The 111,136-nt window shown below is 54.9% G+C and carries 117 protein-coding genes and 5 tRNA genes (2 of these 122 cut by a window edge); 75 read left to right on the top strand and 47 right to left on the bottom strand.

Going from position 1 to position 111,136, the window contains the following annotated elements:
• Positions 1-1,711 carry the 5' portion of a Lon protease family protein gene (locus PanJK_RS03380; RefSeq protein ID WP_265297139.1) on the bottom strand. It extends 152 nt beyond the left edge of the window, so the window shows 1,711 of its 1,863 coding nt (coding positions 1-1,711); the start codon lies at positions 1,709-1,711; the stop codon falls past the left edge of the window.
• Positions 1,712-1,764: 53 nt separating this feature from the next.
• Between PanJK_RS03380 and matP the strand changes: the two genes are divergently transcribed.
• On the top strand, positions 1,765-2,232 hold the full coding sequence (gene matP / locus PanJK_RS03375) for a macrodomain Ter protein MatP (protein ID WP_265297138.1): 468 nt from the start codon (positions 1,765-1,767) through the stop codon (positions 2,230-2,232).
• A 73-nt stretch (positions 2,233-2,305) separates the two neighbouring features.
• Here the strand turns inward: matP and ompA are convergent, their stop codons facing one another.
• Positions 2,306-3,373, bottom strand: a complete 1,068-nt coding sequence (gene ompA / locus PanJK_RS03370) for a porin OmpA (RefSeq protein WP_265297137.1) — start codon at positions 3,371-3,373, stop codon at positions 2,306-2,308.
• 350 nt (positions 3,374-3,723) lie between these two features.
• The gene (sulA, locus tag PanJK_RS03365) at positions 3,724-4,215 is read right to left on the bottom strand and encodes an SOS-induced cell division inhibitor SulA (protein WP_265297136.1); all 492 of its coding nucleotides are present in this window, start codon (positions 4,213-4,215) and stop codon (positions 3,724-3,726) included.
• 222 nt (positions 4,216-4,437) lie between these two features.
• On the opposite strand from sulA, the gene PanJK_RS03360 reads away from it, so the two are divergent.
• On the top strand, positions 4,438-5,064 hold the full coding sequence (locus PanJK_RS03360) for a TfoX/Sxy family DNA transformation protein (RefSeq protein WP_256698391.1): 627 nt from the start codon (positions 4,438-4,440) through the stop codon (positions 5,062-5,064).
• Here the strand turns inward: PanJK_RS03360 and yccS are convergent.
• Positions 5,061-7,199 (bottom strand): YccS family putative transporter, encoded by a 2,139-nt coding sequence (yccS, locus tag PanJK_RS03355; protein WP_265297135.1) that lies wholly within the window; start codon positions 7,197-7,199, stop codon positions 5,061-5,063. The genes PanJK_RS03360 and yccS overlap by 4 nt on opposite strands.
• Positions 7,200-7,208: 9 nt before the next feature.
• On the bottom strand, positions 7,209-7,652 hold the full coding sequence (locus PanJK_RS03350) for a YccF domain-containing protein (RefSeq protein WP_008101434.1): 444 nt from the start codon (positions 7,650-7,652) through the stop codon (positions 7,209-7,211).
• A gap of 123 nt (positions 7,653-7,775) precedes the next feature.
• Here PanJK_RS03350 and helD point away from each other — a divergent pair, with 123 nt between their 5' ends.
• Positions 7,776-9,830 (top strand): DNA helicase IV, encoded by a 2,055-nt coding sequence (gene helD / locus PanJK_RS03345; protein ID WP_265297134.1) that lies wholly within the window; start codon positions 7,776-7,778, stop codon positions 9,828-9,830.
• Between the two features lie 3 nt (positions 9,831-9,833).
• Here helD and PanJK_RS03340 read toward each other — a convergent pair whose 3' ends face one another.
• Both PanJK_RS03340 and PanJK_RS03335 read right to left on the bottom strand, forming a co-directional pair.
• Positions 9,834-10,295, bottom strand: coding sequence for a methylglyoxal synthase (locus PanJK_RS03340; protein WP_061717079.1), 462 nt, complete (start codon positions 10,293-10,295; stop codon positions 9,834-9,836).
• A 68-nt stretch (positions 10,296-10,363) separates the two neighbouring features.
• Positions 10,364-10,990: a DUF2057 family protein gene (locus tag PanJK_RS03335; protein ID WP_256696126.1), complete on the bottom strand. Its 627-nt coding sequence runs from the start codon at positions 10,988-10,990 to the stop codon at positions 10,364-10,366.
• Positions 10,991-11,167: 177 nt separating this feature from the next.
• On the opposite strand from PanJK_RS03335, the gene PanJK_RS03330 reads away from it, so the two are divergent.
• Positions 11,168-11,581, top strand: a complete 414-nt coding sequence (locus tag PanJK_RS03330; protein ID WP_256696127.1) for a CoA-binding protein — start codon at positions 11,168-11,170, stop codon at positions 11,579-11,581.
• A gap of 32 nt (positions 11,582-11,613) precedes the next feature.
• Here the strand turns inward: PanJK_RS03330 and hspQ are convergent, their stop codons facing one another.
• Both hspQ and rlmI read right to left on the bottom strand, forming a co-directional pair.
• Positions 11,614-11,931, bottom strand: coding sequence for a heat shock protein HspQ (hspQ, locus tag PanJK_RS03325; RefSeq protein WP_008101422.1), 318 nt, complete (start codon positions 11,929-11,931; stop codon positions 11,614-11,616).
• A 59-nt stretch (positions 11,932-11,990) separates the two neighbouring features.
• Positions 11,991-13,181: a 23S rRNA (cytosine(1962)-C(5))-methyltransferase RlmI gene (rlmI, locus tag PanJK_RS03320; protein WP_256696128.1), complete on the bottom strand. Its 1,191-nt coding sequence runs from the start codon at positions 13,179-13,181 to the stop codon at positions 11,991-11,993.
• Between the two features lie 85 nt (positions 13,182-13,266).
• Here rlmI and yccX point away from each other — a divergent pair, with 85 nt between their 5' ends.
• Positions 13,267-13,545 (top strand): acylphosphatase, encoded by a 279-nt coding sequence (gene yccX / locus PanJK_RS03315; protein ID WP_265297133.1) that lies wholly within the window; start codon positions 13,267-13,269, stop codon positions 13,543-13,545.
• Here the strand turns inward: yccX and tusE are convergent, their stop codons facing one another.
• On the bottom strand, positions 13,546-13,872 hold the full coding sequence (gene tusE / locus PanJK_RS03310) for a sulfurtransferase TusE (RefSeq protein WP_061717573.1): 327 nt from the start codon (positions 13,870-13,872) through the stop codon (positions 13,546-13,548).
• A gap of 98 nt (positions 13,873-13,970) precedes the next feature.
• Positions 13,971-14,624, bottom strand: coding sequence for an FtsH protease modulator YccA (gene yccA, locus PanJK_RS03305; RefSeq protein ID WP_007887332.1), 654 nt, complete (start codon positions 14,622-14,624; stop codon positions 13,971-13,973).
• 222 nt (positions 14,625-14,846) lie between these two features.
• On the opposite strand from yccA, the gene PanJK_RS03300 reads away from it, so the two are divergent.
• From PanJK_RS03300 to agp, 3 genes are all read left to right on the top strand, one after another.
• Positions 14,847-14,934 (top strand) — tRNA-Ser (locus tag PanJK_RS03300).
• A gap of 37 nt (positions 14,935-14,971) precedes the next feature.
• A tRNA-Ser gene (locus PanJK_RS03295) sits at positions 14,972-15,059 on the top strand.
• Positions 15,060-15,316: 257 nt separating this feature from the next.
• On the top strand, positions 15,317-16,933 hold the full coding sequence (gene agp, locus PanJK_RS03290) for a bifunctional glucose-1-phosphatase/inositol phosphatase (protein ID WP_265297132.1): 1,617 nt from the start codon (positions 15,317-15,319) through the stop codon (positions 16,931-16,933).
• Positions 16,934-16,987: 54 nt separating this feature from the next.
• Here the strand turns inward: agp and PanJK_RS03285 are convergent, their stop codons facing one another.
• From PanJK_RS03285 to wrbA, 3 genes are read right to left on the bottom strand one after another with little or no spacing between them, the layout of a single operon-like run.
• On the bottom strand, positions 16,988-18,361 hold the full coding sequence (locus PanJK_RS03285; RefSeq protein WP_265297131.1) for an NAD-dependent succinate-semialdehyde dehydrogenase: 1,374 nt from the start codon (positions 18,359-18,361) through the stop codon (positions 16,988-16,990).
• Between the two features lie 56 nt (positions 18,362-18,417).
• A complete protein-coding gene (locus PanJK_RS03280; RefSeq protein ID WP_007887329.1) occupies positions 18,418-18,648 on the bottom strand; it encodes a YccJ family protein in 231 nt (76 codons plus the stop codon).
• A gap of 21 nt (positions 18,649-18,669) precedes the next feature.
• On the bottom strand, positions 18,670-19,269 hold the full coding sequence (gene wrbA, locus PanJK_RS03275; RefSeq protein WP_256696132.1) for an NAD(P)H:quinone oxidoreductase: 600 nt from the start codon (positions 19,267-19,269) through the stop codon (positions 18,670-18,672).
• A gap of 297 nt (positions 19,270-19,566) precedes the next feature.
• Here wrbA and PanJK_RS03270 point away from each other — a divergent pair, with 297 nt between their 5' ends.
• Together PanJK_RS03270 and PanJK_RS03265 are read left to right on the top strand one after the other, a co-directional pair.
• Positions 19,567-19,731: a general stress protein gene (locus tag PanJK_RS03270; protein WP_061717065.1), complete on the top strand. Its 165-nt coding sequence runs from the start codon at positions 19,567-19,569 to the stop codon at positions 19,729-19,731.
• Between the two features lie 109 nt (positions 19,732-19,840).
• Complete coding sequence (locus PanJK_RS03265) at positions 19,841-20,755, top strand: DMT family transporter (protein ID WP_256696133.1); 915 nt, start codon at positions 19,841-19,843, stop codon at positions 20,753-20,755.
• On the opposite strand, the gene rutG is transcribed toward PanJK_RS03265, so the two are convergent.
• From rutG to rutA, 6 genes are read right to left on the bottom strand one after another with little or no spacing between them, the layout of a single operon-like run.
• Entirely contained in the window at positions 20,752-22,077 is a 1,326-nt protein-coding gene (rutG, locus tag PanJK_RS03260; protein WP_265297130.1) for a pyrimidine utilization transport protein G, read from the bottom strand. The genes PanJK_RS03265 and rutG overlap by 4 nt on opposite strands.
• A 45-nt stretch (positions 22,078-22,122) precedes the next feature.
• Positions 22,123-22,644, bottom strand: coding sequence for an NADH-dependent FMN reductase RutF (rutF, locus tag PanJK_RS03255; RefSeq protein WP_265297129.1), 522 nt, complete (start codon positions 22,642-22,644; stop codon positions 22,123-22,125).
• A gap of 15 nt (positions 22,645-22,659) precedes the next feature.
• A complete protein-coding gene (gene rutD, locus PanJK_RS03250) occupies positions 22,660-23,463 on the bottom strand; it encodes a pyrimidine utilization protein D (RefSeq protein ID WP_265297128.1) in 804 nt (267 codons plus the stop codon).
• The gene (gene rutC, locus PanJK_RS03245; protein ID WP_265297126.1) at positions 23,463-23,858 is read right to left on the bottom strand and encodes a pyrimidine utilization protein C; all 396 of its coding nucleotides are present in this window, start codon (positions 23,856-23,858) and stop codon (positions 23,463-23,465) included. Before rutC ends, rutD begins: the two co-directional genes overlap by 1 nt.
• A gap of 42 nt (positions 23,859-23,900) precedes the next feature.
• Positions 23,901-24,611, bottom strand: coding sequence for a pyrimidine utilization protein B (gene rutB, locus PanJK_RS03240; protein WP_265297125.1), 711 nt, complete (start codon positions 24,609-24,611; stop codon positions 23,901-23,903).
• Positions 24,611-25,702, bottom strand: a complete 1,092-nt coding sequence (rutA, locus tag PanJK_RS03235) for a pyrimidine utilization protein A (protein WP_265297124.1) — start codon at positions 25,700-25,702, stop codon at positions 24,611-24,613. Before rutA ends, rutB begins: the two co-directional genes overlap by 1 nt.
• A gap of 307 nt (positions 25,703-26,009) precedes the next feature.
• Between rutA and rutR the strand changes: the two genes are divergently transcribed.
• Together rutR and PanJK_RS03225 are read left to right on the top strand one after the other, a co-directional pair.
• Entirely contained in the window at positions 26,010-26,645 is a 636-nt protein-coding gene (gene rutR, locus PanJK_RS03230; RefSeq protein ID WP_265297123.1) for an HTH-type transcriptional regulator RutR, read from the top strand.
• 23 nt (positions 26,646-26,668) lie between these two features.
• Positions 26,669-27,643 (top strand): metal-dependent hydrolase, encoded by a 975-nt coding sequence (locus PanJK_RS03225; RefSeq protein ID WP_265297122.1) that lies wholly within the window; start codon positions 26,669-26,671, stop codon positions 27,641-27,643.
• Positions 27,644-27,722: 79 nt separating this feature from the next.
• Here the strand turns inward: PanJK_RS03225 and cycA are convergent, their stop codons facing one another.
• On the bottom strand, positions 27,723-29,114 hold the full coding sequence (cycA, locus tag PanJK_RS03220; RefSeq protein ID WP_265297121.1) for a D-serine/D-alanine/glycine transporter: 1,392 nt from the start codon (positions 29,112-29,114) through the stop codon (positions 27,723-27,725).
• 408 nt (positions 29,115-29,522) lie between these two features.
• On the opposite strand from cycA, the gene PanJK_RS03215 reads away from it, so the two are divergent.
• On the top strand, positions 29,523-30,221 hold the full coding sequence (locus PanJK_RS03215; RefSeq protein ID WP_256696139.1) for an extensin family protein: 699 nt from the start codon (positions 29,523-29,525) through the stop codon (positions 30,219-30,221).
• Here PanJK_RS03215 and PanJK_RS03210 read toward each other — a convergent pair whose 3' ends face one another.
• Positions 30,222-30,896 (bottom strand): DUF4396 domain-containing protein, encoded by a 675-nt coding sequence (locus PanJK_RS03210; protein WP_265297120.1) that lies wholly within the window; start codon positions 30,894-30,896, stop codon positions 30,222-30,224.
• A gap of 565 nt (positions 30,897-31,461) precedes the next feature.
• Between PanJK_RS03210 and sdiA the strand changes: the two genes are divergently transcribed.
• Both sdiA and PanJK_RS03200 read left to right on the top strand, forming a co-directional pair.
• Entirely contained in the window at positions 31,462-32,184 is a 723-nt protein-coding gene (gene sdiA / locus PanJK_RS03205) for a transcriptional regulator SdiA (RefSeq protein WP_256696141.1), read from the top strand.
• Between the two features lie 121 nt (positions 32,185-32,305).
• A complete protein-coding gene (locus PanJK_RS03200) occupies positions 32,306-32,917 on the top strand; it encodes an acyl-homoserine-lactone synthase (protein WP_256698392.1) in 612 nt (203 codons plus the stop codon).
• Between the two features lie 32 nt (positions 32,918-32,949).
• Here the strand turns inward: PanJK_RS03200 and PanJK_RS03195 are convergent, their stop codons facing one another.
• Positions 32,950-33,177 (bottom strand): DUF2594 family protein, encoded by a 228-nt coding sequence (locus PanJK_RS03195; RefSeq protein WP_007887303.1) that lies wholly within the window; start codon positions 33,175-33,177, stop codon positions 32,950-32,952.
• Positions 33,178-33,607: 430 nt separating this feature from the next.
• On the opposite strand from PanJK_RS03195, the gene uvrY reads away from it, so the two are divergent.
• The 6 genes from uvrY to PanJK_RS03165 all read left to right on the top strand — a co-directional run bounded on the left by uvrY (position 33,608) and on the right by PanJK_RS03165 (position 37,268).
• Positions 33,608-34,267 carry a UvrY/SirA/GacA family response regulator transcription factor gene (gene uvrY, locus PanJK_RS03190; protein WP_008102320.1) on the top strand — a complete coding sequence of 220 codons (660 nt, stop codon included), beginning with the start codon at positions 33,608-33,610 and terminating at the stop codon, positions 34,265-34,267.
• Entirely contained in the window at positions 34,260-36,092 is a 1,833-nt protein-coding gene (gene uvrC / locus PanJK_RS03185) for an excinuclease ABC subunit UvrC (RefSeq protein WP_265297119.1), read from the top strand. The genes uvrY and uvrC overlap by 8 nt, the downstream gene beginning before the upstream one ends.
• Before the next feature lie 68 nt (positions 36,093-36,160).
• Complete coding sequence (gene pgsA, locus PanJK_RS03180) at positions 36,161-36,709, top strand: CDP-diacylglycerol--glycerol-3-phosphate 3-phosphatidyltransferase (protein ID WP_265297118.1); 549 nt, start codon at positions 36,161-36,163, stop codon at positions 36,707-36,709.
• Positions 36,710-36,979: 270 nt separating this feature from the next.
• Positions 36,980-37,055: transfer RNA gene (locus PanJK_RS03175), tRNA-Gly, on the top strand.
• A 42-nt stretch (positions 37,056-37,097) separates the two neighbouring features.
• A tRNA-Cys gene (locus PanJK_RS03170) sits at positions 37,098-37,171 on the top strand.
• A gap of 11 nt (positions 37,172-37,182) precedes the next feature.
• Positions 37,183-37,268: transfer RNA gene (locus tag PanJK_RS03165), tRNA-Leu, on the top strand.
• Between the two features lie 127 nt (positions 37,269-37,395).
• On the opposite strand, the gene PanJK_RS03160 is transcribed toward PanJK_RS03165, so the two are convergent.
• From PanJK_RS03160 to PanJK_RS03150, 3 genes are all read right to left on the bottom strand, one after another.
• On the bottom strand, positions 37,396-37,566 hold the full coding sequence (locus PanJK_RS03160) for a hypothetical protein (protein WP_265297117.1): 171 nt from the start codon (positions 37,564-37,566) through the stop codon (positions 37,396-37,398).
• A 166-nt stretch (positions 37,567-37,732) separates the two neighbouring features.
• Positions 37,733-39,232: a SulP family inorganic anion transporter gene (locus PanJK_RS03155; RefSeq protein ID WP_265297116.1), complete on the bottom strand. Its 1,500-nt coding sequence runs from the start codon at positions 39,230-39,232 to the stop codon at positions 37,733-37,735.
• Between the two features lie 151 nt (positions 39,233-39,383).
• A complete protein-coding gene (locus tag PanJK_RS03150) occupies positions 39,384-39,641 on the bottom strand; it encodes a biofilm/acid-resistance regulator YmgB/AriR (RefSeq protein WP_008102310.1) in 258 nt (85 codons plus the stop codon).
• A 484-nt stretch (positions 39,642-40,125) separates the two neighbouring features.
• Here PanJK_RS03150 and PanJK_RS03145 point away from each other — a divergent pair, with 484 nt between their 5' ends.
• The 23 genes from PanJK_RS03145 (at position 40,126) to PanJK_RS03035 (ending at position 62,120) form a co-directional block, all read left to right on the top strand.
• Positions 40,126-40,557: a MarR family winged helix-turn-helix transcriptional regulator gene (locus PanJK_RS03145; protein ID WP_265297114.1), complete on the top strand. Its 432-nt coding sequence runs from the start codon at positions 40,126-40,128 to the stop codon at positions 40,555-40,557.
• A gap of 2 nt (positions 40,558-40,559) precedes the next feature.
• A complete protein-coding gene (locus PanJK_RS03140; protein ID WP_256696151.1) occupies positions 40,560-42,227 on the top strand; it encodes an MFS transporter in 1,668 nt (555 codons plus the stop codon).
• The gene (locus PanJK_RS03135; protein ID WP_265297113.1) at positions 42,224-43,315 is read left to right on the top strand and encodes an HlyD family secretion protein; all 1,092 of its coding nucleotides are present in this window, start codon (positions 42,224-42,226) and stop codon (positions 43,313-43,315) included. Before PanJK_RS03140 ends, PanJK_RS03135 begins: the two co-directional genes overlap by 4 nt.
• Positions 43,312-44,682: an efflux transporter outer membrane subunit gene (locus tag PanJK_RS03130; RefSeq protein ID WP_265297112.1), complete on the top strand. Its 1,371-nt coding sequence runs from the start codon at positions 43,312-43,314 to the stop codon at positions 44,680-44,682. Before PanJK_RS03135 ends, PanJK_RS03130 begins: the two co-directional genes overlap by 4 nt.
• Before the next feature lie 234 nt (positions 44,683-44,916).
• A complete protein-coding gene (locus tag PanJK_RS03125) occupies positions 44,917-45,306 on the top strand; it encodes a hypothetical protein (protein ID WP_061717031.1) in 390 nt (129 codons plus the stop codon).
• A 189-nt stretch (positions 45,307-45,495) separates the two neighbouring features.
• Positions 45,496-46,233 carry a beta-ketoacyl synthase chain length factor gene (locus PanJK_RS03120; protein WP_265297111.1) on the top strand — a complete coding sequence of 246 codons (738 nt, stop codon included), beginning with the start codon at positions 45,496-45,498 and terminating at the stop codon, positions 46,231-46,233.
• The gene (locus PanJK_RS03115) at positions 46,223-47,020 is read left to right on the top strand and encodes a lysophospholipid acyltransferase family protein (protein WP_008102296.1); all 798 of its coding nucleotides are present in this window, start codon (positions 46,223-46,225) and stop codon (positions 47,018-47,020) included. The genes PanJK_RS03120 and PanJK_RS03115 overlap by 11 nt, the downstream gene beginning before the upstream one ends.
• A gap of 3 nt (positions 47,021-47,023) precedes the next feature.
• The gene (locus tag PanJK_RS03110) at positions 47,024-47,281 is read left to right on the top strand and encodes a phosphopantetheine-binding protein (protein ID WP_007887282.1); all 258 of its coding nucleotides are present in this window, start codon (positions 47,024-47,026) and stop codon (positions 47,279-47,281) included.
• An 11-nt stretch (positions 47,282-47,292) separates the two neighbouring features.
• The gene (locus tag PanJK_RS03105; protein WP_256696156.1) at positions 47,293-47,547 is read left to right on the top strand and encodes an acyl carrier protein; all 255 of its coding nucleotides are present in this window, start codon (positions 47,293-47,295) and stop codon (positions 47,545-47,547) included.
• 4 nt (positions 47,548-47,551) lie between these two features.
• Entirely contained in the window at positions 47,552-48,106 is a 555-nt protein-coding gene (locus PanJK_RS03100; protein ID WP_265297109.1) for a hypothetical protein, read from the top strand.
• Positions 48,103-49,431, top strand: a complete 1,329-nt coding sequence (locus tag PanJK_RS03095) for an AMP-binding protein (protein WP_265297108.1) — start codon at positions 48,103-48,105, stop codon at positions 49,429-49,431. The genes PanJK_RS03100 and PanJK_RS03095 overlap by 4 nt, the downstream gene beginning before the upstream one ends.
• Positions 49,418-49,765, top strand: coding sequence for a beta-hydroxyacyl-ACP dehydratase (locus PanJK_RS03090; protein WP_154152790.1), 348 nt, complete (start codon positions 49,418-49,420; stop codon positions 49,763-49,765). Before PanJK_RS03095 ends, PanJK_RS03090 begins: the two co-directional genes overlap by 14 nt.
• Entirely contained in the window at positions 49,759-51,453 is a 1,695-nt protein-coding gene (locus tag PanJK_RS03085) for a glycosyltransferase family 2 protein (RefSeq protein ID WP_265297107.1), read from the top strand. Before PanJK_RS03090 ends, PanJK_RS03085 begins: the two co-directional genes overlap by 7 nt.
• Positions 51,446-51,862: an acyl-CoA thioesterase gene (locus tag PanJK_RS03080; RefSeq protein ID WP_265297106.1), complete on the top strand. Its 417-nt coding sequence runs from the start codon at positions 51,446-51,448 to the stop codon at positions 51,860-51,862. The genes PanJK_RS03085 and PanJK_RS03080 overlap by 8 nt, the downstream gene beginning before the upstream one ends.
• Before the next feature lie 26 nt (positions 51,863-51,888).
• Complete coding sequence (locus tag PanJK_RS03075; protein WP_265297430.1) at positions 51,889-52,470, top strand: outer membrane lipoprotein carrier protein LolA; 582 nt, start codon at positions 51,889-51,891, stop codon at positions 52,468-52,470.
• On the top strand, positions 52,436-54,757 hold the full coding sequence (locus tag PanJK_RS03070) for an MMPL family transporter (RefSeq protein WP_265297105.1): 2,322 nt from the start codon (positions 52,436-52,438) through the stop codon (positions 54,755-54,757). The genes PanJK_RS03075 and PanJK_RS03070 overlap by 35 nt, the downstream gene beginning before the upstream one ends.
• The gene (locus tag PanJK_RS03065; RefSeq protein WP_008102277.1) at positions 54,754-55,326 is read left to right on the top strand and encodes a DUF3261 domain-containing protein; all 573 of its coding nucleotides are present in this window, start codon (positions 54,754-54,756) and stop codon (positions 55,324-55,326) included. Before PanJK_RS03070 ends, PanJK_RS03065 begins: the two co-directional genes overlap by 4 nt.
• On the top strand, positions 55,323-56,480 hold the full coding sequence (locus PanJK_RS03060; protein WP_265297104.1) for a beta-ketoacyl-[acyl-carrier-protein] synthase family protein: 1,158 nt from the start codon (positions 55,323-55,325) through the stop codon (positions 56,478-56,480). The genes PanJK_RS03065 and PanJK_RS03060 overlap by 4 nt, the downstream gene beginning before the upstream one ends.
• Positions 56,473-56,946, top strand: a complete 474-nt coding sequence (locus tag PanJK_RS03055) for a hotdog family protein (protein ID WP_265297103.1) — start codon at positions 56,473-56,475, stop codon at positions 56,944-56,946. The genes PanJK_RS03060 and PanJK_RS03055 overlap by 8 nt, the downstream gene beginning before the upstream one ends.
• Positions 56,943-57,674, top strand: a complete 732-nt coding sequence (locus PanJK_RS03050; RefSeq protein ID WP_265297102.1) for a 3-ketoacyl-ACP reductase FabG2 — start codon at positions 56,943-56,945, stop codon at positions 57,672-57,674. The genes PanJK_RS03055 and PanJK_RS03050 overlap by 4 nt, the downstream gene beginning before the upstream one ends.
• Positions 57,671-58,906, top strand: coding sequence for a beta-ketoacyl-ACP synthase (locus tag PanJK_RS03045; protein ID WP_265297101.1), 1,236 nt, complete (start codon positions 57,671-57,673; stop codon positions 58,904-58,906). Before PanJK_RS03050 ends, PanJK_RS03045 begins: the two co-directional genes overlap by 4 nt.
• Before the next feature lie 526 nt (positions 58,907-59,432).
• Positions 59,433-61,634: a TonB-dependent receptor gene (locus PanJK_RS03040; RefSeq protein WP_256696167.1), complete on the top strand. Its 2,202-nt coding sequence runs from the start codon at positions 59,433-59,435 to the stop codon at positions 61,632-61,634.
• A 312-nt stretch (positions 61,635-61,946) separates the two neighbouring features.
• The gene (locus PanJK_RS03035) at positions 61,947-62,120 is read left to right on the top strand and encodes a hypothetical protein (protein ID WP_256696168.1); all 174 of its coding nucleotides are present in this window, start codon (positions 61,947-61,949) and stop codon (positions 62,118-62,120) included.
• Here PanJK_RS03035 and PanJK_RS03030 read toward each other — a convergent pair.
• Positions 62,117-63,265: a beta-glucosidase gene (locus tag PanJK_RS03030; RefSeq protein WP_265297100.1), complete on the bottom strand. Its 1,149-nt coding sequence runs from the start codon at positions 63,263-63,265 to the stop codon at positions 62,117-62,119. The genes PanJK_RS03035 and PanJK_RS03030 overlap by 4 nt on opposite strands.
• A gap of 160 nt (positions 63,266-63,425) precedes the next feature.
• On the opposite strand from PanJK_RS03030, the gene PanJK_RS03025 reads away from it, so the two are divergent.
• The gene (locus tag PanJK_RS03025) at positions 63,426-64,889 is read left to right on the top strand and encodes a phospholipase D family protein (protein ID WP_321161828.1); all 1,464 of its coding nucleotides are present in this window, start codon (positions 63,426-63,428) and stop codon (positions 64,887-64,889) included.
• Positions 64,890-64,920: 31 nt separating this feature from the next.
• Here the strand turns inward: PanJK_RS03025 and mdoC are convergent, their stop codons facing one another.
• Positions 64,921-66,045, bottom strand: a complete 1,125-nt coding sequence (gene mdoC, locus PanJK_RS03020; protein WP_256696170.1) for a glucans biosynthesis protein MdoC — start codon at positions 66,043-66,045, stop codon at positions 64,921-64,923.
• Between the two features lie 278 nt (positions 66,046-66,323).
• On the opposite strand from mdoC, the gene PanJK_RS03015 reads away from it, so the two are divergent.
• From PanJK_RS03015 to PanJK_RS03005, 3 genes are all read left to right on the top strand, one after another.
• On the top strand, positions 66,324-67,859 hold the full coding sequence (locus PanJK_RS03015) for a glucan biosynthesis protein G (RefSeq protein ID WP_256698395.1): 1,536 nt from the start codon (positions 66,324-66,326) through the stop codon (positions 67,857-67,859).
• Positions 67,852-70,401 carry a glucans biosynthesis glucosyltransferase MdoH gene (gene mdoH, locus PanJK_RS03010; RefSeq protein ID WP_265297099.1) on the top strand — a complete coding sequence of 850 codons (2,550 nt, stop codon included), beginning with the start codon at positions 67,852-67,854 and terminating at the stop codon, positions 70,399-70,401. Before PanJK_RS03015 ends, mdoH begins: the two co-directional genes overlap by 8 nt.
• A gap of 134 nt (positions 70,402-70,535) precedes the next feature.
• On the top strand, positions 70,536-70,775 hold the full coding sequence (locus tag PanJK_RS03005) for a YceK/YidQ family lipoprotein (protein ID WP_256696172.1): 240 nt from the start codon (positions 70,536-70,538) through the stop codon (positions 70,773-70,775).
• Positions 70,776-70,781: 6 nt separating this feature from the next.
• Here PanJK_RS03005 and PanJK_RS03000 read toward each other — a convergent pair whose 3' ends face one another.
• The 3 genes from PanJK_RS03000 to PanJK_RS02990 all read right to left on the bottom strand — a co-directional run bounded on the left by PanJK_RS03000 (position 70,782) and on the right by PanJK_RS02990 (position 73,046).
• Positions 70,782-71,177, bottom strand: a complete 396-nt coding sequence (locus PanJK_RS03000; protein WP_008103134.1) for a MysB family protein — start codon at positions 71,175-71,177, stop codon at positions 70,782-70,784.
• A gap of 119 nt (positions 71,178-71,296) precedes the next feature.
• Positions 71,297-71,563, bottom strand: a complete 267-nt coding sequence (locus PanJK_RS02995; protein WP_008103132.1) for a hypothetical protein — start codon at positions 71,561-71,563, stop codon at positions 71,297-71,299.
• Between the two features lie 559 nt (positions 71,564-72,122).
• Positions 72,123-73,046, bottom strand: a complete 924-nt coding sequence (locus PanJK_RS02990) for a Kdo(2)-lipid IV(A) acyltransferase (protein WP_008103130.1) — start codon at positions 73,044-73,046, stop codon at positions 72,123-72,125.
• Positions 73,047-73,313: 267 nt separating this feature from the next.
• On the opposite strand from PanJK_RS02990, the gene PanJK_RS02985 reads away from it, so the two are divergent.
• Positions 73,314-74,369, top strand: a complete 1,056-nt coding sequence (locus tag PanJK_RS02985; RefSeq protein WP_256696173.1) for a rhodanese-related sulfurtransferase — start codon at positions 73,314-73,316, stop codon at positions 74,367-74,369.
• Positions 74,370-74,413: 44 nt separating this feature from the next.
• Here the strand turns inward: PanJK_RS02985 and PanJK_RS02980 are convergent, their stop codons facing one another.
• The 10 genes from PanJK_RS02980 to mdtH form a co-directional block, all read right to left on the bottom strand.
• On the bottom strand, positions 74,414-74,989 hold the full coding sequence (locus tag PanJK_RS02980) for a YceI family protein (protein ID WP_256696174.1): 576 nt from the start codon (positions 74,987-74,989) through the stop codon (positions 74,414-74,416).
• A 1-nt stretch (position 74,990) separates the two neighbouring features.
• Positions 74,991-75,563, bottom strand: a complete 573-nt coding sequence (locus PanJK_RS02975; protein ID WP_265297098.1) for a cytochrome b — start codon at positions 75,561-75,563, stop codon at positions 74,991-74,993.
• Between the two features lie 292 nt (positions 75,564-75,855).
• Complete coding sequence (solA, locus tag PanJK_RS02970; protein WP_265297097.1) at positions 75,856-76,971, bottom strand: N-methyl-L-tryptophan oxidase; 1,116 nt, start codon at positions 76,969-76,971, stop codon at positions 75,856-75,858.
• A gap of 106 nt (positions 76,972-77,077) precedes the next feature.
• A complete protein-coding gene (bssS, locus tag PanJK_RS02965; RefSeq protein WP_008103119.1) occupies positions 77,078-77,332 on the bottom strand; it encodes a biofilm formation regulator BssS in 255 nt (84 codons plus the stop codon).
• A gap of 277 nt (positions 77,333-77,609) precedes the next feature.
• Complete coding sequence (locus PanJK_RS02960) at positions 77,610-77,879, bottom strand: hypothetical protein (RefSeq protein WP_008103116.1); 270 nt, start codon at positions 77,877-77,879, stop codon at positions 77,610-77,612.
• 143 nt (positions 77,880-78,022) lie between these two features.
• Positions 78,023-78,268 carry a DNA damage-inducible protein I gene (dinI, locus tag PanJK_RS02955; RefSeq protein WP_007893661.1) on the bottom strand — a complete coding sequence of 82 codons (246 nt, stop codon included), beginning with the start codon at positions 78,266-78,268 and terminating at the stop codon, positions 78,023-78,025.
• Between the two features lie 68 nt (positions 78,269-78,336).
• Positions 78,337-79,383, bottom strand: coding sequence for a dihydroorotase (pyrC, locus tag PanJK_RS02950; protein WP_256696177.1), 1,047 nt, complete (start codon positions 79,381-79,383; stop codon positions 78,337-78,339).
• 135 nt (positions 79,384-79,518) lie between these two features.
• Positions 79,519-80,082: a lipoprotein gene (locus tag PanJK_RS02945; RefSeq protein WP_008103112.1), complete on the bottom strand. Its 564-nt coding sequence runs from the start codon at positions 80,080-80,082 to the stop codon at positions 79,519-79,521.
• A gap of 111 nt (positions 80,083-80,193) precedes the next feature.
• A complete protein-coding gene (gene grxB / locus PanJK_RS02940) occupies positions 80,194-80,841 on the bottom strand; it encodes a glutaredoxin 2 (RefSeq protein WP_256696178.1) in 648 nt (215 codons plus the stop codon).
• Positions 80,842-80,930: 89 nt separating this feature from the next.
• Positions 80,931-82,133, bottom strand: a complete 1,203-nt coding sequence (gene mdtH / locus PanJK_RS02935) for a multidrug efflux MFS transporter MdtH (RefSeq protein ID WP_256696179.1) — start codon at positions 82,131-82,133, stop codon at positions 80,931-80,933.
• A 245-nt stretch (positions 82,134-82,378) separates the two neighbouring features.
• On the opposite strand from mdtH, the gene rimJ reads away from it, so the two are divergent.
• The 4 genes from rimJ (at position 82,379) to murJ (ending at position 86,211) form a co-directional block, all read left to right on the top strand.
• Positions 82,379-82,972, top strand: coding sequence for a ribosomal protein S5-alanine N-acetyltransferase (rimJ, locus tag PanJK_RS02930; RefSeq protein ID WP_008103106.1), 594 nt, complete (start codon positions 82,379-82,381; stop codon positions 82,970-82,972).
• A gap of 15 nt (positions 82,973-82,987) precedes the next feature.
• Positions 82,988-83,629 (top strand): DUF480 domain-containing protein, encoded by a 642-nt coding sequence (locus PanJK_RS02925; RefSeq protein WP_265297096.1) that lies wholly within the window; start codon positions 82,988-82,990, stop codon positions 83,627-83,629.
• A 1-nt stretch (position 83,630) separates the two neighbouring features.
• Entirely contained in the window at positions 83,631-84,551 is a 921-nt protein-coding gene (locus PanJK_RS02920) for a Gfo/Idh/MocA family protein (protein WP_256696181.1), read from the top strand.
• 121 nt (positions 84,552-84,672) lie between these two features.
• Complete coding sequence (gene murJ / locus PanJK_RS02915; protein WP_265297095.1) at positions 84,673-86,211, top strand: murein biosynthesis integral membrane protein MurJ; 1,539 nt, start codon at positions 84,673-84,675, stop codon at positions 86,209-86,211.
• Positions 86,212-86,509: 298 nt separating this feature from the next.
• Here the strand turns inward: murJ and flgN are convergent, their stop codons facing one another.
• From flgN to flgA, 3 genes are all read right to left on the bottom strand, one after another.
• Positions 86,510-86,941, bottom strand: coding sequence for a flagellar export chaperone FlgN (gene flgN, locus PanJK_RS02910; RefSeq protein ID WP_256696183.1), 432 nt, complete (start codon positions 86,939-86,941; stop codon positions 86,510-86,512).
• A 5-nt stretch (positions 86,942-86,946) separates the two neighbouring features.
• Positions 86,947-87,252 carry a flagellar biosynthesis anti-sigma factor FlgM gene (gene flgM, locus PanJK_RS02905; protein WP_256696184.1) on the bottom strand — a complete coding sequence of 102 codons (306 nt, stop codon included), beginning with the start codon at positions 87,250-87,252 and terminating at the stop codon, positions 86,947-86,949.
• Between the two features lie 105 nt (positions 87,253-87,357).
• Positions 87,358-88,017 carry a flagellar basal body P-ring formation chaperone FlgA gene (gene flgA / locus PanJK_RS02900; protein ID WP_256696185.1) on the bottom strand — a complete coding sequence of 220 codons (660 nt, stop codon included), beginning with the start codon at positions 88,015-88,017 and terminating at the stop codon, positions 87,358-87,360.
• A 153-nt stretch (positions 88,018-88,170) separates the two neighbouring features.
• Between flgA and flgB the strand changes: the two genes are divergently transcribed.
• The 11 genes from flgB (at position 88,171) to flgL (ending at position 98,125) form a co-directional block, all read left to right on the top strand.
• A complete protein-coding gene (gene flgB, locus PanJK_RS02895; RefSeq protein ID WP_008103091.1) occupies positions 88,171-88,584 on the top strand; it encodes a flagellar basal body rod protein FlgB in 414 nt (137 codons plus the stop codon).
• A gap of 2 nt (positions 88,585-88,586) precedes the next feature.
• Entirely contained in the window at positions 88,587-88,991 is a 405-nt protein-coding gene (gene flgC, locus PanJK_RS02890) for a flagellar basal body rod protein FlgC (RefSeq protein WP_064740862.1), read from the top strand.
• A 12-nt stretch (positions 88,992-89,003) separates the two neighbouring features.
• Positions 89,004-89,675, top strand: a complete 672-nt coding sequence (gene flgD, locus PanJK_RS02885; protein WP_256696187.1) for a flagellar hook assembly protein FlgD — start codon at positions 89,004-89,006, stop codon at positions 89,673-89,675.
• 25 nt (positions 89,676-89,700) lie between these two features.
• On the top strand, positions 89,701-90,963 hold the full coding sequence (flgE, locus tag PanJK_RS02880) for a flagellar hook protein FlgE (protein ID WP_265297094.1): 1,263 nt from the start codon (positions 89,701-89,703) through the stop codon (positions 90,961-90,963).
• 20 nt (positions 90,964-90,983) lie between these two features.
• Complete coding sequence (locus tag PanJK_RS02875; protein ID WP_008103084.1) at positions 90,984-91,742, top strand: flagellar basal body rod protein FlgF; 759 nt, start codon at positions 90,984-90,986, stop codon at positions 91,740-91,742.
• A gap of 17 nt (positions 91,743-91,759) precedes the next feature.
• Entirely contained in the window at positions 91,760-92,542 is a 783-nt protein-coding gene (flgG, locus tag PanJK_RS02870; protein ID WP_007885801.1) for a flagellar basal-body rod protein FlgG, read from the top strand.
• Between the two features lie 63 nt (positions 92,543-92,605).
• Complete coding sequence (locus tag PanJK_RS02865; RefSeq protein ID WP_256696189.1) at positions 92,606-93,316, top strand: flagellar basal body L-ring protein FlgH; 711 nt, start codon at positions 92,606-92,608, stop codon at positions 93,314-93,316.
• 12 nt (positions 93,317-93,328) lie between these two features.
• Positions 93,329-94,435: a flagellar basal body P-ring protein FlgI gene (locus tag PanJK_RS02860; RefSeq protein ID WP_305961173.1), complete on the top strand. Its 1,107-nt coding sequence runs from the start codon at positions 93,329-93,331 to the stop codon at positions 94,433-94,435.
• On the top strand, positions 94,435-95,376 hold the full coding sequence (gene flgJ / locus PanJK_RS02855; protein ID WP_256696191.1) for a flagellar assembly peptidoglycan hydrolase FlgJ: 942 nt from the start codon (positions 94,435-94,437) through the stop codon (positions 95,374-95,376). The genes PanJK_RS02860 and flgJ overlap by 1 nt, the downstream gene beginning before the upstream one ends.
• 119 nt (positions 95,377-95,495) lie before the next feature.
• Positions 95,496-97,139: a flagellar hook-associated protein FlgK gene (gene flgK / locus PanJK_RS02850; RefSeq protein WP_265297091.1), complete on the top strand. Its 1,644-nt coding sequence runs from the start codon at positions 95,496-95,498 to the stop codon at positions 97,137-97,139.
• 17 nt (positions 97,140-97,156) lie between these two features.
• A complete protein-coding gene (gene flgL, locus PanJK_RS02845) occupies positions 97,157-98,125 on the top strand; it encodes a flagellar hook-associated protein FlgL (protein WP_256696193.1) in 969 nt (322 codons plus the stop codon).
• Positions 98,126-98,295: 170 nt separating this feature from the next.
• Here flgL and rne read toward each other — a convergent pair whose 3' ends face one another.
• The gene (rne, locus tag PanJK_RS02840) at positions 98,296-101,562 is read right to left on the bottom strand and encodes a ribonuclease E (RefSeq protein WP_265297090.1); all 3,267 of its coding nucleotides are present in this window, start codon (positions 101,560-101,562) and stop codon (positions 98,296-98,298) included.
• A 64-nt stretch (positions 101,563-101,626) separates the two neighbouring features.
• Positions 101,627-101,833 (bottom strand): hypothetical protein, encoded by a 207-nt coding sequence (locus PanJK_RS02835; protein ID WP_101760841.1) that lies wholly within the window; start codon positions 101,831-101,833, stop codon positions 101,627-101,629.
• Positions 101,834-102,134: 301 nt separating this feature from the next.
• On the opposite strand from PanJK_RS02835, the gene rluC reads away from it, so the two are divergent.
• On the top strand, positions 102,135-103,091 hold the full coding sequence (gene rluC, locus PanJK_RS02830; RefSeq protein ID WP_265297089.1) for a 23S rRNA pseudouridine(955/2504/2580) synthase RluC: 957 nt from the start codon (positions 102,135-102,137) through the stop codon (positions 103,089-103,091).
• Between the two features lie 11 nt (positions 103,092-103,102).
• On the opposite strand, the gene PanJK_RS02825 is transcribed toward rluC, so the two are convergent.
• On the bottom strand, positions 103,103-103,687 hold the full coding sequence (locus PanJK_RS02825) for a Maf family protein (protein WP_265297088.1): 585 nt from the start codon (positions 103,685-103,687) through the stop codon (positions 103,103-103,105).
• Between the two features lie 140 nt (positions 103,688-103,827).
• Between PanJK_RS02825 and yceD the strand changes: the two genes are divergently transcribed.
• From yceD to mltG, 10 genes are all read left to right on the top strand, one after another.
• Positions 103,828-104,349 carry a 23S rRNA accumulation protein YceD gene (gene yceD / locus PanJK_RS02820; RefSeq protein ID WP_007885785.1) on the top strand — a complete coding sequence of 174 codons (522 nt, stop codon included), beginning with the start codon at positions 103,828-103,830 and terminating at the stop codon, positions 104,347-104,349.
• Between the two features lie 14 nt (positions 104,350-104,363).
• A complete protein-coding gene (rpmF, locus tag PanJK_RS02815) occupies positions 104,364-104,534 on the top strand; it encodes a 50S ribosomal protein L32 (RefSeq protein WP_007885783.1) in 171 nt (56 codons plus the stop codon).
• Between the two features lie 26 nt (positions 104,535-104,560).
• Entirely contained in the window at positions 104,561-105,601 is a 1,041-nt protein-coding gene (plsX, locus tag PanJK_RS02810; protein ID WP_265297086.1) for a phosphate acyltransferase PlsX, read from the top strand.
• Positions 105,602-106,555, top strand: a complete 954-nt coding sequence (locus tag PanJK_RS02805; RefSeq protein WP_265297085.1) for a beta-ketoacyl-ACP synthase III — start codon at positions 105,602-105,604, stop codon at positions 106,553-106,555.
• Between the two features lie 16 nt (positions 106,556-106,571).
• On the top strand, positions 106,572-107,504 hold the full coding sequence (fabD, locus tag PanJK_RS02800; protein WP_179451266.1) for an ACP S-malonyltransferase: 933 nt from the start codon (positions 106,572-106,574) through the stop codon (positions 107,502-107,504).
• Positions 107,505-107,514: 10 nt separating this feature from the next.
• Positions 107,515-108,249, top strand: a complete 735-nt coding sequence (gene fabG, locus PanJK_RS02795; protein WP_007885776.1) for a 3-oxoacyl-ACP reductase FabG — start codon at positions 107,515-107,517, stop codon at positions 108,247-108,249.
• Between the two features lie 153 nt (positions 108,250-108,402).
• A complete protein-coding gene (gene acpP / locus PanJK_RS02790) occupies positions 108,403-108,639 on the top strand; it encodes an acyl carrier protein (protein ID WP_256696199.1) in 237 nt (78 codons plus the stop codon).
• A gap of 86 nt (positions 108,640-108,725) precedes the next feature.
• Positions 108,726-109,967 carry a beta-ketoacyl-ACP synthase II gene (fabF, locus tag PanJK_RS02785; protein ID WP_008103061.1) on the top strand — a complete coding sequence of 414 codons (1,242 nt, stop codon included), beginning with the start codon at positions 108,726-108,728 and terminating at the stop codon, positions 109,965-109,967.
• Between the two features lie 76 nt (positions 109,968-110,043).
• Positions 110,044-110,856 carry an aminodeoxychorismate lyase gene (gene pabC, locus PanJK_RS02780; protein ID WP_265297083.1) on the top strand — a complete coding sequence of 271 codons (813 nt, stop codon included), beginning with the start codon at positions 110,044-110,046 and terminating at the stop codon, positions 110,854-110,856.
• Positions 110,853-111,136, top strand: partial view of an endolytic transglycosylase MltG gene (gene mltG / locus PanJK_RS02775; RefSeq protein WP_265297082.1) — the beginning only. Its footprint extends 736 nt past the window's final position; the window shows 284 of its 1,020 coding nt (coding positions 1-284); it begins with the start codon at positions 110,853-110,855; its stop codon lies beyond the right edge, outside the window. Before pabC ends, mltG begins: the two co-directional genes overlap by 4 nt.

Raw genomic sequence — 111,136 nt, 5'->3', positions numbered from 1 at the left:
CTTCATCTACGCTCTCAATGGCCCAAAGATGGAATTGTCCGGCTTTAACCGCTTCCACTACGTCCTGATTCAAACTGAGATGGCGCGCGTTACTGGCAGGGAAAATCACACCCTGCTTACCGGTCAGTTCGCGTGAATTACAGATGTGGAAGAAGCCTTCAATTTTTTCATTCAGGCCGCCGACGGGCTGCACGTTACCAAACTGATCCACTGAACCAGTTACCGCAATCTGCTGATTAACCGGTTGATTAGCCAGCGCGCTGATTAACGCACACAGCTCGGCCAGCGAGGCGCTGTCGCCATCCACTTCAGAATAGGATTGTTCAAACACCAGCGAAGCCGAGAAGGGTAACTGTTGCTCCAGCTCCAGTTCGGCAATCAGATAGGCTTGCATGATCATCATGCCTTTTGCATGAATGTTGCCACCTAACTCAGCTTTGCGCTCTACATCGGTGAATTCGCCATCGCCGGGATGTACCACACAGGTAATGCGTGAAGGTTCGCCCCACGGACGCGGATGACCCGGGAACTCAACCACCGAAAGGCCATTGATTTGGCCGACCACTTCGCCTTCAGTCTCAATCATGATCTGATTAAGCAGGATTTCATCGCGCATGCGATCGGCGAGGAAGCCTTCACGCCACTGGCGTGCTTCCAGTGCTTCTTTCAACGCTTCGGCATTGATGCTGTCGCCATGCAGCGCCGTTTCCTGTAGTTGACGACGAAGCCAGCGTGGGCAAAGCGGTAAGGTGTCTTGATCACCGGTCATGCGTGCCGCTTCAGCGATCAACAATGGCCAGAAATCCGCTTCAGGCTGGGCTAACCCAGCTTGTTCAGCTTGTGTTAGCGTCCACTGGCACCATGAAGTCATGTCGTCTTCGTCGAGAATCTGTAAGCTCTCTTCAAATTCGCTGTACAGCGCCATCTCATGAACTTCGACGTCCATTTCCTGGAAGGCGGCCAGTGCATCACGGTCGCCACACAGTACCAGACGCAGTTGCAGCGGTAGCGAGGGAATGGCGACGGGCAGCGGTTGACGCTCATCCTGTGAATACCAATCGAAGCGACATTGCTCAATGCACTTACGCAGACGCAGCCACAACAGCGGCTGTGCCAGCAAAGTATTGACCGCAAGTATTAACGTGCCGCCATTGGCGCGATGCAGTAGGCCCGGTTCAGGCTGCACACGGTCTTTATATTGACGTACGCAACCGAACAGTTGCTCAGCTTCAATCCAGTCGGCGAAATGCACGCCGCCCTGGCTGGTGAACGGGCGATTGATATCGGTTGGCGCGAGCAGGCTAACGTTATCGCCCATCACATGATAGTCGCCACCGTAAAGAGCAATCTCATCCGGCTGGAAACGTTGGGCTGCATCGGCGATGCAGGCCAGGTAATCGCTGTTTTCCTGACTGCGCAATAACAGCAGTGGAAAACCCAATGTTTGATGATGCAAATGCGCCAGCGCATTCAGCAGACGCGGCTGAACCGCGGCAAGACTATCGCAATCTTCCAGTGAGACATTTGAGAAAATGGATTGGTAGCGGTCGCTATCCGGCTGCAGGGCTTGCCACGTAATTTGAGTGCTGGTCAAAATATTCGCATTAGTCTGATTTAGGAAAAGCGCGATTATACAGGAATCAACCCGGTTAATCACGGCGGAGTTCCGGCTCGGATTCTGACGGCTGCAACATGTTTTTCCTTGCTGCATCCAGGAAAAAAGCTGTTATTCTTAGTTTGTTACGTGATCACGATGAGATTCCGATGAAATACCAGCAACTCGAAAATCTTGAAAGTGGATGGAAGTGGAAATACCTGGTGAAAAAGCATCGGGAGGGTGAACTGATCACCCGTCATCTTGAGCTTAGCGCGGCGCAAGCTGCGGTTGATACGCTGCTATCGATGGAAAACAGTCCGGTTGAGGTTAACGAGTGGATCGCCCAGCACATTCATCCTGATTTGGAGAATCGTCTCAAGCAGACGATACGTGCGCGCCGTAAGCGTCACTTTAATGCCGAGCATCAACATACGCGTAAGAAATCGATCGATCTGGAATATCTGGTGTGGCAGCGACTGGCGGGATTGGCGCAGCGTCGCAGTAATACGCTGTCAGAAACTATCGTCCAGTTGATTGAAGATGCTGAACGCAAAGAGAAGTATGCCAGCCAGATGTCTACGCTGAAACAAGATCTGCGGGCGATCCTTGGGAATGGTGGTTCGGAAAAAGAGTAGAGTTCTTTTCGTTCTCATTACATTCAGCCATAAAAAAACCCCGCCTAAGCGGGGTTTTTTACTGCGTGATAACTTAAGCCTGTGGCTGAGTTACAACGTCTTTGATACCTTTCACGTCGATTTCAACGCGACGGTCTGGCGCCAGGCAGTCGATCAGGGCATTGCGGCCTTTCACGCTGTCACAGGTGTTGCCAGTAACTGGGTTAGATTTGCCCATACCGCGTGCAGAGATCTTGTTAGAAGGGATACCTTTAGATACCAGGTAATCAACTACAGACTGAGCGCGTTTCTCAGACAGTTTCTGGTTGTACTGCTCTGAACCGATGCGATCGGTGAAGCCCAGTACTACAACAGAACCGTCTTTCGGATCCATTGAGCTCAGCTGGCTGTACAGCTGATCAAGAGCTTGCTGACCTTCTGGCTTCAGAGTTGCCTTGTTGAAGGTGAACAGAACGTCAGACTTCAGAGTGAAACGCTTGGTTTCAACAACTGGCGCTGGAGCCGGAGCCGGAGCGACAACTGGCGCTGCATCATCTTCCTGACCGAAACGGTAAGAAACGCCGACGCTCAGCATGCTGTTGTCTGGACGTGCACCAACAGTACCTGCGTCACCGATGTTGTTAACCCACTGATAGTCCAGGCGAGTCGCCCAGTTTTTGGTCAGCGCATATTCAACACCAACAGCAGCCAGCGGAGAAACGCCGGTGTCGTGGTCGCTGATGCGAACACCGTTGTTGTTCTGAGTTGAATCAGCACGCCATACCATACCACCCAGACGGGTGTAGACATCGAAGTCTTCAGTAATTGGGTAGCTCAACTTAGCAGCCAGCTGTACGCCTTGTGCTTTGAATGCGCCATTGATGTTGTTGCCTTTGTTTGGCATACGGCCCAACCAGTCGTAGCCCAGCTCGAAGCCCAGGTACGGGTTAGCCTGATAACCCATGAATGCACCAGCACCCAGCTGAGATTCGTGAGTTGGACCGTCGTTGTTCGCGTAACCGTTACCGTAGTAACCAGTATCGTGATACTGAGACCAGCCCAGTTTAGCACCGGTATACCAGGTGTTATCTTTAGGTGCGGCCTGCGCTACGGTAGCGAAGCCAGCCAGTGCCACTGCAATTGCGATAGCTGTCTTTTTCATTTTTGCGCCTCGTTATCATCCAAATAGGCAATGAGCAAAAAGGTTGCTCTTTGTGTTAATCCTTCGCCGGGTCTAAACGCTCGCTTTTGACTCTACCGAAAAAACGGAGGTTATTGAGCACCCTGGCGAGCTAAAGTCTACAACGAGATTGGAAACTTACAAGTATGATGTGACGCCGGGCAGCAAAAAAACAGCGATTTATACACACATTTTAACAAATCACCTGGCTAAATCTTCGGTATTAGAAAACAAAAAAGCGTCTAAGCCATTGTCATAGCTGGCGGGAAAAGAATCAGTAGCTTAGATGCAACTTATGCAAAAAAAATGCTGAGAAAATTCCTGGAATTTACTTAATGAAACAATTCAGACGGAATTTTTGCGGAGTTAGGTTGTCTGGAAGGGGCGTATTGACCTCCCTGCGGACGCAAAATCAGACCGAGCGCTTCACCTTCTGCCGCGGCTTTTTCCAATTCTAGACGCTCTTCATCGCTCAATTCGTACGGAATCCAGGCTAGAACCACGCTGTAATTGCCTGTACGTAATGCCTTCACCATACTTTCCACGGTGTTAAAACGCTCAGATTCGGTGATATGCATACTCTTTTCTAACGGCAATCCTGACTGCTGCATCCAGCTACGATTCAACTTATGCGCTGGAGTGAGCCACAGCTGCCAGCGCGATTGCTCGCTCAGCTGTTTCAGTACCGGCAGCAGTATAAGTTGCATCATTCCAGGTTGTTCGCTGGAGCGCAGTTCAGTGATTCCACCCAGCGAAGGTTGCGCTAAGCTGGATGAAGCGAAACGATTTGAACGGTCAGCAGAGCCAGAGAAATGAGTACGCATAATTTAATCACTCAGTAATGAACTGTATGGATGTACAGTAATGGCTTCCTGGATAAAGATCAACCTCAATTTCTGAAAACGCCTCGCAATTTCTGCACAAGATACCTCCCGTCTGCTTTTATTCATTGAACAGCTAAATCGTTTTTTTTATCTTCTAACCAGATGAATCTGCGAGCTTTTATAGGAAATTTCCCGCGCATGGAATCCATTGAAGGGGGCGTTATGAAGAGATATAACCCGGTAGTTGAACAATCGAAAGCGCAGTTGGCGGCATTAGGTAAAATTGAATCGCGCACGCAATTTGGTGGTTATGCACTGACTGTTGAGAAGGTGATTTTTGCGTATATCAATGAGGATGCACTCTATCTTCGAGCTAGCGAGGCGCTTCACGTCTATAACGCACAGCGTTCACTGGAACCGCTAGTGTACCGTAAGCGTGGCGTGCCGGTGACACTGAGCTACTTCAAAGTGGATACGCAATTGTGGCAAAACCCTGAACAGTTATTGCAACTGTCAGCATGTTCTCTGCGTGCCGCACAGGACGAGGCGGCTACCAGACTTGTCTCGCTGCGTTTGAAAGATCTGCCGAATTTAAGCCTGCGATTGGAGCTGATGCTGCATAAGGTAGGGATCAGTTCGGTGCAATTGCTGTGTGAAACAGGCTCGCGACAAAGCTGGCTGAAACTGCGCGCGGTGAATAAGCACATTGGGTTAAAAACGCTGTTGGCGCTGGAAGGTGCAATATCAGGACATCATGAAGCGGCGTTACCCAGCGCCATCAGGCAAGAGCTTTACACCTGGTATCTAAAAATGCTCCGCCAGCATGCGGCGGAGCATCAATCGCTTTAGTCGTTGATGAGAGTACGGCGTAGACGGGCAATTTCAGGCAGCAGCGCGACTAACAAGCCCAATTGCTGAATCACTAATGGTGCGCGTGTATCCGGGCTGTTTTTCATCTCGTTCATGCGCTGCATTAGCGCCTGCTGCATCTCAGTGGCTTGAGTATCCGTAACCCGGTCGATCTGCAGCACATCTTCAATGAAGCAGACTGCGTCATCCAGTAAGTTCAGTAAAGTAGCATCCGCGAGATGTGCGCGGTGCGCTCCCAGTGCGGAGATATAGCTGAGGAAGGAGTGGTTCAGACATAGCAGTCGAAACGCATTTTCACGTAGCGGCTGTTGTAGCTTGAGTTCACCACTGATGTTTGACACCACTGACGCCAGCTCGGCATCGGCATTATGCGCATCGCGGCGTGCCACGCGATAAGCGAGACGATTGTCTTTGCCTTGGTGATATTGCTCCATAATCGCATCCAGATAGCGACAGTTCGCATCCAGTGTGCGATCGGCGACGGCGGTGATTTTGCGAAAACGCCAGTCTGGCCAGACAAAGGCCACGGCCAGCCACGCCAGTCCGCAGCCCAGTAAGGTATCCACCACGCGCGGTAGCGCCACTTCAAATCCTTCGCCGAGCAAGTTGAAGCACAGCAGAACCAGCAAAGTGATAAACAAAGTGGCTTGCGCATACTGAATCTGGCGGAAGGCGAAGAACAGCACGCCGCTCAGTACAATCAGCACCAACTGACCTTCAATTGAGGGCACCAGCCACAATACCGGCAGGCCGATGGCAACGCCGGCTAAGGTGCCGCCAATACGCAATGCGAGGCGTCGTCGGGTGGCGTTGTAGTTGGGCTGGCAGACAAACAGGCTGGTCAGCAAGATCCAGTAACCGCGATCGACGCCGGTGATTTTAATGAAGGCGTAGCCAACGCACAGCACCAGCGACATACGCACCGCATGACGGAAGAGAGCAGATTGCGGGCTAAGATGGCGACTGAGCCGCAAGCGGATATCCGCCCAGCCGCTGAGTCCTTCACGTGACAGATGATGGTCGCTCTGCGGGGACGGTTCGGCCAGCATCTGTTCTGATTCAATCGACGCCAGTTGCGCATCAATAGCACGCAGATTACGCAGCAGCCAAAACAGCGCGTGAATGTGTGGATCCTGCGGCTCATTCTGCTGAAGACGTTGCAGCGCGGTTTCCAGCCGTTCGAAGGTGCGCTCAAAGTGGCTGTCATGATGCCACGGCTGACGCAGCAAAATGGTCTCCGCCAGCTGCCGACAGGCACGCGCTTGCATATTCATCAGGCGCTGGAAACGGAACAGCACTTCGTTGTAACGCCAGTTATCACGCAGCAGATGGTATTGCAGATGCGAGGAGCTGGCGCGCTCATGGATATCCTGCGCGACAAAATAGTAGTGCAGGCTGCGGCGCGTGCTGCGTGAACCGCGGTCGCCGCGCAAACGGCTTTGAATAGTGCTTTTAGTAAGATTTAGCTGTGCTACCAACTGGCTGTTAACCATCGCCGTGGCAACCAGCGTGGCGTCATCCTGATCGCCGCCATCGGGATCAAACAGGTTCGCTTTGGCTTCCAGATAGCGCGCCAGCTGGGAAAAACTGCCTGCCAGCTGTTCCTGTACCGGGCGCACCGGGAACATCAAATGACCGATAAAGGTCAGCAAGTTGTACCAAAGGGCACCGATCAACAGCAGCGCTGGTTGCATCCACCATTGTGGGAATAAGCCGATGCCCAGCATGGTGTAAACCGCAATCAGCAGCGCACCGAAGGCGATGGTGGCATAACGCTGTCCCAGTGCACCGAGCAAAATAAAGCCCCAGCTGGAAAGCGCCAGGCCCAGAGCAAACGCCCACGGATGGGGGAACAACAGTTCCACCGACACCGAAGCAATACAGAAACACACCAGCGTGATCAACAGATTGCGCACACGCCCAATCCAGCGATCGTCGAGATCCGCCAGCGCCGCAGCGACGACACCCAGCGTCAGCGGAATGGTCCACTCGATTTGGTGCAGCCACCACGGCACCGCCGCGCATCCGGTCAAGGCAAAGAAGATGCGCAGCAAATAGCGTAGGCTGCTGTTAAACAGATAACGTCGCCAGCCTGGCAAGGCGTCATGAATCATTGAACGGCCTCAGTAGCGGCGACGCGCATTGGCTTCACGCGCGGCCTGCGCTTCTTCAACGGAGACCACACGACGGCCGACCGGCCACAGCGCAATCGCGGCGATTTTGAAGTTGGCGATGCCAACAGGAATGCCGATGATGGTCAGACACTGCACGATACCGGCCGAGATATGCGCCAGACATAACCACCAGCCAAACAGTATCAGCCAGAAGATGTTGAGGAAGGTGCCGCCGGTATTCATCACATGGCTTTTGCTGTCGGGGCGCAGCACATCGACATGCACCGCTTCGTTGCCAAAAGGCAGCAGAGACAGCTTGGTGATTTCCCAGCAGGAACGCGTCAACGGCAGCGTGAAAATCAGTACGATGCTCACCAACGTGGCGAACAGCCAGCTGAGAGTGGTGAAGAAGCCGCCGAGAATGAAATTAAGAATATTAAGTACGGTACGCATAAACGTGATTTTCCTTTTGCAATCCGCAATATGTGGCGCCAAGTTTAGCTCTTTTTAAGGCTGGAGCGCCAAGAGTCTGACAGGTAAACTGCGCGATATCGAATTCCACATGACGGTGCGGACATGGAACTGAAAGCAACATCAATGGGTAAACGTCTGGCACAGCATCCCTATAATCGGGTGCGCTTGCTGGCCGCCGGCGTGGAAGTCAGTGGCGATCGCCATGAATATCTGATTCCGTTTAACCAGTTGCTCAACATTGCCTGCAAACGCGGCATGGTGTGGGGCGAACTGGAGTTTCTGCTGCCAGACGAGAAAGTGGTGCGCCTGCATGGCACCGAATGGCAGGAAACGCAGCGCTTTTTCCACTTCTTGCAGCACGCCTGGCAGCAGTGGAGCGAGGAGATGAGCGAGGTGAGCGCCGAGGTGCTCGCCGCGCTGGAGCAGGAAATTCTCGCCTTTACGCAGCAGGATCGCTGGTTGAAACGCAGTGAGCTGAGCGCGGTGAAAGAGAGCATTACGCGCCAGTTTTCTGCCTTGCCGTTGCCTCTCGCGCGTATTGCCGAGTTTGACAACTGTCGTGAACGCTGGGAATTTTGCCAGCAATGGCTGGAGCAGGGTGAAACAGCCATCCGCCAACGCAATCGCGAATGGACCAGTAAGATCCTCAGCGATTATCACGAATTCTTCTCCACGGTTGAAACCACGCCGCTCAATCCATCGCAATGTGAAGCCGTAGTGAATGGCGAAGATGCGCTGCTGGTGCTGGCGGGTGCCGGCAGCGGCAAAACCTCGGTGCTGGTGGCGCGCGCAGGTTGGTTGCTGAAACGCAAACTGGCGCAACCGGATCAAATTCTGCTGCTGGCGTTTGGTCGTCAGGCGGCAGAAGAGATGAATGACCGCATTCAAACGCGTCTTGGCGAGAGCGCGATTCAGGCGCGTACCTTCCATGCGCTGGCGCTGCATATCATCCGCGAAGGCAGCAACAAACAACCAGTTATCAGCAAACTGGAGAGCGACAGCAAGGCGCGGCGACAGCTGCTGATTGATACGTGGCGTGAGCAGTGTAACAGCAAAAAAGCGCAGGCCAGCGGCTGGCGTCAGTGGTTGCAGGATGAGCTGGAGTGGGAAATTCCCGAAGGTCCGTTTTGGCAGGATGACAAACTGGCGCAGCGTATCACTTCGCGTATGGAGCGCTGGCTGGGTTTGATGCGCATGCACGGCGGCGCACAGGCGGCCATGATCGCGGATGTGGCAGAAGCACAGCGCGATAACTTCAGCAAACGCGTCAAACTGATGGCGCCACTGCTTAAAGCGTGGAAAAGCGCGCTGAAAGAGGAGGGCGCGGTCGATTTCTCAGGGCTGATTCATCAGGCGATTGCCATTCTGGACAAAGGGCGCTTTATCAGCCCGTGGAAGCATATTCTGGTCGATGAATTTCAGGATATCTCGCCGCAGCGAGCTGCTTTGTTGACGGCGCTGCGTCAGCAAAACAAGCGTACCAGCCTTTACGCGGTGGGCGATGACTGGCAGGCAATCTATCGTTTCAGCGGTGCTGAAATGAGCCTGACCACCGCTTTCCATCACTATTTCGGTGATGGCGATCGCTGTGTGCTGGATACCACTTATCGCTTTAACGATCGCATTGGTGAGATTGCCAATAGGTTTGTGCAGCAAAACCCGCATCAGCTGCGCAAGCCGCTAAACAGCTTGAGCAAGGGCAATAAAAAATCGGTGACCTTGCTGCCGCAGGAGCAACTGGAAGCGCTGTTCGATAAACTGAGCGGCTATGCCAAATCCGATGAGCGCGTGCTGCTGCTGGCGCGTTACCACCATTTGCGCCCGTCAATCCTTGATAAAGCCAAAACGCGCTGGCCAAAGTTACAGCTGGATTTTATGACCATTCATGCCAGCAAAGGCCAACAGGCGGATTTCGTCATTGTGTTGGGGCTGCATCAGGGACGCGACGGTTTTCCGGCAGAAGCGCGAGAATCCATCATGGAACAGGGTTTGCTGCCGCAGCCGGAAGATTTCCCGGATGCGGAGGAGCGGCGGCTGGCGTATGTGGCGATGACGCGCGCGCGCCAGCAGGTATGGCTAATGTTCGATAAAGATCGGCCTTCGGTATTTGTCGAACACCTGCGCGAGTTGGGGGTGCCGCAAAGCCGTAAGGCCTGATGATTAGGGTTTCAGACGTTCGGCGAGATAACGCTGATAATCTGGAATCTGAATCTCAATCTGCTGGGCAAATTTCGGTGACTGAATAATAAAATCTGCGGTGGTGCGGTTATTGGCCACCGGGATATTCCACACCGTAGCAAGGCGCAGCAGTGCTTTGACATCCGGATCGTGCGGCACCGCATTCAGCGGGTCCCAGAAGAAAATCAGTACATCAATTTTGCCTTCCGAAATCAACGCGCCCACTTGCTGATCGCCGCCCATCGGGCCGCTCAGCATGGCGTTAACGTCTAATCCCGTATGACGATTAATCAGATTGCCGGTGGTGCCGGTAGCGTAAAGCACATGCTGCTGCAGCGTGCTTTGGTTGATTTGCACCCACTCAAGCAGCGAGGCTTTGCAGTGATCGTGTGCAACGAGGGCGATATGTTTCTGAACCTGAAGGGTACGAACGGTCTGCTCCATAGGGCTTCCTGTTTCTTCTCATGCATTATGTGTTAATGCAGGAGTTTACCCCTGGCGTTTCATCACTATCAACTTGTGCGTAAGGTTTTCATCCAGCTAATAAAACGCAGACGTGTGGCAGCATCAAAACGCTTAAACCAGACTTGCAAAGAGGGAAGATCGCTAACGTCCTGCCAGGCGTAATCCATATCCAATTGCGCCTCGCTTACGCTCAGCGAATGCAAGGCAAAACGTGGAACCGAAGCGGCGTGGGCATCACGATTATAATTCACCATCGCCTTTTCGAAATCGTTATCACTTTCCTTCGGCAAATGGTCGCGCAGGCTGGTGATCTCCATGCCACGTTCATCAATCAGCTGGAAGTTGAGCGTTTTGTCGAAGGTGGTGCGTTCGCGGCGATTATTGAGCGCGGGCAAACGAATCGCCACCGAATGGGCGTTAGCGTTAAAAGTGACAATCATCGGCACGGATTGAAAGTGCGCGGCGTCAGCGCCCGGTTTTTCTACACGAAACAGAAACTGATGCTGCCCACGCTCCAGCTCAAGGCTACCGGCGCCTTTCAGCAGCGAGCCAGAGATTTTACGCCCGTCCAGCACCAGCAGTTCTATCTCGGGATCGAGCTTGAGAGTGATGGCCTGGCATGAGGCTGATACGAGCAACAGCAGTAAACCCGTAGCAGTTAAAGACAGCTTCATTTCAACTCCCGGCAGAAGGGGGTAAATCGATTATGTGTAGCAAAGTATTACATTATGGCAGTAAATTTACATTTTTACATATTTATTCGTGCTGCTGTGCAAAGTTCTCGTGCCCGGCAGTTGCAGCCTAATGCGCAATGCCAACTACACTTAAGCGAATGAACCAGGAGAAAAAAGATGAATGATCAAACGATTCGCGATGTGCTGATTAAAACCAAACGTATCGCATTAGTAGGCGCCAGCGATCGCCCCGACCGCCCAAGCTATGGCGTGATGAAATACTTGCTCGATCAGGGATACGACGTGATTCCAGTGAGCCCTAAACTGGCGGGTCAACAACTTCTTGGTCAAACCGCTTATGCCACGCTGGCGGATGTTCCTGGAAAAGTGGATATGGTGGATGTGTTTCGCAATGCCGAAGCGGCGTGGGGGGTAGCGCAGGAAGCGATTGCCATCGGTGCAGACACGTTGTGGTTACAGCTGGGCGTGATTAATGAGCAAGCGGCGGTGCTGGCGCAGGACGCGGGTATGACCGTCGTGATGGATCGCTGTCCAAAGATTGAAATTCCGCGACTGGGTATCACGCGCTAAAACAAAAACGGCGACCTGAGTCGCCGTTGTCATTAATGTCGCAGGCTGGGTGCCTGCAGCTGCTGCCGAATTGACGCGGCCAGCTCATCCATTGAAGGTTGTTCGGGATGTTCAAAGGAGGTTTCTCCCGCCAGCTGAACTTCCGCCACGTAGGTATGCACCTGATCGCCTTCTTCATCTTCCATCACTACATGATACCAGGGCGCGGCGCGCAGCGTTTCGCTGGCAGCGACATCATCAACTTCTGGCTCATCAAGCGAAAACTCCGGATCGACATCCACGATAACGCCGAGCACCCCGGAGAGACGATGTCGGACCTGCTGTCCAATTCCAAATTTAGTCGTAATCATTGTGACCTCCCAAAAGACTGCCCTGTTACCAATATGGAGGCAGGGACAGCGTTTTCAAGTCACAGCACGCGGCAGGCAAAACCTTTCAGATAAAGCCCTTCAGGATAGCTGGCGATCACTGGATGGTCGGCTGCCTGACGGAACTGCTCAATAAATTGTACATCACGACCGGCATCAACGGCGGCATCCGCGATGATTTTCTGGAACAAATCGGTCGGCATCAGGCCAGAACAGGAGAAGGTCAGCAACACGCCGCCGGGATTCAACAGCTGAATAGCCAGCATGTTGATGTCTTTATAGCCGCGACACGCGCCCATCAACTGGTTCTTGTTCTCAACGAATTTCGGCGGATCCATGACGATCAGGTCGAACTTCTCGCCGCTGTCGCGATAACGACGCAGCAGCTTGAACACATCGTCACGCACGAACTGGGCGCGCGACACATCCAGACCATTAAGCTCAACATTCTGTTTCGCCACGTCGAGTGCGTCCTGCGAAGTATCAACGCTGATCACTTCACGGCAGCCGCCCATCAAGGCCGAAACCGCAAATCCGCCGGTGTAAGAGAAGCAGTTCAGCACGCGTGCATTCTCTGCGTAGCCACGCGTGGCAAAACGGCTGTCACGCTGATCAAGGTAATAACCGGTTTTATGGCCGCCCTGAATATCCACCAATAGCTTCATACCGTGTTCGGTAATCGGCAGCAGCGGTGGCGGCAGTTCACCCGAAACTGCGCCTTGCGCCAGCTCCAGTCCCTCTTTTTTACGCACCGCCACGTCTGAGCGATCGTAAATAGCGCAATCCGGGAAGCACTGCTGCAAAGCTGAAACGATGGCTGGACGTTGATACTCGGCACCCGCAGATAACAGCTGCAGCACCAGGAAGTTACCGAAGCGATCGATGGTAACGCCCGGCATGCCATCGGACTCACCGGCAATCAGGCGATAGCTGTCCAGCCCGTCACGTTTTGCCAGCCAGTCACGCCACAGCTGCGCTTGCTCAAAGCGGCGCACGAAGAAGGTGATGTCAATTGACTCATCCTGTTGCCAGCTCCAGACGCGTGCGCGAATTTGTGATTGCGGAGAATACGCGGCGCGAGCCAGCCATTTGCCATTGCTGTCACAGACATCAATGGTTTCACCAGACTGGGCTTTACCTTCCATACGTGCAACGGCACCAGAAAACACCCACGGATGGCGGCGGAGCAGGGATTTTTCACGTCCCTTTGCGAGAATCAATCGAACGGTCATAGTTTGCTATGCTTACCTGAAAAAATGAGGCGCCATTTTCCGGCGGATGGCGGCAAATTGCAACGCAAGGTGATGGGAGAACGCAATGGCAACCACATGCTGCAAAATTTGGGTACATGGCATCGTGCAGGGCGTGGGGTTTCGCTACCACACGCAAGCGCAGGCCAGAGAGTTGAATCTTAACGGTTATGCGCACAATCTGGCGGACGGCAGCGTTGAAGTGCTGGCGTCCGGTGAAGCGCAGCAGGTCGATGAATTGATCAGTTGGCTAAAAGCAGGTGGGCCGCGTAGCGCGCGCGTGGACAAAGTGCTGGTGGAGCCACATCAGCCCAGGGAAGTGCCTACCCGATTCACCACTGGCTGATTACAAACACTTGGCCGGTTTCGGCAATCCGGCAATTTTGGTCGCTTGCTTCGCTGGGCCTTCCGGAAACAGGCGGAACAGATAGCGGCTGTTGCCTTTCTCCTCCCCATACTTTTGCGCCATGGCTTTCACCAGCATGCGTACCGCCGGCGAGGTATTAAATTCCTGATAAAACGCGCGCACAAAGTGCACCACTTCCCAGTGCGCTTCACTCATCACGATCGCCTCTTGCTCCGCAATGGCGGCGGCCAGCGGTTCGCTCCAGTCAGCGCTATTTTTCAAATAGCCTTCCGCATCGGTGGCAATCTCTTTACCGGCAAAATTCACAGTCATTCCTCATTGCGTTAATCCACACATTGTAAATTCGCCCAGCCATAAAAAGCAAAAACCCCGCCGAAGCGGGGTTTGATAACGGTTACGGCATCTTAATCGCGGTTAGCGAAGCCCAGCAGGCTCAACAGGCTAACAAAGATGTTATACAGCGAGACATACAGACTCACGGTGGCGCGAATGTAGTTGGTTTCGCCGCCGTGAATGATGTTGCTGGTTTCCCACAGAATGGCACCGGCAGAGAACAGAATGAACAGGGCGCTAATCGCCAGATGCAGCGCAGGCAGTTGCAGGAAGATGTTGGCAACTACCGCCACCAGCAGCACCACAAAGCCCGCCATCATCATGCCGCTCAGGAATGACATATCGCGGCGCGTGGTCAGTACATAGGCTGAGCAACCGAAAAATACCAGCGCCGTGCCGCCCAAGGCCATGGCGATCACATCACCCATGCCCGCAGTGAGGAACGAACTGAGGATTGGGCCAAGGCAGTAACCGAGAAAACCGGTAAAGGCGAAGGCGGCCAGAATACCTGCTGGGCTGTTAGCCAGTTTATGCGTCAGGAACATCAAACCATAAAAGCCCACCAGCATCAGAATCAGACCCGGCGAAGGCAATGCAAACACGGTGCTCAGTGTGGCGGTAACCGCCGAGAAGGCCAGCGTAAAGCCAAGTAACAGATAAGTATTGCGCAGCACCTTGTGGGTGCTGACTAACGACTGCTGCGACGAGCTAAAAATTCTTTCCATCACGCGCTCCTTAAAGAGAGAAACACCAAATATGGCACGAGGATACGCAGCGCCTGAAAGACAGAAAAGGCGTTTTACCCATCTTTACGCGATAAATTGCTGTTTCACTGAGCAGAATGGCGAAATTGACGCCAAAAAAATAGAATTTGGCTGTTTTTCAGCCGAACGATTCATTGCAGGCTTTACATCGTTATGGGGGATGTTTATAGTGCGCCTCATTGCGGAGGGGTGGCCGAGTGGCTTAAGGCAACGGTCTTGAAAACCGTCGATGGGAAACCATCCGAGAGTTCGAATCTCTCCTCCTCCGCCATCTCTCTTGCTGAGAGATGACGCAACAAAAAATCCCCGGAGGGATGGCCGAGTGGCTTAAGGCAACGGTCTTGAAAACCGTCGATGGGAAACCATCCCAGAGTTCGAATCTCTGTTCCTCCGCCATATTAAAGAAGCCCGCAGAAATGCGGGCTTTTTGCTTTTCTACGTTCACAGATTCCGAAAAACATCGCGTTGCTTTTCAATCTGCTGCCCTTGCCCAACGCCAGGCGCGTTTACTGCTATATTCCATGCACGGTTTTTTGCAAACATTTGGCGATTTTCCGATGCAAGCTGAGTTACACTGTGCGGTAATTCGCTCTTTGGCGGGCTAATCGTTTGAAAGCCAGAGTGTTTCACTGATGAATTATGGAATAGGCACAATGATCAAGAAACTGAGTCTTTGCGCGTTGTCAGTCATCGCTGCGCTCCCGATGGGCATGTCCGCCTATGCTGCGGATGGAGATATGCAACTCCAGCAGGTGCTGATGTTAAGCCGTCATAACCTGCGTGCGCCGCTCGCCAATAACGGCAGCGTACTGGAACAATCCACCAGGAAGAGCTGGCCGCAGTGGGATGTCGCGGGCGGTGAGCTCACCACCAAAGGTGGCGTGCTGGAAGTCTACATGGGGAATTACACCCGTCAGTGGCTGGCACAGCAGGGCTTAGTCCAGAACGGTACTTGCCCGGAAAGCAGCAACATCTTTGTCTACGCCAACAGCCTGCAGCGCACCGTGGCGACCGCGCAGTACTTTATCACTGGCGCCTTCCCAGGCTGTGATATCGCGGTAACGCATCAGGATGCGATGGGCACCATGGATCCTATCTTCAATCCGGTCGTCACCGACGGCAGCGAGGAATTCAACAAGAAAGCGTTGGCTGCGATGACCGCCGCCAATGAAAAACTGGCACTGAAGCCTGCTTTCCAGCATCTGGAAAAAATCGTCGATTACAAATCTGCCCCGGCCTGTAACGGCAAAAAGCAGTGTGATTTGAGCAGCGGCGATAACACCTTCAGCGCGGATAACGGTAAAGAGCCAAACGTAAGCGGTCCGCTGAAAATCGGCAACTCGCTGGTGGATGCGTTCACGCTGCAATATTACGAAGGTTTCCCGGCCGATCAGGTTGCCTGGGGCCAGATCAAAACGCCTGAGCAGTGGAAAGAGCTGGCGTCGATCAAAAACGGTTATCAGGATGCGCTGTTCGCCTCTCCTGAAGTGGCGCGCGAAGTGGCCGCACCGCTGGTGGATTACATCCGCAGCCAGTTAGTCGATCAGGACAAAGCCAACGCGCCAAAAGTGACGCTGATGGTCGGTCATGATTCCAACATTGCCTCCTTACTCAGCGCGCTGCAGGTTAAGCCTTATGAACTGCCGGGCAACGATGAGAAAACGCCAATTGGCGGTCAGGTGGTATTCGAACGCTGGCACGATGTGAAGAACAACAAAGATCTGCTGAAAATCGAGTACGTCTATCAAACGGCCGATCAGCTGCGCGATGCCGACGTGCTGAGCCTGAAAAATCCGCCGAAGCGCGTCACGCTGCAACTGGCAGGCTGTGAAACGGATGCCAACGGCTACTGCAGCTGGGATCAATTCACCGGCGCGCTGAATGGCGCTCTGCAAGGCACGCCACTGCAGCCTGCTGCTGCGCCGGCTGCGGCAGAACAGCCAGCATCGTCTGCCGCCGCACCAGCCGCAGACGATGCTAAGCAGAAAGCCGATCAGGCCGCTACCGATAAAGCGGCTGCAGACAAAGCAGCAGCGGATAAGGCCGCAGCACAGAAGGCTGCAGACGCGAAAGCGGCTGAAGAGAAAGTGAAGGCGGATAAAGCGGCTGCGCAGAAAGCCGCTGACGAGAAAGCCAAAGCCGAGAAAGCCACTGCCCAGAAAGCAGCGGATGACAAAGCCAAGGCCGATGCGGCAGCTGCACAGAAAGCACAAGCCGATGCGACGCCAGCCAAGCCAGAAGAGCCGGCCAAGGCGGCGACCAGCAACTGAGTTTGCTGAAAAAACAAAACCCCGCCGAAGCGGGGTTTTTTTATGCCTGTGAACTTAACGGGCAACCACAACCAATTTTTGGTTGGCGAACTCTTTAATACCCAAATCCGACAACTCACGTCCGTAACCCGAACGTTTCACGCCACCAAACGGCAGCTCTGCTGAGGTATCGCTCTGCGAATTGATGAACACCATGCCCGTTTCAATCTGCGACGCCATCTTGCGTCCGCGCGCAATATCTTTGGTCCAGACCGAACCGCCAAGGCCGTAATTTGAATCATTCGCCAGCGCCACAGCGGCACGATCGTCCGCCACCACATACACCTGCGCCACCGGGCCAAAAAATTCCTGATAGTAAGCCGGATTATCTGGCGTCAGACCGGTAAGCACCGTTGGCTGGTAATAGCAGCCGACGCCATCAATGGCGCGTCCACCAAATTCCACGCGCGCGCCATTTTTCACTGCTTCATCAACCTGTTTCACTAAACGATCGCGCGCATCTTTAGAAGAGAGCGGACCGAGCGTGGTCTTCTCGTCGAGCGGATCGCCCGGCGTGGCCGATTGCAGAGCCGCGCTGAATTTGGCCATAAACGTATCGGCAATTTTCTCGTGCAGTATAAAGCGCTTGGCGGCGGTACAGACCTGGCCGCAGTTGCTGAGGCGAGCTTGCGCGCCCTGACGTACCGCTTCATCGATATCGGCATCGTCCAGCACCACAAACACATCGTTACCGCCCAGTTCCAGCGTCGATTTCTTCAGATGTTTACCGGCCTGTTCCGCCACGGCGCTACCGGCGCGTTCGGAACCGGTCAGCGCCACACCTTGCACACGTGGATCGGCGATCAGATCCGCAACCTGATCGGTAGAGATAAACAAGTTGGTCCACGCGCCTTTTGGCGCCCCGGCTTCTTCCACCAATTTCTCAAATACATCGGCGCAGTGCGGCACGATGTTGGCGTGTTTTGCAAGTACCGGATTGCCCAGCGCCAGGTTTGGCGCCAGCACGCGCATCAGCTGATAGTAAGGGAAGTTCCACGGTTCAACCGCGACAATCACGCCAATCGGATGATATTCAAGCCAGGCATCGCCCACATCGCTGGCGTAGGGTTGTGGCTGTAAAAAGGTCGCGGCATGTTCCGCGTAGTAGCGGGCGATCTGCGAACAGATTTTCACTTCACCGCGACTTTGCCCAATTAACTTGCCCATCTCTTTACTGGCGATGGTCGCCAGCTCTTCGACGCGTTGGTCGATCAGGTCGGCTAAACGGTGCAGCACCTGCAAACGCGGCTGAATATCGCCTTTACTCCACGCGGAATGATAAAGCGCATCTGCGGTTTTCAGCGCCTGTTGTGCATAGGCATCATCGTGCTCGTTCCACGCTTTTAGCAGTTGGTTATTGGCTGGATTGATACTTTGATAGGCAGACATACAAGGCTCCTTGGTGATGTAAAGGTAACAAAGGCGGGACAATGCCCGCCTGTCACTCAAACGTTTTTGCGCTCGACCGTTTTGTCGTCCCAGGTCAGAACATCCTGGTCGGTCTTTTTGAAGGCGCGAATCAGTACTTCATCGCTGCCTTGCTGGCTCCAGATCTGCTCGGCTAAACGTTCGTCGTAGTTGGCTACCTCAAAAATGGCTTCAGCGATTTCGCGTGAAGTGTGGCGCAGTGATGCCCATTCGCCCACATGATGCTCTTTCGACTGTTCTGTTGTCATGAAGGTCTCCTGTTGTGGATTTTATCCCTGTAGCTTAACCGCCAGTCCGGCGACGTGTTGGCCCTGATAACGGGCAATATCCAGTTCTTCCGCCGAAGGTTGACGTGATCCATCTCCGCCCGCCAGCGTAGTCGCGCCGTAAGGCGTTCCGCCGCGTACGTGAGAAATGTCGAAAAGTTCTTTAGTGCCATAACCGATAGGAACGATCACCATGCCGTGGTGGGCGAGGGTGGTCCAGACGGAGGTGATGGTTTGTTCCTGGCCGCCGCCGGTGCCGGTGGAGGCAAAAACGCTGGCGATTTTGCCGTACAGCGCGCCCGAAGCCCACAGACCGCCAGTGCGATCCCAGAAGTTACGCATCTGGCCCGCCATGTTGCCGAAACGCGTGGGAGTGCCAACGATGATGGCATCGTACTGCGGCAAATCTTCCGGCTTCGCTTCAGGCGCAGCCTGATTCACTTTGCCGCCAACCTGAGCGAAACGCTCGGCATCCATGCTTTCCGGCACGCGTAATATCGTGACTTCCGCGCCACTCACGCTCTTTGCACCGTCGGCCACGGCTTGCGCCATGGTTTCAATATGTCCGTACATCGAATAATAGAGCACCAAAATCTTTGCCATAGTTTTCATCCTGCTGGGGTGATGAGTAATCAGAAGTATAGAAGAGCCTGCGCAGGCTGCTGTATAGAGGTTAAGCAGGCGCCAATAAGTGTCGGCTAACTGCTTGTAACGCGGCGGTAAATTTGGTTTTTCGCAGTGAAATGAGTGGATTATCTGTTTCAAATTATGAATATCAGGCTCATTTCAGCGTTGCGTTGTCTATTCTTTAATCAGGCGTGCGGGATATCCGCCGCCGTGCTCTTCACGGCAGCATCGTGATCAGCCCCTAACCTGAACGCTCAATCCCTGGAGGAAATGATGGCCGAACATCGTGGAGGATCAGGCAATTTCGCAGAGGACCGTGAAAGGGCCGCAGAAGCGGGTCGCAAAGGCGGCAAAAACAGCGGGGGTAATTTCAGAAACGACCCACAGCGCGCTTCTGTAGCCGGAGAAAAAGGGGGACGCAGCCGCGGCAAGAAATAGCGCGACTGCCCGTTGATCCCCGGCCGCCGGGTTCGCCCGGCGGTAACAAGCATTGCAATTTCCCCGCTCTCTGAGCAAACTGACCGCCAACTGATTATTCTGGTGCGTTATGTCCGCTTCCTCTTCTCGTCTCAGCCTGCGTATTTCGCGTCAGGAGCTGGTGCTCATTTTTATTACCATGGTTTGGGGCGGCACCTTTTTGGTGGTACACCGCGCGATGGCGCATTCCGGTCCATTCTTCTTTGTCGGATTACGTTTTGCCACGGCATCGCTGCTGCTGGCCTTTTTCTTCCGTCGTTATCTCAAGCAGGTGACCTGGCTGGAAATTAAAGCTGGTGCGTTGATCGGGTTGTCGATTGCCGGCGGCTACGGTCTGCAAACCTGGGGCATGCAAACCATTTCCAGCAGCCAGTCGGCATTCATTACCGCGCTGTATGTGCCGGTGGTGCCGCTGCTGCAGTGGTTATTCCTGCGTCGTCCGCCGGGATTAATGGCGTGGCTGGGCATTTTGCTGGCGTTTACCGGTTTAGTGCTGGTGGCCGGTCCGCAGGATGGCAGTTTGACGCTGAACGCCGGTGAAATCGCCACGTTGCTGAGTACGCTGGCGATCGCGGCAGAGATCATCCTGATCAGCCGCTATGCCGGACAGGTTGATGTGCGCCGCGTCACGCTGATTCAGCTGATGGTGGCATCGGCCTGTGCCTTTGTTCTGATGATCCCGAATGGCGAATCGGTTCCTGCTCTGTCAACGCCGCTTCTGTTGAGCGCGTTGGGTTTGGGCGCAGCCAGTGCCTTAATTCAGGTGACGATGAACTGGGCGCAACGCAGCGTGTCGCCGACGCGTGCCACAGTGATTTACGCCGGTGAACCGGTGTGGGCGGGCGTAGTGGGACGTTTGGCGGGTGAGCGTTTACCTGCGGCGGCGCTGCTGGGCGCGGCATTGATTGTTTGTGGGGTGATCGTCAGCGAACTGCGTCTTCGTCGCAAGAAAGCGGTGCCCGATCAGGCACCGCTGGAACCTTAAGGATGTTGCCGTGCCGTCTGGTTCGCCAGTGCGGCGCCGCGACGTTGTAAAATGGCGTTCAGGATGATGGCACCAAAGGTGGCAGTGCCAATGCCGCCGATGGTGAAGCTGCCAATCTTCAGAGCAAAATCACCCGCGCCGAGCACCAGCGTGGTCGCTACCATGATCAAATTGCCATTCTGATTGAAATCCACGTGGTTCTGCACCCAGATGCGTGCGCCGGCCACCGCAATCAACCCAAACACCACAATCGATGCGCCACCAATCACCGGACCGGGAATGGTGTGAATCAGCGCGCCAAATTTCGGTGAGAAGCCGAGCACCAAAGCGATCGCTGCAGCGGCCACGAAGGCCAGCGTGGAATAGACTTTGGTTACCGCCATCACGCCAATATTTTCCGCGTAGGTCGTGACGCCGCTGCCGCCGATTGAGCCCGACAGCATGGTTGCCAGGCCATCGCCAACAAAGGCGCGGCCCATCCAGGGATCGAGATTGCGTCCGGTCATGCCCGCTACGGCTTTGATGTGGCCAAGGTTTTCCGCCACCAGAATGATCGCTACCGGCGCGATCATCACGATGGCCTGCATATCAAAGATCGGAGCGGTGGTGTGCGGCAGGCCAAACCACGGCGCGTTGGCAAGGCCGCTGAAATTTACCGGTTTGCCAAAGCCCATCACGTTGGTCAGCAGCGCGTAGATCGCCCACGCGACAATCAGGCCGACCAGAATCAGCAGGCGCTGGATCATACCGCGCGTGAACACCGCCACCAGACCAATGCACAGCACCGTCATCACCGCCACCCAGCTGTCGAACATCGATCCGGAAACACCGTGCACCGCAATCGGTGCCAGGTTCAGACCAATTGCCATCACCACCGCGCCCGTTACTACCGGCGGCATCAGACGCTCGATCCAACCGGTGCCGACTTTCATCACGATCAGGCCAATCACGGTATAGAGCGCGCCGCAGGCGATCACGCCGCCCAGCGCCAGCGCCAGATTGGGGTTGAGTCCCTGGCCGTTAAAGCCGGTTACCGCAATGATTACGCCGACAAACGCCGCGCTGGATCCGAGATAGCTGGGTACGCGTCCGCCGGTGATCAGGAAGAACAGCAGCGTACCGATGCCCGAAACCAGAATCGCCAGATTGGGGTCCAGTCCCATTAGCAACGGCATCAGCACCGTTGCGCCAAACATTGCCACAGCATGCTGCAGGCCAAGGACGACCGTCTGCGCAAACGGCAGCGTTTCGTCCGGCGCAATCAGCCCATCATCGGTCAAGGCTGACTTTTTCTGCCAGCGGGGGAACCAGGAACTCGCCATCGTCATCTCCAGGGTGTCAGTGAAAACCGTCCGCACAAGGCGGCGTTAGCGGGCGTCCTGCCGTAAAAGGTGATGATAGCCACGGTCAAACCATGCCAGACCGTGGGTTTCATCATTGCGTACCAGCGCCTGCACTTCGCAAAAAAGAATGTCGTGCGTGCCTACGCTGACTACTTGCGCCACTTTGCAATCAAACGACACCAGCGCGCCGTCTAACAGCGGTGAACCGCTGGCCAGCGTGTGCCAGTCAGCGGCGGCAAAGCGGTCTGCCATTGGCGTTTTGCCGCCAAACAGCGTCGAGAGTTCTTCATGCCCAGCGGCAAGTGTGTTGACGCACAGATAACCGTTGTCACGGAAAATCGGCCACACCGACGCTGAGCGATTAAGACAAACCAACAGCGTCGGCGGCGAATCGGTGACGCTGCACACCGCCGAGGCGGTAAAACCGGCGCGTCCGGCGGGGCCGTCGGTGGTGATGATATTGACCGCTGCGCCTAAGCACGCCATCGCGTTGCGAAATGCATCGCGTTCTACAGCGGGTAAAACCGGCAGTTCATGCACGCTCATTGGCTGCTCCTGTGATTAGCTGGCCGCACGCTGAGCAGGCGCAGCCGTGTCGGCCAGCCAGCGCAGCAGCAGCGCGTTAAAGTTGTCGGCATCGGTGACGCTCATCGCATGTCCACCCCAGGCCATCTCAATCAGGCTGCCGTTGGGCAGCGTCTGCGCCAGCTGCGGTGAGCAGCTCCACGGCACCAGCAGATCGTCCTGGCTGCAAATCGCTAATACTGGCTGGGTGATGCGCGCCACCTGTGGCCGGAAATCCGCGCTCTTTAGCGCATGCAAGCGGCGCAGCAGGTTTTCCATGCCCTGGAAATGGGCGACATGGTGTGCATCTTCCGCGTTAATGCGCTCCTGATTGCGCGCCAGCCATTCAGCGGGATAGAGGAACAGCGGCTGTGCACGCACAAAGGCTTCGACGCCGACGTTCATCAGCAGATCCTGACGTACCTGGAAGCAGCGTTGCGTGTGCGCATCCAGCGAAAGCCAGCCGTTGATCACCACCACGCGGCCCACGCGCTGCGGGAAGTCCAGCGCCAGCTGCAGGCCGATTAAGCCGCCCAACGCATGGCCGATAATGTCGTAACGCTGGATGCCGTGTTGTTCCAGTGCCTCCGCCAGTTCTGCTGCCATCATCGCCATGCTGTAGCCGTCCGGCAGCGTATCTGCGCTGCGGCCGGTGCCGCGCTGATCGTAGGTCACCACGCGATAATGCGGCGTCAGCGCCGCCAGCTGCGGCTGCCAGAAACCGGCGACGCCGCCCAAACCGGAGGCGAGCACCAGCGTCGGCGCATCTTCAGCGGTTAACCCCTGAATCTCCAGATGCATCACGCCTCCTGTTTGCCGATATGCGCAACGGTAGCAATTTCAATCAGCGCATCCGGTTTCACTAAGCCGCACTGAATGCAGAAGCGTGCCGGTTTATCGCCGGGGAAGTATTCGGCGTAGATCTGGTTAATCGCCGCGTAGTTGCTCCAGTCGGTGAGAAAAATCGAGTTGAAGGTCACGTCGTCCATGGTGCCGCCAGCGGTTTCAATCACCTTTTTGATGGTCTCCAGCACGTGACGCGTTTGCGCGGCGGCATCACCGATGTGCACCACATTGTTGTTGGCATCGAACGGCAAGGTGCCGGAGACGTACACAATACCGTCAGCTAAGGTGCCGGGCACGAATGGCGCGATTGGCGTACCGCTGCCGGGCGGAATAATGACACTTTTAGGCATGGCGAAATCCTCTTCTTATTGATGTGCAGGTGAATTGAGGCGTTAGCTTTTCAACGTTTCGCAGAACGTGTCGGTATCGCTGACCCAGCCAAAAAACGTTTCAATGTTGAAAATGGCTGCCTGCTGCGCAAACGCCGGGCCTGCCTGATAGGTCGCGTCCTCCAGCACCACGCCGAAATACTCCAGGAAGAAGCCGTCTCGCAGCGTCGATTCCACGCAGACGTTGGTAGCAATGCCGGTAAACACCAGATGGCGAATGCCACGGCTGCGCAGCATGCTGTCGAGCGAAGTGTTGAAAAAGCCGCTGTAACGCGGTTTCGGCAGCACGATATCGCCTTCCTGCGGCACCAGTTCATCGACCAGCGCATAATCCCAGCCGCCTTTCGACAGCAGCGTGCCCTGTAACTCCGGGCGCTTGCGCATGGTTTTCAGCGCGTTGGATTTGTGGAAGTTCGGGGATCCCGCGTCACCGGCTTCAACGTATTGGTCATCCCAACCGTTCTGGAACCAGATGATCTGCATCCCGGCGGCACGCGCGGCGGTGACCGCCTGAAGGATTTTGGCAATCACCGGTTTGGTGGCGGAGACGTCAAAGCCCGCCAGATCGAGATAGCCGCCTTGCGTGGCGTAGGCGTTTTGCATATCCACCACAATCAGCGCACTTTGCGCGGGCGGCAGCGCGATGGCTTCCGGGCGCGCCGGCAAGGTGACGTTCGGTAACGTTGAGGTGTGGGCGCAAACAACGGTACTCATCAGGCAACCTCCTGCTGGGATGCGATTAAATCGTGGCGACACTGCATTAAGGGCTGAATACGTTCACCGAAATCTTCGATGCCTTGCAGGAAGTCGTCAAAGGTGAGCAACACGCCTTGCGTACCATCGACTAAAGCAACCTCATCCAACATTCGTGCCACATTGGCGTAAGAACCCACCAGCGTGCCCATGTTGATGTTGACGGCGGAGGTCGGATCGGCCATCTGGCGCACGTTGGTGTCGCTACCGGATTTGGTGTCCTGCTGACTTTGTGTGGTGAGCCAGGCGAGCGCCTCTTCATCGGCACCGGCTTTGTAGTGCTCCCATTTGGCGCGTGCAGCTTCGTCGCTCTCGGCGGCAATGATCATAAACAGCACATAAGAACCGACGTCGCGGCCCGCTTTATCAGCAGCCTGCTTCATACGCGCGGCGGTTGGCGCGAAGGCGGTTGGCGTGTTGACGCCTTTGCCAAAGCAGAAGTTGTAATCGGCATGCTGCGCCGAGAACGCCATGCCCGCATCGCTCTGGCCGGCGCAAATCACTTTCATCGGTTTCTGCGGCTGTGGGCTGACGCGGCAATCGTTCATGGTAAAGAACTCGCCTTTGAAGTCGCTTTGGCCGGTGCCCCACAGATCGCGCAGCACGGTGACGTATTCGGTCAGGTATTCGTAACGACTGGAGAAGTAGGCATCGCCCGGCCATAAGCCCATCTGCTCGTACTCGGGTTTCTGCCAGCCGGTAACGAGGTTGACGCCGAAGCGGCCATTGGAGATGGAATCAATGGTGGACGCCATACGCGCCACAATCGCGGGCGGTAAGGTGAGCGTGGCGGCGGTGGCGTAAATCTCAATGCGTGAGGTCACCGCCGCGAGTCCCGCCATCAGCGTGAAGGATTCGAGGTTGTGATCCCAAAACTCGGTTTTACCGCCAAAGCCGCGCAGCTTGATCATCGAAAGGGCAAAGTCGAAATGATAATGCTCTGCTTTCAGCACGATCTGTTTGTTCAGTTCAAAAGTCGGTTTGTATTGCGGTGCATGGGTGGAGATCAGCCAGCCGTTATTACCAATCGGGATAAAGACGCCAATTTTCATGTGAAACCTCTCTGCATTAGACGGGGACTGCTTCACGCGCTGCGCTGCTTCCTGCACGCATCCTGCGGGCGGCGCTCCATCACAAAATTGCAAAGGCTGTGCCACATTTTCAAAAGACTTAAATAACAATGTGTTAAAAGTAGCGATGTTTGTAAACTGGAGTGATTGGTCCAATTTAGACCGTTTGGTCAAAACGTTTTGCACGTTTTTCATGCGCGACATGGTCAAAAAAGGTGCAGGCGGGCGATTAGGCAGGAAAGAAGGCCTTTGTTATGATGCGTTCACGCAGGACGGAAAAGGTAACAGTGTGAAAAGCGATGAAAAAAAACCGGGACGCCGTTCGCGTGCGGTCGCCGCTAAGCGGACAGCCATTCTGGAAGCGGCATTAGCCTTCTTCTCGCAATACGGCATTCACGGTACCAGCCTGGATAAAGTGGCGGAGCGCGCCGATGTCTCGAAAACCAATCTGCTGTATTACTATCCATCGAAAGAAGTGCTGTATGTGGCGGTTTTAAAAGAGATTCTTGATGTGTGGCTGGCGCCGTTGCGTGCGCTGCAGCACGATCACGATCCGCTGACGGCCATTCGTCAATACATTCGCCTCAAACTGGAAGTCTCGCGCGATCATCCACAAGCTTCGCGGTTGTTCTGCCTTGAGATGTTGCAAGGCGCGCCGCTGCTCAAAGGTGAACTGGCCGGTGATTTAAAAGCGCTGGTGGATGAGAAGGCAGCGATTATCGAGCAGTGGATCGCCGAAGGGCGGCTGGCGGGCGTGCAGCCACAGCACCTGTTTTTCCTGCTGTGGGCGACCACGCAGCACTATGCGGATTTCGCCTCGCAGGTGGAAGCGATTACCGGTCAGACGTTGAACGATGCGGCGTTCTTTGAACAGACGCTGGAAAATGTGCAACGCATGATTATTGAAGGGATCCGCGTGCGCTGATCCCGCTGGTTCAAGGAGAGTGCATGGATTCGTTATCACAACTGACGTTAGGCGCGGCGGTCACCGTTGCGGTGATGGGCAAACGCGTTCCGCTGTGGCAAGCCGCGCTGGTGGGCGCGGTGGCGGGCACTTTGCCGGATCTCGACGTGTTTATCGATCACGGCGATGCCATCCGCAATATGACGCTGCATCGTACCGAGAGTCATGCGCTGATATTCCTCACCTTATTTGCACCGCTGCTCGGCTGGCTGGTGGCCGGTGCGACACGCAGTCGCGCGTACTGGCGCGGCTGGACGCTGGCGATGTGGCTGGCGCTGATAACGCATCCGCTGCTGGATCTCACCACCGTTTACGGTACGCAGCTTGGGCTACCGCTCACCGATTTCCCCTATGCCATTGGCAGCATGTACATCATCGATCCGCTGTATACCTTGCCGTTGCTGATTGCGCTGCTGGTTGCCTTGGGGCGACGCGATGCGGTGGGGTTGCGCTGGAATCAGGCGGGATTATTGGTGAGTACGCTCTATCTCGGCTGGAGCATGGTGGCACAGAGCATTGCGACGCAGCACATTGAGCAAGCGCTGACGCAGCAATCGGTGCAGCCGGAGCAACTGCTGGTGACGCCGACCGCATTTAATACGCTGGTGTGGCGCATGGTGATCATGACGCCCGATCGTTATGGCGAAGCCTATTGGTCGCTACTGTCACCGGAGCGTCCGCTGCAAATCAGCTGGCACGATCGTCAGCCCGCGCTGTTTACGCCGTTCAAAGGGCAATGGCATGCCGAGCGTGTGGCGTGGTTTAGTCATGGTTTTTACGCGATGAAGCAGCAGGGCGATCGTACGTTGATCAGCGATTTGCGCATGGGGGAAGAGCCGGATTACACCTTTACTTTTAATCTGGGGTCGCCGCAGTCGCCAGCGCTCGCGCCACAACGTGAACCGTCGATGCGTCCCTCGCTGTCGCAAGCATGGCACAAACTCCGCGAACGACTCTGATTCCGTAGGGTCGCCATTCATGGCGACCAATGCTTATGGGGAATCGATCGCCATAAATGGCGACCCTACGACTAACGTTTTACGCTTTACGGCGGCGCAGCAACCAGCCCATGGTCAAGATCACAAACCACAGCGGCGTTATCATCAGCGCCTGACGGGTATCTTCCTGCAGCGTCAGTAGCACCAGCACAAAGGCGAAGAACGCCATGCACGCCCAGCACATAAACTTACCCAGCGGCATTTTGAACGTCGATTCGGCATGACGCTGTGGATGCTGCTTACGGTACGCCAGATAGCTGCACAGGATGATGGTCCAGACGAACATAAACAGAATCGCCGACACCGTAGTAACCATGGTGAACACCGTCATCACATCCGGAATCAGGTAGATCAGCGCCACGCCCGCCAGCAGACACAGGCAGGAGAAGAACAGGCCGGTGGTTGGCACCGCACGCGCGGAGAGGCGACCAAAGGCTTTATGCGCCACGCCTTGTTCCGCCAGACCGTACAACATGCGGCTAGTGGAGAAGATTCCGCTATTGGCGGAAGAGGCGGCGGAGGTCAGTACCACGAAGTTGACGATGCTGGCAGCAGCAGGCAAGCCAATCAATACAAACATCTCAACGAACGGGCTGCGATTCGGCAGCACCTGATTCCACGGCGTTACCGCCATGATCACCATCAGCGCCAGCACGTAAAACATAATGATACGCAGCGGAATGGCGTTGATCGCGCGTGGCAGAACTTTGTGCGGATCTTTGGTTTCTGCTGCCGCAGTGCCAACCAGCTCAATACCGACAAAGGCGAAAACCGCAATCTGGAAGCCGGCAAAGAAGCCGCTCAGTCCTTTCGGGAACATGCCGCCGTGATCCCAGATATTGCTCAGGGAAGCGGTGCCACCGTTCGGCGACGGATAATGCATGCTCACCAGCACAATGCCGGTAATAATCAGTGCCACAATGGCGACGATTTTGATAATCGCGAACCAGAATTCCATCTCACCAAATAGCTTCACCGTGGCGATGTTCAACGCAAGGAAGACAAAGACGCACAGAAGGGCGCTCATCCAGATGGAGAAGTCCGGGAACCACAACTGAAAATAGGCGCTGATGGCGACTACGTCGGCAATGCCGGTCACCACCCAACAAAACCAGTATGTCCAGCCGGTAAAATAGCCCGCCCACGGACCAAGTAAATCAGCGGCGAAATCGCTGAAGGATTTGTATTCGAGGTTGGATAACAGCAGTTCGCCCATGGCGCGCATGACGAAGAACAGCATAAAGCCAATGATCATATAGACGAAAATGATCGACGGCCCGGCGAGGCTGATGGTTTTACCCGAGCCCATAAACAGCCCGGTGCCGATGGCGCCACCGATGGCAATTAGCTGAATGTGGCGATTATGCAGGCTACGCTGGAGCTTATCCGGCTGTTCGGCCTCAACGAGCGCCTCTTTTAATTGATCAACCATAAATTATTCTTTCCTGTCGGGATGTTGTGTCAGCTCTAATGGCTGTTTTGCCCGTCATACTTCGAGCCGCAGATGCGTTGGCTACGCGTGTTCACCCCAGTCACTTACTAAAGTAAGCTCCTGAGGATTCACACACTTGCCGCCTTCCTGCGGCTCGAATTATTTAGGGCAATCGTTATGAGCCGTTGTATAGGCAAGTGGCATAAGATAGTGGAAAGCTAAGCAGTTTCGGTAATGGTTTTTCCCCCTTTGTGACCTTTTACGCGCTTTGCTGTGTCAGTAATTATTTACAGAGTTTAAAGCGCAGTCATTTTGCGTAAATCTTCAACAATTAAGCGATTTACGTCACTTTCCATCCGCATGACTTCTACACTTGTTAGTTCATTTCATCAGGAAAAGTGAGGCATTGTGCGCGCTCTGTTCGCCGTCGCGTTGCTGGCTGTTTGCGGCTGGCTCAGTTTGCCGTGGTTAAAAAGCCATCTGCCGCCTCAGTGGAATCCCTTCACGCCACTCAACGTTACCGATCCGCCCGGTTGGATGACGCGCTACAAGCTGAAAAAGCTAAGTGGCGATCCGGCCGCCTGCATGGCGGTGATGCGGCAAGCCAGCGAACAGCAGCTGGTGCAGTTTCGCGCCGTGCCGCCGATGCAGGGTGATTGTCCAATCGAACAGCCGTTACGCATCAGCGGCTATGGCGATGTTTCTCTTAGCAGCAGTTTTCTCGCCAGCTGTCCAATGGCGGTGACCAGCACCATGTTCGTGACTAACAGCGATAGCGCGTTACGCCAGGCCGGTTTTGACAGCCCGCTGAAACGCATTGCTCATGTTGGCAGCTACGCTTGTCGCAATATCTATCATCGCCAGGAAGGGCGTTTGAGTGAGCACGCCAGCGCTGATGCCTGGGATATCACTGGATTTCAGCTGGCGAACGGGCGTTGGTTACAGGTCGGGAAAAACTGGCAACAGCCGGAGGATGCGGCGGCAGGACTGCATGCGCTGTGGCGTAACGGCTGCGCCACGTTCGGTAATGCGCTGGGCCCTGATTACAACGCTGCGCATGCCAGCCATTTTCATCTCGGCATGCGCGGTACAGGTTACTGTCGTTAGCTATACTGCAGGATTAAGCCCACGCTTTATCAGGAAATGATTAGCCGGCCAGGAGAAAATAAAGCCAATCATTATTGCCAGCTGCAGCATAAACCAGAATGCCACCAGCAGCGGATTGACTTGCTCGTGCAGCACAAACTTTAGGGCCAGCGCCATAAAGATAAAAATACCTAATTGATAAATCAGCAGGGGGAAAATCTCGGTTTTCAACGCCAATAATAATGCGCCGCCAAATGAATGTTTTTCACGTTGACGAATCGCCAGGAATTGAAATAGTAATCCGATGAACAATGAAACGATAATGCAAATAAGCGCCTGTATCCCCATCGTTGGATTAAAGGCAAATTGTTTTAGTAATGTGACTATCGGGATTGTCATTATATCGCCGAATATACAGGCCGCTGCAGATAATGAAGTAGAAATAAATATGGTTTGCCAACTGGCATTACTGCGTATTTCTTGAGGAACCAGCAGCGCAAGTTTTTGCTGTTGTGATGGCTTACGGCCTAAGTACCACCAGGCTATCCAGCCAATAAAAGGCATATACAAGCCAGTAACAGGCCAAATGATATTCATCACCGCGACAGGATGCGGATGGCGTAACAGGTCTTTTAGAATCATCAGGGCAGTACAGCCGCCCAGAACAAGGAAAGGTAATGCCAACTGGTTCAACATAGTCGGTTCCGCTAAGTTTCCCACCTACCTACGACAATGCGCCTGAGTCGTTCGGCAGCACTGATCCCATTGCCTCTTTGCCTTCATTTCTCATGCAGCGAGTATTAAGCGTAGCCGTGAATCAGCATGAGAGTAATCACATTATTACCAAAAGCATTATCTTAACCGCAGAAACAAATGGGATTAAGATCGAGTCAAAACTAATTCAACGCAGAAATGCCGTTGATAGCAAAAGAATGTGCTTTTTCACACGTTAATTTTAGTTATTGACGATGCTAAAAATTTATCAATCTAACGTCCATTTTCAATCAAACGGGTGATTGAAACTACTTCAGAAAAATCCTATTCTAATCTGCTGAGGAATTAAAGTTGTGAACCTGTTAACAAATAGCGAGAACTTACACATTTCCCTTACGTTAACGCATTGACATTAGGAGAGTTATGCTCATTGCTGACAAATATGCTCTCTTTTCAATCAATATTTTTTGTCTGGCTAATTTATTTTTTTTGCGTTAACAAGAATCAATTTCAGAATGTAAAAGCGTGAAACAGCGCTAAGGCAATAATGACGACCGATAATTATTTCGCCTGGCGAGGCGAAATGGAAAATGAATTTCTGTCGCTAACACAAGTAGCGCATTTGAAATCGCTATTGCAGCAGCAGATTGAAAAGCTGGGTTTTGATTACTTCGCTTTTTTGGTTCAGCATCCGGTGCCTTTTACCCGGCCGCGCCTGTTTTTGTTTAGTACGTACCCGGAAAGCTGGGTAAAACGCTACGAAAATGAGAACTATTATACGGTCGATCCGGTGCTGCTACTCTGTCAGCGGCCGGGACGCGGTGTGGAATGGACGCGCGATTTATTTACTGGTGCGGGTAATTTATGGGCGGAAGCTAACGCCGCAGGATTAATGAGCGGCTTTTCCTGCTCAGCAATGGCACCCAATCGTACCATTGGTATATTATCTATTGCATCGACGCTTCACAGTAAGACCCAACACTTACGTGTACAGCTAGAGGTGAAACTGCATCTTCTGGCGGAACTGAGTTTGCGCGTGCTGAAGCGTCTGAATGATGATTCTATGGTCGTTTTATCTAACGATTTTAGTCAGCGCGAATTAGAAATTCTGAAATGGACGGCGGAAGGAAAAACGTCTGCGGAAATTTCACTTATTTTAGCCATATCTGAACATACGGTGAATTTTCACCAAAAGAATATGCAAAAGCGTTTTAATGTTTCCAATAAAACGCAGATTGCCTGTTATGCCGCAGCGGTTGGCCTGATATAGCGAAAACGCAACTACTAATTTTAGTAGTTCCTTCTCCAGTGTCAGTTGTCTACCCTGCGCGCAATGTTGCCAGGCTGGCTCAAAGAAATCATTGCATACATGGGGATGTCAGAGGCGCATGATGAAAGTAATTCAAACACAGCTTAAGGATATGCCGTCCTCACTGTTGGCAGAACTGGGAACGTATCGCTACAGCGTGTTTGCGCGCGGCGAAGGGTGGTCTATTCCACCACGATTAAGTACGCCAGGACAAGAGTACGACCGGTTTGATCGTTCAGATGTTACCTGGCTGATTGCCTGGAACGCACGTCAGGGTATTTGCGGTTGCGCACGTCTGTTGCCATGGCATGAACCTGAAGTGCCTGAGGGTTTTGTTCTGCCTTTCGATCAGGAAAAGGTTTGGGAAATGTCGCGCTTCTCGGCGCGCCTTGAAGTCGATGCAGAGCTGCCGCTGAGTATTTTGTGGCACTCTGTGCAATTAGCAGAACTGAGCGGCATGGAGTTTTTGATCAGTTCGGCGACGCCGATGCTTGAGAAGATGTTTGAACAGCATCAGGTGGTCTACGAGCCGCTTTCACCGGGCTTGATTCAATCTGAAGACAATCTGTTTGCTATTCGCATTCCGGTTGATCAACCTGCGCTGGCGGAGAAGTATCGTGGAACGCGACGCTTTAGCCCGGAAGAGGTGCTGCCATCGCTGGGTGTTTCAGTGAACTGGCAATCGCACAGCTAAATACCCCGCGCATCGCGCGCGGGGCATACCGCTTACTGACGGTAAGCGGTTTTGATTTGACGAATCGTATTATTAAACACTTCCGCCTGCGGCTTATCGCCTAACGAAGCTTGCACATAACGCTCCATGTTGATGATCACCTTACCGGCATCGGCCTGTCCCATTCCTTTCAGAATCAGCGTCACCATCATTTTCAGACAGGCGACTTCGTCTGCCAGCGCCTGCGTGTCTCGTGAAGTTGCGAAATCTTCATCACTCATAATTGACTCCTTGGTGGTATTACTCGATGTAGACACATTCTTCCTGTGCGTAAAAAGAGAGTATATCATAGGGTTGTCACACGAATTTTAATGTAGGCGAAGCGGTAAAAGCCAAACCGCTATTTAATTGCCCATTGCGCTATTCGTCAGCAATCATAATTAGCGTTGAGCTGATATTTATCCGGCAAACTGAGTGTGGCAATAAAATCGAGCTATAAATTATAACTTAATGATATTAGGTGTAATTTTACTTATCCATTTTTGCATGCTTTCGCCCGGTGCTATAAAAGCAAGATCAAAAGAATGTTATTGATTTGCATCATTTCATTTGAGATTTATCTGTGGCGATAGATGTTTTTTCCACCTGAAAACCGGTAAGATAGCCGCTCTGAAATATATTTCCCTTTCTTAACCTGCGGAGTACGTCCCGTTGATCAGCCTGCTTCTTGTTGATGACCATGAACTGGTCCGCGCCGGTATTCGCCGCATTCTGGAAGATATGAAAGGACTCGTCATTGCCGGTGAAGCGGCCTGCGGTGAAGACGCCGTAAAATGGTGCCGCAGTAATCCGGTTGACGTAGTGCTGATGGACATGAACATGCCGGGTATTGGCGGCCTGGAAGCGACACGCAAAATTGTGCGCTTTAACCCGGATATCCGCATCATCATGCTCACCATTCATACCGAAAATCCACTGCCGGCGAAGGTGATGCAGGCGGGCGCAGCGGGTTATCTCAGTAAAGGCGCCGCGCCGCAGGAAGTGGTGAGTGCGATTCGCTCGGTGCATTCAGGGCAACGCTATATCGCTTCGGATATTGCCCAGCAAATGGCACTTAGCCAGATCGAACCGCAAAAAGCCGAATCACCCTTCAGCTGTTTGTCGGAAAGGGAATTGCAGATTATGCTGATGATCACACGCGGGCAGAAAGTGACGGAAATCTCCGAACAGCTGAGCCTCAGCCCGAAAACCGTTAACAGTTACCGCTATCGCATGTTCAGTAAGCTGAATATCAGTGGCGACGTCGAGTTAACGCATTTGGCCATTCGACATGGCTTGTTCAATGCGGAGCCATTAATCAGTAGTGAGTAACGTCTTCAATTCCAAAGCCTTTCTCAGCACCGTGACCAGCCAACCCGGCGTCTACCGTATGTACGATGCGACCGGCACGGTGATCTATGTTGGTAAAGCCAAAGACCTTAAAAAGCGCCTGACCAGCTACTTCCGTACGCAGGTGGGCAGTCGCAAAACTGAAGTGCTGGTCAGCAACATCCAGAACATCGACGTCACCGTGACGCACACCGAAACGGAAGCGCTGCTGCTAGAGCATAACTACATCAAGCTCTACCAGCCGCGCTATAACGTGCTGCTGCGCGATGACAAATCCTATCCTTACATTTTCCTCAGTGGCGATAGCCATCCGCGTCTGGCGATGCACCGTGGCGCGAAGCACGCCAAAGGCGAATACTTTGGCCCGTTTCCGAACGGCTATGCGGTGCGTGAAACCCTCGCGCTGCTGCAGAAGGTATTCCCGATTCGCCAGTGTGAAAACAGCGTGTATCGCAACCGTTCTCGTCCGTGTTTGCAGTATCAAATTGGTCGCTGCCTTGGACCCTGCGTTTCGGGTTTGGTTAGCGAAGAGGAGTATGCGCAGCAAACCGATTACGTGCGTCTGTTCCTCGCGGGCAAAGATGATCAGGTGATCAATCAGCTGGTCAAGCGCATGGAAAAGGCCAGTGAGGAACTGCGTTTTGAAGAAGCAGGGATCTTACGCGATCAGATTCAGGCGGTAAGGCGCGTTACCGAGCGGCAGTTCGTCTCCAACCAAGGAGAAGACCTGGATGTGATGGGCGTGGCCTTTGATGCCGGCATGGCTTGTTTGCACGTGCTGTTTATTCGTCAGGGCAAAGTGCTCGGCAGCCGCAGCTACTTCCCGAAAGTGCCCGCCGATACCGAACTGACTGAAGTGGTGCAAACCTTTGTCGGCCAGTTCTATCTGCAAGGCAGTGAAGCGCGCACTTTACCGGCGGAAATCCTGCTGGACTTTAATCTGCCAGAACGTGAGCTGCTGGCCGAATCGCTTAGCGTGCTAGCGGGGCGCAAGGTGAATATTCAAAGTAAGCCGCGTGGGGACCGCGCGCGCTACCTGAAACTGGCGCGCACCAATGCGGCAACCGCGCTGGTCACCAAGCTGTCGCAGCACTCGACCATTCAACAGCGTCTGGCAGCGCTGGCGACGTTCCTCGAGCTCGACACCATTCATCGCATGGAGTGCTTCGACATCAGCCATACCATGGGCGAGCAAACCATTGCGTCGTGCGTGGTGTTCAACCGTGATGGCCCGCTGCGTTCCGATTATCGTCGCTACAACATTGAAGGTATCACGCCGGGCGATGATTACGCGGCGATGAATCAGGTGCTGCGCCGTCGTTATGGCAAAGCGCTGGAAGAGGACAAAATCCCCGACGTGATTATTATCGACGGCGGTAAAGGCCAGTTAGCGCAGGCGAAACAGGTGTTCGCCGAGCTGAATGTGCCGTGGGATAAAGATCGTCCGATTTTACTCGGCGTGGCGAAGGGCAGCGATCGTAAAGCCGGGCTGGAAACGCTGTTCTTTGAAGCGGAAGGCGAGGGCGTTTCTTTGCCGCCGGACTCGCCTGCACTGCATGTGATCCAGCATATTCGTGATGACTCTCACAATCATGCGATTTCAGGTCACCGAAAAAAACGCGCCAAAGTGAAGAACACCAGCGCACTGGAAAGCATTGAAGGCGTTGGACCCAAACGGCGCCAACAGCTGCTCAAGTATATGGGCGGCCTGCAACCGTTGATGAACGCCAGCGTCGATGAGATCGCCAAAGTGCCGGGAATTTCTACCGCGCTGGCGGAAAAAATCTACTACTCACTGAAACACTAACGTTGAAAGAGGGGGGGCAATGTAGGAACATACATGAAACCCTACTCACACCAGACAGTTACTGGCATATGCAATTTAACATTCCGACGTGTCTTACCCTGTTTCGAGTCGTACTTATTCCCTTCTTTGTCCTGGCGTTTTATCTGCCATTTCAATGGGCTCCTTTTGCTACTGCACTGATCTTTGTGATTGCTGCGGTCACTGACTGGTTTGATGGTTATTTAGCGCGTCGCTGGAAGCAGACCACGCGTTTTGGCGCGTTCCTCGATCCGGTGGCGGATAAAGTGCTGGTGGCGATTGCGCTGGTGCTGGTGGCTGAGCATTTCCACGCGTGGTGGATTACGCTGCCTGCGGCAACCATGATCGCCCGCGAAATCATTATTTCTGCACTGCGTGAATGGATGGCGGAGATTGGCAAACGCAGCAGCGTGGCGGTGTCGTGGATCGGCAAGGTGAAAACCACCGCGCAAATGTTCTCACTGTTTGCCTTGCTGTGGCGTCCTGAAGCCACGGTGGTAGGCGTGGGTGTGGTTGCGCTGTACATCGCCGCGGTGCTGACTTTCTGGTCAATGTTCCAGTATTTGAGCGCCGCGCGCGGCGATTTGCTCGATAGCTGATCGATGCGATTTAAAAAGCAGCAAACGGACGCAGTGTGTGGATAATTATATTGACTCACTGCGTCAGATAAGTAGAATGCATCGCATCGAACAGCAGCGAGTATGCAAGAAGCTGAGTGAAATCAGTAAGTTCGATGAAGAAATACAGAATCGAGTATTTCAGTTTGTAGCAAGGCAGCAACTGAACGAATCACAGAGAGCTTACTTCAGTAAGTGATCTGTGTGAGTGAAGGAAGCTAAGGCAGCAACAAATTGAAAGACGAAGATTATGCGGGAATAGCTCAGTTGGTAGAGCACGACCTTGCCAAGGTCGGGGTCGCGAGTTCGAGTCTCGTTTCCCGCTCCAAATTTAGTAATTCGTATTCAACGGATTACATATCAGATTAAAGGCGCGTTGGCAGAGTGGCCATGCAACGGATTGCAAATCCGTCTACCTCGGTTCGACTCCGGGACGCGCCTCCAATTTAAACCCTGCCCGGGTGGTGAAATCGGTAGACACAAGGGATTTAAAATCCCTCGGCTTATGGCTGTGCGGGTTCAAGTCCCGCCCCGGGCACCATATTCGCAGTTGATAAAACGAATAAAATAAAGCAATAAGCAGTAATGTCGTAACCGCCCAAGGGCGGTTTTTTTGTTTTTGTCTTTTACCTAAATCAATAAAAAACCCGGCAAAGCCGGGCAAGTCATTACGATTGCGGTTGTCCTACCGGACCTGCACCTTCGCTAGCGCCTGGCACCGGTTGGTTACTTGGCGCATGTGGACGACCATCGCCGCCGACCGCATCACTTTTGTGCATACAGCCCGCCAGCGAGACCAACGTTAACGTTACCAATGCTGCTTTTACTAAAACTTTCATCTATTGCTCCTCATAAATGAGCGATTGAGTAACCAATCTCTTAGAGATCAAAGGATTGACCTTAAGGTAAGCAAAGTCAGTGACAGCACATTACGCAAGCGAAGCGCGGTGTTAAGCATAAAAAACGCCGAATTTTCGGCGTTTTTCGTCTCAATCCTAATAATTGCTAACCCAGATTCCCACTCAGCCGCTCGCGGAAATCGCTGCTGCGGTTATCCAGCCCGATAAAGGTAACTTTCGCGCCATGGCGCTGATAGCGATATTCGATGGCATCGAGTGCCGCCACGCTGGAGGCGTCCCAAATCTGCGCATGGGTTAAATCGATGGTGACAGCTTTAGGATCGTGGCCGTAATTGAAGTGTTCAAACAAATCATTGCTGCTGCCGAAGAACAGCGGGCCGCGCACGGTGTAATTGACCTGTTCACCGTCGTCGCTCAACCGACGTTCAGCGTGAATCACATGGGCGATGCGGCGCGCAAACAGCATCATTGCCAGAATCACACCAACCAGTACGCCAATCGCCAGGTTGCCGGTCCACACGGTGACCGCCACCGTCAGCACCATCACCAAGGTTTCAGACCACGGCATGCGTTTCAGCGTTGCCGGTTGCAGGCTATGCCAGTTCACGGTTTTCACTGCCACTACCATCATAATACCCGCCAGCACCACCATTGGGATCTGCGCCATAATCTGGCTCAGTCCGGTCACTAATAACAGCAGCACGATACCCGCCGCGATAGTCGAAATACGCGTACGTGCTTTGCCCAGCTCGACGTTAACGATGGTTTGACCAATCATCGCGCAACCGGCGATGCCGCCATAAAAGCCCGCCAGAATATTGCCAACGCCGAGCGCCCAGGATTCGCGGCGTTTACCGGAAGGCGTATCAGTGATGTCATCCACCAGTTTGGCGGTCAGCAGCGATTCCATCAGGCCAACAAAGGCGATGCTCAAGGCGGTTGGCCAGATGATTTGCAGGGTGTGCAGATTGATTGGCACCAATAAGGTGGTGAAGCCAGGCAGACCAGCAGTCATTGGCCCTTCATCGCCGACATTTGGTACACGATAGCCGAGCAGCAACGCGACAGCCGTCACCACCACAATCGCGACCAGCGGTGATGGGACGCTTTTCAGCACTTTCGGCAGCAGCAGAACAATCGCCAGCGTGACGCCGAACAGTGCCCATACCAAAGCGGACTGGCCCCAAACGTGCGGGACTTGCGCAAAGAAGATCAGGATGCCGAGGGCGTTGACGAAGCCGATCATTACCGAGCGCGGGATATAGCGCATCATGCGCGACAGTCCAGCGAGTCCAAAAATAATCTGGATAACGCCGCCCATAATCACGGCGGGCAGAATGTATTCGACGCCGTGCGCATGCACCATCGGGCCGATCACCAGCGCCACCGAACCGGCTGCAGCGGTAACCATCGCCGGGCGGCCGCCGAGAATCGACAGCGTCAGGCACAGCACCACCGAGGCCACAAGGCTGACTTTGGGATCGACACCGGCAATCACGGAGAAGGAGATCACTTCAGGGATCAGCGCCAGCGCGGTAATAATGCCGGCCAGACACTCGCGGGTTAGCAGGGCGGGCGAACGTAATACGCGCCCCACGGTGATATCGCTCTCCACCGCAGTGGCGCGCTCAGTTGGTTGGCTCATAGATTGTGCAGGCTCTTTTATTATTGTGCGCATACCGTCGCGGTACGGCAGTAACCAGTTAGAATTTTCGAGAGAGGATGTTACCGGGCAATAAGGTAAGACGCTAGCGCGTTGGGACAGGTGAGGGTGATTCCATCCCTGGAATCCGGCTTTAGACCGCGAGATCGTCAGGTGTTTTATTCACAACCAATTCTAGCAGGTGGCGATAAATATCCAGCTGAATCACATCGCTTTCCATCTCAAGACGGTTAATCAGCGATGCAATAATCGCTTTATTGGAAACCGGCATACCGGCTTGCAGGATTTCGGCGATGATCTGCCCGAAAACTTCCATCTCACTGCTGTCGCTGTTTCCGGCCAGTTTGAAGTAGTCAGCGATGGCAGCGCTACTGTTTGCGGCGTTTTGCATATGTGAAGCCCTTAAGATCGGCCTGATGGCAATGTGCCTTCAGCTCCATGATGAAAAAACGTGCACGCGGACAGGCGCGCACCACCCAACTCATCAACCAACGCAAAAAGACACCTCTGAAGGTGGAAATCCACAACACCTTCAGAGGCGACGCAAAGTGCATCATTCGTTACGGAGCCATCAGCTGGCTCGCGGTATGTAAACTTATACAATCTGAAGCAACTTGTACAACTAGTAACTTAAGCAATTTGTGCTAATTCATATTTAACAATGACTTATAATTTGTAATGTTTTCTGAAATCTATACAAACCTATGCAGGAACAGCAGAAATTTCCGCGAGTTGTACAACTGATACAGAAAGCTGGAGATTTTTTGCCGTGCCCACTACGTTTGCTGATGTAAGCGAGGTTTTCATTGGTGAGCGGCTTCGCCTATAATAACGCTCCCGTTTAGTTAGATACCTAACCATTAGGCCACTACGTTTTGAGCGACTATCCGCAACCCTTTTCTCGTTTGCTGCATCTCACCGCGCACGCGTGGCGTTTGGCCGTTGATCGTCGCCTCAAAGAGAGCGGATTAAGTATGAGCAGCTGGATGGCGATTGCCAGCGTGGCTACCGCCGCCGAGCCGCCAACGCAAAAAGCCCTGGCGCAATTGCTCGGTCTTGAAGAGGCCAGCGTCGTGCCCTTGGTCGATCGCCTGGTGAAGCAACAGCTGTTGGCGCGCGTGCAGCCGCTGGAAGATCGCCGTAAGCGCCTGCTGATTCTGACAGAACAAGGCAGCGTGGCCTTTGCCGAAGTGAAAACCCAGGCCGATGCGCTACGTGCGCAGTTGCTGGCGGATATCGATCCCGAATCGCTGGCGATAACGGAACAGGTGCTGAAACAACTGCTGGCGCGTCTGGGAAGTGTTTAACCGTGGCGAAACGTAATCCTTATGCCCCACGCGAATGGCTGCCACATGAAAAGCCGATGCTGCCGGGCTCGCCCTCAACGCCGCTGCATTCGCCCTCGAAGCGCATCGCGTTTGGCATCATCGGCTTACTGATCTCCCTTACCGGTGCGCTGAGTAACGCGTTGGTATCTGCCAACCTCACCAATCTGCAAGGCACTTTTGGCGCCTATAGCAATGAAATCGCCTGGCTGCCTGCGGTGTATGTGATGGGCAACATCTCCATCAACCTGTTGTTGGTGAAGTTCCGCCAGCAGTTTGGTCTGCGGCTGTTCACCGAAGCGTTTCTGGTGCTGTATGTGATCGTGGCGTTTTTCCACCTGCTGGCCAACGATCTCAGCTCAGCCATCATTGTGCGCACCGCGCACGGCATGGTCGGCGCGGCGCTGAGTTCGCTCGGCATTTATTACCAGATTCAGGCGTGGCCCGCGAAGCATCGGCTTAAAGCGTTGGTGATCGGTATCACCGCGTCGCAGCTGGCGATTCCGCTGGCACGATTGTTTTCCACCGAACTGCTGCAGCTGCAAGAGTGGCGCGGTTTGTACCTGTTTGAACTCGGTCTGGCGCTGATCTCGCTGGGCTGCGTGCTGGTGGTGAAACTGCCGCCCGGCGACCGCATCAAAGCGTTTGAAAAAATGGATTTCCTCACCTTCATGCTGATGGCGCCGGGCATGGCGCTGTTGTGTGCGGTGCTGTCGCTGGGACGCATCGAATGGTGGTTTAGCACGCCGTGGCTCGGTGTGGCATTGGCGCTGGCGCTGGTATTGATCGTGGCGGCGATCGTCGTCGAGCACAATCGCAAGAATCCGTTGATCAACACGCGTTGGCTAAGCAACGGCATGATTGTGCGGCTCGGCATTGTGATGATCATGATGCGTATTCTGCTGGCTGAACAAAACACCGGTGCGGTCGGCTTCCTGCAGCAACTCGGTTTACTCAACGATCAGATGCGCGGTCTGGCGTTAGCGATCATCGCCGGGGTAATTTGCGGCATGATCGCCAGCGCGTTAACCATCAAGCCTACGCATCTGAGCTGGCCGATTGTCGCGTCGCTGGTGGTGATGATCGTCGCCTCACTCATGGATGCGCAATCCAGCCCGTTGACGCGTGCCAACAATCTTTACTTTAGCCAGTTTTTACTCGGCTTTGGCAGCGCCTTCTTCCTCGGGCCCGCCATGCTGCTGGGGATTGGCGGCGTGGTGACGCAGCCGAAAAACCTGGTGAGTTTCTCGGTGCTGTTTGGCATGAGCCAGAACTTAGGCGGTTTGATCGGCGCGGCCATTCTCGGCACGTTCCAGACGTGGCGCGAAAAGTATCACTCCAGCTTGTTGGGCGATCAGCTGTCGCAGCTCGATCCCAACGTCACCGAACGCCTCAGCCAGTACAGCTCGCTGTTTAGCAGCCAGTTGCCGGATAGCGTGCTACTCAGCGCGCAAAGCAGCAGCCAGCTGCAAACGGTGGCAACACTGCAAGCTAACGTGCTGGCCTATAACGACACCTATCTTCTTACCGCCGCGCTGGCCTTCATCACCTTAATCTGGGTGTTGTATCGCCTGACGCGTTTACGCTATATCAACTGGCGTCAGACCAAAATGAATGCGGCACAACCAGTAACCCCGACGGAGAATTCATGAGCCAACAGGACGACATTCAGGCGGCAGAGCGCGAGCGCACCAACCGCCGACGCATTCTTTCCATCGCCGCCGGCAGCGGCATTGTTATCGTCGGCGTACTGGTGATTCTGTATGCCTGGCAGCTGTGGCCGTTCACCAGCACCGTTCAGTCGACAGAAAACGCCTACGTGCGCGGCCAGGTGACCTTTATTAGCCCGCAGGTGAATGGCTATCTGACGGAGGTTAACGTGGTGGATTTGCAGCCGGTGACCAAAGGCCAGCTGCTGATGACCATTGACGATCGCATCTACCGTCAGCGCGTGCATCAGGCGCAGGCGCAGTTGGATATGAAAATCGCTGCGCAGAATAATAACCAGCAGCAGCGTAAAAGTGCCGAAGCCAACATTCTCAGCAACAAAGCCGCACTGGAAAATGCCAAAGCGCAGGCGCTGAAAAGCAGCCTCGATCTCAAGCGTGTAGAAAATCTGGCGGCTGACGGCTCGCTGTCGGTACGTGAACGTGACGCTGCGCGCGCGGCGAATGCCCAGGCACAGGCGCAATTGCGTCAGGCGGATGCGCAGGTCGCCGTTTCACAACAGAATCTGCAAACCGTGGTGGTAAATAAGGCTTCACTGCAAGGCGATGTCGCCAGTGCGCAGGCGGCGTTAGAGCTGGCAAACATCGACCTGACGAATACACGCATCATCGCGCCGGACAGCGGCCAGCTTGGCCAGCTGTCGGTGCGTAAAGGCACTTATGTTACCGCTGGCACGCGTTTGACTTCGGTGGTGCCGGAAAATAAATGGATCATCGCCAATTTCAAAGAAACCCAGCTGGCACGCGTGCGTCCCGGCTTACCGGTGAACATCCGCGTCGATGCGTTAGACGGAAGGCATTACGATGGCCGCGTCGAGTTTATCTCGCCTGCCGCCGGTTCCGAATTCAGCGCTATCTCGCCGGATAACGCCACCGGCAACTTTGTGAAAATTGCCCAGCGTATTCCGGTGCGCATCAAAATTCTTGACGACGATCTGCACGCGCTGCGTCCTGGCATGTCGGTGGAAGTGAGCATTGATACCGCCGCTGAACCGCACAAGGATGCGCCATGAAGCGCTTACTGTTAGCCACGTGCGTGGCATTAATGGTGGGCGGCTGTGCGACGGAAGTGGATAAAGCGCCGTCATCGTTGCCGATTCCCGATAGCTGGCGTCAGCAGGTTGGCCCGCATGCGCTGCTGGAAGCGCAGTGGTGGCAGAACTTTGGCGATGCCGATCTCAATCGTCTTGTCACGCTGGCGTTGCAGCACAACAGCGATATTCTCACGGCGCGTTCACGCGTGGATCAATACCGTGCCGAATTACGTGCCGCGCAGGGCGATAATTTCCCGACGCTGTCGGCGGGCGTTGCGGCTACGCATCAACGTGCGCTGTCGGCGGCGACCGGTCAGCCCTATGAAAACGCGGTGTTTCAGGGGTTGCTGCAGGCCAACTATGAAGTGGATTTATGGGGCAGCCGCAGCAACAGCATTCGCGCCGCGCAAGCTTCGCTGGATGCGCAGCGTGCCGCCGCGTCTGCCGCTGAGCTCACCGTCGCCAGTTCGGTGGCATCGGGCTATCTTAGCTTGTGCGCACTCGATGAGCAGCTACGCGTCACAGAAGCCACGTTAGCCACGCGCGAAAACTCGCTCAACCTGGCGCAGCGCCAGTTTGAAACTGGCTACACCTCGCGTCTCGAATGGATGCAGGCCGCCTCAGAATATCAAACCGCTAAAGCGCAGATCCCGCAGTTGCAGCATCAGATCGAGCAGCAGGAGAATGCGCTCAGTGTGCTGGTGGGCATGAACCCGCGTGAAATTGCGCGCAGTAGCCAGTTCGACCATATCAAACCGCAAACCTTGCCATCGCTGCTGCCGTCGCAGTTGCTGAATCGCCGGCCGGATATCGTGCAGGCGCAGCGCCAGCTGCTGGCCGCCGACGCGTCACTGGCGTCATCCCAGGCCAAACTGTTGCCGTCGCTTAATCTCACCGCCAGCGGCACCCTGCAAAGCGGTGAACTGCATCAGCTGTTGGATAATCCGTTCCGTTTGTGGAGCATCGGCGGCAGCATTCTGGCACCGCTGCTGAATCGCGAAGCGCTGACTGCTCAGGTTGATGTGGCGATGGCAACGCGCAATCAGGCGCTTTATGGCTATGAGAAAGTGGTGCGCAATGCGTTCTCCGATGTTGATAACGCGCTGGATGCCATTCGCCGCAGTCAGGAGCAGCTTGAAGAGTTGCAGAAGCAGGAAGGTTATGTGGCGGAAGCGTATCGCATTGCGCATAACCGCTATCAAAACGGTTACGCCTCCTATCTCGATGAGCTCGACGCCCAGCGCACGCTGTTCAGCACGCAGCTCAATATCGTGTCAGTGAAAAATACGCTGCTGCTGGCACAAATCGATCTTTATCGTTCGCTCGGTGGCGGCTGGCAGGATTAAACATCATGCGACAAGGCCATTTTTCGGTAGAAATTCAGCCGTAAAATGGCCTGCGTCTGGTTTTAAATCGGCGATAAACGATTCTTAAGTGATTCATGCTTCTTTTTACTTGTCTTTACAAATAATGTTATTATCCGCCCGCTTTACACAGTCTGAACGGAACAGTGTTGGTAAGTTTACCAGCGCAGTCGCTCACTGAGGCGGCTTACAAAGACAGGGGAAGAAAAGGAAATGATGAATAAGAAAATCGGTTTTGCTTTGTTAGTATCTGCGGTCCTGTTAACCGGCTGCGCGCCACGTACCGCGCCGATCCAGAATGTTAGCCAGACCGTGGGGCAGAGCTACTCGGATGACCAAATGAAGCAGGCGATCGTCCAGTCAGGTGCCGCTAACCATTGGGTGATGACGCCAGCCGGTCCAGGCGCGATGAATGGTCACCTGGCTGAGCGCGGACATACCGCAGATATTCGCGTGAATTACACCGCGAATAGCTATCAAATCCAGTATGTCAGCAGCCAGAATCTGAAAGCCGGTAGCGGTCAGATTCACCGTAATTACAACCGCTGGATTCAGAACCTGAGCCAGGGCATTCAAACGCGTCTGGCGGTCGAAGCCGCTAAATAAGCGCGAAGCGTGATTGCTGACATAATGTTGTAAAGTTAGCCGACACGCTGCCGAAATAGAAACAGGCGGGCCATGTGCCCGCCTTGTTAATCGGCGACATCCGCATGGGATGACGGGTATTGAGAGCAAGGAAGGGATGCCACGCAGCGTAAATCTGACCATCCCTGAGGCTGAAGAAAGAATACAGGTATGAAACTCGCTTACTCCCTTGTTGACTGGCATGCCATTGCGCCGGGCAACAGCACCGCAGAAGAGTGGCAACGTTGGGCGCAACAGGCACCGGCGTTAGATGCCACGCAACCTATCGCGAAACCTCAATTTTTGCCGATGATGACCGCGCGTCGTCTCAGCGCCGGCAGCCGTGCGGCGGTTGAGTGCGGGCTGGCGTTATTGGCGCGGCAAAGCGTGGACGCCATCGTCTTCACCAGTCGCCACGGCGAACTGGAACGCAACCTGCGCATTCTCACCGCGCTGGCGGAACAGCAAGCGCTATCGCCGACCGATTTTGCCATGTCGGTCCACAACTCTGCGGTGGGCAGTTTGACTATCGCTGCGCGTCAGCCGCTGGTTTCATCCTCGATTTCGGCCGGTATCGATAGCTTCCAGCAAGGTTTGATTGAAGTGGCGGCGCTGCATCAGGCGGGTTACGCGCAGGTGCTGCTGGTGGATTTTGACGGCGTGGTGCCGGATTACTATCGTCCATGGCTGCCGGAAATCGATCGCTTTAATGCGCCCTACGCGGTGGCGCTGCTGCTGCGCGCGGGCGAGGCGTGGCGCTGCGAAGCGCAAGCGTGCAAACCCGCTGAGCCGCATAACGATCTGCCGCAAAGTCTGCAATTCCTGGCGGCGATGCTGCACAACACGCCAGCTTTTAACGTGGCTGGCGAGCGCCATCAGTGGCACTGGGAGCGTCAGCATGGTGGATAATTCGCTGGCGCAGGCGCGTCCAGGTTTCAACTATTACTGGCGGCTGGTGATGACCGCCGTCAGCTTCACGCTGTTCAGCGTCGGCGGCCTGCTGCTGTCGCTGATCTGGTTCAATCTTCTGCTGCTGGTGCAGCGCGATGGGCTGCGTCGTCGCCACATCGCCCGCAGCAGCATTGCGTGGAGCTTCCGCTGCTTCCTGCGTTTCTGCCGTTTTGTCGGCGTTTACGATTACCAGATTATTGGCGCAGAACAGCTGCGACAGGATCGCGGCTGCCTGATCGTCGCCAACCATCCGTCATTGATCGATTACGTGATGATCGCCTCGGTGCTGCCAGAGATGGATTGCCTGGTAAAAGCCGAGCTGCAGCACAACATTTTCTTCCGTGGCGTGATTCGCGCCGCCGATTACCTGATTAACAGCGAAGCCGATACGCTGCTGCCGGATAGCCAACAGCGGCTGGCGCGCGGCGATACCATCCTGATTTTCCCTGAAGGTACGCGCACGCGTTATGGCGAGCCGCTGAAATTACAACGCGGTGCCGCCAACATTGCGGTGCGCGCTGGCTGCGATCTGCGCGTGGTACACATCAGCTGCACCGAGCGTATGCTCGATAAGCAAAGCCGCTGGTATCAGATTCCGCTGGTTAAACCGATTTTTACTGTACGCGTACAATCGCGTATTGCCAGCCACGCCTTTAGTGAAGCCGAAGAGGATGCGCAGCCGCTGGCCGCACGTCGTCTGACGCGTCATCTGCAACAGGCGCTGGTGCCTGACGAGACTAACTAAGTTATGCAAGTACTGATTAACGACATCAAACAGATGATTATCGACACGCTGAATCTGGAAGATATCAGCCCTGACGACATCGAAACCGACGCGCCGCTGTTTGGCGAGGGGCTGGGCCTCGATTCAATCGATGCGCTGGAGCTGGGACTGGCGGTGAAAAATCGCTTCGGCGTACAGCTCTCAGCCGAGAGTGAAACGCTGCGCGCGCACTTTTTTTCCGTGGCTACCCTGGCCGCGTTTGTTGAACAACAGCAAGCCTGAGAACAGCCAACATGATGAACAAAGACGAAATTTACCAGGAAGTGGCTTCGCTGCTCACCTCGCTGTTTGAAATTGAGCCAGACGATATTCGTCCGGACGCCCGCCTGTATGAAGACCTCGAGCTGGATAGCATCGATGCGGTGGATATGGTGGTGCACCTGCAAAAGCGTACCGGCCGCAAAATCAAACCGGAAACCTTCCGCGCGGTGCGTACCGTGCAGGACGTGGTGGATGCCGTCGACCAACTGATGCGCGACGAAGCCTGATCGTATGCTGCTGCGGCTGCTAAACGGCGTGGCGCTAATGGCGTGGCCGTTTCTGGTGTGGTTGACCATCACCCAGCCACAGTGGCGCGGTGTGACTGCTCTGCTGACGCTGCTGTTTGTGCTGCGTGTCTGGACGCTGCGCCGTGCCGCCGGGCCGATGGCGCGCGTGATGCTGCTGCTGGCACTGGTCGGCAGCGCGTTATGTCTCGCCAGCCTGCTGCTGCGATCGCAACATCTGCTGTTGTGGTATCCGCTGGTGGTCAATGCGCTGATGCTGCTGCTGTTTGGCGCGTCATTGTGGAGCCCCATGCCGCTGGTAGAGCGGCTGGCGCGGCTGCGCGAACCGGATCTGCCACCGCGCGCGGTGCGTTATACCCGCCGCGTGACGCAAGTGTGGTGCGGCTTTTTCATCTTCAACGGCAGCGTGGCGTTGCTCACCTGCCTGCTCAATGATGTCACGCTTTGGACACTCTGGAACGGGTGCATCAGCTATTTGCTGATGGGCACGCTGATGGGCGGCGAATGGCTGCTGCGTCAGCGCATAAGGAAACAGGCATGAACCTACATAGCCTTCGCGACTGGCTCAGCGCGCCGGATCGCATGGTGGCCTGGCACGGCCAACAGCAATATACGCTGCACACTTTGCGTCAACAGGTGCAGGCGCTGGTTGATCGGCTGCAAAACCAACCCGGCCAATATTGGGCGCTGTGCTTTGATAACAGCTATGCCTTCACCGCCGCGCTGCTGGCGCTGTGGCATGCCGGTAAAACGCCGGTGATCCCCGGACACAGTCGCGCGGCGCAGTTGGAAGAGATGGCCGACAGCCTCGATGGCGTGATCAGCGATATGCCGCTGGCGGTCTCGCTGCCGCAGTTGCGCTGGGACGACGCGCTGGTGAGCGACGCATTACCGCCGATCGCCGCCGATGCTTCGCTGGTGCTGTTCACGTCCGGTTCAACTGGCACGCCGCGTCGCGTGGTGAAATCGCTGCGCGCGCTGGATCTTGAAGCTTGCTGGCTCAACACCTTGTGGGGCGCACGCTTACGTGATTGCCATGTGATTGCCTCCGTCAGCCATCAGCATCTGTATGGCCTGAGTTTTCGCATCGTGTTGCCGATGGCGCTGGGTTTACCCTTCGCCGCGCAGCAAATTTTCTACAGCGAACAGCTGGCCGATCAATCAAGCGATCTTCGTTACGCGTTTATTAGCAGCCCGGCGTTTTTGCGTCGTCTCGATCCTGCGTTAGCCGGGCCGCGCTGTGAGCTGATCGTCTCCGCCGGTGGCACATTGCCGTGGACGGCGGCGCAGCATGCGCAACAGGCGCTAAGCTGCACGGTTGATGAAATTTATGGCAGTACCGAAACCGGCGTGATTGGCTGGCGCTGCGCCCGCGAGGAGAACGCGCTGTGGCACTGTTTCCCGCAGATTACGTTGCGTGAGCAGGAAGCTGGACGCTGGCGGGTGTTTTCCGCTTTGCTGGAAACCGATGCCGGTTGCGCGCTCGACGATCGTATCGTGCAGCAGCCGTCCGGGCAGTTTCAGCTGGCGGGGAGGCAGGATCGCGTGGTGAAGATTGAGGATAAGCGCGTCTCGCTAAGTGAGATTGAACGCCGCCTGCTGGCGCTGCCCGGTGTGGACGATGCCGCCGCGCTGGCGATTCAGCGTCACGGTCGTCACGCGATTGGCGTGGTGCTGGCGCTGCCTGAGATGCTGGATGCGGCGGCGCTGCATCAGCTAAAAATGGAGTGGAAACGCGCGCTGCAACCCTGGCTGGAGCCGGTGGCGATGCCGCGCTACTGGCGCGTGGTGACAACCATTCCTGTCACCGCACAGAGTAAACGCGCCTGGCCACAAATTGAGGAGTTGTTTGATGTTGCCGGTTGAACTGCATGCCGAACAGCAGGGCGATGCACTGACATTGCGCCTGCACGTTGCCGCCGATCTGTTTTGGTTTCGCGGCCATTTCCCAACGCTGCCGATTCTGCCCGGTGTGGCGCAACTTGACTGGGCGCTGCATTATGGCCTGACGCGGTTAGCTGTCGGGAAATCCTTTGCAGCCATCGACAATATTAAGTTCCAGCAGCCGGTGCCGCCGGATGCCGAACTGCAATTACAGCTGCAGTGGCAGGCAGAAAAATCGCTACTCAGTTTCAGCTACAGCCTGATCAACGGCGACGTAGCGACGATCGCCAGCAGCGGGAAGATCCGCCTGTGTTGAGCCCTGACTTCACGCCCTGCGTACTGATTCCCTGCTATAACCACGGCGCAATGCTGGCGTCGGTGCTGGCGCGGCTGGCACCATTTAACTTGCCGGTGATTCTGGTGGATGACGGCAGCGATACCATCACCAAACAGCAGATTGCAGCGCTGGATGCGCCACAGTTGCAGGTGCTGACGCTGCCGCATAATCAGGGCAAAGGCGCGGCGGTGATTGCCGGTTTGCGCGCGGCGGCGGCGGCGGGTTATAGCCACGCGCTGCAGCTCGATGCCGATGGTCAACATCAGGTGGAAGATACGCCGCGTATGCTAGCCGAAGCGCAGCGTTATCCGCACTGCCTGATCTCCGGTCAGCCACTTTATGACGCCTCGATTCCCAAATCGCGCCTGTATGGCCGCTACATCACCCATTTCTGGGTGTGGGTGGAAACGCTGTCGTTTTCGCTGAAAGACAGCATGTGCGGCTTCCGCGTCTATCCGCTCGCACCGTCGCTGGCGTTGTGCGATCGGCGTCCGATTGGGCAGCGCATGGATTTCGACACTGAAATCATGGTGCGTCTCTATTGGCAGGGCACGCCAAGCCGTTTTATCACCACGCGCGTGACCTATCCGGCCAGCGGCGTGTCGCACTTTGACGCGCTGCGTGACAACCTGCGCATCTCATGGATGCACACGCGGCTGTTCTTCGGCATGTTGCCGCGCATCCCGCTGTTGCTGCGCCAGCGTGGCGATGCGCAGCACTGGTCGGCGACGCCGGAAAGGCGCGGGCAGAGCGGTTTGCGCTTTATGCTGTGGCTCTATCGTCGTGCTGGGCGCTTACCCTTTATCTTACTGCTGTGGCCGGTGGTGGCGGTTTACTGGCTAACTGGACGCACTGCGCGCGCCGCTTCGCAGCAGTGGCTGACGCGCGTGCAGGCGGTGGCGCAACAGCAGAATATCGCGCTGCCTGCGCCGCTCAACAGCTATCGTCACTTCCTGCGTTTCGGTTACAGCATGCTGGATAAAGTCGCCAGTTGGCGCGGCGATCTGCAATGGGGACGCGACATCGATTTCGCGCCCGGTGCCGAAGTCACCATTCGCGCCGCCGAAGGCAAAGGCCATTTGATTCTCGCTTCACATCTCGGTGATATCGAAGCCTGTCGCGCGATGGCCAAACAGGTCAGCGGATTGGTGATTAACGCGCTGGTGTTTACCGATAATGCGCAGCGCTTCCGCGAGGTGCTGGAGAGCATTGCGCCACAGGCGGGCGTGAATCTGATGCCGGTCACCGATATCGGCCCGGATACCGCCATTTTGCTGCAGCAAAAACTGGATGCCGGTGAATGGGTGGCGATTGTTGGCGATCGCACCGCCGTGCATCGCCAGCGTGGCGGCGAACGTCGCGTGGTGTGGAGCGAGTTTATGGGCCAGCGCGCGCCGTTTCCGCAGGGACCGTTTGTGCTGGCGGCGGCGTTACGCTGTCCGGTGCTGCTGATGTTTGCCCTGCGTGAACAGGGCCGTTTGCGGGTGCATTGCGAAGCCTTTGCCGATCCGCTCTCGCTGCCGCGCGCGCAGCGCCAGCAGGCGTTACAAGCCACCGTTGATCGCTATGCGGAACGGCTACAACAGCACGCGCTGATGGCGCCGCTGGACTGGTTTAACTTTTACGATTTCTGGACGTTGCCCGAGGAGAAAAGCCGCGATGAGTGAACGCATCTACCGCGCTGAGGTGGACATTACCGTGTCGTTTCACGACTGCGATCCGATGGGCGTGGTGTGGCACGGCAACTATTTCCGCTTTTTTGAAGTGGCGCGCGAAGCCTTGCTGCGCAGCGTCAATTACAGCTACAGCGAAATGGCCGCCAGCGGCTACGTCTGGCCGGTGGTGGATACCCACGTAAAATACCGCCAGCCGCTGCGCTGCGAAGAGGTGGTGCGCGTCGCCGCCAGTATCAGCGAATACGAAAACCGTTTGCGCATCGATTACGTGATCCGCAACGCGGCGGGGCAGGTGACCACCAAAGCACACACGCTGCAGGTGGCGGTAAATGCGGCCACGCAGGAGATGTGTTTTGTCTCGCCCGATATTCTGTTTGAACGCCTGGGAGTGAAACCGTGATCAGAACCCTTTGTTTGCTGTTGTTGATGGTCTTTACCAACGCCAGCGCGGTCACGCTCGAGCAGCTGCAACAGCGCTTCGCCAGTCAACCGGTGATCCGCGCCAATTTTGTTCAGGTGCGCACCATTGCTGGCATGGCGCAGCCGCTAGTGTCACGCGGTCAGCTATTGATCGCCCAGCAGCAGGGTTTGTGGTGGCAGCAAGCCACGCCGTTCCCGCTGATGCTGATCCTCGATGACAAGCGCATGGTGCAGAGCATGAGCGGCCAGCCACCGCAGGTGATCACCGCCGACAGCAATCCGCAGATGTTCCAGTTCAACCATCTGTTGCGCGCGTTGTTCCAGGCGGATGAAAAGGTACTGCGTGAGAACTTTGAACTCGATTTCCACGATCAGGGCAACAACCGCTGGCAGCTTGGCCTGAAGCCGAAAGCCGCGCCGTTGAATAAGATCTTTAACCGTATCGATCTGCAGGGCGAAGCGTTCCTCAACCGCATCACGCTGGATGACAAGCAGGGCGATAAAACCGAGATCACCCTCAGCGCTACCCGCACCGAACCAAAACAGTTAACCAATGAAGAGCGAGCCCGTTTTGCCCCAGCGCAGTGAGAAAACCGTTGCGCTGCTGTGGCTGGCGGTGTGCCTGACGTTAGCGCTGGCGCTGGCGGTGTTGCTGCCGCGCAGCCAGCTGAACAGCAGCGTGCTGGCGTTATTGCCGCAGCAGAACCTCGGCCAGGCACCGGCTGAGATCCAGCACGGCTTTATGCAGCGCCTCGATCGTCAACTGGTGTGGCTGGTGAGCGCCAACCATCAAGACGGCGATGCGGTCGCGGCCTGGTGGCAAGCGCAGCTGCAAGCTTTGCCGATGCTGAAACAGGTCAGCGGCGCGCTGGATGACGACCAAATGCAGCGTTGGGGCGCCTATGCGTTTCAGCATCGCAACGGTTTGATCGATCCGGCCACGCGCGCGCGCTTGCAGAACGGCGGCGGCGCGCAGGCTGACTGGATACTGGCGCAGCTGTTCTCGGCCTTCGCGGGCGTCGGCAGCAAAGAGATCGGCAACGATCCGTTGCTGCTGGTGCGCGGCGCGCAATTAGCGTTGCAGCAGAGTGCCAACAAAATGCTGCTGCATAACGGTTGGCTGACGGTCAACGATGCGCAGCAGCGCCGCTGGTATTTCCTGCACGGTGAACTGGCGAGCAATGCTTTCAGTATCAAAGAGAGCCATCAGCTGGTGACCGCACTCAATCAGCTGGAGCAACAGCTGAAAACCCGCTGGCCGGATGCGCAGCTGCTGACGCGCGGCACGGTGCTGTTCAGTGACGATGCCAGCCAGCGCGCGCAGCATGATGTCGAAACCCTCGGCAGTGCGACGTTAGCGGGATTGCTGCTGCTGGTGTGGCTGGTCTTTCGCTCATTACGGCCGTTGGCGCTGTGCGCATTGTCGGTAGCGATTGGCGCGATGGCGGGCACGGTGCTAACGCTGCTCTGTTTTGGTGAGCTGCATCTCACCACGTTAGTGATGAGCCTCAGCATTGTCGGTATCTCCGCCGATTATACGCTTTACTACCTGACGGAACGCATGGTGCACGGCGAGCAAGCCACGCCATGGCAAAGCTTGCATAAGGTGCGCGGCACGCTGCTGCTGGCGCTGGGTACCACGGCGATTGCCTGGCTACTGATGCTGCTGGCACCGTTCCCCGGCTTGCGTCAGCTGGCGGTGTTTGCTGCCAGCGGATTGAGCGCGTCCTGCCTGACGGTGATCTGTTTTTATCCGTGGCTGGTGCGCGGTTTACCGGTGCGACCGATTCCGGCGATGGTGTGGCTGGCGCGCTGGCTGGCCGCGTGGCGGCGCAATAACGGGCTGAAGCGCGGCTTACCGGCGCTGGTGGCGATCTATGCGCTGAGCGGCATGCTACAACTCAAAGTCGATGATGATATTGCCCATCTGCAAAGCGCACCGGCGCAACTGTTAGCGCAGGATCGTCAGCTGGCGCAGCTGACCGGTCAGCAGGCCGATCAAACCTGGTTTGTGGTGTGGGGCGATGATGAACAGCAAGCGCTGCAGCGGCTGAGCGCGCTGGCGCCGCAGCTACAGCAGGCGCAGCAGCAAGGTTGGCTTGCGAGTTATCGCGTGCTGCCGCTCAGTTCGCTGGCGCAGCAGCAGCAGGATGTAGCGCTGCTACAGCAGGCCGCACCCACCATTCTGGACCGACTGAAGCAGGCGGGCATCACGGTGGCGAATGCCAATCTCAACGCCATGCCGGTGACCGCCGCCGACTGGCTGGCGAGCCCGCTGAGTGAAGGTTGGCGGCTGCTGTGGCTGTCGCTGCCGGGCGGACGCAGCAGCGTGCTGGTGCCGATCGGCGGCGTTAAAAACAGTGCTGCGCTGCAGCAGCTGGCATCCCAGCAAGCGGGCGTCAGCTGGGTTGATCGCAAGGCCAGCTATGATGAACTGTTCCGCTTCTGGCGCACGCTGCTGAGCGGATTGCTGGCGCTGGCGTTATTGCTGATTACCGCCAGCTACATGCTGCGACTGGGCGTGAAAGCCGGCCTGCGCAGCGCGCTGCCGTCGTGGCTGTCGCTGGCGGCGGCGCTGGCGACCTTGGGCTGGATCGGCGCGAGCCTCAATCTGTTTGCCTTGCTGGCGCTGATTCTGGTGCTGGGCATCGGCATCAACTACACGCTGTTCTTCAGCAATCCGCGCGGTACGCCGTTAACCTCAATGCTGGCGGTGACGCTGGCAATGATGACCACGCTGTTAACGCTCGGCATGCTGGTGTTCAGCAGCACTGCGGCTATTAGCGGTTTTGGTACCGTGCTATGCAGCGGGATTTTTTGTGCATTCTTGCTGGCGCCGCTGGCGCTGGCTCCGGGGAAAAGGAAGCAACGATGAAAATGGGCATTTTGCTGCTGTTGAGCCTGCTGGTCAGCGGCTGCGCGCAGCATCAGAACGACCTCAATCGACCAAGCGCGTGGCTGAAACCGGGCGTGCGCGTCACGCTGCCAGCGCCGGGCATTTCGCCGGCGTTTCAGCAGCAGCAGTTGCTGACCGGCCACGCCAAAGGCAAAACCCAGTCGCTGCTGGTGCTGCTGAGCGCCGATTCGCAACAGCTGAGTCTCGCCGGTTTGTCATCGCTTGGCATTCGCCTGTTCCGCGTCACCTATGATAAAAACGGCATTCACACGCAGCAGATGATGGCGCTGCCGGAAATGCCGCCCGCCAGTCAGGTGCTGGCGGATGTGATGCTCAGCCACTGGCCGATCAGCGCATGGCAGCCGCAGTTGCCGCGTGGCTGGACGTTGACCGACATCGACGATCGCCGCGAGCTGCGCGATCCTTCTGGCAAAGTGGTGACGCTGATTCGCTATCTGCAGCGCGGCGAGTTGCGTGAGCCGATCAGCATCGACCAACGCGCCTTTGGCTATCAGATTCAAATCCAACATCTGGATGCCTCATCATGATCTACATCTCCGCCTTTGGCATGGTGAATGCGCTGGGCAATAACCTGGCGCAGATTGCCGCGCAGCTGCAAGCCGGTGAAGCGCCGGGCATGCAGCCGCGCGACGGCTGGCTGCAATACGGCAAACGCTGCTGGCTGGGCGAAGTGCAGGGCGCGTTGCCGCTGATTCCTGCCGCGCTGGCGGCGCATAACACCCGCAACAATCAGTTGCTGCTGGCCGCGCTGGCGCAGATGCGTCCGGCAGTGGATGCGGCCATCGCGCAATATGGCCGCGAGCGCGTGGCGATGGTGCTCGGCACCAGCACCTCCGGCGTCGATGAAGGCGATCGTCAGGTAGATGACGCATTGCCGGACTACGATTACCGCATGCAGGAGCTTGGCGATCCGTCGCGTTTCCTGGCGCACTATTTAGAACTGGATGGTCCGGCTTACACCATTTCGACTGCCTGTTCCTCCAGCGCGCGCGCGATCATCAGCGGCCAACGTTTGATCGATGCCGGATTAGCGGACGTGGCGCTGGTGGGCGGCGCGGATTCGCTGAGCCGCATGCCGATTAACGGTTTCGCCAGCCTGGATTCGCTATCTGAGCGTCACTGTGCGCCCTTTAGTGCCGATCGCGACGGCATTTCGATTGGTGAGGCCGCCGCGCTGCTACTGTTGACGCGCGAGCAGCAGCCGCTGGCGCTGCTCGGTTGTGGTGAATCCTCGGACGCGTGGCACATGTCGGCGCCGCATCCGAAAGGCATCGGTGCCGAGCGCGCTATGCTGATGGCGCTGCAACAGGCGGGTTTACAGCCGCAGGATGTCGGCTACATCAACCTGCACGGCACCGCTACGCCGCTGAACGATCAGGTGGAATCGGCGGTGATTCATCGCCTGTTTGGCGACCGCGTGCCGTGCAGCTCAACCAAACACCTTACCGGCCACACGCTGGGCGCGGCGGGCGCGACCGAAGCGGCTTTGGCTGCACTGATTCTGCAGCAGCATCTGCCGCTGCCGCCGCAGGATTTCTCGCAGTTGGCACGTGATACCTCGCTGCCGGAATGCGGTTTGATCACCGCGCCGCAGCCATTGGCGCGTCCGGTGATTGCTTCAAATTCGTTTGCTTTTGGCGGGAACAATACCTGCTTGATTGTAGGAAAGCCTCATGAGTGATTTTCTGCCGGTTGATGCCTATCTGCCGCATCGCGCGCCGATGCTGCTGCTGGATCGCGTCATCCAGGTGACGGACGACAGCGTGATCTGCGAAGTCAGCATCAACGCGACGGGCGTGCTGGCGCCGTTTCTCACGCCGCAGGGCGATTTGCCAGCGTGGTACGGCGTGGAGATCATGGCGCAGACCGTTGGTGTCTGGTCGGGATTTCATGCGCGTCAGCGCGGCGACAGTGAGATTCGTCCCGGCATGCTGCTTGGCGGACGCGGCTATCGTGCCAGCAGCGCCGCTTTCGTCGCCAACAGCACGCTACGCGTTGAAATGCGCCTGCTGATGCGTGACGACCGCTTGGGCAGCTTTGAAGGGGAAATCCGCTGCGGTGAGGCGATCATCGCCAGCGGGCGGCTGAATACCTATCAGCCCAATGAACACGAGTTAATTCAATTGCAACAAGGAATTCAGCCATGACACGCAGCGTTTTAGTGACCGGCGCAAGTAAAGGAATTGGCCGCGCCATTGCACAGCGTCTGGCGCAGGATGGCTTTGAGATTGTGGTGCATTATCACCGCGACAGCGCCGGTGCAGCGCACACGCTGGCAGAGATGGTGGCGGCGGGCGGATGTGGGCGCACCTTGCAGTTTGACGTGGCGCAGCGCGATGCCACACGCAACGCACTCGAACAGGACATTGCCGCGCACGGCGCCTATTACGGCGTAGTGAGCAATGCGGGCATCACGCGCGATGCGGCGTTTCCGGCGCTCACCGATGATGAGTGGGACAGCGTGATCCACACCAATCTCGACAGCTTCTACAACGTGATTCATCCGTGCGTGATGCCGATGATTGGCCTGCGCAAGGGCGGACGCATTATTACGCTCTCTTCGGTATCGGGGATCATGGGCAATCGCGGCCAGGTCAACTACAGTGCGGCCAAAGCCGGTATTATCGGTGCCACCAAAGCGCTGGCGATTGAGCTGGCGAAACGCAAAATTACCGTGAACTGCATCGCCCCTGGCTTAATTGATACCGGCATGACCGATCTTGAGCCGCTGGTGATTGATGAAGCAATGAAGCTGATTCCGATGAAGCGCATGGGCGCGGCAGATGAAGTCGCCGGACTGGCCAGCTACTTAATGTCGGACATCGCGGGCTACGTCACACGTCAGGTGATTTCAATCAATGGAGGTATGCTGTGATTCAGCGTGTAGTGGTAACCGGCATGGGCGGCGTGACCGCTTTTGGTGAGAGCTGGAGCGCGGTGGCTGAGCGGATCAAACAGGGCAAAAATGCGGTGCGTCATATGCCGGAATGGCAGGTTTACGACGGCTTGCACACGCTGCTCGGCGCGCCGGTGGACGACTTCACGCCGCCCGCGCATTACACGCGCAAACGCATTCGCTCGATGGGGCGCGTTTCACTGATGGCGACGCGCGCCACGGAACTCGCGCTGGAGCAGGCCGGTTTGATCGACCATCCGGTGCTGACCAATGGTGAAACCGGCATTGCTTATGGTTCCTCAACCGGCAGCACCGGACCGGTGAGTGAGTTCGCTACCATGCTGACGGAAAAGCACACCAACAACATCACCGGCACCACTTATGTGCAGATGATGCCGCACACCACCGCCGTGAATGCGGGTCTGTTCTTCGGCCTGCGCGGCCGCGTGATCCCGACGTCCAGCGCCTGTACCTCGGGTAGCCAGGCGATCGGTTATGCGTGGGAAGCGATTCGCCACGGTTATCAAAGCGTGATGGTGGCGGGGGGCGCGGAAGAGTTGTGTCCATCCGAAGCAGCGGTGTTCGATACGCTGTTCGCCACCAGCCAGCGCAACGACGCGCCACACACCTCGCCCGCACCGTTCGACCAGCAGCGCGACGGTTTAGTGATTGGCGAAGGCGCGGGCACTTTGATTCTCGAATCGCTGGAACATGCGCAGGCGCGCGGTGCCACCATTTATGCGGAGCTGGTAGGTTTTCACACCAACTGCGACGCCGCGCATATCACCCAGCCGCAGCGTGAAACCATGCAGATTTGTATCGAGCGTGCGCTGAGAACCGCCGGTGTCACGGCGGAACAGATCGGCTACATCAACGCCCACGGCACCGCCACCGATCGCGGCGATATCGCCGAAAGCCAAGCCACCGCGGCGATCTATGGCAACCGCACGCCAATCTCTTCGCTAAAAAGCTACTTTGGTCATACGCTGGGCGCGTGCGGGGCGCTGGAAGCCTGGATGAGCATTGAGATGATGCGTGAAGGCTGGTTTGCGCCGACGCTGAATCTGTCGCAACCGGCAGCGGAATGCGGTGAACTTGATTACATCATCGGCGAAGCGCGCCAGATTGAGACGGATTATATCCAATCCAATAATTTCGCGTTTGGCGGTATTAATACTTCGCTGGTGTTTAAACGCTGGCGCGATGGCTGATAGTAGGTCGCCATAAATGGCGCTTGTTAGGTAAGTCCGCGACGATCGCATGCCAGATGCGCTTTTGGTCCGGCGGTCCTCGCGCCGCTTACGCGGTACCTTCACTTCGCTCGTTTGCCTGACGGACCGGCGGAGACGGGACTTCCTTGTCCCGGCTCCGCCTTTCGCCCGCGTCCTGCGGGCTCTCCTGGCTTCCTCGCTTCGTTCAGCGCTGCGGATTGCCTAACCAAAAGCGCACCTGGCCTGCTCGTAAGCTTCGGTACATGTTGTTGAAAAGGGCACAGTTGCCCGTGACGCAGCAGACGTGTCAGAACCCGCTACCTATTCAAAGCAAAACCCTTTCTTCAGTGATAAGCATTGGTCGCCATGAATGGCGACCCTACAAGACCGCTCAGGCGACTTGTTGCACCACATCTCCATAATGTGAACGCAGAAAGTAGGATTTTTCTTGCTTTCGGGCAACGACTGCGCATAATCGCAAACCGCAATAATAATGATTATCACTTCGTTTGCATTAGGGGATCCCATGCGCGCTATGCCTTTCAATCCCGGACTGAAACCGACGCTGTTGGCCGTAATGGTCAGCGCCGGTTGTTTGCCAGTGATGGCTGCTACCACCAACACCACAACTCAAACCAACGCGAAAAACGAGCAGCAGACGCTGACCGTGACCGCGACACCGCAAACCGATTTCAAACCCGGCGGCGACGATCTGGTACCGGCGTTCCTTGATGGTCAGGTTGCACACGGCGGCCGTCTTGGCATGCTGGGTGAGCAAAACGCCATGGACGTGCCGTTCAACGTCATCGGTTTTACCTCGAAAATGATTCAGGACCAGCAGGCGCAAACCATCGGTGATGTGGTGCGCAACGATGCTGGCGTGCAGAATCTGAAAGGCTACGGCAACTTTGCCGAGAGCTATCGCATTCGTGGCTTCAAGCTGGACGGCGATGCCATGACCTACGGCGGCCTGGCCGGTATCGTGCCGCGTCAGGTGATGGATGCCTCGCTGATTGATCGCGTAGAAATTTTCAAAGGTGCTAACGCCTTGCTGAACGGTTCGGCGGAAAGCGGCGTCGGCGGCATGATTAACCTCGAGCCGAAGCACGCTGATGACACGCCGCTGACGCGCATCGGCGTGGATTACACGTCAGGTTCACAAGTGGGCGGTACCGCCGATATTGGCCGTCGTTTTGGCGACAATAACCAGTTTGGCGTGCGTCTGAATGCGGTTCACCGCGAAGGCGGCACGGAGGTGAATGGCGAAAAGAAACGCACCACCGCTGCGTCACTCGGCCTGGATTATCGTGGCGATCGTCTGCGTACGTCGCTCGACGTCGGCTACCAGAAAAAGACCTTCCACGATGCGCGTAACGGCATCAACATCAGCGGCATCGATTTCATTCCTGATGTGCCGTCCAACTCGAAAAACTACAGCCAGAATTGGGTGTTCAGCGATATCGAGTCGGAGTTTGGTCTGGCGAAAGCCGAATACGATCTAACCGATCAGTGGACCGCTTATGCAGGCCTCGGCGCACAGCACACCCATGAAGTGGGCAACTACGGCATTCCAAAGATCCTCGATAGCGCCGGCAACGCCACCATTGGCCGCTTCCGTACCAATCGTGTGCAGGACAACATGAGCGGCATGGTTGGCCTGCGTGGTGATTTCACCACTGGTCCGGTGACGCATAAAGTGAACTTCGGCTATTCGGCGATGACCGCGAATGCGAAAAACAGCTATCGCATGTCGTCGGGTAACGATGCCAATGTGAACATTTATAACCCGCAGGATGTGGCCGAACCGGATAGCATGTTTGCCGGTGGCGCTAAGTTCAGCGATCCACTCACCACGTATCGTTCTCGTTCACAGGGCTACCTGCTGAGCGATACGCTGGGCTTCTTCGATGACACCTTGCTGGCAACCGTTGGCGCGCGTCATCAGAAAGTGGTGGTGCGTAACTACGGTTATGACGGCGCTGAAGATACCGCGACACGTTTCGACAGCAGCCGCTGGTTGCCAGCGTACGGTTTGCTGTATAAAGCCACGCAGAATATCTCGCTGTATGCCAACCATACCGAATCGCTGACGCCGGGCACCGCCGCGCCGTTTACCGCCACCAACTACGGTAGTGTGACTGGCATCGTGCATGCCAAGCAGAACGAAGTGGGTGTCAAAGCGGACTTTGGTCGCGTTGGCGGATCGCTGGCGCTGTTTGAAATCAAACAGCCGGTTGGTGTGCTGAACAATTCGGTTTACCAACTGAATGGCGAGCAGCGTAACCGTGGCGTGGAGCTGAATGTATTCGGTGAGCCGGTGCTGGGCCTGCGTCTCAACAGCAGCGCCACCTGGATCGATCCGGATATGACCAAAACCGGTGACAGCGATCAGAATGGTAAAAACGCCATTGGCGTACCGCGCTTCACTGCGGCGCTGGGTGCGGAGTATGACATCAAGCCGGTGGACGGTTTGACTGCCACAGCATTACTGAACTACACCGGTTCGCAATACGCCGACCTGGCAAACAACATGAAGCTGGATGATTACACCACGCTGGATTTAGGGCTGCGTTACCGCATGAAGGTTAACCAGAACGATATGGTGTGGCGCGTGGGGGTTGATAACGTCACCAATGAGAAATATTGGGCCAACGTCGATGACAGCGGCACCTATTTGTCTCAGGGTGAACCGCGCACGGTGAAGGTTTCACTGAGCTACGATTTCTAATCCTTTCTTCACGGGGCGCCTGCGCCCCGTTATTTTCTCCGCCAGAAATAATCCTGTAACTTTAAGCACATTGCATTACACTCAGTCCGGCAATCCTGCACGAAAACTCGCCATTATTCTTGAGTCATCATGAGTTCACCTGCACCACCAGACGACCACGACGAACCTTATCGGCAGCCGCTCGACGACGCGCTCTTCGCTATTGTGGTACTTGCAGTCACTTCGGTTACGCTTATAATCTTCGTCCTGATGATTACGCTGTGGATGAGTTAAGGTCAGCACCGGGAAAAGGAAGCCTGCAAGGAGATGTCGATGGAATCCAGAGATGACAAACTGATCGCCATAATTGGTCTGCTCTCCGCCTGTTTAATTGGCGTGGTGTTTCTCTTCACTATGACGTGGCTCACCGACGTGCGTCACCCCGCTGATCCTTCACTTGATGTGCAAACCTGTCCGCAAAAACCTGCCACCACGCAACAGTCTTAGCTGTTTGTCTGCCAGTTCTGCCACTTAATTTGTTGACTGCGCAACTCCAGCGCCAGCGCCTCATGCAAGGTGCGATTGCCATTGGGATCGCCAAGGCCAAACAGCGCGCCCGGTGAACGCCGATCGTCGGCCCACGCCGGATACTCCACCACCGGATAGAGCGAAATGCCTTCCAGCGCCACACCGTGATCCAGCGCGAGACGCGCTTCTTCACTGATCTGCCGCAGCCAGGGCGCGCGCGCCACACCTTCAGCGCCGGTTTCGGCCAGAATCATCGGGCGCTGAAAACGTTGCCAGCACTGCATTAATAAACGGTGCAGCGGTTGCCGCGTCGGATGGTCGAGCGGAATGGTTTCGCCAGAGAAAAACCAGTGATTGTCGGGATAGTAATTGAGACCCAGAATATCGAGGAAATCCGCGCGGCCACCCAGTTCCGGCGCATCGCGTCCGCCAATCCAATCCCAGGCTTCAAACTGCGCCTGATGCTGCGCGTCGGCGTAGGGTTTGCTGTCGGGGTTATCGGGATCGGTCGCCACTTGTACCAGCGGATCGGTCAGCACAAAGCGAGCATCGGGATACACCTCGCGAATGGCGTGCATTGCCGCTAGCGAGGCGCGCACTAATTGGCGCTTCAGCTCGCGACCGCGATCGCTGGCGTAAGGATCGAGCCAGGAAACGTCCGCGCCCGCCCACGACCAGAATGAGATTTGGTTGATCGGCGTGAAAAAGGGTTTCTCAATGCCTTCATCGCGCATCAGTTGTGCCATGGCGCGGGCGAAGCGTTCAAAGTGATCGACAAAGCTGGCTTTCCAGATATCCAGGTGATCGGGATAGCCAAAGTGCGCCAGCTCCCAGATAATCTGCATATCGTGACGCGCCGCGGCGTGCACCATCGGCAGAAAGGTGCGCCAGTCATATTCATTGGGCACGGCTTCAATCAGATGCCAGCGAGCGCCATCGCGCGCGGTGTGCAAACCTTCCTGCGCCAGTGCGGCATAATCTTTCTCCAGCAGCATGTCGTGGCCGCTGCTGATCACCATATCGAGCCGACGTCCGCCTACGCGACGGGCGGTTGAACAGGGAAAACTGCCCTGAAAGAAACTGCGGAACAGCTGAGGGTGATGGCGCAGGGATTGCTGGGTCATAATCCTCTCCTCACGGTGAACGCCGGATGCAGAATGCATAACGCCTGGCTAAGTCTAGACTAAATTGACGGTGCGCCATTGGGCAGAAAAGGAAGCCTCCGATTGCTTGTTAGCGCATTGATACCAACAATAATAGGTCCACAGCTTTCAGGGATTCACTATGAGTGAAGCAGCAACTTCTTTGCCGCCTGAGGAACAGTCGGGCAACGGGCTGAAACCGAGTGTTGAGGCGCGTTGTGCGCGGCATCCGGGCATGAGCGGCATTCATCCGCTTAATGATGGATTGGATGCTTTTGCTGCGCGCTATCAGATGATGAGCATGGCGCAGCACACCATTGATGTGCAGTACTACATTTGGCACAACGACATGTCTGGTCGCTTGCTGTTTAGCGCGCTGCTGGATGCCGCCGAGCGCGGAGTGAAAGTGCGACTGCTGCTGGATGACAACAACACGCCGGGTTTGGATGAAACGCTGGCGGAACTCGATCGTCACGTCAATATCGCTGTGCGCTTGTTCAATCCGTTCTCGTTCCGCACGTTGCGCGCGCTCGGTTATCTCACCGATTTTTCCCGCCTCAATCGACGTATGCACAATAAAAGTTTGACGGTGGATGGCGCGGCGACGCTGGTGGGCGGGCGCAATATCGGCGACGAATATTTTGGTACCGGCAATGAGCCGCTGTTTACCGATCTCGATGTGCTGGCGATTGGGCCGGTGGTCGACGAAGTGACGCAGGATTTCGAACGCTACTGGCGCAGTAAAGCGGTATCGCCGCTGCGCAAGGTGGTTGATGTGAGCGGCGATGCGCATCAGGCGGTGCGCTTGCCGCCAGAGTGGCAGCAAAGTGAAGCGGTGGAGCGCTATCTGGCGCGGCTGGAGCATTCGTCGTTTATCAGTCAGATGGAGCAGGGCGAGCTGGAGATGACGTGGGCGGAATCGCGTCTGCTGAGCGACGATCCGCGTAAAGGGCTCGGCAAAGCAAAACGCCGCAGTTTGCTGCCGCAGCGCATGCTGGAGGTGATCGGCACGCCGCAGCAGCAGTTCGATATCATCTCGGCCTATTTTGTTCCAACGCGTGCTGGCGTGGCGCAACTGCTGGCGTTGAAGCGGCGTGGGGTGAAGATTGCGATACTCACCAATTCGCTGGCGGCGAATGACGTCACGGTGGTACACGCCGGCTATGCGCGCTGGCGGAAAAAACTGCTGCGCCACGGCATTGCGCTGTATGAATTGAAACCGCAGGATAATCCGCAGAGTGCGCCACACGATCGCGGCATCACCGGTAATTCGGGTTCCAGTTTGCATGCCAAAACCTTCACCGTGGACAATCGCAAAGTGTTTATCGGCTCGTTCAATTTCGATCCGCGCTCCGCCATGCTGAACACCGAAATGGGGTTGGTCATCGAGAGTGAAACGCTGGCGCAGCAAACCCATCAGCACTTTATTGCCGGCATGCGCGATCGTGCCTGGACGCTGCGTCTGGATAAGTGGGGACGCGTCAATTGGGTGGAGTTTGCGAACGAGCAGGGTGAAGTGGTGCATAAACACGAACCGCAGTGCACGCTACTGCAGCGCTTGCTGGTGCGACTGGTGTGGCGTTTGCCCGTTGAGTGGTTGCTTTAAATATAAGGGCCAGCTAACCTGGCCCTTATATTTATTTGCGTTCCGGCTTACCGGAGAACAGGAAGCGCAGCAGCGGAATGCGCAGATGGATTTCATACAGCGTAAACGCCACGCCGAACACCATCAGCAAGCCGACGAAGAAGCCGAGCGTGTCGCTACCAATGTGCGGCGTGATGTAGATGCCGTACAAAATGGTCAGCGGATGGTGTACCAGATAGATAAACAGCGAGGCATTCACCAGATACATGATGCGCGGCGAATGGCTGTTCAGCAGCTTATGGCCGAAGCTAAAACAGACGTTTAGCATGCACAACCCCATCAGCGTCGAAATGATCATATCGATTTCATACAGCCAACCTTCACCGCTGCTGTAACGCTGATTCAGGCTATAGGCGATGAATACTGCGATAGCGCCAAAGCACATCACCGGATTAAAGCGCACAAACAACGCTTTCAGCGCCTGATGCTTCCAGCTCAACGCACCCAGCATAAAGAACGGCAGGAACATCAGCGTTTGCATCACGGCAATGCTGAACAGGCCATCGGCAAACACGGCCGGAACGAAATAAAACAGCACGCGGCGCAACGCACACCAAATTAAGGCATAAGTCAGTAGTGCCAGCGTCAATTTACACCAGCCAATTTGCTGATAATCGATGCTGCGCTGCTGCTTATTCAGCCAGCGAAACGCCACCATACCGAACGTCGTCAGAATCACCAGTACCAATAAAAACCACAGATGAGATATCAGCTCCCACGCCAGCGTGTTGTACTTGTCGTACAGCGAGAAACTACTCCAGTCGCCGATTTTGTCAGTGAGATTTTTGGTGATGAAAAACTGCGGCAGCGTAATCAGCGGAACAGCGGTCAACATCGGGATGCCGACACGCTCCAGACGCACTTTCAACCAGCGTTGTGGCTGGTAGCGTAAGTAGAGCATGTAGGAAAAATAGCCTGAGATAACAAAGAACACCTGCATGCGGAAGGCGTGAATAAAGTCGTTCAGCACCGTCAACCACATTGAGGCGTCATGACTGTTCACGGCCCATTTCTGCGTGGAGTAAATCAGGGAGACGTGAAAAGGCACGCCCAATAACATTAAATACGCGCGAATCGAATCGAGGAAATATTCACGTTCGGGTTTAGCTGAACTCATAATCTTCCAATAGTCAGTTTACTTGCCGGTTTCGCCCTGAAACCGGATTATGCCGAAGGAAAATTCTACCGGCTGTAAACAGGGTATACTATCAGGTGAATCTGTATGTGATTTTGCGGGGTTTAATTATCCTAAAAGCACATTTTCAGCTTACAAATCAGCGGAACAATCGATTACATACGCTGTCGGAAAACCGAATAATCCTTTAAGATAATCGGGTTTGATCTAAGCACACGAAAGGGGGGGATGTGCTGAATAATGTGAATAATAAAGTGGGACTGGTAAAGATGCGCTGGGTAGGCGCGGCAGTTCTGCTGGCTATGTATGCCAACAATAGTTGGGCGTTTAACATTGATGATGTTGCAAAACAAGCCAAGGCGTTGGCAGGGAAAAGTTTCGAAGCGCCAAAAAGCAATTTACCCTCTCAGTTTCGTGAAATGAAGTTTGCTGACTATCAGCAGATCCAGTTTAACCACGACAAAGCTTATTGGGGCAAACTGCGCACGCCGTTTAAGCTTGAGTTCTATCATCAGGGCATGTATTTCGATACGCCGGTGAAAATCAACGAAGTGACGGCGTCTTCAGTACGTGAAATTAAATATAACCCTGACTACTTCAATTTCGGCAACGTAAAACACGATGCTGATGCAGTCAAAAATCTCGGCTTTGCTGGGTTTAAGGTGTTGTATCCATTAAACAAAAAGGGCAAGGACGACGAAATCACCAGCTTCCTCGGCGCCAGCTATTTCCGTGTGATTGGCGAAGGCCAGGTGTACGGTCTTTCGGCGCGCGGTCTGGCGATTGATACCGCCTTGCCGTCCGGCGAAGAGTTCCCGCGCTTTAAAGAGTTCTGGATTGAGCGTCCAAAACCGCAGGACAAACAGCTGGTGATCTATGCGCTGCTGGATTCGCCACGTGCGACCGGTGCCTATCGCTTCATCATCAAACCGGGCAAAGAATCGACGGTTGATGTGCAATCCAAAGTTTACCTGCGTGATAACGTCGGTAAACTGGGCGTTGCGCCGTTGACCAGTATGTTCCTGTTTGGTGCGAACCAGCCTTCGCCGGTGACCAACTTCCGTTCAGAGCTGCACGATTCGAATGGTCTTTCGATTCATGCCGGTAACGGTGAGTGGATTTGGCGTCCGCTGAATAACCCGAAACATCTGGCGGTCAGCACCTTCACCGTTGAGAATCCAAAAGGCTTTGGTCTGCTGCAACGCACGCGAGATTTCAGCCGTTTCCAGGATCTTGACGATCGTTACGATCTGCGCCCAAGTGGCTGGGTTGAGCCGCAGGGTGATTGGGGCAAAGGTCGCGTTGAGCTGGTAGAGATTCCAACCGCGGATGAAACCAACGACAACATCGTTGCGTTCTGGACGCCGGAAAAACTGCCTGAGCCAGGCAAAGAGATGAACTTCCAGTATCGTCTGCACTTCACCCGTGACGAGAATCAGCTGCACTCCGACGATATCGCCTGGGTGAAAGACACGCTGCGCTCTGCCGGGGATGTGAAGCAGTCGAATCTGGTGCGTCAGCCTGATGGTTCTATCGCCTTCACCGTGGATTTCGTTGGCAAAGCGATGAGCAAGCTTCCGGAAGATACGCAAGTGGCACCGCAGGTGAGCGTGGGTAATAACGCTGACGTGGTTGAGCAGAGTGTGCGCTACAACCCGGTGACCAAAGGCTGGCGTCTGGTGTTGCGTCTGCGTGTGAAAGATAACAAGCAGCCGACTGAGATGCGTGCGGCGCTGGTGAGCGGCGACAAGACATTGACGGAAACCTGGAGCTATCAGCTACCTGCCAATGAATAAATCGATATTTCTACCTCAATCTTACGTGGAGGCTCTGCCGCTTGATGCGGCAGGGCGCGCCCGTCTGAGCGATTCGCTACAGAATGCGCAGGCGTTCCACGCTATTCATACGTCGCTGGGGCAGGATAACGCCGCCAGCGAGCGCCCGGATGATGCGCCGCTGAAATCGGTGTCATCCCGTGTGCAAATGGCCTGGCCGGACTCACTGGCGGATGGTCAGCAGCTCAGCAAGGATTATCTCGATCGCACCACACTCAAGGCGATGCCGAAAGTGAAGCGTTCGCTGATGTTCCCGGAGATCTGGCGCACCAACCCGATTGCGCGCGCCTGGGATTCCCTGCGCGGCCAGAAATCCAATCCACGTTATGCCACCGTTGAAGAGCAGAAAACGGAGGACAAGTGGCGCCACGTTGGCTCTATGCGTCGCTACGTGCTGCTGATTCTGACGATTTTGCAGACCGTAGTGGCAACCTGGTACATGAAAACCATTCTGCCGTATCAGGGCTGGACGCTGATCGATCCAATCGAGATGTTCAACCAGAACTGGCTGCAGTCGGTTGAGCTGATCCTGCCGTATATCCTGCAGACCGGAATCCTGTTCCTGTTCGCCATTCTGTTCTGCTGGGTTTCTGCCGGTTTCTGGACCGCGCTGATGGGCTTCCTGCAGTTGCTGATTGGCCGCGATAAGTACAGCATTTCGTATTCGACCACCGGCGATGAGCCGCTGAATCCGGAACACCGTACCGCGCTGATCATGCCGATCTGTAATGAAGACGTTGAACGCGTATTTGCCGGCCTGCGTGCGACCTGGGAATCGGTCAAACGTACTGGCAATGCTGAACATTTTGACGTCTACATTCTGAGCGACAGCTACGATGCGGATATCGCCATCGCCGAGCAGAAAGCCTGGATGGAACTGGTGCGTGATGTCGGTGGCGCGGGCAAGATTTTCTATCGCCGTCGTCGTCGTCGTGTGAAGCGTAAAAGCGGCAACATCGATGACTTCTGCCGTCGCTGGGGCAGCAACTACAGCTACATGGTGGTGCTGGACGCCGACAGCGTGATGAGCGGTGAGTGTCTTACCGGTCTGGTGCGCATGATGGATGCTAACCCGAACGCCGGTATTATCCAGTCGTCGCCAAAAGCGTCAGGTATGGATACGCTGTATGCCCGTTGCCAGCAGTTCGCGACGCGCGTGTACGGTCCGCTGTTCACCGCCGGTCTGCACTTCTGGCAGTTGGGTGAATCACACTATTGGGGCCATAACGCCATCATTCGTGTGCAGCCGTTTATCGAGCACTGTGCGCTGGCACCGCTGCCGGGTGAAGGTTCCTTCGCTGGTTCGATTCTGTCGCATGACTTCGTTGAAGCCGCGCTGATGCGTCGTGCTGGTTGGGGCGTGTGGATCGCCTACGATCTGCCGGGCTCTTATGAAGAACTGCCGCCGAACCTGCTGGATGAGCTGAAGCGTGACCGTCGCTGGTGCCACGGTAACCTGATGAACTTCCGTCTGTTCCTGGTAAAAGGGATGCACCCGGTTCACCGCGCGGTGTTCCTGACGGGCGTAATGTCTTATCTCTCTGCGCCGTTGTGGTTCATGTTCCTTGCGCTGTCTACTGCCTTGCAGGTGGTGCACACGCTGATGGAACCGACCTACTTCCTGCAACCACGCCAGCTGTTCCCGGTGTGGCCGCAGTGGCGTCCGGATCTGGCGATTGCCTTGTTCTCAACCACTTTGGTGCTGCTGTTCCTGCCGAAGCTGTTGAGCGTAGTGCTGATTTGGTGCAAGGGAGCGAAACCTTACGGTGGCGCCATCCGCTTGTTCTTCTCGCTGATTCTGGAAATGCTGTTCTCGGTGCTGCTGGCGCCGGTGCGCATGCTGTTCCACACCGTATTCGTGGTCAGTGCGTTCCTTGGCTGGGAAGTGGTGTGGAACTCGCCGCAGCGTGATGATGATGCGACGCCGTGGAGCGAAGCATTCCGTCGTCATGGTTCACAGATGCTGTTGGGTATCGTGTGGGCGGGCGGTATGGGCATCCTCGACCTGAACTTCCTGTGGTGGCTGTCGCCGATCGTCTTCTCGCTGATCCTGTCGCCGTTTGTGTCGGTGATGTCAAGCCGTGCAACGGTAGGGCAGAAGAGTAAGAACGCCAAACTGTTCCTGATTCCGGAAGAGTATGAGCCACCCAAAGAGTTGGTCGATACCGATCACTATCTGCAGATTAACCGTCAACGCGCGCTGAAAAATGGCTTTATGCATGCGCTGTTTAACCCGGCGTTTAACGCGCTGGCGACGGCGATGGCAACATCGCGTCATAAGCAGAGCGATTTGCTGGACCATGCGCGCGACCGTCGTGTCGATCAGGCGCTGAGTGATGCGCCAGAGAAACTGAACCGCGAGCAGCGTTTGCAGCTGATTAGCGATCCAGTGGTGCTGGCGCGCGTGCACTCACGTTTGTGGGAAAGCGCGGACAAATATCATCAGTGGGTGGAAAGCTATCAGAAGCTGAAGCTCAATCCTGAGGCGCTGCCACAGCGCTGAAGATGAGAAAATGAAAAGCGGCAGAGATGCCGCTTTTTTTTTGCGCGGAATATGACGCAATCTTTACGCGTCAGGAGTGGTTATTCCACCTCGCAGGCGGTTAAACTAACGCCAGTTCATTGTGAGTAAATGTTGTGAATTATTTACTGAAAATAACCGCGCTTAGCGCCGCCATTCTTCTGCTCACCGGTTGTGGCAGTATTATCAGCCGCACCTTGCCCGGACAAGGTCACGGCAATCAATATTATCCCGGCGTGCAGTGGGACGTTCGTGACGGACCGTGGCGTGTGCTGACCATTCTCGATTTGCCGCTATCGCTGGTGATGGACACGCTGTTACTGCCCGTGGATGCCAGTCACGGCCCGTACGAATAATCGTTATTACAGATTGTCAGAAGGGCTGTTGTCGTCTTCCCACTCCTGCGCCGCCGCTTCACCCTCTTCGAGGTCACGCGGCGGTTCCAGCTGGAATTCGCCTTCATCCCATTCATGCAGCGTATTTTCCGCCTGCCACTCCTGACGTAGTTCGACTTCATCAAAATCGCCGTCAAAAATTGCCTGTGCGGCTTCTCCGCTGGAGATCGGCAGGCATTCACCCTGGCCATCCTCTTCAGCGAAAAATTCAGCCTGCCACATAATGTCGCCATCCTGCATCACATACTTCTGCAGGGCAAACTGGCTGACGCTGGCATCTTCTTCGGCGATCTCAGGTTGGCTGGCGAGAAACTCTTCGCGGGCGGCTTCAATGGCTTCTTCAAGGGTGCTAAACAGGCTCATCATCAACTCCATGTCTGTAAAAAAGGGATTTCACAGAAGGATAGACGAAAAATCGTGAAGTGCAGGGCGGAGAGGAAATATCGGTTGGGCGGTTGCGTAAAATTCAACCGCCCAACCGGTCAGGCTATTTTCTGCGGGAAATGCAATACCGGGCGTACTGATTCATGAATAATTGGTGCAGAGTAACGAATACAACATTTAATACAGGGCTTAACCTTTTTAAAATTAATACGCGCGGTTGATAATGCCTGATTTAAATTATACAGAGTGCCGATAAAAACCATATCCTCCTTTACGGGTAGCCGTTTACACTCTTTTCTATGCAGAAGATGATAACCTTCCTGATCGGTACTGATCGTCACGTAGTAGTAGATGCCTTTATTCATTTTATAATTGTCCTGAGATATATTTGCTGTGTGAAATCTTTTTATATTTTTTTAAAAGTGAACGTAGCGTTCTAACTGACATCACGAAATTAACTGGATTCGATTTTATCGACAAATTCCATAAGGGAATAAGAAGGTGTTATTTTCTTTAGAAAAGGAATATAGAGGATTTTATTAAGACAATACCTTGTTTAGTAAGTTAATTTTACTGCATTGATTAGCGGGGCCGAAGGGTTTAGTAAAATTAAATAGGATTACCCCTGGATGTTGGGGAATTCAGGTCCGAGACAGCATATTTTGATCCGTTAATATTTCCTTACAAGCAGCGCAAGAATCAAATGCTAAGGCAGTTTTTTACCCATATACTGGCTTGAAAGGTTAATTTTTTACAGAGTTAAGGCAAAGAAACACGGATTTAGTGGGTAAAGTTTGGTGCTAACTGAACAATTAGCCCAAGTTCACGCTGGACCGATTAGCGAATTAATAACCGGATAAAATCACGTAATAAGGTAAATTTCTGCTGAAGGACGTGGGGCACGCAATCATGCCCCATATCACATTAATAAACCGAAGGCTCGCCTTGTGGACGCGTTTTGAAGCGGCGATGCAGCCACATATATTGTTCCGGAGCCAGTAACACTGTCTCTTCGACCACTTTATTCATCACGACAGCGGTCTCAAGTTCAGATTCCAGCGTAAATTTATCTCGGATATCAGGCATCATTTTCAGCTCATAGCCGCGCGCATTGGGCAGACGTCGCGCCAGGAACGGCACCACGCTGGGGTTTGCCAGACGAATCAACATATGGGTGCCGGTGGTGGTTGCCGCATCCTGAACCGCGAAGAACGGTGCAAACACGCTGCTGCGCGGGCCATAGTCATGATCCGGTGCATACCAGATAATGTCGTTGTTCTTCATCGCGCGAATCATGCCTTTCAAATCTTTGCGGTCTAGCATGCTTTTATTGGAACGCATGCGGCCCCAGGTTTGTAGCCAGTCGATGAGCTTATTGTCATTAGGGCGATATACGCCAATGCCCGGGTTATGCATACCAAATACTCGCGCGCCCAATTCCAGAGTCAGAAAGTGCATACCAATTAATAATATGCCGCGCTTCTCGGCCAGTGCGTTAGCAACATGTTCAAGACCGCTGGTGGTGACCCATTTACGGATGCGCCAGTCTGGCCAGAACCATGCCATACCGGTTTCAATTAGTCCCATGCCCACCGATTCAAAATTGTGTTTGACCATCGCGTCGCGTTCATTGGTCGGCATGGTGGGAAAGCACACTTCAAGATTGCGCTGCGCCACTTCAACACGACGTTTCATGAAACGCATGGCAATGCGACCCAATCCACAGCCAATGGCATGCAACACTGGATAGGGCAATAGCACCAGCAGGTAGAGGAAACCAATGCCGAGCCAGGTCAGCCAATAGCGTGGATAGAGGAGTTCACGGGTGAGTTTGGGAAGTTGAGTCATGGAAATGTCAGTATCCTGCGTCTTATGCCAGAGAGTCCGGTTTCTGTAATTTTTTGTCATTATGCCATTTTTTCATTCTGGCTGAAATCAAGCATAGACCGTGGGCGGCTATCTGGCAGCAGGTATGCGCACGAAAACGCAATTGTGTCGCAGAAATGCGCCTGTAATTACATCCGTCAGGTTTATCACACCAAAATTTTTGTATCCGGCAGAATTCGGGTATTATACGCGCGCTCAATTTCTCTGATTGCTAACAGGACGAACACCATGCCAGTGTTACATAACCTTGTTTCCAATAAAGAGCTGAAGGAACGTATGTTGGCGGAAACCGAACCACGTACCACAGTCTCTTTTTATAAATATTTCCAGATCGCCGATCCCAAAGCCTTCCGTGATGCCCTTTACGTTGAGTTAACCAAACTCAAGGTGTTTGGTCGCGTCTATGTCGCGCATGAAGGCATCAACGCACAAATCAGCGTACCAGCCAGCCGCTACGAAAAGATGAAGGCAGTTTTGTATGCCTTTGATGCGGCGCTGAACAATCTGCGCATGAACATTGCGCTGGATGATGACGGTAAATCTTTTTGGGTGCTGCGCCTGAAAGTGCGTGAGCGCATTGTGGCGGATGGGATTGAAGATAATAGCTTCGATGCCAGCGATGTGGGCGCTTACCTGAAAGCCGCAGACGTTAACGCGATGCTCGACGATCCGGATGCGCTTTTCGTGGATATGCGTAACCACTACGAATATGAAGTGGGACGCTTTGATAACGCCATGGAAGTGCCGGCCGATACTTTTCGCGATCAGCTGCCGATGGCCGTTGATATGCTGCAGGATAAGAAAGACAAAAAGATTGTCATGTACTGCACCGGCGGCATTCGTTGTGAAAAAGCCAGCGCCTGGATGAAGCACAACGGCTTCAATGATGTTTATCACATTGAAGGTGGGATTATTGAATACACCCGTCGCGCGCGCGAGCAGGGCTTACCGGTGCGTTTCAAGGGCAAAAACTTTGTCTTTGACGAACGCATGGGCGAACGCATTTCCGACGATATTCTTTCCAGCTGTCATCAGTGCGGCACGCCTTGCGATAGCCACACCAACTGCATCAATGATGGCTGTCACTTGTTGTTTATTCAGTGCCCAAGCTGTGCTGAAAAATACAACAACTGCTGCAGCCCAATCTGCATGGAAGAGTCAACGCTGTCGCCAGAAGAGCAGCGCGCACGCCGTGCGGGCCGTGAAAATGGCAACAAGGTGTTTAACAAATCACGCGGTTTGCTGAACATGACGATGGCGATTCCCGCGCCAGATAAAAAATAAGCGCAAAACAGCCTGAAGTCAGCGGACTTCAGGCTGCATTTGGTTTACTTACGCACGCCTTCCACCGAAATAATCAATTCAGCTTTCTGCGATGCCGGGCCAAGATCTTTGCTGATGTTGAACTCTTTCAGCACGATTTCTCCGCTGGCTTCAAATCCTGCACGGTAGCCGCCCCACGGATCTTTGCCTTCTCCCATCAATTTTGCGTCGAGCATCACGGGCTTGGTCACGCCATTCAGCGTCAGGTCGCCGGTGATTTTGTAATCCTTGCCGTCTTTCTTCACAGCGGTAGAAGTAAAGGTCGCCTGCGGGAACTTACCGGTGTTGAGGAAATCCGCGCTGCGCAGGTGTTTATCACGCTCAGCATGGTTGGTATCGAGGCTGTTAGTGTTGATGGTCACGTTGACTTTATCTGCTGCAGGATTGGCTTCATCAAACGTGAAGCTGCCGTCAAAATCTTTAAAGGTACCGTACAACCAGCTGTAGCCCAGATGCTGAATGCGGAACTGAACAAACGCGTGCTGGCCTTCCTTATCAAATTTATAGTCAGCTGCGCTGGCCGTCAGGCTGGCGCTTAATAAGCCGGCCGCTGCTACTGCCAATAATGTCTTCTTTAGCATGTTACTTTTCCTTTTCAGAGGTTAACGGGATGCGGTAACCCAACATCCTTTTCAGTGTCACATCACGGTCGATGAAATGGTGTTTCAGGGCTGCCAGCGCGTGCAATGCAGAGAACAGCACCAAACCCCACGCCAGCCAAAGATGAATGTCGCCTGCCAGATCTGCTTGTTGCGCAGCACCGCTGAACAGTGCGGGAACCTCGAACCAGCCAAATACGGAGATCGGTTTTCCATCGGCGGTGGAGATGAGATAACCGCTGAACAGCAGCACAATTAGTAAGCTGTATAACATCCAGTGCGCGGCAGTGGCACCGTGCCGAACGGCGGGGGAATAGCTCGCCAACGGTTTGGGTAGCGGCGAAATAAAACGCCAGCCGAGGCGCAGCAGCAGTGCAGCAAACAGCAGCATGCCGATGCCTTTATGAATTTCAGGCGCGTCGTGATACCAGCCGTCGTAATAACCCAATCCGACCATCCACAAACCCAGCGCAAACATGCCGTAAATAGCCAGCGCCATAAGCCAATGCAATAAAATGGAGATGGCGCCGAAATGCTGTGTGGAATTACGCCACATATTAAGTTCCAGAAATGAAATAAGTGGCAATGAGCATCTACATTTTGCAATGAAAGATCAATTAACCTTACTTTTCTATAAAGTCGAAAATCATCTTCGGAATAAATGAGGATTTAATTAAAACTCAGTCAGGATAATTGAAGGGATGACGTAAAACACAAGGGCTATTGCGGGATATTGCATATTGACTACACCAAATGCGGCATACCGCTGCATTGAATGTTTATTTAGGTAATTAAATGTCAACTCGCGTCAATCTTGCCGACGCATAATGAGCGCCGGCATCTGTGCATCAGTCAAATCGCGCGAGTGAGAAGGGCTTCATATCGAAAGAGAACGGTTTATTCTGCGCAAATTCACTGGCAAGCTCACCCAACACGCTGGCGAATTTGAAACCGTGTCCGCTTAAACCGGTGATAATCAGGCGATTCGGCTCACCAGGCAGCGTATCAATAATGAAATCTTCATCCGGCGTATTGTCGTAGCTGCAGGCTTCACCATGCAAACAGACGCCCACGCCCGGCAGAAATTGACGCAGGAAGTTAAATGACTCGTTACCATCCACCGCGATGCTGCCAAAAGGTTTGCGATCGGCCGGCGTTTGCATCAATTGGCCACCATCGTGACGTCCCACTTTCAGCGCATTGTTATCCGCCGGGAAGCCATAAAAGTGACTGCCATCGCTCATCTCCACAGTGAAGCCGGGGAATTTGTTGTTTTCGCTGTAGCGACCATCTGCCTGATACCAGGCGAAAACTTTACGCACCGGCGCAACCGGCAAATCAGCGACCAACTGGCTCACCCAGGTTCCGGCGCTGACCATCAATTTACGCGCGCGGAAAATGCCTTCGCTGGTAGTGACCTGCTGCAGATCGCCATCGCGACCCATATCTGTCACCGGGCAGTTAAACAGCTGCGCGCATCCGGCTTGTTCCGCCAGCTGCACCCAGCTGCGCACCGCCTGCTCGCATTTGAGGAAGCCGGAGTTAGGCTCGAACACGCCAATATAGCCATCTGGCACCGTGAACTGCGGCCAGCGCGCGCGCACTTCATCGGCTTGCAGGATTTTCACATCCAGCTGCCACGCTTTCGCGCTATCGATAACATTTTGAATAAAGGTGGAGGTGATAGGCGCTAAGTTGAGGATGCCGCTGCGATGCATGATGCGATCGCCGCTCTGGCGTTCCAGTTCATCCCACAGCGTCTGCGCGCGCAGCACCAGCGGCACGTAACGTTCACCTTCGCCATAAGCATGGCGAATCAGGCGGGTTTCGCCATGATGCGTGCCCTGGCTGTGCGGGGGATGGGCGCTATCAATCATTAGCACTGATAAGCCAGCCTGCGTGGCGTAAAACCCGGCTGCTGCGCCTACCGAACCGCTTCCCACCACAATCAGATCATAAACCATAACGACATCACTCCAGCAAAACGGTGAAATTTTTCAACAGCATATCAAAAGAGAGCGCCCATGAAAAAGGCACCCTGTTGGGTGCCCTTTCACGCGATAGTAGAAGTTAATGCTTTTGATTGTCGCGTAGATACTGCTCGGTAGACTCTATTTTTGCAATGCCAGCTTCGAGAAGTGAGATAAACTGTCTGGCAACATCAGTAGTCAGCCAGTAGGTCGGGCCCACGTCAGCTTCTTCTTCTTTCTGCCCCTGCGAGGAGAGCGAGTGCAGGCGAATCATCATGGCGTCATAACTGTCTACGGTGCTGATATCCCATCCTACCAACGGATGAGTCTGGATGACGTCTTTATTTCTGTCCATTATAACCTCCGTATTACTCGTTAAACGAAGTGCTTCTTGAGGTTCAATGCGGCTGTATCGTGCACTAGCGAAACAATTATAACATGAAATAGCGAGTACAATAGTTAAAAGGTATGACGAACCTAATCAGAGTGAAAATAAACGCACTTCACATTGACGTTATAGCGAATAATAAAATGCCCGAAACGTCAGGCATTTTATTGGAAATATTATTGGCAGTAGTGACGAAATTATCGGCTTTTGTAAGAGGAAACTTTAGGCCGAAAAAGAGAATCTTTTAGGCGTGTGGCTCGCTTGGCAGCAGGCCGTGACGTTTCTGAATCTCTTCCGCTAGCCGGGTAAAATGCTGCTGTAACTGCTCGTCATGGTTCTGGTTTTGCGCTTCCAGCGTCAGGTTGTGGACCAGCAACTGATTGGCGCGATCGTCGAGACAGAAGGTCAAGGTGGCAAACGCATTTTCTAATACGGTTAAGCGGCGCTGTTGCTCAGCAATAAATGCCAGCAACTCTCCGAAGGTCATCGCCTCTTCTGGTTTTTCAGTAGTCATGTAAAACACCTCCTGTAAGCATGACGAGGCAAGAATAGGGGATCGTTTAACATGAGTCTAGATGCAGGCAGTTTTTCTGGCGAGAGGGAAATAAAAACAAAAAAGCCGGGTGGCGAAACCCGGCAAAAACGGCACAGTGGCTGTTAATCGTTATTAAACCAGTCGTCAGCGCTTTCCCAGGTTTCTTGTAACAGTTCGCTGATGCGTTCGCGTGACTCTTTGCAGCCACCAAACACGCTAAGTTGGTTGCCGCCGGCATAACGCACTTTGACGTGATGATCGTCGTCAGGGAAATCCTGCGTAATGCGACGGACCAGTTCGATGCTGAGTGCATCCAGTGCACCTGCAGGAAGGGGCGAAGTTTTTGCTACGGTAATTTCAACGCGCATAGAAGCCTCCGGAATAATATACTGTTTATTTGTACAGTATATTTATCCCGAAGGCAAGCAGCAGAAAATTATTCTTTGATGCGCCAGTTCAGCGTCTCACCGGCAAGGAAAGGCACCAGCGTGTCATCCGCCAGGGCAATGCTCTCTTCAACCTGCCAGGATTCACGCACCAGCGTCAGCGTGCCTTCATTCAGCGGCAAACCATAGAAGTTCGCGCCGTTCTCTGAGCAGAAGGCTTCAAAATGTTCCAGCGCCTTCAGCTCCTCAAACACCGTGGCGTAAGCAGGCAAGGAGGTCGGCGCATTGAACACACCGGCGCAGCCGCAACTTGCTTCTTTCAGGTGACGCAGATGGGGGGCGGTATCGGTACCGAGGAATACGCGACGATTACCGCTGGCGACCAGCTTACGCAGCGCTTCCTGATGAATATTGCGTTTCAAAATCGGCAAGCAGTAGAGATGCGGACGCACACCGCCAACCAGCATGTGGTTGCGGTTGAACATCAGGTGTTGTGGCGTGATGGTGGCGCCCAGCAACTCGTTTCCTGCCGCCAGATACTCCGCTGCTTCTTTGGTGGTGATGTGCTCCATCACCACTTTTAGTGCCGGGAACTGTTTGCGCAGCGGCTCCAGCACAGTTTCAATAAAGCGCGCTTCGCGATCAAAAATATCGATATGGGAATCGGTCACTTCACCGTGCACCAGCATGGGCATGCCGATCTGCTGCATGCGATCCAGCACCTTCGCGATCGCGGCGATATTGGTCACGCCGTGGCTGGAGTTGGTGGTGGCATGCGCAGGGTAGAGTTTGGCAGCGGTAAAAGTGCCGTCACGGAAGCCGCGTTCGATCTCATCGGGATCGAGTGAGTCGGTGAGATAGCAGGTCATCAGCGGAGTAAAAGCATGCTCAGCAGGTAACGCAGCCATGATGCGCTCGCGGTAAGCCACGGCAGCGGCCACGCTGATAACCGGTGGAACCAGGTTCGGCATGACAATCGCTCGACCATTCACTGCGCTGGTATAAGGCAGTACGGCGTTGAGCATCGCGCCATCGCGCAGATGAATATGCCAGTCGTCAGGGCGGCGGATGGTAATTTGCTGAGGTTGGGCTGTCATTCAAAAAGACTCCGGCTGAGAAGAAAACGAGAGGCGCGTTTAGGCCGGGGAGTAATCATAAGGATGTGGGCAACCGTTTGCACGGGATTTTATTGTGACAAACAAAAACCGCACCCGAAGGTGCGGCTACGCGGATTAATCAGTAAACGGAATCACCAATTGTCCCGGTTTCACTTCTATCCCTTTAGCGAGTTTCTTCGCCAGCGCTTCTCCTTTACTGCGGTCTGCGCTCAGCACGTAGGCGGGTTTCTCATTGAAATAACGCTTTAGCGACTCATTGAGATAAGGCGTTAGGGTTTTCATGATCGACGCCATTTTTTCTGGCTGCACCTGCGCATCGACAATCTCCATGTCATGCAGATAAATCGCGCCTTCCTGCGCGTTGTAAACCGGCTGCGCCTTCATCTTCAGCAGCATTTCGGCCTGCTGCGGACCAAACAGCGAGCTGACATTGATATTGGCTTTACCTGAGAGGGTGATTTTGCCAGGTTCTTCACGGCCAATCTGGCTGTTGAGATCGCTCAGCACAATGTGTGCATTCACCAGCCCGGAAACGCCGATGTCTTTTTCGAAGTTATTGCGCTTTTGCAGCGCCTGATTCACTTCCTGTTCGCTGATAGTGTATTGCGTCAATTGGTTACAGCCGCTGAGTAGCACGGCAAAAAGCAGGGCGACAAGCCCGGTAAACGCCTTTTTCATATAATCCTCATCCTGATCGAAACGGCAAAACAACGATAGCCTGCCTTAATCAGCGGCACCTGTCACCAGGAGAGGGATGAGAAGCGCCGTGGCGCTTCTCATGGATGAGGATTATGCAGCGATGGAGGAGAGCAGATTGACCTGAGTTTGTTTCGCCATATTATCGCGATAATCGGCAACGCGGCTTGGCCACTCAATACCATTGACCAGCGTTAAGGAGCGCAGCAGCGGGAACAGATGAATATCATCTTCTGAAAGTTCGCCATTGACCGCATTGGGCTTGACGATCAGTTTGTCGAGCTGGCGCAGATCATCGCTGATGTTTTTGATCAAGCCCGGCGCGTGTTTACGCAACTCGCCGAAATCCCCGACGCTGGCCTGCTTCTTCTCGCTAAAGTAGCTGCGCGCTTCCGGCGTAGCGAATTCGGCAAAGGAGGCATCGGCGATGCGCGGCAACAGCAACTTGTTGACGTAGCCATTCACATGGCGCAGCCAGTCGCTAATCGCCGGATTGCTTTTGCCATTCAGCAGCGGTTCGTGATCGTATTTATCCACCAGCCGCACAATATCCATACTTTCCGGCACCGCGCTGCCATCAGCCTTTTGCAGAATCGGCGCCATTTTCTGGCCGATCAGTTTTTTCGGCGTTTGCTCGTCGTCATTCAACATAACGATGAGTTCTAACGGCAGATTTTTTAAGCCGAAAATCATGCGTGCTTTGACGCAGAAAGGGCAGTGATCGTAGATGTAGAGTTTCATCCCGTTTCTCCTGTGGTTCTAAGGGTGACGGAGGTCACCCTTTTTTCGGACGTGCGGGAAGTATGGAAGAGATCTGTGGCAGGGGCAAACTAGCTGCTGAAAATTGCTGGCGCCACCGAACGCGGCTGGAACTGCCACCACAGCGCCAAAAGGGTGATCATCCCGACGCTGCTCAGCAGCATCCACGGCAGTTCCGGCAGCGCCCATTGCTGGCCCATATCGAACATCCAGCCACCACCGGAGTAGCCGATCAAACCGCCAATCGCGAGGCCGAGACGGCTGAAGCCCATGTAGCTACCGCGTGCGCGGGAGCTGGCGAGCGAAGCGCTGAGCGTTTCACGCGCCGGTTCAGCAATGATCGAGCCGAGATAAAAGATGGCGATCAGTATAAACAGCGACGGCAGCGAGTCGGTCATGCCAACCGGCAACAGACTGAACGTCATCAGGAACAAACCGGCCATTAGACGCGTTTCCAGGCGGAAGCGTTTTTCGCTCCAGCGTGCCAGTGGATAAAGCAGGCTTAATGACAGTAGCGCTTCAATGGCGTACATCCACTTCACCGCAGCAGGCGCACCGGCCACCTGATTCACCATCACCGGTAACATCAACATCACCTGCACGGCGAGAATGTAGTAACCGGTTAATGTCAGCACATACAGTCGAAAACGCTTATCCTGCCAGACGCGTTGCATCCCTTCACGCATCGCAATGCGTTCTGTTGAGATACGCCACGCCGGTAACCAAATGGCGTTGAACAGCGCAGCAGCGACGAACACCGCCGCGCCAACCCAGCACACCAGGCGGAAATCCCACGCCAGCAGCCAGCTACCAATCAGCGCCCCCAGCACCGCACCGGCGCTGTCCTGCATCATCAGCAGGGAGAAGAAGCGGCCGCGATCGCGTGCGCGCACCAGTTTCATCACCAGTGCGCTGCGTGGCGGGTCAAACAGCGTGCCGCCAAGACCGGATAGCAAGCAGGCGAACCACAGCAGCCAGGGTTGATGCGCCAGCGCCATGCAGGCAAAACCCGCCGCACGCATCAGCATGCCGGTGACGATCAGCGGACGCGCACCAAAACGGTCGGCAATCGCACCGCCGAAGATGCCGAATCCCTGCTGGACGAATTGCCGCAAGCCAAGCGCAATGCCGACCATCAACGCGGCCCAGCCCAGCTGTTCGACAAAATGGATAGAGATGAGAGGAAATACCACAAAAAATCCCATCACAACCAGCATGTTATCCACTAAAAGAAATGTTTTACCGAGGCGTCGTGCCCGCGCAACCCGAGACATGCTAATTCCTGAGCAAGTGAGAGGAGATAAGAGACCAATTGGTCTATTTTCCGCCTGCTCAAAGGCGAAAAACAGCTTTCTCAGGATGATATTTTTTCATCGAATCCGCAGAAATATTAATCCTCAATCAGGATGAATCCGGAGGAACGCGTTCAAGGGTTTTACCGCAAGCGGGGTGACGGTTATAGTGAGCAGTATCGCCGCTGGCGTACATCTTTCTTAAGTTATGGATTTCAGGAGTCATGATGTTTGGCTATCGTTCTGCTGGCCCACGCGTGCGCCTCACAACCGATCGCTTAGTGGTGCGTTTAGTACATGAACGCGATGCCTGGCGATTAGCGGATTATTACGCTGAAAATCGTGCGTTTCTTAAGCCGTGGGAACCGGTGCGCGACGAGAGCCACTGTTATCCTTCCGGTTGGCAAGCACGCCTCGGGCTGATCGCTGACATGCATAAACAGGGCTCAGCCTACTATTTTGTGTTGATGGACCCGGAAGAGACCGAAGTGCGGGGTGTAGCCAACTACAGCAACGTGCTGCGCGGCTCGTTTCACGCCTGCTATCTCGGCTATTCGCTGGGCGAGAAGTGGCAAGGTCAGGGATTGATGTTTGAAGCGCTCACCACCACCCTTCGCTATATGCAACGTCAGCAACGCATTCACCGCATCATGGCAAACTACATGCCGCACAATCAGCGCAGTGGCGATCTGCTGGCGCGCCTCGGATTTGAAAAAGAGGGCTATGCCAAAGATTACTTATTGATTGATGGGCGCTGGCAGGATCATGTCCTGACTGCGCTGACCTACCGGGAGTGGACCCCGGATCGCCGTGGACAATAAAAAAGGATTACCCCAATGAAAATGGCTTTATCCGCGCAGGCGCTGCGCGTAATTGGATGCCTGCTGGAGAAGCAGGTCACCACGCCGGATCAATATCCGCTCTCCCTTAATGGCGTTGTCACCGCCTGTAATCAGAAATCCAACCGCGAACCGGTGCTGAATCTCAGCGAGATGGAGGTGCAAACGCAACTCGATGAGCTGGTGAAAAAGCATCTGGTGACCTCCAATAACGGCTTCGGCCAGCGCGTCAGCAAGTATGAACAGCGTTTCTGTAATTCCGCGTTCGGCAACTTGCAACTGAACAGCGCTGAAGTCGCGGTGCTGACACTGTTGTTCCTGCGCGGCGCTCAGACGCCTGGCGAGCTGCGTACCCGTAGCGGTCGTCTGCACGAATTCAGTGATATGAATGAAGTCGAGCAGACGCTTAACGGCTTGACCACGCGCGATGATGGTCCAATGGTGGTGCGTCTGGCGCGCGAACCGGGCAAACGTGAAAGCCGCTATATGCATCTGTTTGGCGGCGAAGTGGTGGAAGACGCGGCCAGCGCAGAAATTGCTAGCGACAATGGCGATTTAACCGCGCGTGTCGCGCAACTTGAAGAAACGGTTGCTCAGTTGCAGTCGCAACTGCAACAGCTGCTGCAAAAGGAGCTCTGATATGACGCTGCGCATTGGCATTGTCGGTTTAGGCGGTATCGCGCAGAAAGCGTGGCTGCCGGTATTATCGCAGGCCAGCGGCTGGCAATTGGCTGGCGCGTTCTCGCCCAATCAGGCCAAGGCGCAACCGATTTGCGATAGCTATCGCATCCCCTATTTTGGTCAGCTGGATGCGCTGGCCGCAGCCAGCGATGCGGTGTTTGTTCACAGCAGCACCGCCAGCCATTACGAAGTGGTCAAAGCGCTGTTGCTGGCGGGCAAAGATGTGTGCGTCGATAAACCGTTAGCCGAAACGCTGCAACAGGCTGAAGCACTGGTTACGCTGGCTGACAAGCATAAGCGCAAGCTGATGGTGGCATTTAATCGCCGTTTTGCGCCGCGCTATCAGCAGCTAAAAAATGACATGCCTCGCGCGGCCTCGCTGCGCATTGAGAAGCATCGCGCGGATAGCGTTGGCCCGCACGATCTGCGTTTTACCCTGCTGGACGATTATCTGCACGTAGTGGACACCGCGCTGTGGCTGGCGGGCGGCAGCCTGACGCGCGAGCTGGGGCATATCGAGACCAATGACGATGGCGCGATGCTGTACGCCGAACACCATTTCACCGCCGGTTCGCTGCAAATTACCACCAGCATGCATCGCCGCGCCGGCACGCAACGCGAAGTGGTCAGCGCCATCTGCAACGGTGATTACATCGAAATTAACGAGATGCGCGACTGGCAGCAGGAAAACCGCAGCGGCATCGTGCGTGATGTGCCGCCCGCGTGGCAAAGCCATCTTACCCAGCGCGGTTTCAGCGGCGCAGCGCACCATTTCATTCAGTGTGTTGAAAATCAGACGATGCCTGAAACCAGTGGCGAACAGGCGCTGGCGGCGCAGCGTCTGGTGGAAAAGTTGTGGCGCGATGCCGAACGTGAATAATCCCTTGTAACACTCAATGCTGGTCATTTCCCGCCGTGTCAGTAGACTATCGCCGGACATCAAGGGATGTCCGCGCTAAGTCGCTCATTTCTCCGACACTTTTCAGGATGCGCCACTCAAAATGAATTTGTTGAAATCGCTGGCTGCGGTCAGTTCGATGACCTTGTTTTCCCGCGTGCTGGGCTTTGCCCGCGATGCCATTGTGGCGCGCGTTTTCGGTGCGGGGATGGCAACCGATGCCTTCTTTGTTGCCTTCAAACTGCCCAACCTGCTGCGCCGCATTTTTGCTGAAGGCGCGTTTTCTCAGGCGTTCGTACCGATCCTGGCGGAATATAAAAGTAAGCAGGGCGAAGATGCTACGCGCGTGTTTGTGGCCTACGTTTCCGGTTTATTGACGCTGGTGCTGGCGGTGGTGACCGTGTTGGGGATGATCGCTGCGCCCTGGGTAATTGTGGTGACGGCGCCAGGTTTTGCCGATACCGCCGATAAATTCGCCTTAACCAGCGCGCTGCTACGCGTCACCTTTCCTTATATTCTGCTGATTTCGCTGGCCTCGCTGGCGGGCGCCATCCTCAATACCTGGAACCGTTTTTCCGTGCCGGCGTTTGCGCCAACGCTGCTGAACATCAGTATGATTGGTTTTGCCGTCTTCGCTGCGCCGCATTTTAATCCTCCGGTGATGGCGCTGGCGTGGGCCGTGGTGGTGGGCGGCGTGTTGCAGCTGTGCTATCAGCTGCCGCATCTGAAGAAAATTGGCATGCTGGTTCTGCCACGCCTGAATCTGCGCGATGCGGGCGTGTGGCGCGTAATGCGTCAAATGGGACCGGCGATTCTTGGCGTGTCGGTCAGTCAAATTTCACTGATCATCAACACCATCTTCGCCTCCTTTTTAGTTTCCGGTTCTGTTTCATGGATGTACTACGCCGATCGTCTGATGGAGTTTCCATCCGGCGTACTGGGCGTGGCGCTGGGCACCATTTTGCTGCCCTCGCTGGCGAAGAGTTTTGCCAGTGGTAATCAGGAAGAGTATTCACGGTTGATGGATTGGGGCCTGCGTCTCTGCTTCCTGCTGGCGTTGCCGAGCGCGGTAGCGCTGGGGATCTTGTCCGGACCGCTGACGGTCGCGCTGTTCCAGTACGGGAAATTCACCGCCTTTGATGCCTTGATGACGCAACGCGCGCTGATTGCCTATTCAGTGGGTTTGATGGGGCTGATTGTGGTGAAAGTGCTGGCACCCGGCTTCTATTCTCGTCAGGACATCAAAACGCCGGTGAAAATTGCCATCGTGACGCTGATGGTGACGCAATTGATGAACCTGGCGTTTATTGGCCCGCTCAAACACGCCGGTTTGTCGCTGTCGATCGGTTTGGCTGCTTGTTTGAATGCCGTGCTGTTGTACTGGCAACTGCGTAAGCAGGATATCTTCCAGCCGCAGCCTGGCTGGTTCAGTTTCCTGACCCGTTTGCTGATTGCGGTATGTGTGATGGCCGCAGCATTGCTGGGTATTCTGCAGGTCATGCCAGCATGGGAAGAGGGGCAGATGTGGTGGCGCCTGATTCGCCTGGCGGCAGTCTGCGCTATCGGCGGCGGCGCATACTTTGTAATGCTCGGTCTGCTCGGCTTCCGCCCGCGCGACTTCGCACGCCGCACTCTGGCGTAAAAAACCAGCTCTCACGCAGACGGAAGTTTGTTTTGGTCCGGCGGTCCTCGCGCCGCTTCGCGGTTCCTTCACTTCGTACGTCAGCCTGACGGACCGGCTCAGACGGGACTTCCTTGTCCCGGCTGAGCCTTTCGCCCGCGTCCTGCGGGCAAATCCTGGCTTCCTTTCTTCGTTCAGCGCTGCGGATGCCTGCCCAAAACAAGCTCCCGCCTGCTGTTTATCTCTTGTGCGTTGTGCTTAAAACCAAAAAAAAAAGGCCGCCATCCCGAAAGATAGCAGCCTGTTCAAACCCACTTTTTTACCCTTTACGGCTCAGCGTCGCCTGACCTTTGCCCAAACCATCCGGCCCGTAAAATGCCTGCGTTTGATGCGGTCGCAATACCGCCAATGCTTCATTGGTGAAGCCAATCTGATGCTGCAACAAAATCCCGTTATGCGTATTGGCATCGCGCAAGCGGCGCGTGTGCTGTTGAATACGCGCCCAGCGGTTTTCGCGATCGCTGTGATCACCATAGGGCGCCTGCGTACCAAGGGATTTCTCGGTGGTGCGGCGCATCTCGTCCAGATAATTCAACGTGGTCAGCAGCGCGCTTTTATCTTCAGAAATACGCTGTAGCATGTTGCCATTAACCTGGCCGGCAGAAAGTTGCTGTTGTTCTTCATCCATTACCACCGCAAGGGATGTCAGCACGTCCTGCATTTTGTCTAAGGTGATCAGCAGATTGTCCATTGGGATTAGTTACCCTCTAAATACGCCTTGGTATCGGCGATCAGCGCGTCGGCGATCTTACCGGTATCCATTTTCAATTCGCCATTACGAATGGCCGTCTTCAGCTGCTCAACGCGCGCTGTGTTAATGTCTTTGCTGCCAGGCTGCATCAGTTGCGCCTGCGCGCTACTCAACTTCACTTCTGCACCGCTTTCGCTGGTGGTGCTGGCTGCTGGCGTGGCGCTCTGACGCACTTTGCTGCTGTTATCGTTGGTATCGCGTGTTTGAACAGTGCTAACCGGATTCGTAGGCTGCGTTCTGTCGATGCTCATGGTAAGGCTCCTGTAAGGTCAGTTGGGGGTCAGCCAACTGAGTCAGCATAGGGTAATGTCTTTGTTGATATCTCTATCGGCAGAAAAACAGGGTTCTTTAACGCTTTATAGCGATATCAGAATATTCCCATCCGCGTCGACGCGACCACTGACAACCTGACCATTTCCCATCCTCACGCGCACCATTTGTGCCGCGCTGGCGTTGTTCAGCGCACGTCCTTCGCTGCTGGCATTAAACCCGTTTCCACTGGCGACTACCATCACATTTTGACCGGCTTTCACGCGCCACGGCTGGCGCACCATGGTGGCAGTCACCGGCTGTCCTGGCGGGATATCGCGCAGCGCGACGGCATCGATGACGCCGCTGCTATCCATCAAGGCGCGCGCCGGCAGTTCATCCAGCCGCCCGGTTTCAAGACGCACATCAGATGGGCTGAGATTGCTGCCGCGTGCCACCTGGCGACTCGCCACCAGATATTGTCCGGTGACCTGTACCTGCACCTGCAGGAAACGACGGTTTTGATCGCAGTTAGCGGCGATGCTGATGTTGCCCCACTGACGGCTATTACCCGGCAGCTGCAGTTCAGGGGTTTCGCAGTTTGGCCACTGCGCCTGCGGTGTACGCACCACCACCGTCATGCCTGCGGCATGTTGTGGGTCGCGTGCCTTAAAAAATTGGGTCAACTGCGCGGTAAGGTCCGCGGCAGAACTGGGGAGCGCCAGTGCCAGCAACAGTGTGACTAGCAAGGTGGAATATCTGCGCATAACGCCTCCTGACGAGAAGATGGCAGTGAGTCTACGCCTCGCGCAAAAAAACCAATGTCAAAAATAGCCGTCATTTTTGCTGCTATTCAGACGATCACCCTTGCATTTGTCCCCTTAAGCTGTCAGCTCGAAATTCTCATTCGCGGAGGAAGCATGCTCGACAAACTCGATGCCGCGCTGCGATTTGGTACTGAAGCGTTAAACCTGCGAGCTCAGCGTCAGGAAATTCTGGCGTCAAACATTGCCAACGCCGATACCCCGGGCTACCAGGCGCGGGATATCGACTTTGCCAGCCAACTGAGCAAGGTGATGCAAAACGGTCGCGCCGAAGGCAGCAGTCTGGCGCTGAATGTGACGTCCTCACGCCACATTGAAGCGCAAACCAACTCTCAGCCGTCACTGGATCTGCTGTACCGCATTCCCGATCAACCCGCCGCGGATGGCAACACCGTGGATATGGATCGCGAACGTACACAGTTTGCTGATAACAGCCTGAAATACCAAACCGATCTCACCCTCATCAGTAGCCAGATTAAAGGCATGATGAGCGTTCTGCAGGGGCAATAAGCATGGCATTGCTGAATATCTTTGATATCGCCGGTTCTGCGATGACAGCGCAATCACAGCGCCTCAACGTCAGCGCCAGTAACCTGGCCAACGCCGACAGCGTTACTGGCCCAGATGGCCAGCCTTACGTGGCAAAGCAGGTGATTTTCCAGACCGACGCCGCACAAGGTGCAGCCACCGGCGGCGTTAAGGTCGCAGGCGTGGTGAACGATCCTACTCCGGCAAAACTGGTGTACGACCCGGGTAATCCGCTGGCGGATCAGAAGGGCTACGTCAAGATGCCGAACGTTGATGTTGTGTCCGAAACCGTTAACACCATGTCCGCGTCGCGCAGCTACCAGGCCAACGTTGAAGTGCTGAACACGGTGAAGTCAATGATGATGAAAACTCTCACCATCGGTCAGTAACGGAGAACGAATATGAGCGTAGCAGTAGGCATTAAAGACAGTCTGGACCCAACGGTACTGACCTCCAGCAGCGCCTCGAGCGGTAACTCTTCCGCCGACCTGCAGAATCAGTTCCTTAACATGCTAGTGGCGCAGCTGAAAAACCAGGATCCCACCAATCCTATGGATAACAGCCAGCTCACCACCCAGTTGGCACAGATAAACACCCTAAGCGGTATCGAAAAGCTGAATACCACACTGGGATCCATCTCCGGCCAGATCACGACCAGCCAGTCGCTGCAGAGTTCAACGCTGATTGGTCACGGTGTCATGGTCAAGGGATCTCAGGTACTGGTGGGCAGCGGAACCACGACGCCATTTGGTGTTGAGCTGGCGACCGCGTCGACTGCCACCAGTGTCACCATTAAAGACAGTAATGGCGCCACGGTCCGCACCATCGATCTCGGCAAACTGAGCTCTGGCGTTCACACCTTCTCGTGGGACGGCAAACTGGATGACGGTTCTACTGCCGCGGATGGCAAATATTCTGTCTCACTGGCCGCCAGCAATGGCAGCACGCAACTGGTGGCGCAGCCGCTGAATTATGCCTATGTCAATGGCGTCAGCACCACTGATGGCACCACAAAACTGGATCTCGGCACCATGGGCTCCGCGACCCTCGATGAAATTCGTCAGATTCTCTGATTAACCTTTTTGCAGGAGAGATTACATGTCTTTTTCACAAGCGGTGAGCGGCCTGAATGCTGCTTCCAGCAACCTGGATGTGATTGGTAACAACATCGCCAACTCCGCCACAGCCGGTTTTAAATCCAGCACCATTGCCTTTGCCGATATGTTTGCCGGTTCTAACGTCGGTCTGGGGACTAAAGTTGCCGCCGTTATCCAGAACTTTGGTGATGGCAGTACTACATCAACCAGTCGTGGATTGGACGTCGCGCTGAGCGGCAACGGCTTCTTCCGTATGACCGACGCTAGCGGCGGTGTGTTCTATTCCCGTAACGGCCAGTTCACGCTGGATGCAAACCGTAACCTGGTGAACACCCAAGGACTGAACGTCTCTGGTTATCCGGCCAGTGGCACACCACCCACCATTCAGACCGGTGCGAATCCGGTGGCGCTGAGCATTCCAACCACGCAGATGGGCGCTCGCGCAACGACCACCGCGACTCAGGTTGCGAACCTGAACTCCACCAGCACCACGCCGAGTGTCACCACCTTTGATAAGTCCAATGTAGATAGCTACAACGCAAAAACCACCATGACGGTGTATGACACTCAGGGTAACGATCACCAGTTAGATATGTATTACATCAAAACGGCAGATAACACCTGGACCGTGCATATGGTTGACTCCACCACCGGTAATGAAGTCGGTAACACTGCGGGCGGTGACAGTCTGGGCTACCAGATGCAATTTGATGCTAACGGTAAGCTGACGCAGGTAGGGAAAATCACTGCAACGGGTGTTGCAGATACCAGCGCCTCACTGGCAAACCTGGTTGTAGGTGGCACCAACGGTGCGGATGGCATGAATATCAGCCTGAGCATGTTGGGCAGCCTGCAGCAAAACACCGGTGCGACCACCTTTGGTAACCCAACACAGGACGGTTATCAGCCGGGTGATTTGACCAGCTACACAATTAATGATGACGGCACCATTACCGGCACTTACTCGAACCAGAAAACCCAGTTGTTGGGTCAGATCGTGTTGGCGAGCTTCTCTAACCCGGAAGGTTTGAAGTCTGAAGGCGATAACGTCTGGTCAGCAACCAGCTCATCAGGTCAGGCCGCGGTCGGTCTGGCAGGCACCGGTACTTACGGCAACCTGACTTCAGGTGCGCTGGAAGCATCCAACGTCGATATGAGTAAAGAGCTGGTGAATATGATCGTTGCGCAGCGTAACTATCAGGCCAACAGCCAGACCATCAAAACTCAGGACCAGATTCTTAACACCCTGGTTAACTTACGTTAATTCGCTAACGGGATTGCCTTATGGATCACGCAATATATACCGCCATGGGCGCGGCCAGTCAGACGTTGGAGCAGCAGTCGGTAACGGCCAGCAACCTTGCCAACGCCTCAACGCCGGGCTTTCGTGCTCAGCTCAACGCGTTGCGCGCGGTGCCGGTCAGCGGCTGGTCGCTGCCAACACGTACGCTGGTTGCCGCTTCCACGCCGGGCGCCGATATGTCACCGGGCTCGATGGATAACACCGGCCGCACGCTGGATGTAGGTGTCGCGCAGGACGGCTGGTTGGCAGTGCGTGCCGCTGACGGTACCGAAGCTTATACCCGCAACGGCAACATGCAGATCAGCTCGACCGGTATTTTGACCATTCAGGGCAATCCCGTGATGGGCGATGGCGGTCCGATCGCCATCCCGCAAGGTGCTGAATTGACCATCGCGGCGGACGGTACCATCACCTCGCGTAACGCCGGTGATGCGCCGAACGCCACGGTGCAGATTGGTCGCCTGAAGCTGGTGCGCGCCACCGGTAAAGAGATGCAACGCGGTGATGACGGCATGTTTCGCCCTAACCAGCAAACCCAGGCGACGCGCGGCGCGGCGCTGGCGAACGATGCCACCATGACGGTGATGCCTGGCGTGCTGGAGGGCAGTAACGTGAAGCCGGTGGAAACCATGGTCGATATGATTGCCAACGCCCGACGTTTTGAGATGCAGATGAAAGTGATCTCCAACGTCGATGAAAACGAACAGAAAGCTAACAGTTTGCTCAACATGAGCAGCTAAGGCGTAAGGAAAACACCATGATTCGTTCTTTATGGATCGCCAAAACCGGTCTTGACGCTCAGCAAACCAACATGGACGTCATCTCCAACAACCTCGCGAACGTAAGCACCAACGGCTTTAAACGTTCGCGCGCGGTATTCGAAGATTTGATGTACCAAACCCTGCGTCAGCCGGGCACCCAGTCGTCGGAGCAAACCACGCTGCCGTCTGGTTTGCAGATCGGTACCGGTGTGCGTCCTGTCACCACCGAACGTCTGCATCAGCAGGGTAACCTGTCGCAGACCAGCAACTCGAAAGACGTGGCGATTAACGGCCAGGGTTATTTCGAAGTGCAGATGCCGGACGGCACCTCGGCGTATACCCGTGATGGTTCATTCCAGGTTGACCAGAACGGTCAGCTGGTGACCAACGCCGGTTATCCGGTGCAGCCAGGCATCACCATTCCGGCCAACGCCACCAGCATCACTATCTCGCGCGATGGCGTAGTGAGCGTAACGCAGCAGGGCCAGACCAACCCAGCACAGGTCGGTCAGCTGACGCTGAGCACCTTCATGAACGATGCGGGCCTGAATAGCCAGGGTGAAAACCTCTATCAGGAGACGCAGGCATCCGGTGCGGCAACGCAGAGCACGCCAGGCCAGAACGGCGCGGGTCTGCTGTATCAGGGTTATGTCGAAACCTCGAACGTCAACGTGGCGGAAGAGCTGGTGACCATGATTCAGACGCAGCGCGCCTACGAGATCAACAGTAAAGCGATCAGCACCTCCGATCAGATGCTGGCGAAGTTAACCCAGCTGTAATGCTGGTGTCGTTGGGCCAGCCTGGCTGGCCTGATTAAGCAACATGAATAAGGTTAGAACTCCGTGGCGAAGCAAGTGATTCTCAAGCCTGGTCATTGGTTGGTAGCCACGCTGCTACTCACTCTTAACGGTTGTGCGCTGGTTCCGCGCACGCCACTGGTGCAAGGGGCGACAACGGCAGAGCCGACGCCATCCGCACCACCAGTGGTGAACGGTTCCATTTTTCAGGGCGTCGCACCGCTGAACTACGGCTATCAGCCGCTGTTTGAGGATCGCCGTCCACGCAACATTGGCGACACATTGACGATCACCTTGCAGGAAAACGTCAGCGCCAGCAAAAGTTCTTCCGCTAACGCCAGCCGCGATGGCAGCAACAGTTTTGGTGTGACAGGTGTACCAACCGGCCTCAGTGGTCTGGTGGGTGCCGGTGGCGAAAAAGCCACGCTGGATGCCAATGGCAAAAATGACTTCGCCGGCAAAGGTGGCGCGACGGCGAATAACACCTTTACGGGCACCATAACCGTCACCGTCAATCAGGTGTTGTCGAACGGCAACCTGCGCGTGGTGGGTGAGAAACAGATCGAAATTAACCAGGGCACCGAATTCATCCGCTTCTCGGGCGTGGTTAACCCGCGCACCATCAGTGCCAGCAATGCGGTGCTGTCAACGCAGGTGGCCGATGCACGTATTGAGTACGTCGGAAATGGTTATATCAATGAAGCGCAGACGATGGGCTGGTTCCAGCGTTTCTTCCTGAACGTCTCGCCGATGTAAGAGGTAGTAACAATGAATATGACGACTCTGCTCCGCCTGAGCCTTGGCTTACTGCTTGGTTTCAGCGTTCTGGCGCATGCTGACCGCATCCGCGATCTGACCTCCGTACAGGGCGTGCGCGATAACCAGCTGATCGGTTACGGCTTGGTGGTGGGCCTTGATGGTACCGGTGACCAGACCACGCAAACGCCGTTTACCACGCAAACCGTGAGCAACATGCTCTCCCAGCTCGGTATTACCGTGCCAGCGGGCACCAATATGCAGCTGAAAAACGTGGCGGCCGTTATGGTCACCGCCAAGCTGCCGACCTTTGCGCGTCAGGGACAAACCGTTGATGTGGTGGTCTCCTCGCTGGGTAACGCCAAAAGTCTGCGCGGCGGTACGCTGCTGATGACACCGATGAAAGGTGTCGATAACCAGGTTTATGCGCTGGCGCAGGGTAACATTCTGGTTGGCGGTGCCGGCGCTTCAGCCGGTGGCAGCAGCGTGCAGGTTAACCAGCTGAACGGTGGCCGTATTACCGGCGGCGCCACGGTAGAGCGTGAACTGCAGAGTAACTTTGGTAGCCAGAACACCATCAACTTGCAGCTGAATAATGAAGACTTCAGCATGGCACAGCGCATCGCCGACGCCATCAACAGCCGTGGTATTGGCTCCGCGCAGCCGCTGGATGCGCGTACCGTGCAGATCCGTGTTTCGCCGAATAACAGTTCTCAGGTGCGCCTGCTGGCCGAAATCCAGAACCTCGACGTTTCAGTGCCGCTGGAAGATGCCAAGGTGATCATCAACTCACGTACCGGTTCGGTGGTGATGAACCGCGAAGTGACGCTGAATACCTGTGCGGTGGCGCAGGGCAACCTGTCGGTTACCGTCAATCAGCAGCAGAACGTCAGTCAGCCTGATACGCCGTTGGCGGGCGGTCAGACCGTGACCACCAACAATACCCAGATCGATCTGCGTCAGAGTGGCGGCGCGCTGCAACGGGTTAACGCCAGCGCCAACCTCAACAACGTGGTACGTGCGTTGAATGCGCTGGGTGCGTCACCGATTGAGCTGATGTCGATTTTGCAATCGATGGAAAGCGCAGGCTGCTTGCGCGCCAAACTGGAAATTATCTGATGAACGATACGCAATCGCTGGTGAATGCGGCGTACGACAGCCGCTCGCTGAACGACCTGAAACGCGAAGCCGCCGCCGACCCAAAAGGGAAGGCGATGCAGGTGGCCAAGCAGGTGGAAGGGATGTTCGTGCAGATGATGATGAAAAGCATGCGCGCTGCGCTGCCGCAGGATGGCTTGCTGAGCAACGATCAGACGCGGCTTTTCACCTCGATGTACGATCAGCAGATTGCGCAGGACATCGGCAAACGGGGTCTCGGCATGGCCGATATCATCGTTAAACAGATGCAGCCCGCTCAGGAGCCGGACGAAACCGCCGGTACGGTGCCGATGAAGCTGGATAACAGCTTCATCTATAGCAATCTGCCGTCGAATCAGCTGGAGCAGATGGTGCGTAAAGCGGTGCCGCGTTTGCCGGTCTCGCCCAGCAGTTTGCCCAGCGACAGTAACGACTTTATCGCCCAGCTGGCGCAACCGGCGCAGGTCGCCAGCCAGCAGAGCGGCATTCCGCATCACCTGATTCTGGCGCAGGCCGCGCTGGAATCCGGCTGGGGCCAGCGACAGATCCTGACGCGCGACGGCAAGCCGAGTTACAACGTGTTTGGTATTAAGGCGAGTGGCGACTGGAAGGGCGCAACTACCGATATCATGACCACCGAATACGATGGCGGCGTGGCGAAAAAGGTGCGCGCCAGTTTCCGTGTGTATGGCTCCTATATGGAAGCGCTCAGCGACTACGTCAAACTGCTGTCCAATAATCCTCGTTATGCCGCCGTTGCCAACGCACCGAGCGCCGAGCAGGGCGCGCGTGCCTTGCAGGCCGCCGGTTACGCGACCGATCCAAAGTATGCGCAGAAACTGGTGGGAATGATCCAGCAATTCAAAAACATGGGCGAAAAAGTGGTGAAGGCTTACAGCAACGACATCACCGATTTGTTCTGATTTTTGCTCTCAAGTTTCACTTAAGCACGCCGATAACAATCACATGCCTCGGGCGTTCACCGCCCGCGCAATCGCACTGATGACTGCCAGCCCGGTTAACGGGAAATTAAGGAACCGAGATGTCCAGCATAATTAACTCAGCGATGAGTGGGCTGAGCGCCGCACAGGCTGCATTAAGCACCACCAGTAATAACATCAGCAATTACACGGTAGCGGGCTATTCGCGTCAGACGGCGATTCTGTCGCAGTCGAACAGCACCCTACAGGGCAACAGCTATTACGGCAACGGTGTGACGCTCTCCGGCGTGCAACGTGAGTATGACGAGTTCATCACCGCTCAGCTACGCGGCTCCAGCGCTAACTACAGCGCCGTGAATACGCAGTACAACCAAATTTCGAACATTGATGACCTGCTGTCGACATCGACCACCAGCTTGTCGACCTCAATCCAAAGCTTCTTCACCAACGTGCAGAACGTGGTGAGTAACGCCAATGACCCGTCGGCGCGTCAGTCAATGCTGAGCTATGCACAAGGTCTGGTGAATCAGTTCCAGACCACGGCGCAATATCTCAATAATATGCAGAACAGCGTTAACACCGATATCGCCTCGAACGTCGACCAAATCAATACCTTCACCAGCCAGATTGCCGACCTGAACAGCCAGATCGCCAAGCTGACCACCGGCGGTGGCGCGGCGCCGAACAATTTGCTGGATCAGCGCGATCAGTTGGTGAATAGCCTGAACAATGTGGTGGGCGTTAACGTATCCCAGCAAGATGGTAGCTATATCGTCTCAATGGGCAGCGTGACCTTGGTGAACGGTAAAAACTCGACCAGTTTGGTGGCGATGCCGTCCAGCAGCGATTCAACACGTACCACTGTCGGCTATGTCGATAAGCAGGCGGGTAACGTTGAGATCCCTGAGAAGACGTTAACCACCGGTTCCCTTGGTGGTTTGCTGGCGTTCCGCACGCAGGATCTGGATACCGCGCAAAATCAGCTCGGCCAGTTAGCTGCGGCGTTCACTACAAGTTTCAATACCGTGCACAGCGAAGGCTATGACAGCAACGGCGATCAGGGCGGTAACTTCTTTAATATCGGTTCGCCAACCGTGGTGGGTAACAGCAAAAACACCTCAGCGGCTACCGTTACGGCTGCATGGTCAGACACCAGCGCGATGAAAGCGTCTAACTACACCGTAAGTTATGACGGCAGTAATTGGTCGGTGACCCGCATGTCTGACAACGTGAAGTTTAGCGTTACGCCAGATACGACTGACGGCACCCTTAACTTTGATGGTCTGAAACTGACGGTGAGCACCTCACCCGCGCCAAACGCTAAAGACAGTTTCCTGGTCAAACCGGTACAAAACGTCATTGCCGGTATGTCGGTGGCGATCACCGATGAGTCTGAAATTGCTGCGGCATCCAGTGCAACCAGCGGTGAAAGTGACAACCGTAATGCGCAGAAATTATTGGATCTGCAGGACAGTAAATTGGTGAATGGTAATGCGACCATTGCCCAAGCTTATGCCAGTATTGTTAGCACCGTTGGTAACAAAACCAGCACATTGAAAACTGCCAGCACTACGCAAGAAAACGTGGTGACTCAGTTAAGCGATCGTCAGCAGTCAGTGTCAGGGGTCAACCTTGATGAAGAATACGCTAACCTGACTAAGTATCAGCAGTTCTATATGGCGAACGCGCAAGTGCTGCAAACGGCGGGCACCATTTTTAATGCGCTGATGGGCATCCGCAGCTAAGCATAGAGGATAAAACCATGCGTCTTAGTACCAATATGATTTTCAACCAGCAGGTACGCGGAATTACGGATTCGCAAGCCTCGTGGTTAAAAGTAGGCGACCAACTGGCAACAGGGAAACGCGTGAGCAATCCCTCGGATGATCCTATTGCAGCGTCACGCGCGGTAGTGCTATCTCAGTCCCAGGCTAAAAGCACTCAATATGCTACGGCGCGCAGTTTTGCCGATCAAAGTTTGTCGATGGAAGAGAATTCACTCTCAAGCGTGACCAGCAGTATCCAGGATGCGCAGACCATGATCGTGTATGGTTCTACCGGTACGCTGAGTGACGATGACCGCGCATCGATTGCTACTAAACTTGAAGGTATTCGCTCACAATTACTCAATCAGGCCAACAGCCGTGATGGTAACGGTCGTTACATTTTTGCTGGCTATCAAACGGATGTCGCGCCTTTCAGCGATGCGGGTGCGCCGGCAGGTGTCTCTTACGTCGGCGGCGCTGAAGCCATTACGCAGAAGGTCGATGATGGTCGTACGATGGCGGTGAGTAGCACGGGCTCATCAGTGTTTATGTCAATAACCAGCAACTCTAAAGTTGAGCCCGATGGCACGCCTAGTGAAACCAATCTGTTTAAGATGCTGGATAGCGCCATTGCGGCATTAAAAACGCCGCAGGATGATGCTGATGCTGCAACCAAGCAGGTTTTTCAGGATGCGATGGATAAATCCAACCGTGGCTTGAGTAACTCATTAAACAACGTGCTGGCAGTGCGTTCAGCGGTGGGTTCACAGTTGGCGGAACTGGATACGCTGGATGCACAAGGTGATGATCGTGACACCATTATGGCGACGCAAATGACGGATTTGGTGCAGGTTGATTATACGCAGGCCATATCGAGCTATACCATGCAACAAACAGCCTTGCAGGCGTCGTACAAGACGTTTACCGATATGTCGAAACTTTCTTTATTTCAGCTTAATTCGTAATTGACCTGAACCTTTGAGCGTACTTTAACCGGGTGCGCTTAGTTTCTCCCACCGCCTTTCGGGGCCGTGGGATTTTTTTTGCCTGTTATTCCTGGCGCCATTTATGGCGGTCGCAGGCAATAAAAAACCCCGGACTGGCCGGGGTTTGATGTTGACTGACTTGCTAGAGTTTACGCGCTTTCCGGACGGGTTGCCGGAGCGGTGGCCTGATGCGTCGCGCTGTGACCGCCAGCAGAGCCGCGACCTTCGAAACCAAACGCTGGACGGACCCAGTCGCTATTGCGAACCGGTTCAGGTTCCCACGCCGGTGCCGGTGCTTTGGTCATCGGTGCAGTTGCGTGATGTTTAAAGCGCGTCTCAACCGTGGTCACTGCGGTATCACGTGCCGCAACCGGCGCATGAGGTTCCGTGACCGGTGTGACTTCGGCTTCAGCCGCAACTGGCGCAGCCAGCACGTCTTCAACCTGAGCTTCCACTGCTGGCGAAACATCAGCTGGCGCCTGTTCAACAACCGCAGCCACTTCGCTAACTGCTTCTTCAGGTTTCGCTTCTTCAACAACAACAGCCGGTTCCGCTTCAGCTGCGGTTTCCTGAGCAACCTGTTCATCAGCAGCGGGAATTACGGCTGGCTCTTCGTTAACAGGCGCGGCAATTGGCGAGACGTCATCAGTATTCACCACTGGCACATCGGTATGTGCTTGTGGTTCAGCCTGATGCACCACTTCTTCAGTAGCAACCTGCTCAACGGCCGGTTCAACAGCAGCCGGCTGAGTTTCTGCATCAGCGGCTTGCTGGTAGCCGTAATCCGTCACTTCATGCATCGCATCTTGCGTGCTGTACTCTTCCTGCGCTTGCGCAACCGGGTAAGAGATCCACACTTTGCCTGACGCCATTTCTGGAGAGGCAGCAGCCGATTCCAGCGGCATTGCTGACTGCGTTGGGTAACGCTCGTCACGATAACGACGACGACGCTGGCCACTCACGCGCAGGTGACGCGGTGAACGACGTGAACGGCGCGGCATATTGGCGCTATCACGGTTATCGCTATCATCTTGCTCGTCATTGCTGGCTTCAGGATGTTCGTTGTACTGAGCGCGCGGCGCAGTTTCAATGGCGGCTTCGTGCACCACTGGCGCTTCGGCAGCAATTTCAGTGGTGTCGCCCACACGCACGCGCTGTGACAGCTGACGCTGCTTACGACGCGGCATTACCTGAACGCGTTCTTCTTCCTGCTCGACGTTTTCGTTAACGACAGGAGCCTGAACAACCGGCTCAGCGGCTTTCTGATCCTGCTGCTGATTGCGCTTCTCTTCCTGACGACGACGCTGGCGATCGGCACGCTGTTCGCGGCGCTGTTGCTGCTGCTCATCACGTTGCTCAAGCGCTTCATCGCTCAGGACCGGACGCGCTTCGCGCGGCTCGTTCTGACGCTTGTTGCGACGATTGTCCTGATTGTCACGCGGTTCACGGGCTTCACGTGGCTCACGTGCTTCACGCGGCTCGCGCGGTTCACGACCTTCGCGCACCTGACCATTCTCGCCATTACGCGGAGTACGTTCACGACGGTTGTTGCGACGGTTGTTATTGTTACGACGCTCGCCACGCTGCTGGGTGTTTTCAGATTCAGCGGCAACAACGGCTGGGGTTTCTTGTTTAGTTTCAGCAGGAGCCGCAGCTGGCGCATCACCGGCAAACAGTTTCTTCAATCCGCTCAGCAGGCGTGCCACGAAGCCGGTGTTAGTCACCGCTGGTGCTGCAACAGCAGGATTGGTTTTCACTTCTGCTGCAGGCTGAGACTCTTTCACCACTTCAACCGGCGCAGGCGGCGCATCAGGCATCGCGAAGGCGGCCAATGCTGGCTGCTCCGGACGACGACGCTCAGCGTGCTCTTCTTCAGAAGGCAGCGCCATTTCCGCTTCGTGCAGTTTCGGTAAGTGATAGCTCAGCGTTTGCGTCTCTTCGCCGGTGCGAACACGCAGTACCGAGTAGTGTGGCGTTTCCATCTGATCGTTTGGCACGATGATGGCACGCACGCCGCCCTGGCGTTTTTCGATGGCGCTAACGGCGTCACGCTTTTCGTTCAGCAGGTAAGAGGCGACCTGAACCGGAACAATCGCATGCACTTCTTTGGTATTGTCTTTCAGCGCTTCTTCTTCAATTAAACGCAAAATAGACAGCGACAGCGATTCGTTATCACGGATGGTGCCGGTACCGCTGCAGCGTGGGCAGACGTGATGGCTGGATTCACCCAGTGACGGGCTCAGACGCTGACGCGACATCTCCAGCAAACCGAAGCGTGAAATGTGGCTGATCTGAATACGCGCACGATCCTGACGCACCGCTTCACGCAGACGGTTTTCCACCGCGCGCTGGTGGCGCACTGGCGTCATGTCGATGAAGTCGATAACGATCAGGCCGCCGAGATCGCGCAGACGCAATTGGCGAGCAATCTCATCGGCCGCTTCCAGGTTGGTGTTATAGGCAGTTTCTTCGATATCACCGCCGCGAGTAGCGCGTGCGGAGTTGATATCAATCGCCGTCAGGGCTTCGGTGCTATCGATAACAATCGATCCGCCTGATGGCAGACGCACTTCACGCTGGAAGGCTGATTCAATCTGCGATTCGATTTGGTAGTGGCTGAACAGCGGAATTTCGCCAGTGTAAAGTTTGATTTTGCTGCTGAAGTCTGGACGACCCAGTGCAGCAATGTGCTGACGAGCCAGTTCCAGGACTTTTGGATTATCGATAAGGATTTCACCGATATCCTGACGCAGATAGTCGCGGAAGGCGCGCACGATAACGTTGCTTTCCTGATGGATCAGGAAAGGCGCCGGGCGGCTGTCTGCGGCTTTCTTAATGGCTTCCCAGTGCTTCATACGGAAGCTGAGATCCCACTGCAGTGATTCGGCAGATTTGCCTACGCCCGCCGTACGGACGATTAATCCCATGCCGTCAGGAAGTTCCAGTGCGGAAAGTGCTTCTTTTAATTCGGTACGATCGTCGCCCTCAATGCGGCGTGAAATACCACCGGCACGTGGGTTGTTCGGCATCAATACCAGATAGCTACCGGCCAGAGAAATAAAGGTAGTGAGTGCTGCACCTTTATTACCGCGTTCCTCTTTATCAATTTGAACGATAACTTCCTGACCTTCACGCAGCACATCTTTGATATTCGGACGACCATGTGCGTTGTAATTGGCGGGGAAGTATTCGCGGGAAATTTCTTTCAGAGGGAGGAAACCGTGACGTTCTGCACCGTAATCAACAAATGCAGCTTCAAGGCTGGGTTCAACGCGGGTGATTTTACCTTTGTATATGTTGGCTTTTTTCTGTTCGTGTCCAGGACTTTCAATATCCAGATCGTACAGACGTTGTCCATCAACCAGGGCAACGCGCAACTCCTCCTGCTGAGTTGCGTTAATTAACATTCTTTTCATCGTGACTTACTCGTTATTCTCACATGAGTGATCTAGCTGCGGGCATCGTTACCCTGGACGAGAATCAACCGATGGCCCCGTGTCTTAATGCACTGACGTCAACCTCACGGTTGTCGGCGGCTAAAGGGGCGCAAATCTTGTCGGTGGCCTGTTTTTCATAAGGAAATCCAGCGCCTGAAGGTGGAAATGTTACAGAGTATTCAAAAATCCACACATCCTGGTCTGTCGTCCAGGCCGCAACCCGCAGCCCGCTAAGTGCCTGATTTAACATTACGTCTTACGCCATTGCTGCGTGTCCGTTCAATCCGGCAAAATGACTTATTTCGCTCTTTATCCTGCCTGAATCTTTCCAGGGCAGAAACCCCTGCATTATTCCATTGCTAACCAACATTAAGCAAGGCGACTTTTGCCAAGCTGAGAAGTTTATTCGTCCATAACCTGTTCATTTGCAGGGCTAATCATCGCATCGCTGAAAATGTCGCCATTTTCACCGTTTCATCACGCGACAAAGAGAGAGTTAAGCACAGAAAAAGGGGTGGCGCTATCCAGGGACACTAATTAGAATCGCCGCCATGAAAACAGAGAATCCCGGCGTACAGTATGTCGCCATCACGGCTGAAAATGCCGGACAACGAATTGATAACTTTTTGCGCACCCAGCTCAAGGGCGTGCCGAAAAGCATGATTTATCGCATTTTGCGTAAAGGTGAAGTGCGGGTGAATAAAAAGCGCGTTAAACCGGAATATAAGCTGGAGGATGGCGACGAGCTGCGTATTCCGCCGGTGCGGGTTGCCGAGCGCGAAGAGAATACGGTTTCACCGAAGCTGGATAAAGTCGCGGCGCTCACCAATGCCATTCTCTATGAAGATGATTACCTGATGGTGCTGAATAAGCCGTCGGGCACGGCGGTGCACGGCGGCAGCGGATTAAGTTTCGGCGTGATTGAAGGGCTGCGTGCGTTGCGTCCGGAAGCGCGATTCCTTGAGTTAGTCCATCGCCTCGATCGTGATACTTCCGGCATCCTGCTGGTGGCGAAGAAGCGTTCCGCGTTGCGCTCTCTGCATGAGCAGCTGCGCGAAAAAGGCATGCAGAAGGATTATCTGGCGCTAGTGCGCGGTGACTGGCCGTCGCATCTGAAAGTCGTGCAGGCACCGCTGCTGAAAAACATTTTGCAGAGCGGCGAGCGTGTGGTGCGCGTGAGTGCGGAAGGCAAGCCTTCTGAGACACGCTTTAAAGTCGAAGAGCGCTTCGGTTTCGCGACCTTGGTGAAAGCCAGTCCGGTGACCGGCCGTACGCATCAGATTCGTGTGCATACGCTGCACGGCGGCCATCCAATCGCCTTTGACGATCGTTACGGTGACCGCGACTTTGATGCGCAATTGGGTTCGACGGGCTTATCGCGTCTGTTCCTGCATGCTGCAGCGTTGACCTTTACCCATCCCAACACCGGAGAAGTGCTGCGGATGGAAGCGCCACTGGATGGCGCACTCAAGAATTGCCTCGCCAAACTGCGTCAGAAAAAAGCCTGATTATCCGGGCATCAACATAACGCGTTGATGCCCGCCTTTCTTAGCATTTCATCCAACGCAATCAGCGGTAAGCCAATCAAGGTATTGGGATCGCGACCTTCCAGCCTGTCAAATAAACAAATCCCCAAACCTTCGCTTTTGAAACTGCCAGCGCACTGCAGCGGCTTTTCTTTATCAACGTAGCCCCGAATCTCTTCAGCACTCAATTCGCGGAAATGTACGATAAAGGGTTCGCAAATGACCGATTGTTTGCCGCTCTGCGGTTGCAATAGCGCCAGACCGGTATAAAAGGTGATGGTGTTGCCGCTGGCGGCTGCGAGTTGCTGGCAGGCTTTCTCCACCGTATGCGGTTTACCGGTTATCTCGCCATTCAGCACGCAAACCTGATCGGACCCGATTATCCAGCTGTCTGGGTAACGTGCTGCCAGCGCCTCCGCTTTGGCTAATGCCAGACGCTGCACCAGCTCAGGGGCCGTTTCATTCGGCAGCGGGGATTCGTCGCAATCCGGGGCGGCGGTAATAAAAGGCAGGCCCAGCTTGCTCAGCAACGCCTGACGAAAAGGGGAGGTAGAGGCTAAAACCAAAGGTGTCGTCATTTTTTTTCAGAATAGATAGCGTAAAGATGACAGTCATTTTAAACTATGCGCCGCACTGGATGCGACTAACGGGTGAAAGATGCCGTAAACCGGCCTTTTTCTTTGACTCTATGACGTTACAAAGTTAATATGCGCGCCCTATGCAAAAGGTAAAATTACCCCTGACGCTCGATCCGGTCCGCGCCGCGCAAAAGCGCCTTGATTATCATGGTGTTTATGCACCTGAATTGGTGGCGCGCTTGGCCGAAACGGTCGTGAGTGTGGACAGTGAAGTTGAATGCGATATGTCGTTTGCGGTTGATAACCAGCGCCTCGCCGTTCTGCAAGGAACAGCCGAAGTGCAGGTGACTCTGTCTTGTCAACGCTGCAACCAGTCGTTTCCACGTCATGTTCACGTAAGCTATTGCTTCAGTCCTGTCTCTTCTGATGAGCAGGCCGAGGCACTACCGGAAGCCTACGAGCCAGTTGATGTCAATGATTTTGGTGAGATCGACTTGCTGGCAGTGATCGAAGATGAGCTCATCCTCGCGCTGCCCGTGGTTCCGGTGCATGATTCTGAACACTGTGAAGTGTCCGACGCGGACATGGTGTTTGGTCAACTGCCTCCAGAGGCAGAAAAACCAAATCCCTTTGCCGTATTAGCCAGTTTAAAGCGTAAGTAATAGGAGTAAGGTCCATGGCCGTACAACAGAATAAACCAACCCGTTCTAAGCGTGGTATGCGTCGTTCACACGATGCTCTGACCACTGCTGCTCTATCAGTAGATAAAGTTTCTGGCGAAACTCATCTGCGTCACCATATCACTGCGGATGGTTACTACCGCGGTCGCAAGGTTATCACCAAGTAATCCTCGCGATTACACAAGGCGACACCTTGACACGTTTGACCCTGGCAGTTGATGCCATGGGCGGGGACTTCGGTCCTTGCGTGACAGTGCCTGCAGCCTTGCAGGCACTGGCCTCTCATTCGGAGCTGGTTCTTCTTCTGGTCGGTGATCCCGACATCATCTCGTCATTTCTTGCCAAAGCGGATTCCTCGTTACTGAGGCGTGTGCAGGTTATTCCTGCCGAATCGGTTATTGCAAGTGATGCCAAACCTTCTCAGGCGATTCGTAACAGCCGCGGCAGTTCCATGCGTGTGGCGTTAGAGTTGGTGAAAGAGGGGAGAGCACAAGCCTGTGTCAGTGCGGGAAATACCGGCGCGCTGATGGGGCTGGCGAAAATGTTATTAAAGCCGCTGGATGGTATTGAGCGTCCGGCGTTAATGACGGTGTTGCCACATCAGCAGCATGGCAAAACGGTGGTGCTGGATCTCGGCGCTAACGTTGAATCTGACAGCGCTATGCTGGTGCAGTTTGCGATCATGGGCGCTGTAATGGCCGAAGAAGTGCTGGAGATCGCCCAGCCGCGTGTGGCGCTGCTGAATATTGGTCAGGAAGAGACCAAAGGATTAGAAACAATCCGCGCCGCATCTGCGGTGCTGCGAGCGTCACCGCAAATCAACTATATTGGATACCTTGAGGGGAACGATCTCCTCACCGGCAAGACGGATGTGCTGGTTTGTGATGGCTTCGTCGGTAACGTCACGTTGAAGACCATGGAAGGCGTGGTAAGAATGTTCCTCTCTCTGATCAAATCGTCAGAGGAAGGAAAAAAACGGGCCTGGTGGCTAACATTGCTGGGGCGCTGGATTCAAAAGCGTCTGGCAAAGCGTTTCGGCCATCTCAACCCCGACCAGTACAATGGCGCTTGTCTGTTAGGATTGCGCGGGACAGTGATCAAAAGCCACGGTGCGGCGAATCAACGTGCATTTGCCGTGGCGATAGAGCAGGCAGAGCAGACGGTGCGAAAGCAAGTCCCAGAGAGGATTGCGGCGCGCCTTGACACTGTATTAGCCAGGAGTGACAAAGCGTAGATGTTTACCAAAATTATCGGTACGGGCAGCTATTTGCCTGAGCAGATTCGCTCCAATGCGGATCTGGAAAAAATGGTCGATACGACGGACGAGTGGATTGTCACTCGTACCGGCATCCGTGAGCGTCGTATTGCCGCTCCGGAAGAAACCGTTGCTACTATGGGCTTCACCGCAGCACAGCGCGCGCTGGAAATGGCGGGTGTGAATGCGAGCGACGTTGGCCTGATCATTGTGGCAACCACCTCTTCCAGCCATGCCTTCCCTAGTTCAGCGTGCATGATCCAGCAGATGCTGGAGATCAACGATTGCGCTGCCTTCGATTTGGCCGCTGCCTGTGCGGGCTTCACCTATGCACTGAGCGTTGCCGATCAATACATCAAAAATGGTGTGGTAAAACATGCGCTGGTGATCGGTGCAGACGTGCTGGCACGTACGCTCGATCCTAACGATCGTGGCACTATCATTCTGTTTGGTGATGGCGCGGGCGCGGTGGTACTAAGCCAGAGTGAAGAGCCAGGCATCCTTTCTACCCATCTGCACGCCGACGGCCGTTACAGCAAACTGCTGACGCTGCCGTATCAGGATCGTGCCCATCAGGATGAGCCTGCTTATCTGACGATGGCAGGCAACGAAGTCTTCAAAGTGGCCGTGACTGAACTGGCGCACATTGTTGATGAAACTTTGCAAGCCAACAATCTTGATCGTGAAATGCTCGACTGGCTGGTGCCGCATCAGGCGAACCTGCGCATTATTAGCGCAACCGCCAAAAAGCTCGGCATGGGCATGGATAAAGTTGTCGTCACGCTGGATCGTCACGGTAATACCTCGGCCGCGTCAGTGCCAAGTGCACTGGACGAAGCGGTGCGCGATGGCCGTATCAAGCCGGGACAACTGATTCTGCTGGAAGCCTTTGGTGGTGGTTTCACCTGGGGTTCTGCGCTGGTTCGCTTTTGATTGACAGGAACGAAAGATGACGCAATTTGCTTATGTTTTCCCAGGACAGGGATCGCAGACCGTCGGCATGTTAGCCGAGCTGGCTGCTGAAAACCCGCAGGTTGAAGCCACTTTCCGTGAAGCTTCTGATGCGCTGGGTTATGACTTATGGCAGCTGGTCCAGCAGGGACCGGCTGAAGAATTGAATAAAACCTGGCAGACGCAGCCTGCGTTGCTGGCGGCTTCTGTTGCTATCTATCGCGTATTGCAGAGCAAAAATGCGGTGCAGCCAACCATGATGGCCGGCCACAGCCTCGGTGAATACTCGGCGTTGGTTTGTGCCGGTGTGCTGAATTTCGCAGACGCCATTAAACTGGTTGAACTGCGTGGCAAACTGATGCAGGAAGCGGTACCAGAAGGTACTGGCGCCATGCAGGCGATTATCGGTCTGGATGATGCATCCATCCGCAAAGCTTGTGAAGAAAGTGCACAAGGTCAGGTGGTTTCACCGGTTAACTTTAACTCGCCGGGCCAGGTGGTTATCGCTGGCAACAAAGAAGCGGTTGAGCGTGCGGGTGCAGCTTGTAAAGCTGCCGGTGCCAAACGTGCACTGCCGCTGCCAGTCAGCGTGCCATCACACTGTGCGTTGATGAAGCCTGCTGCCGATAAATTGGCGGTGGCGCTCGAAGCGATCACCTTCAATGCGCCTGCGGTGCCGGTGGTAAATAACGTCGACGTGAAGTGTGAAACTGAAGCTGCTGCGATTCGAAGCGCATTGGTTCGTCAGCTGTATAGCCCGGTGCGCTGGACCGAATCGGTCGAGTTTATTGCTGCGCAGGGCGTTGAACAGCTGCTGGAAGTCGGTCCAGGTAAAGTCCTGACCGGTCTGACCAAACGTATTGTGGATAGCCTGAGTGCTGCTGCGGTGAACGATTCTGCTTCACTGAGTGCTGCACTTTCACAGGAATAAGAGGAAAAACATGAGCTTTGAAGGTAAAGTAGCGCTGGTTACCGGTGCAAGCCGTGGAATTGGTCGCGCCATTGCGGAAACGCTGGCTGCGCGCGGTGCCAAAGTGGTGGGAACCGCCACCAGTGCAAGCGGTGCGGAAGCAATCAGTGCGTACCTCGGCGACAAGGGCAAAGGCCTGCTGCTGAACGTCACTGATGCCGCCTCAATTGAGAGCGTCCTCGAACAAGTTCGCGCCGAATTTGGCGAAGTGGACATTTTAGTCAATAATGCAGGCATTACGCGTGACAATCTGTTGATGCGCATGAAAGACGATGAGTGGGCGGATATCCTTGATACCAACCTGACATCTGTCTTCCGTCTTTCTAAGGCGGTTATGCGTGCCATGATGAAAAAACGCGTGGGCCGTATCATTACCATCGGTTCTGTAGTTGGGACCATGGGTAACGCGGGTCAGGCAAACTATGCGGCAGCAAAAGCAGGTTTGATTGGCTTTAGCAAATCACTGGCGCGAGAAATTGCGTCACGTGGCATTACTGTAAACGTCGTGGCTCCGGGCTTTATTGAGACGGACATGACGCGTGCACTGAACGAAGATCAACGTTCGGGTATTTTGGCAGAAGTGCCAGCAGGTCGTTTAGGTGACCCGCAGGAGATTGCCAATGCTGTTGCATTCTTAGCCTCTGACGAAGCAGCCTACATCACGGGTGAGACGCTTCATGTCAATGGCGGCATGTACATGGTCTGATAATCACGAAAACATTTGCTTTATCTGCGGTAAACACCGCAGAATAACGCAAAATCGTGGTTCGACCAGCCGGGATTTTGTTGCATCTTTTTCAACATTTTATACACTACGAAAACCATCGCGAAAGCGAGTTTTGATAGGAAATTAAATAGTATGAGCGATATCGAACAACGCGTTAAGAAAATCGTAGCTGAGCAGCTGGGTGTTAAAGAAGACGAAGTGATTAACACTGCTTCTTTCGTTGAAGACCTTGGTGCAGATTCTCTTGACACCGTTGAGCTGGTAATGGCTCTGGAAGAAGAGTTTGATACTGAAATTCCAGACGAAGAAGCTGAGAAAATCACTACCGTTCAGGCAGCGATCGATTACATCAATAGCCACAACGGCTAATGAATATCTTCAGGCGGTCACCTCGACCGCCTGAGTTTTATGTTTGCCCCACATAGCGTTATTTTTTCCCTCCCTGGAGGACGTGCGTGTCTAAGCGTCGTGTAGTTGTGACTGGTCTTGGCATGTTGTCTCCTGTCGGCAATACCGTAGAGTCTACCTGGAGTGCTCTCCTTGCCGGTCAGAGCGGCATTAGCCTGATCGACCATTTTGATACTAGTGCCTATGCAACGCGTTTTGCGGGCTTAGTAAGAGATTTTAATTGCGATGATTTCATCTCGCGCAAAGATCAGCGCAAGATGGATGACTTCATCCAATACGGCATCGTTGCAGGCATTCAGGCTATGGCAGACTCCGGTCTGGTCGTAACCGATGAGAATGCTGGTCGCATTGGTGCGGCAATCGGTTCTGGTATTGGCGGACTGGGTTTAATCGAAGATAACCACAGCTCGCTGGTCAACGGTGGACCGCGCAAAATCAGCCCATTCTTTGTGCCTTCTACCATCGTCAACATGGTTGCAGGTCACCTCACCATCATGTACGGCCTGAAAGGTCCAAGCATCTCGATCGCAACTGCCTGTACGTCTGGTGTGCACAACATTGGTCATGCGGCGCGTATCATTGCGTATAACGATGCTGATGTGATGCTGGCCGGTGGTGCGGAGAAAGCCAGTACGCCATTAGGCGTTGGTGGTTTTGGTGCTGCTCGAGCGCTCTCCACGCGTAATGACAATCCTCAGGCGGCAAGCCGTCCGTGGGATAAAGATCGTGACGGTTTCGTGTTGGGTGACGGTGCTGGCATTATCGTACTGGAAGAGTACGAACACGCGAAGAAACGTGGTGCGAAGATTTATGCTGAGATCATTGGTTTCGGCATGAGCAGCGATGCTTACCACATGACGTCACCTCCGGAAGACGGTTCAGGTGCAGCAGCAGCGATGGTTAACGCGTTGCGTGACGCGCAGCTGAACGCTGAGCAGATTGGTTATGTCAACGCGCACGGCACTTCGACGCCCGCCGGTGACAAAGCGGAAGCGCAGGCGGTGAAATCGGTGTTTGGTGCGGCGGCTCACAGTGTGATGGTCAGCTCAACCAAGTCGATGACTGGCCACCTGTTGGGCGCTGCGGGCGCGGTAGAAGCGATTTATTCGATTCTGGCGCTGCGCGACCAGGCGATTCCACCAACCATCAACCTCGACAATCCTGACGAAGGTTGCGATCTGGACTTCGTGCCGCATACGGCGCGCCAGGTCAGCGGACTGGAGTACACCTTGTGTAACTCCTTTGGATTTGGCGGCACTAACGGCTCGCTGATCTTCCGCAAGGTTTAATCGCTCCTCAGCCATACAGAGGCCCGCATTGCGGGCCTTTTTTATATTTTCTACCGGGCTAATCAAGGCGGCCAACATGTGGATAAACGGCATACCGCAAACCGCACTTTCAACACGCGATCGCGCAGTGCAATTTGGTGATGGCTGCTTTACCACTGCTGCAGTGATCAACGGCCATATTGTTATGCTGGATGCGCATCTGCAGCGGCTGAAAGAGGGTTGCGCACGGTTATTGATGGATGCGCCTGATTTAGCTCAACTCGCCGCAGAAATGCATCACGCCGCTGCGCAACAAACGCAGGCAGTGCTCAAGGTGATTTTGACACCGGGCGCAGGTGGACGTGGTTATAGCCGCGCAGGCTGCCAAACACCGACGCGCATTATTTCGCTCTCGCTGTGGCCACAGCATTACGCCACGCTGCAACAGCAGGGCGCCTTGCTCCACACCAGCCCAATACGTCTGGCGCGCAATCCGTTGCTGGCCGGCGTAAAGCACCTGAATCGCCTTGAACAGGTGTTAATTCGCCAGCATCTTGACCAGACGGGCGGCGACGAGGCGCTGGTGCTTGACACTAACGGGACGGTGGTGGAATGCTGTGCGGCCAATTTATTCTGGCGCAAAGGCAACCACGTCTTTACGCCGCGGCTTGAGCAGGCTGGCGTGGATGGCATTATGCGTCGTTATCTGATGGCGCAGATGGCGGCGAATGGCCAGACTTGTCAGCTGATTGATGGCAGCAGGGACGACGTATTGAACGCCGATGAAGTGGTGATGTGCAACGCCCTGATGCCCGTTTTACCCGTGCGACAAATTGACGACGTTTCGTTTAGCGCACGCTCGCTGTATCAGCAACTGCGCGCCAGTTGCCCGACGATGGAAGCATCATGACTCGAATGAAAAAAATTCTCGCAGGCGTTGTGGTAGTCGCAGGACTCGCCGCCGCCTTTAGCTATTGGCAGATTGAACGTTTAGCCGATACGCCCTTAACACTGCAGCAGGAAACCATTTACACCTTGCCCGCTGGCAGCGGTCGCGTGGTACTGGAAGCGCAACTGGAAAGTCAGCACATCATTCCGCAAAGCATCTGGTTTGGCCCGTTACTGAAGCTTGAACCGGAACTGGCGCGTTTCAAAGCCGGTACCTATCGCCTGGAAACCGGCATGACGGT

The sequence above is a fragment of the Pantoea sp. JK genome (genome assembly GCF_026130245.1).
GTDB classification, from domain to species: Bacteria; Pseudomonadota; Gammaproteobacteria; order Enterobacterales; family Enterobacteriaceae; genus Pantoea; species Pantoea trifolii.
This window is presented reverse-complemented; position numbering and strand designations above follow the sequence as displayed.

What these genes read in the sequence shown, in the direction of transcription:
- matP (WP_265297138.1), top strand. Translation starts at nt 1,765, where the DNA reads ATGAAATACCAGCAACTCGAAAATCTTGAAAGTGGATGGAAGTGGAAA.
- ompA (WP_265297137.1), bottom strand. Translation starts at nt 3,373, where the DNA reads ATGAAAAAGACAGCTATCGCAATTGCAGTGGCACTGGCTGGCTTCGCT.
- sulA (WP_265297136.1), bottom strand. Translation starts at nt 4,215, where the DNA reads ATGCGTACTCATTTCTCTGGCTCTGCTGACCGTTCAAATCGTTTCGCT.
- PanJK_RS03360 (WP_256698391.1), top strand. Translation starts at nt 4,438, where the DNA reads ATGAAGAGATATAACCCGGTAGTTGAACAATCGAAAGCGCAGTTGGCG.
- yccS (WP_265297135.1), bottom strand. Translation starts at nt 7,199, where the DNA reads ATGATTCATGACGCCTTGCCAGGCTGGCGACGTTATCTGTTTAACAGC.
- PanJK_RS03350 (WP_008101434.1), bottom strand. Translation starts at nt 7,652, where the DNA reads ATGCGTACCGTACTTAATATTCTTAATTTCATTCTCGGCGGCTTCTTC.
- helD (WP_265297134.1), top strand. Translation starts at nt 7,776, where the DNA reads ATGGAACTGAAAGCAACATCAATGGGTAAACGTCTGGCACAGCATCCC.
- PanJK_RS03340 (WP_061717079.1), bottom strand. Translation starts at nt 10,295, where the DNA reads ATGGAGCAGACCGTTCGTACCCTTCAGGTTCAGAAACATATCGCCCTC.
- PanJK_RS03335 (WP_256696126.1), bottom strand. Translation starts at nt 10,990, where the DNA reads ATGAAGCTGTCTTTAACTGCTACGGGTTTACTGCTGTTGCTCGTATCA.
- PanJK_RS03330 (WP_256696127.1), top strand. Translation starts at nt 11,168, where the DNA reads ATGAATGATCAAACGATTCGCGATGTGCTGATTAAAACCAAACGTATC.
- hspQ (WP_008101422.1), bottom strand. Translation starts at nt 11,931, where the DNA reads ATGATTACGACTAAATTTGGAATTGGACAGCAGGTCCGACATCGTCTC.
- rlmI (WP_256696128.1), bottom strand. Translation starts at nt 13,181, where the DNA reads ATGACCGTTCGATTGATTCTCGCAAAGGGACGTGAAAAATCCCTGCTC.
- yccX (WP_265297133.1), top strand. Translation starts at nt 13,267, where the DNA reads ATGGCAACCACATGCTGCAAAATTTGGGTACATGGCATCGTGCAGGGC.
- yccA (WP_007887332.1), bottom strand. Translation starts at nt 14,624, where the DNA reads ATGGAAAGAATTTTTAGCTCGTCGCAGCAGTCGTTAGTCAGCACCCAC.
- agp (WP_265297132.1), top strand. Translation starts at nt 15,317, where the DNA reads ATGATCAAGAAACTGAGTCTTTGCGCGTTGTCAGTCATCGCTGCGCTC.
- PanJK_RS03285 (WP_265297131.1), bottom strand. Translation starts at nt 18,361, where the DNA reads ATGTCTGCCTATCAAAGTATCAATCCAGCCAATAACCAACTGCTAAAA.
- PanJK_RS03280 (WP_007887329.1), bottom strand. Translation starts at nt 18,648, where the DNA reads ATGACAACAGAACAGTCGAAAGAGCATCATGTGGGCGAATGGGCATCA.
- wrbA (WP_256696132.1), bottom strand. Translation starts at nt 19,269, where the DNA reads ATGGCAAAGATTTTGGTGCTCTATTATTCGATGTACGGACATATTGAA.
- PanJK_RS03270 (WP_061717065.1), top strand. Translation starts at nt 19,567, where the DNA reads ATGGCCGAACATCGTGGAGGATCAGGCAATTTCGCAGAGGACCGTGAA.
- PanJK_RS03265 (WP_256696133.1), top strand. Translation starts at nt 19,841, where the DNA reads ATGTCCGCTTCCTCTTCTCGTCTCAGCCTGCGTATTTCGCGTCAGGAG.
- rutG (WP_265297130.1), bottom strand. Translation starts at nt 22,077, where the DNA reads ATGGCGAGTTCCTGGTTCCCCCGCTGGCAGAAAAAGTCAGCCTTGACC.
- rutF (WP_265297129.1), bottom strand. Translation starts at nt 22,644, where the DNA reads ATGAGCGTGCATGAACTGCCGGTTTTACCCGCTGTAGAACGCGATGCA.
- rutD (WP_265297128.1), bottom strand. Translation starts at nt 23,463, where the DNA reads ATGCATCTGGAGATTCAGGGGTTAACCGCTGAAGATGCGCCGACGCTG.
- rutC (WP_265297126.1), bottom strand. Translation starts at nt 23,858, where the DNA reads ATGCCTAAAAGTGTCATTATTCCGCCCGGCAGCGGTACGCCAATCGCG.
- rutB (WP_265297125.1), bottom strand. Translation starts at nt 24,611, where the DNA reads ATGAGTACCGTTGTTTGCGCCCACACCTCAACGTTACCGAACGTCACC.
- rutA (WP_265297124.1), bottom strand. Translation starts at nt 25,702, where the DNA reads ATGAAAATTGGCGTCTTTATCCCGATTGGTAATAACGGCTGGCTGATC.
- PanJK_RS03225 (WP_265297122.1), top strand. Translation starts at nt 26,669, where the DNA reads ATGGATTCGTTATCACAACTGACGTTAGGCGCGGCGGTCACCGTTGCG.
- cycA (WP_265297121.1), bottom strand. Translation starts at nt 29,114, where the DNA reads ATGGTTGATCAATTAAAAGAGGCGCTCGTTGAGGCCGAACAGCCGGAT.
- PanJK_RS03210 (WP_265297120.1), bottom strand. Translation starts at nt 30,896, where the DNA reads ATGTTGAACCAGTTGGCATTACCTTTCCTTGTTCTGGGCGGCTGTACT.
- sdiA (WP_256696141.1), top strand. Translation starts at nt 31,462, where the DNA reads ATGACGACCGATAATTATTTCGCCTGGCGAGGCGAAATGGAAAATGAA.
- PanJK_RS03200 (WP_256698392.1), top strand. Translation starts at nt 32,306, where the DNA reads ATGAAAGTAATTCAAACACAGCTTAAGGATATGCCGTCCTCACTGTTG.
- PanJK_RS03195 (WP_007887303.1), bottom strand. Translation starts at nt 33,177, where the DNA reads ATGAGTGATGAAGATTTCGCAACTTCACGAGACACGCAGGCGCTGGCA.
- pgsA (WP_265297118.1), top strand. Translation starts at nt 36,161, where the DNA reads ATGCAATTTAACATTCCGACGTGTCTTACCCTGTTTCGAGTCGTACTT.
- PanJK_RS03160 (WP_265297117.1), bottom strand. Translation starts at nt 37,566, where the DNA reads ATGAAAGTTTTAGTAAAAGCAGCATTGGTAACGTTAACGTTGGTCTCG.
- PanJK_RS03155 (WP_265297116.1), bottom strand. Translation starts at nt 39,232, where the DNA reads ATGAGCCAACCAACTGAGCGCGCCACTGCGGTGGAGAGCGATATCACC.
- PanJK_RS03150 (WP_008102310.1), bottom strand. Translation starts at nt 39,641, where the DNA reads ATGCAAAACGCCGCAAACAGTAGCGCTGCCATCGCTGACTACTTCAAA.
- PanJK_RS03135 (WP_265297113.1), top strand. Translation starts at nt 42,224, where the DNA reads ATGAGCCAACAGGACGACATTCAGGCGGCAGAGCGCGAGCGCACCAAC.
- PanJK_RS03130 (WP_265297112.1), top strand. Translation starts at nt 43,312, where the DNA reads ATGAAGCGCTTACTGTTAGCCACGTGCGTGGCATTAATGGTGGGCGGC.
- PanJK_RS03125 (WP_061717031.1), top strand. Translation starts at nt 44,917, where the DNA reads ATGAATAAGAAAATCGGTTTTGCTTTGTTAGTATCTGCGGTCCTGTTA.
- PanJK_RS03120 (WP_265297111.1), top strand. Translation starts at nt 45,496, where the DNA reads ATGAAACTCGCTTACTCCCTTGTTGACTGGCATGCCATTGCGCCGGGC.
- PanJK_RS03115 (WP_008102296.1), top strand. Translation starts at nt 46,223, where the DNA reads ATGGTGGATAATTCGCTGGCGCAGGCGCGTCCAGGTTTCAACTATTAC.
- PanJK_RS03110 (WP_007887282.1), top strand. Translation starts at nt 47,024, where the DNA reads ATGCAAGTACTGATTAACGACATCAAACAGATGATTATCGACACGCTG.
- PanJK_RS03105 (WP_256696156.1), top strand. Translation starts at nt 47,293, where the DNA reads ATGATGAACAAAGACGAAATTTACCAGGAAGTGGCTTCGCTGCTCACC.
- PanJK_RS03100 (WP_265297109.1), top strand. Translation starts at nt 47,552, where the DNA reads ATGCTGCTGCGGCTGCTAAACGGCGTGGCGCTAATGGCGTGGCCGTTT.
- PanJK_RS03095 (WP_265297108.1), top strand. Translation starts at nt 48,103, where the DNA reads ATGAACCTACATAGCCTTCGCGACTGGCTCAGCGCGCCGGATCGCATG.
- PanJK_RS03090 (WP_154152790.1), top strand. Translation starts at nt 49,418, where the DNA reads ATGTTGCCGGTTGAACTGCATGCCGAACAGCAGGGCGATGCACTGACA.
- PanJK_RS03080 (WP_265297106.1), top strand. Translation starts at nt 51,446, where the DNA reads ATGAGTGAACGCATCTACCGCGCTGAGGTGGACATTACCGTGTCGTTT.
- PanJK_RS03075 (WP_265297430.1), top strand. Translation starts at nt 51,889, where the DNA reads ATGGTCTTTACCAACGCCAGCGCGGTCACGCTCGAGCAGCTGCAACAG.
- PanJK_RS03070 (WP_265297105.1), top strand. Translation starts at nt 52,436, where the DNA reads ATGAAGAGCGAGCCCGTTTTGCCCCAGCGCAGTGAGAAAACCGTTGCG.
- PanJK_RS03065 (WP_008102277.1), top strand. Translation starts at nt 54,754, where the DNA reads ATGAAAATGGGCATTTTGCTGCTGTTGAGCCTGCTGGTCAGCGGCTGC.
- PanJK_RS03060 (WP_265297104.1), top strand. Translation starts at nt 55,323, where the DNA reads ATGATCTACATCTCCGCCTTTGGCATGGTGAATGCGCTGGGCAATAAC.
- PanJK_RS03055 (WP_265297103.1), top strand. Translation starts at nt 56,473, where the DNA reads ATGAGTGATTTTCTGCCGGTTGATGCCTATCTGCCGCATCGCGCGCCG.
- PanJK_RS03050 (WP_265297102.1), top strand. Translation starts at nt 56,943, where the DNA reads ATGACACGCAGCGTTTTAGTGACCGGCGCAAGTAAAGGAATTGGCCGC.
- PanJK_RS03040 (WP_256696167.1), top strand. Translation starts at nt 59,433, where the DNA reads ATGCGCGCTATGCCTTTCAATCCCGGACTGAAACCGACGCTGTTGGCC.
- PanJK_RS03035 (WP_256696168.1), top strand. Translation starts at nt 61,947, where the DNA reads ATGGAATCCAGAGATGACAAACTGATCGCCATAATTGGTCTGCTCTCC.
- PanJK_RS03030 (WP_265297100.1), bottom strand. Translation starts at nt 63,265, where the DNA reads ATGACCCAGCAATCCCTGCGCCATCACCCTCAGCTGTTCCGCAGTTTC.
- PanJK_RS03025 (WP_321161828.1), top strand. Translation starts at nt 63,426, where the DNA reads ATGAGTGAAGCAGCAACTTCTTTGCCGCCTGAGGAACAGTCGGGCAAC.
- mdoC (WP_256696170.1), bottom strand. Translation starts at nt 66,045, where the DNA reads ATGAGTTCAGCTAAACCCGAACGTGAATATTTCCTCGATTCGATTCGC.
- mdoH (WP_265297099.1), top strand. Translation starts at nt 67,852, where the DNA reads ATGAATAAATCGATATTTCTACCTCAATCTTACGTGGAGGCTCTGCCG.
- PanJK_RS03000 (WP_008103134.1), bottom strand. Translation starts at nt 71,177, where the DNA reads ATGAGCCTGTTTAGCACCCTTGAAGAAGCCATTGAAGCCGCCCGCGAA.
- PanJK_RS02995 (WP_008103132.1), bottom strand. Translation starts at nt 71,563, where the DNA reads ATGAATAAAGGCATCTACTACTACGTGACGATCAGTACCGATCAGGAA.
- PanJK_RS02990 (WP_008103130.1), bottom strand. Translation starts at nt 73,046, where the DNA reads ATGACTCAACTTCCCAAACTCACCCGTGAACTCCTCTATCCACGCTAT.
- PanJK_RS02985 (WP_256696173.1), top strand. Translation starts at nt 73,314, where the DNA reads ATGCCAGTGTTACATAACCTTGTTTCCAATAAAGAGCTGAAGGAACGT.
- PanJK_RS02980 (WP_256696174.1), bottom strand. Translation starts at nt 74,989, where the DNA reads ATGCTAAAGAAGACATTATTGGCAGTAGCAGCGGCCGGCTTATTAAGC.
- PanJK_RS02975 (WP_265297098.1), bottom strand. Translation starts at nt 75,563, where the DNA reads ATGTGGCGTAATTCCACACAGCATTTCGGCGCCATCTCCATTTTATTG.
- solA (WP_265297097.1), bottom strand. Translation starts at nt 76,971, where the DNA reads ATGGTTTATGATCTGATTGTGGTGGGAAGCGGTTCGGTAGGCGCAGCA.
- bssS (WP_008103119.1), bottom strand. Translation starts at nt 77,332, where the DNA reads ATGGACAGAAATAAAGACGTCATCCAGACTCATCCGTTGGTAGGATGG.
- PanJK_RS02960 (WP_008103116.1), bottom strand. Translation starts at nt 77,879, where the DNA reads ATGACTACTGAAAAACCAGAAGAGGCGATGACCTTCGGAGAGTTGCTG.
- dinI (WP_007893661.1), bottom strand. Translation starts at nt 78,268, where the DNA reads ATGCGCGTTGAAATTACCGTAGCAAAAACTTCGCCCCTTCCTGCAGGT.
- pyrC (WP_256696177.1), bottom strand. Translation starts at nt 79,383, where the DNA reads ATGACAGCCCAACCTCAGCAAATTACCATCCGCCGCCCTGACGACTGG.
- PanJK_RS02945 (WP_008103112.1), bottom strand. Translation starts at nt 80,082, where the DNA reads ATGAAAAAGGCGTTTACCGGGCTTGTCGCCCTGCTTTTTGCCGTGCTA.
- grxB (WP_256696178.1), bottom strand. Translation starts at nt 80,841, where the DNA reads ATGAAACTCTACATCTACGATCACTGCCCTTTCTGCGTCAAAGCACGC.
- mdtH (WP_256696179.1), bottom strand. Translation starts at nt 82,133, where the DNA reads ATGTCTCGGGTTGCGCGGGCACGACGCCTCGGTAAAACATTTCTTTTA.
- rimJ (WP_008103106.1), top strand. Translation starts at nt 82,379, where the DNA reads ATGTTTGGCTATCGTTCTGCTGGCCCACGCGTGCGCCTCACAACCGAT.
- PanJK_RS02925 (WP_265297096.1), top strand. Translation starts at nt 82,988, where the DNA reads ATGAAAATGGCTTTATCCGCGCAGGCGCTGCGCGTAATTGGATGCCTG.
- PanJK_RS02920 (WP_256696181.1), top strand. Translation starts at nt 83,631, where the DNA reads ATGACGCTGCGCATTGGCATTGTCGGTTTAGGCGGTATCGCGCAGAAA.
- murJ (WP_265297095.1), top strand. Translation starts at nt 84,673, where the DNA reads ATGAATTTGTTGAAATCGCTGGCTGCGGTCAGTTCGATGACCTTGTTT.
- flgN (WP_256696183.1), bottom strand. Translation starts at nt 86,941, where the DNA reads ATGGACAATCTGCTGATCACCTTAGACAAAATGCAGGACGTGCTGACA.
- flgM (WP_256696184.1), bottom strand. Translation starts at nt 87,252, where the DNA reads ATGAGCATCGACAGAACGCAGCCTACGAATCCGGTTAGCACTGTTCAA.
- flgA (WP_256696185.1), bottom strand. Translation starts at nt 88,017, where the DNA reads ATGCGCAGATATTCCACCTTGCTAGTCACACTGTTGCTGGCACTGGCG.
- flgB (WP_008103091.1), top strand. Translation starts at nt 88,171, where the DNA reads ATGCTCGACAAACTCGATGCCGCGCTGCGATTTGGTACTGAAGCGTTA.
- flgC (WP_064740862.1), top strand. Translation starts at nt 88,587, where the DNA reads ATGGCATTGCTGAATATCTTTGATATCGCCGGTTCTGCGATGACAGCG.
- flgD (WP_256696187.1), top strand. Translation starts at nt 89,004, where the DNA reads ATGAGCGTAGCAGTAGGCATTAAAGACAGTCTGGACCCAACGGTACTG.
- flgE (WP_265297094.1), top strand. Translation starts at nt 89,701, where the DNA reads ATGTCTTTTTCACAAGCGGTGAGCGGCCTGAATGCTGCTTCCAGCAAC.
- PanJK_RS02875 (WP_008103084.1), top strand. Translation starts at nt 90,984, where the DNA reads ATGGATCACGCAATATATACCGCCATGGGCGCGGCCAGTCAGACGTTG.
- flgG (WP_007885801.1), top strand. Translation starts at nt 91,760, where the DNA reads ATGATTCGTTCTTTATGGATCGCCAAAACCGGTCTTGACGCTCAGCAA.
- PanJK_RS02860 (WP_305961173.1), top strand. Translation starts at nt 93,329, where the DNA reads ATGAATATGACGACTCTGCTCCGCCTGAGCCTTGGCTTACTGCTTGGT.
- flgJ (WP_256696191.1), top strand. Translation starts at nt 94,435, where the DNA reads ATGAACGATACGCAATCGCTGGTGAATGCGGCGTACGACAGCCGCTCG.
- flgK (WP_265297091.1), top strand. Translation starts at nt 95,496, where the DNA reads ATGTCCAGCATAATTAACTCAGCGATGAGTGGGCTGAGCGCCGCACAG.
- flgL (WP_256696193.1), top strand. Translation starts at nt 97,157, where the DNA reads ATGCGTCTTAGTACCAATATGATTTTCAACCAGCAGGTACGCGGAATT.
- rne (WP_265297090.1), bottom strand. Translation starts at nt 101,562, where the DNA reads ATGAAAAGAATGTTAATTAACGCAACTCAGCAGGAGGAGTTGCGCGTT.
- PanJK_RS02835 (WP_101760841.1), bottom strand. Translation starts at nt 101,833, where the DNA reads ATGTTAAATCAGGCACTTAGCGGGCTGCGGGTTGCGGCCTGGACGACA.
- rluC (WP_265297089.1), top strand. Translation starts at nt 102,135, where the DNA reads ATGAAAACAGAGAATCCCGGCGTACAGTATGTCGCCATCACGGCTGAA.
- PanJK_RS02825 (WP_265297088.1), bottom strand. Translation starts at nt 103,687, where the DNA reads ATGACGACACCTTTGGTTTTAGCCTCTACCTCCCCTTTTCGTCAGGCG.
- yceD (WP_007885785.1), top strand. Translation starts at nt 103,828, where the DNA reads ATGCAAAAGGTAAAATTACCCCTGACGCTCGATCCGGTCCGCGCCGCG.
- rpmF (WP_007885783.1), top strand. Translation starts at nt 104,364, where the DNA reads ATGGCCGTACAACAGAATAAACCAACCCGTTCTAAGCGTGGTATGCGT.
- PanJK_RS02805 (WP_265297085.1), top strand. Translation starts at nt 105,602, where the DNA reads ATGTTTACCAAAATTATCGGTACGGGCAGCTATTTGCCTGAGCAGATT.
- fabD (WP_179451266.1), top strand. Translation starts at nt 106,572, where the DNA reads ATGACGCAATTTGCTTATGTTTTCCCAGGACAGGGATCGCAGACCGTC.
- fabG (WP_007885776.1), top strand. Translation starts at nt 107,515, where the DNA reads ATGAGCTTTGAAGGTAAAGTAGCGCTGGTTACCGGTGCAAGCCGTGGA.
- acpP (WP_256696199.1), top strand. Translation starts at nt 108,403, where the DNA reads ATGAGCGATATCGAACAACGCGTTAAGAAAATCGTAGCTGAGCAGCTG.
- pabC (WP_265297083.1), top strand. Translation starts at nt 110,044, where the DNA reads ATGTGGATAAACGGCATACCGCAAACCGCACTTTCAACACGCGATCGC.